This is a genomic window from Acrocarpospora sp. B8E8 (assembly GCF_039871605.1).
GTDB classification, from domain to species: domain Bacteria; phylum Actinomycetota; class Actinomycetes; order Streptosporangiales; family Streptosporangiaceae; genus Acrocarpospora; species Acrocarpospora macrocephala.
In genome coordinates this window covers 56,960-138,435 of record NZ_JBDPLV010000028.1, presented here as the reverse complement: position 1 = coordinate 138,435, position 81,476 = coordinate 56,960, and the positions used below count along the sequence as shown (strand labels likewise).

The following is an 81,476-nucleotide window of genomic DNA, read 5'->3' as shown; positions in this document are numbered from 1 at the left end:
GGGGGGGGGGGGGGGCCCCCCCCGTGCCAGGTCGAGCGAATCCCATGTGCGGGTGCCGGGTAATGTGCAGCGGGTGGGGCTGAGCGTGGGCGACCCAAAGGGCGGGTGGGTGGGGTGAAACCTCGTGTCGTTCTGGGGGTTGGTGGGGGGATCGCCGCGTACAAGGCTTGTGAGTTGTTGCGGCTGTTTACGGAGTCGGGGCATGACGTTCGGGTGGTGCCGACTCGGGATGCTTTGAAGTTTGTGGGGGAGGCGACGTGGGCGGCGCTTTCGGGGAAGGCGGTTAGTGCTGAGGTCTGGGATGCGGTGGAAGAGGTGCCGCATGTTCGGATCGGGAAGAGTGCTGATCTTGTGGTGGTGGCGCCCGCCACGGCGGATTTGATGGCGCGGGCCGCGCATGGGCTGGCCAATGATCTGCTGACGAATACGTTGCTGACGGCTCGGTGTCCGGTGGTTTTCGCGCCGGCGATGCATACCGAGATGTGGGAGCATCCGGCGACTCAGGCCAATGTGGCGACCCTGCGGGAGCGGGGGGCGATTGTGGTCGAGCCCGCTGTGGGGCGGCTGACCGGGGTGGATACCGGTAAGGGGCGGCTGCCGGATCCTGAGGAGATATTTCGGATTTGTCGGGATGTCTTGAAGGGGACTACGGCTGATCTCGCGGGGCGGCGGGTGGTGGTGTCCGCCGGGGGGACGCGGGAGGCCATCGATCCGGTGCGGTTCATCGGGAACCGGTCGTCGGGGCTGCAGGGGTACGCGCTGGCCCGGACGGCGCTGGCCCGGGGGGCCGAGGTCACGCTCGTGGCGGCCAACGTGGGGCTGCCCGATCCGGCCGGAGCGCGCGTGGTCCACGTCGAGTCGGCGATCCAGTTGCGGGAAGCCGTGCTGGCGGCCGCGGAGGGCGCGGACGTGGTCGTGATGGCGGCGGCGGTGGCCGATTTCCGGCCGGTACGGCAGCAGGCCACGAAGATCAAGAAGACGCCCGGCGAACCAGAGCCCATCCATCTCACGAAAAATCCGGACATTCTTGCGGAGCTGGGGGAGACCCGGAGGAAGCGGCGGGAGCAAGGCCGGCCGTACCCGGAAGTGATCGTCGGGTTCGCGGCCGAGACCGACGACGTGCTCGCCAACGGGCGGGCGAAGCTCGCCAGGAAGGGCTGTGACCTGCTGGTCGTCAACCAGGTGGGGGAGAACCTGGCGTTCGGCACGCCGGACAACGCCGCCGTCGTGCTGGCCGCCGACGGTGACCCGGTTGAGATCCCGCGTGGGCCAAAAGAGGATCTCGCGGGCATAGTGTGGGATCTGGTAGCCGGACGCCTGGTGTAACGACCGCCCCGCCGGGACAAACAGGGATTAGGCCCCAGTCCGGACGCCCATCGGCACCGGACAGGCCAACGTGCGACCGCTGGATTCGCCAGGGCGGACACCGCCGCCAGGCGCTTCCAGGCCGACCCCGGGCAAGCGACAAGCACGAGGGCACGCGAAGGAGCGATAGCCATGCCGGTGACCGCCGCTATCCGAGCGCGCTGCCGGGCTTTGCTTCCTGTCGGCGAAGATCTCCGTTACGTCTTCCCGGCGCAGTCGATGAGCGCCCCGGGCGTGGCGGGCTTCCTGATCGTCGTCACCGACCGGTCCATCACCGTCCTGGCGACCAAGATGTTCGACCGCTCGGAGCCCGCGTCGGTGTGGGCGGTCCACCCGCGCCGTACCAGACTGGGACCGATCGAATTCGCGGGCGGGCCCACGATCGAGTTCGGCGGGATGGTGTTCGAAGTAGACGAGGAATATGTCGCGGTTGTCGGCGCGGCGGACGCGGAAGCGTTCGCGCCCGGAGATCTTCCGCGCGATCCCCTTCCCGACTTGTAGATTTGAGACAGTTTCGCGACGCCAAGCTCGGTAGGGCTACACTCGGCGAAGCTATTTTAGACGCCAGCAGCCGCTGCATATAGGAGCCACGAGTTGTCCCGTCGCCTGTTCACCTCCGAGTCGGTAACCGAGGGCCACCCCGACAAGATCGCCGACCAGATCAGTGACGCGATTCTCGACGCCATGCTCAAGGACGATCCGAAGAGCCGCGTCGCCGTCGAGACGATGATCACTACCGGTCAGGTTCACGTCGCGGGCGAGGTGACGACCGAGACCTATGTCGACATTCCCGGCGTCATCCGCGAGAAGATCCTGGAAATCGGATACGACGCCTCGCACAAGGGCTTCGACGGCGCCTCCTGCGGCGTCTCGGTGTCCATCGGCGCGCAGTCGCCTGACATCGCCCAGGGCGTCGACGACGCGTACGAGGCGCGCGAGGGCGAGACGGCCGACGAGCTGGACCGCCAGGGCGCCGGCGACCAGGGCCTGATGTTCGGCTACGCCTGCCGCGAGACCCCCGAGCTGATGCCGCTGCCGATCACGCTCGCGCACCGGATGGCCAAGCGCCTGTCCGAGGTCCGCAAGAACGGCACCGTGCCCTACCTGCGCCCCGACGGCAAGACCCAGGTCACCATCGAGTATGACGGCGACCGCCCGATCCGCCTCGACACGGTCGTGGTCTCCACCCAGCACGCCCCGGAGATCGACCTCAAGGAGATGCTGACCCCGGACATCCGCGAGCACGTGGTCGAGCCGATCCTGGCCGACCTGGAGCTGGACGTCGAGGGTTACCGCCTGCTGGTCAACCCGACCGGCCGGTTCGAGATCGGCGGCCCGATGGGCGACGCCGGCCTGACCGGACGCAAGATCATCGTGGACACCTACGGCGGCATGGCCCGGCACGGCGGCGGCGCCTTCTCCGGCAAGGACCCGTCCAAGGTGGACCGCTCCGCGGCCTACGCGATGCGCTGGGTGGCCAAGAACATCGTCGCCGCCGGCCTGGCCGACCGCGCCGAGGTCCAGGTGGCGTACGCGATCGGCAAGGCCCAGCCGGTCGGCGTCTTCGTGGAGACCTTCGGCACCGAGAAGGTCGACGTGGACAAGATCCAGGACGCCGTGATCCAGGTCTTCGACCTCCGGCCCGCCGCGATCATCCGCGACCTCGACCTGCTCCGCCCGATCTACTCCGAGACCGCCGCGTACGGCCACTTCGGCCGGGAGGGCGTCTCCTGGGAGTCGACCGACCGCGCCGACGCACTGCGCCAGGCCGCCGGTTTGTAACCCCATTCCGTACATGAGCAGACGGCGTCCGGCGCGAGTTGGGCGCCGTCTTCGTGTTCTGGTTCAATGAGAAAGGCGTGATCTGGACGGCCGCGGCGGTGAGCCGCCTGGTCGGCGGCCATGCGGCCGGCTATGGGACGGGTTTCTCATTGATTGGACGGGGGGCGTGAGTGAGCCTCGGGGGGTCGCGCAGGAGGCGCTGATCGCGCTGCCCGGCAAGCGCAAGACTCCCGCGAAAGGTGCGCCCGACCAGGCGGAGCAAGATCCGGTCGCCCGGATTCTGGTGGATTCGCCGCTGCCGCACCTGGACCGGCCGTTCGACTACCTCGTCCCCGCGTCGATGCACGAGGACGCGGTGCCCGGCTGCCGGGTGCGCGTGCGTTTCGCCGGGAAACTCACCGACGGCTTCCTGCTGGAGCGGGCCGCGGAAAGCGAGCACGAGGGCACGTTGTTGTTCCTCGACCGGGTGGTCTCGCCCGAGCCGGTGCTGACCCCGGAGATCGCCGCCCTCGCCCGGGCGGTCGCCGACCGTTACGCCGGGACGATGTCGGATGTACTGCGGCTCGCGATCCCACCGCGCCACGCCAAGGTCGAGGCAGAGGAGCCAAGCCCCCAGGCCGATGCGGGCGAGCCGTCCAGCCTCCGGGCCGACGCGGGCGAGCCGCCCGCCGGGAAGGCGTGGGCGCCCTACCCGATCGGCGGATCGTTCCTCACCGCGTTGCGCGAAGGGCGCACGCCTCGGGCCGTCTGGTGCGCGGTGCCCGGCACCGACGATGAAGGCCCGTCGTGGCCCGCCGCCGTGGCCGAGGCGATGCGGGCGACGCTGGCGGGTGGACGCGGCGCGCTGGTCGTGCTGCCCGACGGCAAGGATGTGGCGTTGCTCGACCGGGCGCTCACCGGCGCGACCCGCGGACGGGCCGCCTCCGACGGCAAGGGCGCCGCCGGCGGCAAGAATGTGGCCTCGCCCGCGCGCAAACGCGGCACCTCCGACGGGACCACCGGCGAGCATGTCGCGCTCACCGCCGACCTGGGCCCGGCCGAGCGCTACCGGCGCTGGCTGCGGGTGCTGCGTGGCCAGGCGCGCGCCGTCATCGGCACCCGGGCGGTGGCGTTCGCGCCGGTGCGCGACCTGGGCCTGGCCGTGCTCTGGGACGACGGGGACGATCTGCACGCCGAGCGGCTCGCGCCGTACCCGCACGCCAGGGAGGTGCTCGCGCTGCGCGCGCACCAGGCCGAGGCGGGCATGCTGATCGGGGGGTACGCGATGACCGCCGAGGCCGCGCAGCTCATCGCCACCGGCTGGGCCAAACCCCTGGTCGCCGACCGGGACGGCGTCCGCGCGCGAGCGCCCCGGGTGCGCCCGGCGGGCGACGACGCCGAGCTGGCCAGGGACCAGGCCGCCCGCGCCGCCCGGCTGCCGAGCCTGGCCTGGCGGGCGCTCAAGCAGGGTCTCGAGCACGGCCCGGTGCTCGTCCAGGTTCCGCGCCGGGGCTACCTGCCGTCGCTGGCCTGCCAGCACTGCCGGGCGCCCGCCCGGTGCGCCGCGGACACCCCGTCGGGTCCCTGCTCGGGGCCGCTGGCGCTGCGCGGGGGGCACGCGATGCCGTACTGCCGCTGGTGCGGCCGGATCGCGGGGGAGTGGCGCTGCCCGGCCTGCGGCGGCGTCCGGGTCCGGGCCAGCGTGGTCGGCTCCCGCCGCACCGCCGAGGAGCTCGGCCGGGCCTTCGCCTCGGTCCGGGTGACCACCTCGGGCCGGGACGGCGTGCAAGCCACGGTCGGCTCCGCCCCCGCCCTGGTGGTGGCCACCCCCGGCGCCGAGCCCGTGCCCGACGGCGGATACGCGGCGGCCGTGCTGCTGGACGGCTGGGCGCTGCTCGGCCGCCCCGACCTGCGCTCCGCGGAGGAGACCCTGCGCCGCTGGCTCAACGCCGCCGCCCTGGTACGGCCAGGGGCCGAGGTGGTCGTCCTGGCCGACGCCGGAATCCCGGCCGTCCAGGCCCTGCTGCGCTGGGACCCGGTCACCCACGCCGAACGTGAGCTGGGCGACCGCACCGAACTGGGCTTCCCCCCGGCCACCCGGATGGCCACGCTCACCGGCGCCCCCGCGGCCGTCCGCGAGATGCTCGCCGCGCTGCCCCTGCCCGCGCGCGCCGACGTGCTCGGCCCGGTCCCGGTCGAAGCCGAGCAGGAACGTGCCATGATCCGCGTCCCCCGCGCGGGCGGCGCCGAGCTCGCCCGCGTGCTCAAGGGCGCCGAAGGCGTGCGCTCGGCACGCAAGGCCGACCTGGTACGGGTCCAGATCGACCCCCTCGACCTGATCTGAACCCACCCGTCACACCCCGCACAGGAGGTTCGCGCCGATTCGCGATGCGGTCAGTAACCCGTTAGCGTCTCCCTGTGTCGATCGAATGGGTGAACCGGGCCATCGACGGTCTCCGCGTGTGGGGCAACGAGAAGGGCGTCGAGGTCGACGTCGACGAAGTGCGGTTGCTGTGTGACTACGCCAGCGACTACCTGGAGGTGCACGAGCTAGGCGATTTCCGGCCCGGCACGTTCGAAGAACTCCTGCTGGAGATCTACCCGCGGAAGGTGATCGCCCCGCCGGAGACCGCCCCCGAGACCGTGGCCGCCGCCAGGACGCTGATCGAGTTCCTGGTCGAGACCGGCGAGATCGCCACCAAGGCGGCCGCCCGGATGCGCGCCACCCTCGACCGCATCGGCCCCGAGATGCCCGCCGCCCTGGCCGACACCAGCAAGTTCGGCATGGCCAAGAGCATCTTCAGCGCCATCGGCGCCGACTCCCTGGAACTCGGCGACCCGCTGCCCGTGCAGGGCGCGACCGCCGAGGTGGTCAGGGACACGGCCACCCTGGACGAGGAGTGCGACTGCCCCGGCTGCGCCCCCCTCCCGCCCGTCCGGCTGGCTCCGGCCGCCGAGATCGCCGCCGCCGTCCGCGAGGTGCCGCTGCTCCGCGACGCGCACACGGTCGCCGCCTGGCTGGCCGACCAGAACCGCACCACCACCGTCCGCAAGGCGCTGCGGGTGAAGGACGCCCGGTTGATCACCCAGGAGCTGGGCGTGGCCAGGCCCGCGCTAGCCTGGCGGCTGGCCCTGGAACTCGGCCTGGCCGACCTGGCGGGCACCACCGTGGTCAAGGAGCCGGGCTTCCGCCCGCTGCACGCCAGAGCCCAGGAGGACGTGCTGGACCTGTGGGTCGGCACCGTCGAGTTCCTCGGCGAGGAGGGCCGCGAGGTCACCGGCGAGACCTTGGTCGACGACGCCATCTACTCCCTCCACGACCTGCTCTACCGGCTGCAGGAGCCGGTCCCGTTCGACCAGGTCGGCGACTACCTGCGCGAGGTCGGCGACGGCGGCCTGGTCGAGGACCTGCCCGCCGCGCTGGCGGCCCTGTCCTACGCGGGCACCGTGCGGCTGACCCCCGGCGGCCTCACGCTCACCGAGCACGGCCAGTGGGGCCTGCGCGAGATGTATGACGAGCTCGGCCTGGACGCCCCGGTCGCCGCCGACCTGGCCGCCGGGGACGCCGGATCGCTGATCTCCGGGCTGCTGCACGACTGGTCCCCCGACGACGTCACCGAACGCGACGTGGACCGCTGGCTGTCGGCCCGCAGTCCCGCCGGCGCCGCCGCCGAGCTGCTGGCCGCCGTCGCCGGCGCGCCCGCCCAGGTGCGCGGCGTCGCGGTGACGATCGTGGACCGGCTCGGCCACGCCGCCGAACCCTCGGTCCGTGACCGGCTCGCCGACCCGGAGTTGCGCCCGCACGCGATCCACTGGCTGTCCTCCCGCGGCCTGGACGCGCCGCCGCTGACCGAGGCCGAGATGTTGTGGTTCACCGTGGACATGCTCGCGCTGGCCCTGCCGGCCGCCGAGGCCGACCCGGAGCGCTTCGCCGAGAACATGGGCGCGTCCGGACCGCCGCCCGAGGTGATCGAGGATCTGTGGCGGGTGGAGCACCCGGATCTGGTGGCGGTGCTCGAGCTGCTCGGCCAGACGCTGCCTGACGACATGGCGGCGAAAGCGGCGAGGAAGGCCGCCTTCAAGGCTCGTTCGCGGGGCATCAGGTAACTCCTGTGGAGTAAGTTGCAGAGATGCCTGGTTCTGGGATCCTCGACAGCGACGTGCTCACATTCCCGCCGGTCGAGCTGGCGCTCGACGACGAGCTTGCGGCCATCGTGCTCGCGGTGCCCCTGGTGCGCGACGCCCACCGGCTCGCCACCTGGACCGGCGTCCGCGCGGTCACCGGGGAGAACCTGCTCTCCTCCGGCGACGCCGCCGCGGCCGTCGAGGCGCTCGGCCTGCCGCCCCGGCGGCTCGCACTGCTCTGGATCGTGGCGGTGAACGGCCGCCTGATCGAGATCACCCGGGAGGGCGCGCGGCCGGGCCCCGGCTTCACCGACCCGATGGAGTTCTGGGACGGCGTGGTCATGGACGTGCTGGACCGTACCGACGCCCAGACCGGCGCCGGCCTGACCGGCTCCGCGGTGATCGACGAGCACCTGACCGAGATCCTGGCCACCATGTACTCGGTCCGCGACGGCATGGCGTTCGCCGCCCTGGCCTCCGGCATCCTGCAGGCGCACGAGGTCGGCTGCGAGGCCCGCCCGGCCGAGCTGCGGCGGCTGCGCCTGTCCCTGCCCGCCGAGCTGGCCGAGGCGATGGAGCTGCTGCGCTACTGCGGGCTCATCGAGATCGCCGGGGACCTGGTCCGGCTCACCCCGCCGGGCGTCTGGGCGGTCCGGCGGGACCTGCTCCGCGAGGGCCACGACGCGCCGTCGCTCCGCGAGGTCGCGGGCCTGGCCGAGCTCAGCGCCGGCGAGCTGGTGGACGCCTTGCTGGCGGGCCGCGCCTCGGCCAGCGCGGCCACGCTCTGGCTGGAACGGCGCGTCCCCGAGGAGGCCGCCCGCGACCTGATCAAGATCGCCGCCTCCGGCAACGCCGCCCAGCGCGGCACCGCCGGGACCATCCTGGAGGAGCTCGGCCCCGAGGCCGCCTCCGCCGTCCGGGAAGCCCTGGACGAGCCCATGATGTGGCGGTACGCGGCGGCCTGGCTGGGCGTAAGGGACCTGGAGGCCCCGGCGCTGGGCGGCGGCGACGGCGCCTGGGTGGCGGTGGACACGCTGGCCGCGTTACTCTACCTGAAACCCCGGGTGGACTCGCCGGCCAAGCTGGACATCCTCGGGGAGGACTTACTGAGCCTGGTCCCCGAGATGGGCGCCGCCGACCACCCCGACACGCTGGCCGTGCTGGAGCTGCTCGGCAAGCACCATCCGGACGTGGTCGTGGCCAAGGCCGCGCGCAAGACCGCGATGAAGGCCCGCTCCCGCGCGCACTGACCAGGCCGCCTCCGCGGGACCCGTAAACTGAGAGGGTTATTCAAAAGGAGCCCGGCGCAGTTCGACGGGGTTGCGCCAGCGTGCAGGGGACGTCGTAAGGGGCGATCTTTTGAATAACCCTCTGAGTGATCCCTAGGTGATGAGGAGCCCGCTGGTGGCCATTCAGCCGATCCGCCTGTTCGGCGACCCCGTCCTGCGCACGCCCGCGGATCCGGTGACAGACTTCGACAAGGAACTGCGCAAGCTTGTCAAAGACCTCACCGACACCATGATGGACGCGCCGGGCGCGGGCTTGGCGGCGCCCCAGATCGGGGTCGGCCTGCGCGTGTTCACCTACTACATCGACGACGAGCTGGGCCACCTGATCAACCCGGACCTGGACCTGTCGGCCGACCTGGACGAGGAGGGCGAGGAGGGCTGCCTGTCCTTCCCCGGCCTGACCTTCCCGACGCCGCGGGCGATCCGGGCGGTGGCCAAGGGCTTCAACATGTACGGTGAGCCTGTCACGATCGAGGGCTCCGAGCTGATGGCCCGCTGCCTCCAGCACGAGACCGACCACCTCAACGGGGTGCTGTTCATCGACCGCATGGACGTCAAGCAGCGCAAACTCGCCATGAAGGCGATCCGCGAGGCGGAGTGGAGCGGCATGTCGGCCCCGGTCGTCAAGGTGTCGCCGCACGCCACACAGGGCCGGGCCATCTAGCGTGATCCAGGAAGGACTGAGTTGAGGCTGGTCTTCGCGGGCACGCCCGAGACCGCGCTGCCGTCGCTGCGGGCGCTGCTGGCGTCCCGGCACGAGGTCGTCGCCGTGGTCACCCGGCCGGACGCCGAGGCGGGCCGGGGGCGCAAGGTGCGGCCCAGCCCGGTCGCCGCGCTGGCCGCGGAGTCGGGCATCGAGGTGCTGCGGCCGGAGAAGGCGGGCGACCCCGCGTTCCTGGACCGGCTGCGCCAGATCGCCCCGGACTGCTGCCCGGTCGTCGCGTACGGCGCGCTGCTGCCGCAGGCGGCCCTGGACATTCCCCAGCACGGCTGGATCAACCTGCACTTCTCGCTGCTGCCCGCCTGGCGCGGCGCGGCCCCCGTGCAGCACGCGATCCTGCACGGCGACGAGATCACCGGCGCGGCCACCTTCCGGATCGTCCGCGAGCTGGACGCCGGTCCGGTGTTCGGCGTGGTCACCGAGGTGATCCGGCCTGCGGACACGAGCGGCGAGCTGCTCGGGCGGCTGGCCGAGTCCGGCGCGGGCCTGCTGGCCGCCACGCTGGACGGCGTCGAGGACGGCACGCTGGAGGCCCGCCCGCAGCCGTCCGACGGCGTCAGCCTGGCCCCGAAGATCACCGTGGAGGTGGCGCGGGTGGACTGGGCGGCCCCCGCCATGCGGGTGGACCGGCTGGTCCGGGCCTGCGACCCCAACCCCGGCGCGTGGACCGAGTTCCGCGGCCAGCGCGTCAAGCTCGGCCCGGTCCGGCTCCGGCCGGACGCCGAGAAGCTGGAGCCGGGCGAGCTCCGGGTGAGCAAGAACAGCGTCCTCGCCGGCACGGGCAGCCACCCGGTCGAGCTCGGCGAGGTGCGGCCACAAGGGAAGCGCCAGATGCTGGCGGGAGACTGGGCGCGCGGCGTCCGCATAACAGACCAGGATCGGCTGGACTAGTGACGGGAAACCGGGCCGGAATGAGCCAGGGCGCCAACCGGCGAGGCGGGAAGAAGCCTTCCAAGCCGGTCAGGGATGCGGCGCGCAACGCCGCCTACGACCTGATGCGCGCGGTCGACGAGCGGGACGCGTACGCGAACCTGCTGATGCCGGTCATGCTCCGGCAGCGCGGCATCACCGGCCGGGACGCCGCGCTGGCGACCGAGCTGGCCTACGGCACGCTGCGCGGGCTGGGCACCTACGACGAGATCGTGGCCGCGTGCAGCGACCGGGCCCCGGAGGACGTGGATCCGCCGCTGCTGGACGCGATCAGGCTGGGCGCGCACCAGCTGCTCAAGACCCGCATCCCGGCGCACGCCGCGGTCAGCGCCACCATCGACCTGGTCAGGCTGCGCGTCGGCGAGGGCCCGTCCCGGTTCGCCAACGCCGTGCTCCGCAAGGTCGCCGGGCGCTCCCTGCCGGACTGGCTGGAGATCGTCGCCCCACCGGCGGACAAGGACCCGATCGGCCACCTGTCGATCGTGCACAGCCATCCGGCCTGGATCGTGGCCGCGCTGCGGGACGCGGTCGGCGGCGACTTCGCCGAGACGGCCGCGCTGCTGGCGGCCGACAACGAGCGTCCCCGGGTGGCCCTGGTGGCCCGCCCCGGCCGGGCGACCATCGACGAGCTGGTCGCGGCGGGCGCGGAACCGGCCGCGTACTCGCCGTACGGCGCGTATATGACCGAGGGCGATCCGGGTTCGCTGGCCGCCGTCGGGGAGGCCCGCGCGGCGGTGCAGGACGAGGCCAGCCAGCTGGTGGCGCTCGCGCTCACCCGGGTGCCCCTGGACCGGGACGGCCTCTGGCTGGACATGTGCGCGGGCCCCGGCGGCAAGGCCGGGCTCCTTGACGCCGTCGCCGTCCAGACCGGCGCCCGGGTGCTCGCCGCCGACCTGCAGGAACACCGGGCCAGGATGGTGTGGCGGACCACCAAGGAGGCCAAGGTCGTGGTCGCGGACGGCCTGGCGCCCGCCTGGCGGCCCGGCGCGTTCGACCGGGTGCTGCTGGACGCGCCGTGCACCGGGCTCGGGGCGCTGCGCCGCCGCCCGGAGGCGCGCTGGCGGCGCGACCCCAGCGGCATGCCGGAGCTCACCCGCCTGCAGCGCCGCCTGCTCGACTCCGCCCTGGACGCGGTACGGCCCGGCGGCATCGTCGCCTACATCACCTGCTCGCCCCACCTGGCCGAGACCAGAGCCGTGATCGCCGACGTGGCCGGCCGGGTGGACACGCTGGACGCCCGGGAGTTCCTGCCGGAGGTCCCCGGCCTCGGCGACGGCCCGTACGCCCAGTTCTGGCCGCACCGGCACGGCACCGACGCGATGTTCCTGGCCCTGCTCAGGAAACGTTTTAATTAGAAAGTCGTGATCTGGACAGCCGCAGCGGTGAATCGCCTGGTCGGCGGCTATGCGGCTGTCTATGGGACGGGTTTCTGGTTAATTGGCGTCCCGCCGCCGGAACGCCCCGAGCGCGATGGCCAGGATGATCGCGGTGTATCCGGCGAACACCCCGAATCCCGTCCACGGGGCGAGCGAGCCGGACGTCTCCGCCGCGTTCATGATCGCCGCGCCCGCCGTGGACGGGAGGAACTTCTGCGTCGTCGCGCCCCACTCGCCGGGCAGGAACGCGCCGAAGATCGGCAGCACGAACAGCACGCCCAGCACGGCCGTGATCGCCCCGGCGGTGTGCCGCACGATGGTCGCCAAGCCCAGCGAGAACAGGGCGACCAGCGCCAGGTAGAGGCCGCCGCCGAGCACCGCGCGCAGCAGGCCCGGCTGGCCGAGGGTGGCGGCCAGGCCCCTGGTCGCGAACACCGCCTGCGAGGCGAAGAACGACGCGAACGACACGAGCAGGCCGGTGATCAGGCTGACCACCGCCAGCACGACCAGCTTGGCCGCCAGCAGCCGGCCCCGGCGCGGCACCGCCGCCAGCGTGGACTTGATCGAGCCGGTGGAGTACTCGCCCGACATGGTCAGCACGCCGAGCACGCCCAGTGTGATGACGCCGAAGTTCAGCCCGGCCAGGCCGTACGCGCCCGGGTCGAAGGCGGCGCGGCGGGCGGCGGGCAGCTGGTCGAGGGAGACCACGAACGCGAGCGCGAGCAGCGCGGACAGGCCGACCGTGACGATCACGGTGGCCAGCAGGCCCCAGAACGTGGACCTGACCGTGAAGAACTTCAGCCATTCCGCGGCCAGGGCCTGGGCGAAGGTGGCGCGGCGGCGCGACCCGCGGCTCACGCCGCGTCCCTGGCGTGCGCGTGGAACTCGACGCTGTCGGCGGTCAGGCGCATGAACGCGTCCTCCAGGGACGGCTGGACCACCGAGAGCTCGTGCAGGCGGAGCCGGGCCGCGTAGGCGAGGTCGCCGATCTGGGCGGGGCTCACGCCGTACACGAGCAGGCAGCCGCGCTCGGCCGGGGCGGTGCGGCAGCCGCGCGCGGTGAGCAGCGAGGCCAGGGCGAGCAGGTCGGGGGAGCGGACCCGGACGTGGCTGGAGGCGTTGGCGGCGATGAAGGCGCTCATCGTGGTGTCGGCCAGGATCCGGCCCTTGCCGATGACCAGCAGCCGCTCGGCGGTCAGCGCCATCTCCGCCATCAGGTGGCTGGAGACGAACACCGTCCGGCCCTCGGCGGCCAGGCTCCGCATCAGCTGCCTGATCCACCGGATGCCCTCCGGGTCCAGGCCGTTGACCGGCTCGTCGAACAGCAGCACGCCGGGGTCGCCGAGCAGCGCGGCCGCGATGCCCAGCCGCTGCGCCATGCCGAGCGAGAACCCGCCCGCCCGCTTGCCCGCCACCTCGGTCAGCCCGACCAGATCCAGCGTCTCGGCCACCCGCCGCCGGGCGATCCCGTTCGCCTTCGCCAGGCAGCGCAGATGGTTGTACGCCGTGCGCCCCCCGTGCACGGACTTGGCCTCCAGCAGCGCGCCCACCTCGCGCAGCGGCGCGGGCAGCTCCCGGTAACGCCGCCCGTTCACAGTCACCCGCCCGGCCGTCGGGTGGTCCAGTCCGAGGATCATCCGCATCGTGGTGGACTTTCCCGCGCCGTTCGGGCCGAGGAAACCCGTGACCGCACCCGGCATGACCTCGAAGTCGATGTGATCGACCGCCGTCTTCGCGCCGTAGACCTTGGTGAGGCCCTGTGCCTGGATCATGATGTCGAGGCTAGGACGCGGGCACCCGGCAATCGGTAAAGCCCGCGGGTCTCGCCGTAGAATTGCCGGTCATGGCCGTACAGATCTCGCCCAGCATCCTGTCCGCCGACTTCGCCCGTCTCGCCGACGAGGCGGCGCGGGTCGAAGGGGTGGCCGACTGGCTGCACGTGGACGTCATGGACAACCATTTCGTGCCGAATCTCACACTGGGGCTGCCGGTGGTGGAGGCGCTGCTGCGGGCCACCCCGATTCCGGTCGACTGCCATCTCATGATCGAGGATCCGGACCGGTGGGCGCCCGGCTACGCGGAGGCCGGGGCCGGGAGCGTGACCGTGCACGCCGAGGCCGCCAAGGCGCCGGTGCGGACGTTGCGGGCGATCCGGGCGGCCGGGGCCAGGTCGGGGTTCGCGCTCAATCCGGCCACCTCGATCGAGGCGTACGAGGATCTGCTGCCCGAGATCGACATGCTGCTGCTGATGACCGTGGAGCCGGGGTTCGGGGGGCAGCGGTTCCTGGACGTGGTGCTGCCGAAGATCACCCGGACCCGGGCGCTGATCGAGAAGCACGGCGGGGAGATCTGGCTGCAGGTCGACGGCGGCGTCTCGGCCGAGACGATCGAACGCTGCGCCGCCGCCGGGGCGGACGTGTTCGTGGCGGGCAACGCGGTCTACGCGGCCGACGATCCGGCCCAGGCCGTGCGGGACCTGCGCGCGCTGGCGTTGGCACATCCGCGCTTGGGGTAAGCATTAACGTGTGAAGGACCACGGTATCTTCGGCCCCGGGTCGGTGACCTGGCGGGTCATGGGGGAGCCGATCCTGCTGGTGGGCGGCTTCCGCGCCATGCTCATGCAGGGCCTGCACCCGCGCGCCATGCGCGGCGTCCAGCAGAACTCCGACCTCCTGAACCCCGCGGAGGCCTGGTCCCGTTTCACGCGCACGACCGAGTTCGTCCGCGTGCGCACCTACGGCACCCGCGCCGAGGTCGAGAAGGCCGCGAGCCGGGTGCGGCGCATCCACCGCACCCTGACCGCCGTCGACCCGGACACCGGCGAGGAGTTCCACCTGGACGACCCGGACGCCCTGCGCTGGGTGCACGTCGGCGAAGTCGACTCCTACCTCTCGGTCGCCCGCCGCGCCGGCGTCCCCCTGAGCGACGCCGACGCCGACCGGTTCGTCGCCGAGTGGCGCCAGGCCGCCAAGCTGGTCGGCCTCCGCCCGCGGGACGTCCCGGGCAGCGTCGCCGAGATGCGCGACTACATCGAATCCGAACGCCCCCGCCTCTACCTCGTCCCCGAGGCCACCCACCCCCTCCGCATGTCCATCAACGCCCCGCTTCCCCGCAGGCTCACCCCGCTCAAGCCCGCGTTCCCCCTGGTCGTGCTCCTGTCCTTCGCCACCCTTCCGCGCTGGGCCCGCCGCCTGTACGGTGTTCCGGCCACGCCCTTCGAGGACCTCTGGGCGACGATGACCCTGAAAACCCTCCACCAGAGCCTGCGCGTCGTCCCCGCCCACCTCCGCTACAGCCAGGCCGCCCGCCGCGCCCGCGCGATGACGGCATAGGATAACAAGCGCTTGCTTGTCCCACCAGATGGATGGGTCGCCGCGATTCGCGGTGACATGGCACACTGAAAGCGAGCAAAGCGTGCTCCGGGGTCGGTGTAATTCCGAACCGGCGGTTACAGTCCGCGACCCGGCCGAAGCCTTCGGCCGGTTGACCTGGTGAAACTCCAGGACCGACGGTGAAAGTCCGGATGGGAGGCAGCGCGCTGGCGGGCGGTTGGGCGTCCCCCGATTCCGGGGAGGTCCGCTGTCCGCTGATGGAGTGCACCGGTTTGTGCACCCGTCGCCACCCCCGGGGCCCGCCTGGTGACACAGGTGAGGAGAGGACCGGGGTGGCCGATCAGCCGGACATCGCGCACATGCGGCGTGCCGTCGCGCTCGCTTCGCGCGGGCTGGGGACGACCAGCCCGAATCCCGTGGTCGGGTGCGTGATCCTCGACGCGGACGGCGAGCCGGCCGGCGAGGGATTCCATGAGTACGCCGGCGGCCCCCACGCCGAGGTGAACGCGCTGCGCGCGGCCGGCGAGCGGGCCAGGGGCGGCACCGCGTACGTGACACTCGAACCCTGCGACCACACCGGGCGGACCGGGCCGTGCAGCCTCGCCCTGATCGAGGCGGGCGTGGCCCGGGTGGTCATCGCCGTGGATGATCCCAATCCGGTGGCCTCGGGGGGCGCCGAGCGGCTCCGGCGGCAGGGGATCCGGGTGGACACCGGGGTGCTGACCGAGGCGGCCGAAGCGGGCAACGCGGCCTGGCTGACCTTCGTGCGGCGGCGCAGGCCGTACGTGACGTGGAAGTTCGCGGCGACGCTGGACGGGCGGTCGGCGGCCGAGGACGGCACCAGCAAGTGGATCACCTCGGCGGAGGCGCGGGCCGACGTGCACCGGCTGCGGGGCGAGCAGGACGCGATCCTGGCCGGGATCGGCACGGTGCTGGCGGACGATCCCCAGCTCACCGTGCGGCCGCCGCGGGGGAGACCGCCGCTCCGGGTGGTTCTGGACAGCGAGGGGCGGACGCCGCCGGGCGCCCGGGTATTGGACTCGGCCGCGCCGACGTTGATCGCGGTGGCGGAGGGAACCGAGGTGGCCCACGCCGACGTGGTCCGGCTGGCCCGGACCCCGGACGGGATCGATCTCGACGGCCTGCTGGCCGAGCTCTACCGCAGGCAGGTGGTGAGCCTGCTGGTGGAGGGCGGGCCGGTGGTGGCGGGGTCGTTCCTGCGGGCCGGGCTGGTCGACCAGGTGGTCGGCTACCTGGCCCCGGCCCTGCTGGGCTCGGGGGCGGCGGCCCTCGGACCGGCCGGAGTCACCACCATTACCGACACCCATCGCCTGATATTTCACGAAATTTCCCCTATTGGGCCGGACCTTCGCTTCATCGCCCGGCCGGCACCCCCGAAGGAGACAGATGTTCACCGGAATCGTTGAGGAACTCGGTGAGGTCGTGCACGTCGGGCACCTGCACGACGCCGCCCGCCTGGCCGTACACGGCAAGATCGTCACCGTCGGCGCGCGGCACGGAGAGTCGATCGCCGTCAACGGCGTCTGCCTGACCGTGGTGGACGTGGACGGCGAGGTGTTCACCGCCGACGTCATGAAGGAGACCCTGAACCGCTCCTGCCTGGGCGTGCTCCAGCGGGGCTCCCGGGTCAACCTGGAACGCGCGGTCCGCGCCGACCAGCGGATGGGCGGCCACATCGTGCAGGGCCACGTGGACGGCACCGGCGTCATCCTCACCCGCGAACCCGCCGAGCACTGGGAGATCGTCCGGCTCTCCCTGCCCAAGGACCTGAACCGCTACGTGGTCGAGAAGGGCTCCATCACCGTCGACGGGGTCAGCCTCACCGTCACCGCCGTCGACGAGCAGAGCGTTAACGAGAAGAGCGTTAACGAGATGAGCTTCGCCGTCAGCCTCATCCCGACCACGCTCGGCCTCACCACGCTCGGTCACAAGCAGCCGGGCGACCCGGTCAACCTGGAGGTCGACATCATCGCCAAGTACGTCGAGAAGCTGGTGACCCGGTCATGAACTGGGCCGAAGCGGGTTTCGACCTGCTGGGCACCCGGGTGCTGTGGACCGACCTGATCGGCAACGTGGCCGCGCTGGCCGCCGTCCTGCTGGCCATCCGGCGGTCGATCTGGACCTGGCCGGTCCAGCTCACCGCATCGGTGTTACTGCTGGTCGCCTCCGTCAACGCGCACATCACCGGCAACGCCCTCAAGCAGGTCATGTTCGGCGCGCTCGCGATCTACGGCTGGATCCGCTGGAGCCAGGGCACCCGGGACGGCCAGGAGCTGGCCGTGCGCCCCGCCACCGGCCCCGAGCGGGCCGCCATGATCGTCGCGATGGTCGCCGGCACCGCCGCGGTGGGCGTGCTGTTCTTCACGACCGGGCTGTCCTGGGGCGCGCACGCGCCGCTGCCCGAGGGCTACTTCCTGGTCGCCGCCGACGCGTACATCTTCGTCGGCAGCGCCGTCGCCACCTGGGCGCAGGGCCGCGCGCTGGTGGACTTCTGGCTCATCTGGGTCGCGGTGGACCTGGTCGGCGTGCCGCTGGCCTTCCGCTCCGGCCTCGTCGTCTCCGGAACCGTGTACGGGATCTTCTTCCTGCTGGTCCTCGTCGGGTTCGTGAACTGGCTCAAGCAATACCGGTCAAGGGAAGTAGTGGTGGCGGTATGACCATCAGGCTGGATCCGATCGAACGCGCGATCGCGGACATCCGCGACGGCAAGCCGGTCGTGGTCGTCGACAACGAGGACAGGGAGAACGAGGGCGACCTCATCTTCGCCGGCTCCAAGGCCACGCCGGAGCTGCTGGCCTTCACCATCCGGCACAGCAGCGGGGTGATCTGCGTGGCCGTGCCGGGGCCCGACCTGGACCGGCTCAGGCTGCCGCTGATGGTGCAGGACAACCGGGAACGCCTGCGCACCGCGTACACGATCAGCGTGGACGCCAGGGACGGCGTCAGCACCGGCATCTCCGCCGCCGACCGGGCCCGCACGATCCGCACCCTCTGCGACTCCGCCACCGAACCCTACGAGCTCGTCCGGCCCGGGCACATCTTCCCGCTGCGGTATCGCGAGGGCGGCGTCCTGGCCCGCCCCGGCCACACCGAGGCGGCCGTGGACCTGGCCCGCCTGGCCGGGCTCACCCCCGCCGGCGCCCTCGCCGAGGTCGTCAACGACGACGGCACCATGGCCCGGCTGCCCCAGCTGCGCGAGTTCGCCGACGAGCACGACCTCGCCCTGGTCTCCATCGAGCAGCTCATCGAGCACCGCCGCCGCACCGAGCGCATGGTCACCCGGGTCGCCGAGACGTCCATCCCCAACCGGTACGGCACCTGGCGCGCGTACGGCTACACCAGCGCCCTGGACGGCGGCGAGCACCTGGCCCTGGTCCTCGGCGAGGGCCTGGAGGAGAACGTCCTGGTCCGGGCCCACTCCGAATGCCTCACCGGCGACGTGCTCGGCTCGCTGCGCTGCGACTGCGGCGTGCAGCTCGACCACGCGATGAGCGCCATCGCCGCCGAGGGCCGCGGCGTGATCGTCTACCTGCGCGGCCACGAGGGCCGGGGCATCGGCCTGGTCGCCAAGCTCCGCGCCTACAGCCTGCAGGACAACGGCAGCGACACCGTCGACGCCAACCTGGAACTGGGCCTGCCCGTCGACGCGCGCGAGTTCTCCAACGCCGGGCAGATCCTCGGCGACCTGGGCGTGAAGTCGGTCCGGCTGCTCACCAACAATCCCGCCAAACTGCGCGGCATGGACGGCTACGGCATCAAGGTGCTGGGCCGGGAGCCGATGCCGGTGGCGGTCAACCCGTACAACCAGAACTACCTGGCGGCCAAGCGCGACCGCCTGGGCCACGACATTCCTGGAGACAAGTGATGAGTGGAGTAGGACGCCCCGAGCCGACCCCCGTCGAGGCGGACGGCCTGACCGTCGGCATCGTCGCCGCCCGCTGGCACGAGAAGATCACCGACCAGCTGGTCGCCCGCGCCGTCGAGGCCGCCAAGGACTGCGGCGCCACCCCCGTGGTGGTCCGGGTGGCCGGCACCCTGGAGATCCCCGTCATCGCCCAGGCCCTGGCCCGCCGCCACGACGCCGTCGTCGCCCTCGGCGCCGTGATCCGCGGGAAGACCGCCCACTTCGACTACGTCTGCGACTCGGTCACCGCCGGCCTGACCCGGATCGCCCTGGACGAATCCACCCCCATCGGCAACGGCGTCCTCACCTGCGACAGCCTGCACCAGGCCATCGACAGATCCGGCCTCCCCGGCAGCCACGAGGACAAAGGCTACGAAGCCACCGTCGCCGCCCTCGAAACCGCCGTCCTCCTCCGCGCCCTGACCCCCTGACCTCCGCACCCGTGCAGTACGGTTCTGTGGTCCCGCCCCGACTCACCTGGTGACCCTCAATCGTGCCCGAACCCCTGCCCACCCTCCCTCTCACCTGGCGTCCCCACCGCTCCCGTTACGTCGCGTACGGCTTGGCGGCGCTCATGGTCGCGGGCTCCCTGATCCTGGCGGTCGTCCTCCCGGAACAGTTCAAGGCCCCCGACCGGATCGGCATGGTCGCCTTCTTCGCCGCGATCGCCTGGGTCCTGCACTTGATCGGCCGAATCCGGGTGGTCGCGGCGGAAGACGGCCTCACGGTCGTCAACGTGCTGCGCACCCACCGCTACGAATGGGCCGAGGTCCTCGACGTCACCCTCATCGACGCCGACCCTTGGCCCCGCCTCGACCTCGCCGACGGCACGGTGATCGGCGCGATGGGCATCCAGGGCTCCGAAAAGATCCGCGCCGCCCAGGCGGTGGCCGAGCTCCGCCTCCTCCTCAAGGCCAAAGGCGAGGCCCCCGAAGACTGAGACACCGGGAAGACGACTGCGCCGCGGTCACGGTCTGAGGATGGGGTCTAGCCCTCGGGATCTCTGATCTCGATGATGTGAAGGGGTTCGTCCAGATGGGTTGAGGCGTCAACCCACCGGGTGGCGTCCATGGTCAGGATGGGGCAGACCGAGATGTCCGCGATCGCGGCCGTGTGGGCCTCGTACACCTCCAGCCCTGTGGTCACCACGACCTCGGCCAGGAGTTCGGCTTGCTCGGTGTCCCGCAGTGGCGCGACGGTCACGTACTCCAGCGAGGTCAGCCCGTGCATGGCGTCGGCGGCCTCTTCGGTGTGGGTGTCCACCAGCGCCCGCGTGATCGCCAGAGCGGAGACCACCATCGGCTGGCCGTCGGCGTCGTAGCCCTGGATGAGGCTGATCGTGCCGATCTCGCCGCGCGCGAGTTCGTGCAGCACGGTCGAGTCCAGGATCAGGGGGACAGGTGTGAAGTCGGTCAACGCTGCCCGCGCTCCTGGAAGGCGCGCAGTTGCTCGTCGATGTGGGCGCGGGTCCTGGCCACTCGTGCGGCGGTGGCGGGATCGGCTGCGGCCGCGGCCGCCTTGGTCTGCCACCAGCGCCGGGCCCGCCGGCTGCGGTGGGCGTGCTCGGCCAGGGCGTCGTTGAACGCGGCGGACACCGAGGCCGCCTTCCCGGCTTCGACGAGTTGCTCGGCGTAGGAGGCCAGGTGTGGATCCACGGTGATGGTGATCCGCGTCTTCTTCTCGCTCATACCCAGATCATACTCATGACCGGATCTTCAGATCCTCAGGAATGCCAGTTCACGCGCGAGATTTTTCGTCGCTTGTTCGGTCCAGAGGGATTGGGCGGTCGGAGTATGGAATAGGGGATCTTTGGCAAGAAGACGGGTGAGGACCTCGGTTCTGCCGGTTTTGAAGAGGTTGATGGGCACGTGGTGGTATTCCTGGCGGATCGCGTGGCTGTAGTGGTCGTACGTGGCGGGGGGCGCGCCCAGGATGGAGAGGTCGGCGTCGCACAGGACGGCGGCGTCGCGGTCATTGGGGGTGTGGGTGGCGGTGACGCGGACCAGGCGGGCGACCTCCGCGGCGGCGGGGTAGCCGCAGGCGGTGAGGCGGGTGTGGGCCAGTTGGGCGCTGCGTTCCTCGTCGTGGCCGGGGCGGCCGTCGTAGACGGCGTCGTGGAACCAGGCGGCCAGCCGTACGGCGAGGAGGTCGTCGGCGTGGGCGGCGAGGGTGTCGATCGCGGTGAGGACGGCGTGCAGGTGGGCGCGGGTGTGGTAGCGGCGGTGGGGTTCCGACCACCGGGCTTCCAGTTCGGCGAGCAGGGCGGTGGCGGTGGGGGAGCCGGGGAGGCCAAGCGGATTGTCCACGGGAAAAAGTTAGCCGGTGGCGTAGCCTGAGGGCGTGTGGGAGCGAGCGGGCAGGGCGGCTGATATCGATTCTCCGGCGGCGCTGGTGCGGCGGATGGGGGAGCAGGATTACCTCGCCGATGAGGGGCTGGGGACGGCGGCGTTTCTGGCGTTGAAGATGGGGCGGCCGCTGTTCCTGGAGGGGGAGGCGGGGGTCGGGAAGACGGAACTGGCCAAGACGTTGTCCGCGGTGCTGGACGCGCCGTTGATCCGGTTGCAGTGTTATGAGGGGCTGGACGCGGCGCAGGCGCTGTACGACTGGGATTTCGCCCGGCAGTTGCTGCATCTGAAGGCGGCCGAGGCGGTGGGCGCGGGGGATGTCAGGGCGCTCGAAGGGGAGATCTACGACCGGCGGTTCCTGATCGCGCGGCCGTTGCTGCGGGCGCTGGAGGTGCAGCCCGCGGTGCTGCTGGTGGACGAGGTGGACCGGGCGGACGACGAGTTCGAGGCGTTCCTGCTGGAGGTCCTGTCGGATTTCACGATCTCGATTCCGGAGCTGGGGACGATCGCGGCCGCCGCGCCGCCGGTGGTGGTGGTGACCTCGAACCGGACGCGGGAGGTGCACGACGCGCTGAAGCGGCGGTGCCTGTATCACTGGCTGGAGCATCCGGGGTTCGATCGGGAGGTGGCGATCCTGCTGCGCCGCCTGCCGGCCTGCACGGAGACGCTGGCGGGGCAGGTCGCGCACGCCGCCGCCCGGCTGCGGGAGGCCGATCTGGTCAAGCCGCCGGGGATCGCGGAGACCCTGGACTGGGCGGAGGCGATGCTTACTCTGGGGGCGACCGATCTCAATCCCGATCTCGCCGCCGCCACGCTCGGCGCGGTCCTGAAATATCGGGAGGATCAGCAGTTCGTCGTGAAAAATGGGCTTTTGCGTGATGGTTGAGCCGCGAGCCCGGCTGGTGTCGGTGCTGGTGGGGTTCGCGCGGACCCTGCGGGCGGCGGGGGTCGGAGCCGATCACGAGCGGACGCGGAACTTCCTGAGTGCGCTTGAACACCTCGATTCGGCGCGGGAGAGTGACGTCTACTGGGCGGGGCGGCTGACGTTGTGCGCGGGGCCTGATGATCTGCCCAGGTATGACCGCTGCTTCGCCGCGTACTTCGCGGGGGTACGGGCAGGCCCGGCCCGATCCCAGCTGACGGTGACCGTGACCCGGTTCACCGCTACCCCCTCGGGCGACGCGGGCGCCGCGGAAGGGGAGCCGAACGTGCTGCCCGCAACGGCCAGCGCGGTCGAGGTGCTGCGTAATCGCGACATCGCCCGGATGACCGCCGCCGAGCGCGACGAGGTGCACCGCATGCTCGCGCTGCTCCGGACGGCCAGGGAGCAGCGCAGGTCACGGCGGCTGGTGCCGTCCCATGGCGGCATCCTGGACGCGCGCAGGACGACGCGGCACGCGATCAGGAGCGGCGGAGAGCAGTCCAGGCTGTACTACCGGGATCGGCGGCTGAAGCCGCGGCGGGTGGTCATGGTGGCCGACGTCAGCGGGTCGATGGCCGCCTACGCGGATTCGCTGCTGCGGTTCGCGCACGCGCTGGTGCGGTCCGAGCCGCGGGCGACCGAGGTGTTCAGCGTGGGGACGCGGCTGACCAGGATCACCGCCGAGCTGCGGCATCGGGATCCGGCCGTGGCCATGGACGCGGTGTCGAAGGCGATTCCGGACTGGAGCGGCGGGACCCGGCTGGGGGAGGAGCTCCGGGAGCTGCTCAGGCTCGCCGACGCGCGCGGGGCGATCGTGGTGATCGCCTCCGATGGCTGGGAGCGTGGGGATCCGGGGCTGCTGGCGGCGCAGATGGCGCGGCTGGCGCGGATGGCACACCGGGTCGTGTGGGTTAATCCTCATAAAGGGGATCCGGGGTATCAGCCGTTGACGGCAGGTATGCGAGCCGCGCTGCCGTATGTGGACGAGCTGGTCGCCGGGCACAGTCTGGCTGCTTTCGAGGAGCTGGCGGACCGGCTCGGCCGCGCCTGTGTCTGGACTGAGGAGCGCAGGTCGCGAAGCGGCCGGAGCGACGAGGGAAGACGCAGGCTGAAGGCGGCCGAGCACGCCGATCCGGAGGATCGGCCAAAATAACAGCTGGGAGGGTTGCGGCGTGCGTGATGTGCTTTCGCAGATCGTGCGATGGTGGGAAGCCGGGGAGCGGTTCGGCCTGGCCACGGTGGTCGGCACCTTCCGGAGCGCGCCCCGGCCGCCGGGCGCGGCCATGGCGGTGCTGGCGGCCGAGGCGGTCGGCAGCGTGTCGGGCGGCTGTGTCGAAGGCGCGGTGTACGAGCTGGCCCAGGACGTGGTAGCCGCCGGGCAGCCGGTCCTGCAGCGGTACGGCGTGAGCGACGACGACGCCTTCTCCGTCGGGCTGACCTGCGGCGGGATCATCGACATCTTCGTGGAGCCGGTGTCGCGGGCGGAGTATCCGGAGCTCGGGGAGATCGCCACGTCGATCGAGAAGCGGCAGCCGGTGGCGGTGGCGACCATCCTGTCCGGTCCCGGCAAGGCGGGCGCCCGCCGGGTGATCTGGCCGGATCGCGGTTCCGGCACGCTCGGGTCGGCCCGGCTGGACGACGCGGTCGACGACGACGTGCGCGGCATGCTGGCCCAGGGGCTCACCGGCATCCGCAGGTACGGCGCGCACGGCGAGCGCCGCCTCGACGATCTGCAGGTGTTCGTGCAGTCGTTCGCGCCCTCGCCCCGCATGCTGGTGTTCGGGGCGATCGACTTCGCCGCCTCGGTGGCGCGGATCGGCAAGTTCCTGGGTTACTACGTGGTGGTCTGCGACGCCCGCCCGGTGTTCGCGACCGGCAAGCGTTTCCCGGATGCCGACGAGGTTGTGGTCAAATGGCCGCACGACTACCTGACCGCCACGAATGTGGACGAACGCACGGTCATCTGCGTGCTCACCCACGATCCCAAGTTCGACGTCCCGCTGCTTGAGGTCGCGTTGCGCACTCCCGCCGCGTATGTGGGCGCGATGGGGTCCCGCCGCACCCATGAGGATCGGCTGGTACGGCTTCGCGAGGCCGGCCTCACCCCGGACGAGCTGGCCCGGCTGCGCTCGCCCATCGGGCTGGACCTGGGGGCGCGCACCCCCGAGGAGACCGCGGTCTCGATCGCCGCCGAGCTGATCCAGTTGCGCTGGGGCGGCTCGGGGCTCCCACTGACCGGCACGGAGGGCCGCATCCACGGTGACTGACCACGACGGCTCCATCACCGGGATCCTCCTCGCCGCCGGAGCCGGACGGCGGTTAGGGACTCCCAAGGCGCTGGTCGAGTTCGCGGGGGAACGTCTCGTCGATCGTGGCGTACGGCTGCTGGCCGGCGGGGGATGCCATCCGGTCGTGGTCGTCCTGGGGGCGGCGCTCGCGCCGGTGTGCGGAGCGGTGACCGTGCTGAACCCGGACTGGGAGACGGGCATGGCCTCTTCCCTCCGGGTCGGCCTCGCGGCGATGCCCGATTCGGCGGAGGCAGTGGTGATCGCGTTGGTCGACCAGCCCCTGATCCGCCCCGAGGCGATCAAACGCTTGATCACCGCCCACCGGAAAGGCGCGGCGATCGCCGTGGCGACATATCACGGCAAACCGCGAAATCCGGTGATCGTTGGCCGTGAATACGTACATGACCTGGCGGAATCGCTCCACGGCGACGCGGGAGCGCGCCCATTCCTGCGCGCCCATCCCGAATTGGTGACCGAGATCCCCTGCGACGACGTCGGCGACCCCGCGGACATCGACGAGGCGGCCGATTTGGCGGCCCTCAGCGCGCGGGCACGGTTAGAAACGTAGCGTGGCCGCGGCGGCGCGGTGGTCGCTGCCGGCGGCTTCTTCTACGGTGGCGGTGGTGGCGGTCATGCCTCGGTAGAGGATGTGGTCGGGGCGGGTGATGGGGAATCTGGCGGGCCAGGTGAAGCCGAAGCCCTGGCCGGCTTGTTGCTGGGCGTCGGTGAGTGGGGGGACTAGGTCCTCGCGGTGGCGGTCGGTGGTGGCGGTGTTGAGGTCGCCCAGGAGGAGTAAGCGTTTGCTCTCGTCTTCGGCGATGAGTTTTCCGGCGGCTTCCAGGGTCTCGTCGCGGAATTCGGTTTCGCCGGGGCGGGCGGAGGCGAGGTGCATGACGTAGACGGTGACTTCGCCTTTGGGGGATCTGGTGATGGCGCGCAGGGCGCGGGCCCAGCCGAGGCCGACGTCCACCTTGCGGGCGCCCTCCAGGGGGTAGCGGCTCCACAGGCCGACCGTGCCGACCTGGTAGTGGTGCGGATACCGGTTGTTGAGTTCCTTGGCGGCCGGGCCGCCGGGGGTCAGTTCCTGCAGGGCGACCAGGTCGCGTCCTTCGGAGAGCGTGCGCACGGCCGTACCGGACAGGCTGTTGGTGACGCCCACGTTCAGGGTGGCCACCGACAGGTCGCTGGGGCCGCCGGGCGGGCTGCGCAGCAGGCCGGGACCGAACAGCACGCCCCACACGACGGCGGGGACGAGCGTGGCCACGATGGCGGGGACGGAGCGGGAGGCCAGCGCGGCGGCCAGGAGCAGCGGGACGCCCAGGCCGATCCAGGGCAGCACGCTCTCCAGCACGGGGGTGAAGCCGCCGAGTTCGGGCAGCAGCCGATGGCCCGCGAGCACCGCGGCGAGCACGGCCGCGAGCACCATGACCGCGCGTCTGAGCAAGATCACTCCCTGGGGCTGCGGGCACCAGTCTATTGACCGGAGACCCGTCCGCAGACCGCCGCTTCAGCGGGCCACGCGCTCATGTACCCTCGGAATGCCGAAGAAACCGAACAACATTCGGTCAAGGAGGACTGCGCTATGCGGATCGGGATGGCCTTGAGCTACTCCGGGGGCTTCAAGGAGACCGTGGCCGAGCTGGCCGACTACGAGAAGGCCGGTCTGGACATCGTCTTCGTGGCCGAGGCCTACAGCTTCGACGCGGTCAGCCAGATGGGGTACATCGCGGCCAGGACCGAGACGTTGCAGATCGCGTCGGGGATCCTGCCGATCTACTCGCGGACGCCCACGCTGCTGGCGATGACCGCGGCGGGCCTGGACTACGTCTCCGACGGGCGGTTCACGCTCGGGCTCGGGGCGTCGGGGCCGCAGGTCATCGAGGGGTTCCACGGGGTGGCGTACACCGCGCCGCTGGGCCGGACGCGGGAGATCATCGAGATCTGCCGGAAGGTGTGGCGGCGAGAAAAGCTGGAGCACCAGGGTAAGCACTACTCGATGCCGCTGGCCGGGACCAAGCTCGGCAAGCCGCTGAAGCTGATCAACCACCCGGTCCGCGAGCGCATCCCGATCGTGGTGGCCGCCATCGGCCCGCAGAACGTGGAGCTCGCCGCCGAGCTGGCCGAGGGCTGGGAGCCGATCTTCTACCTGCCGGAGAAGGCCGCCGACGTCTGGGGGCCCTCGCTGGCCGCGGGCAAGGCCAGGCGCGCCCCCGAACTCGGCGAACTCGACGTGATCGCCCAGGCCACCCTCGCCATCGGCGACGACGTCAGCGGCCTGCTGGAGTTCGGCCGCCCGATGGCCGCCCTCTACATCGGCGGCATGGGCGCCAAGGGCAAGAACTTCTACAACGACCTGGCCCGCCGGTACGGCTACGAGAAGGAGGCCGAGCGCATCCAGGACCTCTACCTGGACGGCAAGAAGGACGAGGCCGCCGCCCTGGTCCCGCACGAGCTGCTGGAGAACATGTCCCTGATCGGCCCGGAGGGTTTCGTCCGGGACCGGATCCAGGCCATGCGCGACTCCGGCGTCACCACGATCAACGTGACCCCGGCCGGCGCCACCCATGCCGACCGGGTCGCCCTGATCGAGAAGATCAAGGAGATGACGTCAGGGTGAGCGCGTAGAGGGCGATGGCCGCGAAGTCGTCGGCGGGCTCCGAGGCCTGCCACGACCGCACGTCGTCCACGTAGCGCGCGCCCCGGCCGGTGAACTCCTCGTAGCGGTCCATCCCGTCCGGCGGGCAGCGGACCATCTCGTCGAAGTGGCCGCCCAGGCCGTCGGCGAACAGGTCGGCGCTGTTCGGGCCGTTGACCACCGCGCCGGTCAGCATCGGGTGCCGCCCGTCGGCGCGGCCCTTGAGGTTGGCGACCTGGTGGTGCGGGCAGCGTTCGGCGTTCTCGCCCACCCCGACCATGAACGAGACACCCCACGGGTTCGCGCCGAACGCCCAGCCGCGCTGCCGGGTGCCGAACGCGTCGTAGGCCGGATCGCCGGACACCGAACGGTAGAGCCGCGCGGTGGCCGTCAGGCCGAACGCGTGCGGCACCGCGTCGAACTGGGCGTAGTCGGCGCCCGCCTGGAACGGATCCGGGGTGGCGCGGGTGGCGCCGATCTCCAGCTGGGCCTTCAGGTCGGCGATCAGGTCCTGCTCGCCGACGGCCAGGCCCCGGGTGCCGAAGGAGCGCAGGGCAAGGATGAGGTCGCGGTGGGCCAGGGCGCTCACGTCGTAGAGGTTGAGGGTGTCGCCGCCCGCCTCGTGGGCCAGGTACTCCCCGGCCCAGTGCGCGGCCTGCTCCAGCCAGGCCCCGGCGCGGTGGTCGCCGAGCCGCTTGGCGGCCAGGGCGAGCTGGGCGCCGCCGAGCTCCATGTCGTCCCGCCAGGCGGACTCGGGGTAGAAGGCGAACGGGAGTGAGGTCACCAGCTGGCCGACGTTCGTGGTCTTGGCCTGGGCGTACAGGGTGGCGGCCTGGTCGAGCAGGTTGCGGGCGATCTTGCGGTCGGGTTCCACCTGGGCGGCCAGCGCGAAGGCGGCGGCGGTGCGGCCCGCCAGGTTGGGGCTGATCTTCTCGCCGGGCGCGGCGGCCCGGAAGACCGGGCGGTTGCGGATGTACTGCCGGCCTTCCCCGGTGTCGTGGTCGTCGGCCTCCGGCAGCCGCCACACGTCGTGGTCTCCCGCGAAGGTCCCCTCCTCGTTGCCCGCGCCGATGCCGACCTGGATGTACAGCGTCTTGGACTTCTCGTCCCACATCTTGTCCAGCCAGCGCAGGCCGTGCCGCGCCTCGGCGGTCACCCCGGCGGCGAGTGGCCCGCCGTCGCGTCTGGCGGCCCACATCAGGGTGTCCACGTAGGCCAGGATGTGGGTGAACTTGAGGTAGTCCCCGGCGTCGAACCAGCCGCCCTCGACGTCCACCCGGCCGCCGATCCTGGTGAGCCCGCCCTGGATCACGTCGGTGTCGGGGCCGGTGAAGGTCGGCCATTCGTACACGATGGCGGCTCGGTCGTTGAGGTGGCTCGGGCGGCGGCCCAGCTCCCCGGGGCGTACGTCGGCGCCGTCCCGCTGGGCGGCGAAGAAGGCCAGCGCCTTGGCGGCGGGCACGGCGAACTGGGCGGCGGGGGCGATCCGGAACTCGGGCGAGGTCAGGCCGCCCGCCTTGATCTTGTACGAACCCGGGCGTTCCAGGGCGGACAGGTCGAGCGGGTAGACATGCGGATATTTCGTGTTCCAGGTGCCGCGGTCCGCGCCTGGGGTTCCGGTCAGGACGGTACGCCCCTGGCTGTCGACGACGGTGAAACGTACAGTCGTCCCGGTGGTCATCAGGTAGGCGTGCTTGCTCTCGGCCGGGGTGAACCCGACTTGGTCTACGCGGATGAACCCGGTCGTCTTCGCATCGGCCCTGGCTGGACTTGTCGTGAGAACGGCGGCCACCGCGAGCGCCAGCGCCGGTCGGGATAAGGAACGCACAGGCAAACTCCGCCCTATAGTTAGGAAAGATTCCTAACGTTGTAGCCCGCCTCGTGAGGCTGGTCAAGATATCCCGTAAATTCAGGACATGACCTACGTGGAACGGCGGCTCCGGCTGGCCTCCTCGCTCGACGTGCCCGCCCTGCTTGTCACCCGTCCCGTCAACGTGCGCTACCTCACCGGCCTGGCCAGCAGCAACGCCGCCGTCCTGGTCCGGCAGGACGGGACCGCCGCCCTGGCCACCGACTCCCGCTACATCCAGACCGCCCGCGAATGCCCCGGCCTGGATGTGATCGAGGCCCGCGACGTGGCCGCGGCGCTGCTGAGCCCCGGCGCCGCCGTGGAGGGCCACGACATGACGGTGGACGACTACCGCCGTCTGGGCGGCGACATGCCCGTCCTGAGCGGCCAGGTCGAAGAGCTGCGCACGGTCAAGGACGAGACCGAGCTCGACGCCCTCCGCCACGCCTGCGCCCTCACCGACGAGGTCTTCGCCGACGTCGCCGGCCGGATCGCGCCCGGCCGCACCGAACGCGAGATCGCCCGGATGCTGGAGTTCCGGATGCTGGAACTCGGCGCGGACAAACCCGCCTTCGACTCGATCGTGGCCGCGGGGCCCAACGGCGCCATCCCGCACCACGCGCCCGGCGACCGCCCGGTCCAGCGCGGCGACCTGATCACCATGGACTTCGGCGCGCTCTACCGGGGTTACCACGCCGACATGACCAGGACCGTCGCCCTCGGCGAGCCCGCCGGCTGGCAGCGCGAGCTGTACGAGCTGGTCCGCGCGGCGCAGCGGGCCGGGCGCGAAGCCGTACGGGCCGGGGCCAGCGCGCACGACATCGACGCCGCGGCCCGGGATCTGATCGCGGACGCCGGGCACGCGGAGCACTTCGAGCACGGGCTCGGGCACGGCGTCGGCCTGGAGATCCACGAGCTTCCGTTCCTCGGCCCCGACAGGACCGGTAGACTAAAGGATCGAGTTCCGATCACCGTCGAGCCCGGGGTCTACCTGCCGGGCAGGGGCGGTGTGCGCATCGAGGACACGCTGGTGACGCGTGCCGACGGGCCGGAGCTGCTCACACTCACGACCAAGGAGCTGCTCGTTCTCTAGGGCGGCCCGCAAGCTGGAGAATCCACGTGGCGACGACGAACGACCTCAAGAACGGACTGGTGCTGAAGCTCGACGGCGGTGACCTGTGGACCGTCGTGGAATTCCAGCACGTCAAGCCCGGTAAGGGCGGCGCGTTCGTCCGTACCAAGCTGAAGAACGTGATGTCCGGCAAAGTGGTGGACAAGACCTTCAACGCTGGCGTCAAGGTGGACGTGGCGACCGTGGACAAGCGCGAGATGCAGTTCTCGTACATGGACGGCGGCGAGTTCGTGTTCATGGACACCGAGACCTACGACATGCTCAACGTCTCCCGGGCCTCGGTCGGCGACGCCGCCAACTACCTGCTGGAGAACATGACCGCCACGGTGGCGATCAACGAGGGCAACGTGCTCTACGTGGAGCTGCCCGCCGCGGTCGAGCTGCTCGTGGCCGAGACCGAGCCGGGGCTGCAGGGCGACCGGTCCACCGGTGGCACCAAGCCGGCCACGCTGGAGACCGGCGCCGAGATCAAGGTGCCGCTGTTCATCACGACCGGCGAGAAGGTCAAGGTCGACACCCGCACCGGCGACTACCTCGGTCGCGCTTGATGTCAGCTCGGGGGAAGGCCCGCAGGCGCGCCCTGGACATCCTCTTCGAGGCCGAGGCCAGGGACCGCAGCCCGCTCGACGTGCTGGCCGAGCGGATCGAGCGGGCCGAACCACCGGTGAACGAATACACGGTCACCCTGGTCGAGGGGGTGACCCGGCATCTCGGCCGGATCGACGAGCTGATCTCGACGTATGCCGAGGGGTGGAGCATGGAACGCATGCCCGCCGTGGACCGCAACGTGCTGCGCGGCGGCACCTACGAGATGCTGTGGTCGTCCGAGGTGCCCGAGGGCGTCGTGATCAGCGAGTGGGTGCACTTGGCGGGCGAACTCTCCACCGACGAGTCCCCCCAGTTCGTCAACGGCATCCTGGCCCGCTTCAAGCAGCTCAAGCCCTCCTTGGTGCTCTGACTGGGGGTACGGTGGTTCTCCCGCCCACCCTCCCTTTCTCCCCTGCGGGGCGGCCCGCTGCGCGCGAGCGATGTCGCGGGGGGCTGAACGTGATTCGCCGGTACCGTGACAGGGTTGGTGGGGAGAGGGCCGAGGCGGCCATAGAGGAGTTGGGACGTGCGTGACGCCACGCGGCAGACCGTTGTATGGGACGCGCTTCGCGTCGCGCTGGCCGGGCGGGAGACCGCGACCGGGCGGGAGGCGCTGGACATCGTGGACGCGGGAGGGGGCACCGGGGGGTTCGCGGTGCCGCTGGCGCGGCTGGGGCATGCGGTGACGGTGGTCGATCCGACGCCTGACTCGCTGGCGGCGCTGGAGCGGCGGGCCGCTGAGGCGGGCGTGGCGGTCAAGGGGATCCAGGGGGATGCGGTGGATCTCGGGGAGCTGCTTTCGCCCGGGAGCGTCGATCTGGTGCTTTGCCACAGCGTGCTGGAGTATGTCGAGGATCCGGCGGCGGCGCTGGCCGCGATCGGGGGGTTGCTGCGGGCGGGCGGGGTGCTGAGCGTGCTCGCGGCCAATCCGGTCGCGACGGCCATTCACCGGGCGGTGGCCGGGAATTTCGGGGAGGCCCGCCAGGTCCTGGCCGACCCGGCCGGACGCTGGGGCGAGAAGGACCCCACGCCGCACCGGTTCACGGCGGCGGGGCTGACGAGCCTGCTGGGCAGCGCGGGATTCACGGTGGGGGAGACGCACGGGGTGCGGATCTTCGCGGATCTGGTGCCGAGCCGGTTCTCCGAAGGGGATCCGGATGCGCTGGTGGCACTGGAACAAGCCGCGGCCACCCATCCAGTGCTGCGTGACATCGCCACCCAACTGCACCTCCTGGCATACCGATAAGCGCTCGCGGCCATAAACACTTGCCTAAACATAGAACGGATGTTCGGATAGGCTGAGACTGTGTCCAGGAAACAGGTGCGGCCGGGTGGTGGTGGCGGGCTCGCGGATGACGCGGGGTGCTCGATCCTGCACGTGGACATGGACGCGTTCTTCGCCAGTGTGGAGCTGGTCGACCGGCCCGAGTTGCACGGCCTGCCGGTCATCATCGGGGCCGCGGGGGCGCGTGGCGTGGTGCTCAGCGCCACCTACGAGGCGCGGCGGTTCGGCGTGCACTCGGCGATGCCGATGACCCGGGCCCGGCGGCTGTGCCCCCAGGCTGTGGTGATCCCCCCTAGTCACGGGAAGTATGGCGCGATCTCCAAAGGTGTGATGGAGATTTTCCACGCGATCACCCCCGAGGTGGAGCCGCTCTCGGTGGACGAGGCCTTCCTGGACGTGAGCGGGGCCCGGCGCAGGCTCGGCTCGCCGGCCGGGATCGCGGCCATGATCCGCGCGCAGGTGGCCGAGCGGTTCTCGATCACCTGTTCCGTCGGGGTGGCCAGCACCAAGTTCGTGGCCAAGCTGGCCTCCCGCGAGTGCAAGCCGGACGGCCTGCTGGTGGTCGCCGCCGACCGGGTGACGGAGTTCCTGCACCCGCTGCCCGTGGCGGCCCTGTGGGGCGTCGGAGAGCGCACGGAGCAGGCCCTGACGCGGCTGGGCATCAACACGGTCGGCGATCTCGCCCAGGTGCCCGTGACGACCCTGCGGCGGGAGTTCGGGGTGGCCGGGGAACACCTGCACGCGCTGGCCTGGGGCCGGGACGAGCGCCAGGTGGTGCCGCTCGCGTCGGACAAGAGCATCGGCAACGAGGAGACGTTCGCCCAGGACGTGGACGATCCCGAGGTGATCGAGCGGGAGTTGCTGCGGCTGTCGGAGCGGGTGGCCTCCCGGCTCAGAGCGGCGGATCTGATAGGGCGTACAATCAGTGTGAAACTACGCCGATCGGATTTCACCACGATCACCCGGTCTCGCACCCTGCGCGAGGCCACCGACGTGGCCAAGGAGATCCACGCCACCGCCTGCGACCTCTACCGGGCCGCGGGCCTGCAGCGGATTCGGCTGCGGCTGGTGGGAGTCCGGATGGAGAATCTCCGACCGGCGGGCACCGCGACCAGGCAACTGGGCCTCGGTGAGAGAGAGACCGGCTGGCGGGAGGCGGAACAGGCGATGGACAAAGCGATCCAGCGTTTCGGTCCGGATGCGGTGCGACCGGCATCGCTTGTTCGCCGACCGTTTGGTCCAATGGATCTATGACGTCACCTCCGGTTTGTACCGCGCTTGTGGACGTTGTGACCGTTTTCTTTCGTCTACGTCTACAGACTCGTATTCTGGGGATAACCGACCGCAGGGTTCGGACACCCCGTGTCGTCCGTTGCCGTCTTCCCCGTAGTGGGGCTGTCCTTGGGAGGCGCCGTGCCGCTGTCTGAGCACGAGCAGCGCTTGCTCGACCAGATCGAGCAGGCGCTCTACGCCGAGGACCCGAAGTGGGCTAATACCGTCCGGATCAGTGATCCACGCAGCCATTACAAGCGCCGCCTGGTGAAAGCCTCCATTGGCTTCACGCTCGGGGTCGTCCTGTTGATGGTCGGCGTCGTGTCGAACACTATCTGGCTCGGCGTCGCCGGCTTCGTGGTCATGCTCGCGACCTGTCTGTGGGGTCTGTCCAGCTGGAAACGCATGAACGGTTTCGGCGGAGAGACCACGTCCCCGGCCGCTCCTCCCCAGGGCGGTCACCGTGGCGGCCGCCGGCCGGGCTTCATGGAGCGCATGGAAGAGCGCTGGCGCCGTCGTAACGACGAGAGATAACGAAAGGCCCGGGGGTTCGAAACCCCCGGACCTTATCGAACTAGATATCGACTAGGTCGAACTTAGCGCCGGGTCCCGGCCAGCGGGCGTTCCGCTGTGGGCTCGGCCTTCTCCGTACGAGTGATCTTCCCCGCGCGCGCCTTCCGGCGGGGCCGCCAGCCGATTCCCTCCAGCCGGTCGAACCCGTCCAGCAGCCCCTCGCCGATCGCCTTGAGCCGCAGCAACGCCGACACGGGCGTCAGCAGGGCGCCGATCCTGCGCTGCCAGGAGACGGTGGCCGCCAGCGCGCTCCTGGCCGTCTGGAGGTCGCTGACCAGCGGGCCCGCGACCGCCGGGACCCGGGCGTACCGCAGCCGCTCCTCGGCCGAGGAGATCCTGACGATGGCCGCCGCGGCCTCCCGGTCCAGCTCGTACCGCTCGGTGAGGCGGCGCCCGAGCGCCCGCGGGGTCTCGCTGGTCTGCCGGGCCATGCCCAGGTCGGTCAGCGTGTCGCAGAGCTCGGCCCAGGCCGCCTCCACCGCCCGTTCGGCCGCGCCTGTGTCTGGACTGAGGAACGCAGGGAGCGTAGCGACCGGAGAGACGAGGGAAGACGCAGGCTGAAGGCGGCCGAACCCGCCGCGCCGAAGGCGCGGCCATGAGCGCAGCACGGTGAACCTGGCCGGATCCACGACCGGACGATCGTCCGGATCGGCCACGGAGCCGATCTCGTCACGGGTCCACCCGTCCGATTCCGGTTCTTCTCGTGTGCTCGATTCGATGGACCCGAATCCCGCCGCCCGGTTCACGATCCGCCGCCGCCACAGCCACAGGATCAGCCGCATCAGCGCCGGGATGAGGGACAGCAGCAGCGCCACGCCCACCCCGATGAGGATCTTCACGAGGAGCGGCAGGCCCGGCTCGACCACAGGTCCCGACGTGCCGGCGAACGGGTCCTCCAGCTCGCGGATGTTCCTGGCGGCCTCGGAGTCCGGGCCGGTCGGGCCGGTCGCCCCCGTCGTCGGGTTGGCCGAGGCCCCCGCCGTCGGGCTGGCCGTCGGGGTCACCGGCAGCGAGTACTGCGGCACCCGGGCGGTCGCCTGCCCGCCGCCGCCCGCCGGGGTCGGCTCGAACCTGAGCCAGCCCGCGCCCTCGAAGTAGAGCTCGGGCCAGGCGTGCGCGTCATGGGTGCGCACCACCCAGCGGCCGTCGATCTTCGAACCGCCGGTGTAGCCGATCGAGACCCGGGCCGGGATGCCCAGCAGCCGGGCCATCACGGCCATCGCGCTGGCGAACTGCTCGCAGTAGCCGGTCCTGCTGTTCAGCAGGAACTCGGCCAGCGCCTCGTTCCCCGAGCCCCGGGTGGTCAGGCTGTAGGCGAACTGCCCGGTCTTGGTGAACCACTCCTGCAGCTTCACCGCCTGCTGGTACTGCGAGGGCGCCCCGTCGGTCACCTCCAGCGCCAGATCCATGATCCGGGGGTCGAGCCCGCGCGGCAGCGCCAGGAAGCGGGACTGCACCTCCACCGGCGCCACCGGCGCCTGGTCCAACGCGACGAACGTGGGCCGCAGGTCCATGCCGGTCACCTCGTACTCCAGACCGGCCGCCTCGTCCCGGGTGGAGAAGACCATCAGCGTGCTCCGGTCCGCCCGCCAGTCGCCGTCCACCGCCACCTGGGTGGCCGGGTACGGCAACGGCAGGAACCGCAGCTCCTCGATCTCGTCGCTGATCTGGATGGTGGTGGAGGTCCTGGTGGTCGGCGTGCCCGGGGACAGGCCCGGCACCGGCGGCATCGGCCCCTCGTCCACCTTGTCCTCCGGGCGCCCCTTCAGCGAACTCGGCTTGAACTGCCGCCCGTCGAACACGTCCAGCGAGTAGATGCGCAGGTAGCGCGGGGTGTCGTCGGCCGAGGTGTAGCTCATCACGGTGGCGTTCACCGGCTGGGTGAGCTGCCCGCTGAGCTTGGCCACCGCGTCCGGGATGCCGACGTTGTTGCCGCCGTCGCCCAGGCCGTTGCCGACGCCGAAGCCGAAGAGCGGGTCCGGGGTCAGCGTCGGGATCAGCGCGGGGATGGCGATCGACAGCGCGATCGCGGTCACGCCGACCCGCTTGCCCGACAGGGCCAGCCGCCCGGCGTCGGCGGTGGTCGTGGTCCTGGACCGGCGCACCAGCACGGCCCGGCCCCAGTGGCTGACCCGCTCCCGCCCGTCGGCGACCAGCAGCCCGACGTACCCGAGCGCGCCGATCACGAACGCCGGCCAGCCGATCGGCTCGTTCAGCACGGCGGCGGGCACGGTGAACAGGGCCAGCAGCGGCAGCCCGGCCAGGGCCGCCCGGCGCACCCGCACCGCGAACAGGTCCACCAGGATCGCGATCAGGCCGGCCCCGCCCGCGGTGAGCAGGCTGATGCCGGGGTTGGCGGGCACCGGGGCCGCGTACTGCTGGATGTCGTCGAAGCCCTCCACCAGCAGTTCGGCCAGGGCCAGTACGGAGTCCTTGGTGGGGATGAACGCCAGCCAGGCGTCGTCCCTGGCGTACACCGCGGTCAGGAAGAGCCACATGCCACCGAGCATGCCCACGGGGGCCAGCCAGCCCGGGAGCGCCAGGCGGGTGATCAGGGTGGCCACCAGGGTGGTGACGATCAGCATGCCCAGGCTGGTCCAGAACCAGGCGCCGTCGGCGAACAGCGGGTAGAGGGTGAGCGATACGGCTCCGGTGGCCAGCCCCGCCGAGATCGGCAGCCTCATCACGCCGCGCTCCTGGAGTATGCCGCGTCCGGCCAGACCGCGGCCAGCGACGTCCCCGCGGGCAGCCGCAGCACCCGCCAGCCCGTTCCGGTGAGCACGGCCTGCGCCTGCTCGAACCGCTCGTCTGCCGCGCGGGACTGCTCCCAGCTCGCCACGTCCAGCATGACGGCGACGCCGGTCATGTGCCCGTGCCTGAGCCGGGCCAGCGCCTGCGCCTCCTCGGGGTCGATCGCGCCCAGCACGGCCACGATCAGGCCGTCGCCGCCGCCCTGGCGCAGCGCCGCGACGCCCTGCTCCAGGCTGCGGGACTGGCTCTGCCGCACCACCGCGAGGGTGTCGAGCAGCGACCAGGAGACGCCCTTGTCGGTGAGGTGCTGCGGCCCCTGGTCGGTGACCAGACGCAGGCCGAGACCCTCGTGGGCCAGGTGCACGCCGATGGACGCGGCGGCCGAGACGGCCACCTCGAACGAGGAGCGCGGCCCGTCGCCGCGGTGGGCGGGGCGGCGGGTGTCCAGCAGCAGGGCGCCGCGGCTCTGCCACTGCTGCTCCTCCCGGCGCACCATCAGCTCGCCGTACCTGGCGGTGGAGCGCCAGTGCACCCGGCGCAGGTCGTCGCCCTGGCGGTACTCGCGCGGCGCCACGTCGTCGTCCCCGGCCGAGGCCACCGACCGGGTACGGCTGTCGCCGCCGCCGGTCCACTCCCCGGACAGGCGCACCGGCGGCAGCGGGATCACCTGCGGGGTGACCACCAGCGAGTCGGTCACGGTGAACGTCCTGGCCAGCTCGACCAGGCCGAACGGGTCGGTGATCCGGATCGCCAGCGGGCCGATGGTGAACCGGCCGCGCAGATCGGAGCGGACCTTGTAGTCGATCTCGCGGACGCCCTTGGCCTCCACCCGGTCCAGCACGAAGCGGGGGCGGGTGCCCAGCGCGTACTGCAGGGTGTCCTCGATCAGGAGCAGGCCGGTGGGCAGCCGGGTGACGTTCTCCAGGCGGAGCGTCACCGTGCTGTCGCTGCCCGCCTCGACCCTGGCCGGGTCCAGCCGGCGGGCGCAGCTCAGCCGGTATCGGGTCCTGGCCACCACCATCGCGGCCAGCAGCGGCAGCGCGGCGATGAGGACGGCCACCCGGAGCAGATCGTGCTCGCCCAGGAAGAAGGCGCACAGCAGGGCCGCGAAACCCGAGGCCAGGAACGAGCGGCCGCGGGAGGTGAGCGCCTTGAACCCGGTCATTTGCTGTCCGGCACCGGGACGCGCCGGACCAGCTCGGTCATCACCTGCTCGGGGTGACGGCGCTGGCCCTGGGCCTCCAGGCTGGGCAGCAGCCGGTGCGCGAGCACGGGGACGGCGAGCTCCTGCAGGTCGTCGGGGATGACGTAGTCCCGGCCCGACAGCGCGGCGTGCGCGCGGGCCGCCCGGACCAGGTGCAGGGTGGCCCGGGGGGAGGCGCCCAGGCGCAGGTCGGGCGAGTGGCGGGTGGCGTCGACCAGGTCGATCGCGTACTTCTTGACCGACTGCGAGACGTAGACCGCGCGGACGGCCCGGATCAGGGCCTGCACCTCGGCGGTGCTGGCCACCGGGTCCAGCTTGCCCAGCGGCTGCGGCGCGCCGTGCACGTCGAGCATCTCCAGCTCGGCGGCCGGTTCCGGGTAACCCATCGCGATCTTCACGGTGAACCTGTCCCGCTGTGCCTCCGGCAGCGGATAGGTCCCCTCCATCTCGATCGGGTTCTGGGTGGCGATGACCATGAAGGGCGACTCCAGCGTGTACGTCACGCCGTCCACGGTCACCTGGTGCTCCTCCATGCACTCCAGCAACGCGGACTGGGTCTTCGGGGAGGCCCGGTTGATCTCATCCCCGACCACGATGTTGGCGAACACCGGGCCCGGCTTGAACTCGAACTCCCGGGTCTGCTGGTTGTACGCGCTGACGCCGGTGATGTCGCTGGGCAGCAGGTCGGGGGTGAACTGCACGCGCCGGACGGGACAGTCGATGGATCGTGCCAGCGCCTTGGCCAGCATCGTCTTGCCGACCCCCGGCACGTCTTCGATCAGGAGGTGGCCCTCCGCGAGCAGAACTGTCAAGGTGAGCCGGACAACGTCGCTCTTGCCCTCGATCACCGATTCGATCGCGGTGCGGATCCGGTGCGCGACCTCCACCAGATCCTCAAGCCGTTCCGCGTCGACATCGGTGTCGGCGCCGTGTGTTACTGCCACCAGGCCTCCAGAGGCGTGCCGTATTACTGGGGGTTTGCCATTCCTTATCCATTGTGTGTACCGACACTATGCCGCGACGGGTTCCCGGGCGACTTTGTGCAGGATCAACCGTGAATCGAAACAACCGTGAACTGCCCACAGTGTCGTGAACTTGCTTCTCGATCGGGTGGTACGGATGTCCGTATTCCGTGACATCGGGCGATCCATTGCTGGTAGCGGCCTTGATCCCCTCCATTCCGCTCCACCCGGACCCGCCGGGAAGCCCCACGATCGGGGTTTTCGTGTCAAGTAGCGCCCGCGACACGCCCAAACACGGGGCACGTGGCCGCGCCCCGCCCCACTTTGCTCCACCCTCTCTGACCTGCGAAAACGCGAATTTAACACCGTCTCCATACCGTTTGAATCAGTTGACGGTGGGGAGAAGTGGAGTATGGTGGAGCCCAGTGGAGGGCCGTGGCTGCAGAGCTAGGTGTTCCGCAAGGTACGGGAGGTGGGGCCGGTGTTCCTCGGCACCCATCAGCCGCGCCTCGACGACAAAGGACGACTGTTCCTGCCGGCGAAGTATCGCGAGGAGCTGGCGGAGGGTCTTGTGATCACCAAAGGCCAGGAGCGCTGCCTCTACGTCTTCCCCGTAGAGGAGTTCCAGCGGCTCACTGAGGCTTTGCGCACCGCGCCGGTGACAGCCAAGGCCGTCCGCGACTACAGCCGCGTCTTCTTCGCCAGCGCCTCCGACGAAACGCCCGACAAGCAGGGGCGGATCACCATCCCCCCGAGCCTCAGGCAGTACGCGGGACTGGAACGCGACTGCGTCGTCATCGGAGCCAACACCCGTCTGGAGATCTGGGACGCCCGAGCCTGGGAGACCTACCTGGCCGAACAGGAGCCGGCGTTCGCCGATCTGTCGGAGGAGGTGTTGCCCGGAGTCCTGTAACCGGCGATCAGCCGTCCCCTGGTGGGTTATCGGGACAAAACCGATTGACCACACCATCGGCCGTACTGATCTTATTGTGACCCGTCGGTGACGTTCGGCGAGGTCTCCACCCGCACCCAGCCGGCAGCTGATGCACCTTCCCCGGTGTCAGGTGTCGCGAGCAACGGTCTGCGGATGGGGACCTGGCCGGACGGGTCGGCTCCCCGCCTGGGGCCGATCCAGGGTGGGGACTAGATCATCGAGGGTGTGCGCCGCGTATCCGCGAGCCTAGAAGCGGCAGTCCGTTGGGGGTTGAACGATGTCTGAGGAGCGTCAGCAGCCGGGGGGTCACGTCCCGGTCCTGCTGGATCGTGTGCTGGAACTGCTGGCTCCGGCGCTGACCGGGCCGGACGCGGTCGTCGTCGACGCCAACCTCGGGCTCGGCGGGCACGCCGAGGCGCTGCTCGCCGCCCACCCGGCGCTGCACCTGGTCGGCATCGACCGCGATCCCGTCGCCATCGAGCGCTCCACCGCGCGGCTGGCGCCGTTCGCGGAGCGTGTCACGATCGTGCGCGCGGTCTCCGACGAGCTGGCCGGGGTGCTGGCCGATCTCGGCCGCCCGGTCGTCAACGGGGTGCTCTTCGACCTGGGCGTGTCCTCGCCCCAGCTGGACGAGGCCGAGCGCGGGTTCGCCTACTCGTACGACGCCCCGCTGGATATGCGGATGGATCGGGAGCAAGATCTTACCGCGGAAAAAGTGGTGAACACGTACCCGCCGGGGGAGCTCACCCGGATCCTGCGCGACTACGGCGAGGAGCGCTTCGCCTCCCGGGTGACCGGGCTGATCGTCAAGGAGCGGGCCAAGGCGCCGATCACCTCGACCAAGCGGCTCGCCGACCTGGTCAGGCAGGCGATCCCCGCGGCCACCCGGCGCACCGGGGGAAACCCCGCAAAACGAACTTTTCAGGCATTGCGCATCGAGGTGAACGCGGAGCTGTCGGCGCTGGAGACGGCGCTGCCGGCCGCGCTCGACGCGCTGGCCGTCGGCGGGCGCGTGGTCGTGCTCGCCTACCACTCCTTGGAGGACCGGCTCACGAAGCAGGTGCTCACGGCGCGGACCAGGGACACCGGCCCACCCGGGCTGCCGGTCCCGCTGGAGGCCCACCAGCCTCGGTTCCGCCTCCTGACGAGGGGAGCAGAGCTCCCGGACGACCACGAGGTGGCCCGCAACCCGCGGGCGGCCTCGGCCCGGATGCGGGCGGCAGAGAGGATCCGCCAGGGATGACGACCGACCAGGACAACAGGCGTGCCGGCACCGACGTCCGGACCAGGGCACGGGTGCCGGGGCGGATGGTGCCCGCGCCCAAGCAGGCGCCCAAGCCGCTGCCGAAGCAGGCACCCGCGCAGGTGCCCAACCCGGTGCCAAAGCAAGCGCCCAAGCCGGAGCCCAAGGCGCCGCAACCGGCGAAGCCGCAGGCGACCCCCAAGGCGCCGCAGCCCCGGCTGAAGGCCCAGCCGAAGCGGCAGGAGCCCGTGGCGGCCAAGCCCGTGCCGAAGCCGATGGCGGCGCGGCCGGGTGACCGGCGGCCGCCGAGGGCGCCGTTCGTGCTGCTCGTGGTCGGGCTGCTCGGCGGCGGCCTGGTGAGCCTGCTGCTGCTGAACACCGTGCTCGCCCAGGACTCCTTCAAGTACAACGAGCTGCGCCGGGTCACCGAGCAGCTGCACCAGCAGGCCAACCAGGAGGAGGGCCGCATCCGCGACGCGCAGCAGCCCTCCGGCCTGGCCGAGCAGGCGGACGGCCTCGGCCTGCGGCCGGACGACTCGGCGCCGGAGTTCGTCGGCGAGGGGCTGCACCCGGCCAGCCTGGGCGAGCGCGTCGCCGAGCCCGGCGACGAGTCCGCGGCGTCGCGGCCCGCCGCCACGACGGAGGGCGCGGTCCGGTGAAAGACGGCGGCGGCCGGCCGCCCAGCGCCGGCCGCGGCGGCCCGGGAGGCGGCTCCCCGGGCGGTCCCCGTGGCGGTTCCGGAGGCGTTCGCCGCACTCCCGGCGGTTCTGGCCGCCCAAGGCCGCCCCTGCCGCCCCAGCCGCGCCCGGGGCTCCCACGCGAGCCCCGGCCCGCCGCGGGGCAGCCTCGCCCTGCCCAGAATCCGCCCCAGAACCCCGCCCAGCGCAAGGACGGCCAGAACAAGGACCCGCAGAACAAGGCAGCCCAGAGCAAGACAGCCCAGGGCAGGACAGCGCAGGACAGGCTGGCCCAGGGCCGGGACGTCCGGGGCCGGGATGCGCAGGGGCGCGACGCTCAGGGGCGTACCGCGCCGATCGGGCCGGGCCGGGGACGGGCCGGGGCGCCGCCGCGCCCGCCCGCGCGCCCCCCGCGCCCGCCCGCCATGCTGCGCCTGGGCGATCCGTCCCGGCGGATCAACGTCGCGCTGGTGGTGATGGCGTTCGTGCTGTCCCTGTTCGCCGGGCGGCTGGTTCAGCTGCAGGGCCTGGACTCCAAGTCGTTCCAGGCCAAGGCGGCCCAGCAGCGGGTGCAGCCGGAGACGCTGCCGGCCAGGCGCGGGCCGATCACCGACGTGAACGGCTACGAGCTGGCGCTCACCTCCGACGCCCGGGAGATCTACCTCGACCCGTACGAGGTCAGGCTCGAGCAGCGGGACCTGATCGCGACCACGCTCGCCGCCGAGCTGGGCCGGCCCAAGGAGGAGATCGCCGCCAAGCTGGCCCAGGCCGACAAGCGCTACCTGGTGGTGGCCAAGGACGTGGACCCGCTCCGGGCCCGCAAGATCATGGGCCTCGGCTTCCGCGGGGTCGGCTCCAAGGCCACCTACCGGCGGCTCTACCCGGGCGGTTCGCTGGCCGGCGGCCTGGTCGGTTTCGTCGGCGACGAGGGTTTCGGCCTGGAGGGCCTGGAGCAGGCGCACAACAAGCTGCTGTCCGGCCAGGACGGCCAGCAGAGCATCGAGATCGGCCGTGACGGCCAGCGCATCCCGATGACCCGCAGCACCAGGGTCGCCCCCGTGCCGGGCCGCGAGCTGCGCCTCACCATCGACCGCTACATCCAGTGGGCCGCCCAGCAGGCCATCGCCAAGCAGGTGAAGGCGACCGGCGCGCGCAGCGGCAGCGTGATCGTGATGGACACCAGGACCGGGCAGATCATCGCGATGGCCAACGCCCCCGAGGTGGACCTGCGCAGCTGGCAGAAGGTCCCGGCCGAGCAGCGCGGCAACCGAGCCGCCGCGGAGGTGTTCGAGCCGGGCAGCACCAACAAGGTCATCACCGCCGCCGCGGCGCTGGAGGCCGGGGTGGTCGCCCCGCAGACGATCTTCACCGTGCCGGACCACATCCAGTGCGCCGACCGCACGCTGCGCGACGCCCACCCGCACCCGACCGAGCAGATGACCTACGCGGAGATCCTCGGCGAATCCAGCAACGTGGGCACCATTCTGGCCGGGCAGAAAATCACCAACCAGCGCCTGTACGACATGTTCCGGTCGTTCGGCTTCGGCGCCAAGAGCGGCGGCGCCCTCCCGGGCGAGGAGGCCGGCCTGCTGCCCAAGTGGCAGGACTGGAGCGGCAGCCAGCGCTGCACCATCATGTACGGCCAGGGCATCTCGGTCACCGCCCTCCAGATGGCCAGCGTCTACCAGGCCATCGCCAACGGCGGCGTCAGGATCGCCCCCACGGTCGTGGCCGGCACCACCGACCAGCACGACCGGCTGACCCCGGCCCCCCTCGGCAAGTCCACCCGGGTGATCAGCGACCTGACCGCCAAGCAGCTCACCGCGATGCTGGAGGGCGCGGTCTCCGGCACGGACGGCACCGGCAACGCCGCCGCCATCGACGGGTACCGAGTCGCGGGCAAAACCGGCACGGCAATGCGGTATGACCAGAAATGCGGGGGCTACTGTGGCTACACGGCCACCTTCGTCGGCTTCACCCCGGCGGAGGCCCCCCGGTTGCTGGCGCTGGCCGTGATCCAGGACCCGAAGAAGGACCACTACGGCGGGACGATCGCCGCGCCCGTGTTCAAGGACGTCATGACATTCGCGTTGAAGACCAAGAAAATCCCGCCTACCGGCTCGACGAGCGCTCTGCCGTGACCGGGAACGATACGCTCTCGCCGTGAACCAGCCCGCAGCGCATCCCACGGGCCATCCCGTGGATCACCCGATGCGTCCGTCCTCCACGTCGGCCCGCCCGCTCTCCGGGCTGGCCACCCTGCTCGGCGCGCCGTCCGCTTCCGGCCGGGTGGCCCGCGGCGTGCTCACCGGCGTCACCATCGACTCCCGGCGGGTCCAGCGCGGCGACCTCTACGTGGCGCTGCCCGGCAAGGCGGCGCACGGCGCCGCGTTCTCGGCCGCGGCCTGCTCGGCGGGCGCGGTGGCCATCCTCACCGACGACGCCGGCCGGGACGAGGCCGCCGCCACCGGCCTGCCGGTGCTCGTGCTGCCGGATCCGCGCGCCCTGCTCGGCCAGGTCGCCGCCTGGGTGTACGGCCAGCCCGCCACCGACATCCTGGTCATCGGGGTGACCGGGACCAGCGGCAAGTCCACCTCCACGTTCCTGCTGGAGGCGGGCCTGGCCGCCGCCGGGCACCGGACCGGCCTGGTCGGCGGGGTGGAGATCCACGCCGGGGACATCCGGATCACGCCCGAGCTGACCACGCCGGAGGCGAGCGATCTGCAGGGCCTGTTCGCGCTGATGCGCGAGCAGGGGGTCACCGCCGCCGCGATGGAGGTCTCCAGCCACGCGCTGGCGCTGGGCCGCGTCGACGGCATCTTCTACGATGTCGCGATATTTACGAATCTGTCCCAGGATCACCTGGACTTCCACCGGGACTTCGACGACTACTTCGCCACCAAGGCGCGGCTGTTCACCCCGGAGTTCGCCCGGCTCGGCGTGATCAACACCGACGACCCGCACGGCCTGGAGCTGGCCGGGTTCGCCAAGATCCCGATCACCACGTTCTCGCCGGCCGGGGGCCCCGAGGCCGAGTGGCGGGCCGTGGACGTGCGCCTCGGCTCGGACGGCAGCGCCTTCCGGGTGGTCGGCCCCGGCGGCATCGAGGCCGACGTGTCGGTCGCCCTGCCCGGGCCCTTCAACGTGGCCAACGCGCTGGGCGTGCTGGTCGCGCTGGTCGAGACCGGCGTGCCGCTGCAGACCGCGGTGGCGGGGGTGAGCGGGTTCGCCGGGGTGCCGGGCCGGATGGAGCGGGTGCCGTCCCCCGACGGGTTCGAGGCGATCGTCGACTACGCCCACAAGCCCGGCGCGGTCGAGTCGGTGCTGCGCTCGCTCCGCGAGGTCACCGAGGGCACGCTGACCATCGTGCTCGGCTGCGGCGGCGACCGGGACCGGGGCAAACGCCCGCTGATGGGCGAGGCCGCCGCCCGGCTCGCCGATGTGGCCATCTTCACCAGCGACAACCCGCGCAGTGAGGACCCGCTGGCTATTCTCTCCGCCATGATGGACGGGGCGCTGGAGGTGCCGCCGCCGGAGCGGGCCCGCGTGATCGTGGAGCCGGACCGGGCCGAGGCCATCGAGCTGGCGATCTCCCGTGCCCGCGCGGGAGATGTGGTAGTTGTGGCCGGCAAGGGCCACGAGCAGGGCCAGTATGTCGCAGGCGAGGTCGTGCCATTCGACGACCGCCAGGTGGTCGCCGCCGCCATTCGCAGGAGGAACGCATGATCCCGTTGCCTTTGGGCCGGGTCGCAGAGATCACCGCGGGCGCCCTGATGGGCCTGACCGACCCCCGGGCCGTGGTGCGGGGGCCGGTCGTGATCGACTCCCGGGCCGCCGAGCCGGGGTCGCTGTTCGTCGCGCTCAAGGGCGAGCGGGTGGACGGGCACGACTACGCGGTCCAGGCCTGCGAATCCGGGGCGGTGGCCGTGCTGGCCGCGCGCCCGGTGGAGGCGCCTGCCGTGATCGTGGGCGATGTGGTGGGCGCGCTGGCCGAGCTGGCCAGGGCCGTGGTGGCGGAGCTGCCCGCGCTGACCGTGGTCGGGGTGACCGGGTCGGCCGGCAAGACCTCGACCAAGGATCTGCTGGCCCGGCTGACCGCGCGGATCGGGCCCACGGTCTCGCCCGTCGGGTCGTACAACAACGAGATCGGGCATCCGCTGACCGTGCTCAAGGCCGACGCGGAGACCCGGTATCTGGTGCTGGAGCTGAGCGCCCGCGATCTCGGGCACATCGCCTATCTGGCCGGGATCGCGCCGCCCAGGATCGGGGTGGTGCTCAACGTGGGCACCGCGCACCTGGGCGTGTTCGGCGGCAAGGACGTGATCGCCAGGGCCAAGGGCGAGCTGGTGGAGGCGCTGCCGAAGGACGGCGTGGCCGTGCTGAACGGCGACGACCCGCTGGTGGCGGGCATGGCCGAGCGCACCGAGGCCAGGGTGACCTGGTTCGGGCGCGGCGCCGGGGCGCACATCAGGGCCCTGGACGAGCGGCTCGACGAGCGGGGGCGGGCCGCGTTCACGCTGCGCACCCCGACCGGCGCGGCCCCGGTCCGGCTCCGGCTGTACGGCGCGCACGCCGTCGCCAACGCCCTGGCCGCCGCGGCCGCCGCCTACGAGCTGGGCCTGCCGGTGGCCACCATCGCCGACGAGCTGTCGCAGGCCGAGCCGCGCAGCCGCTGGCGGATGGAGGTCACCGACCGGGCCGACGGCGTCACCGTGATCAACGACGCGTACAACGCCAATCCGGACTCGATGCGGGCCGCCTTCGCGGCGCTGGACGCGATGGCCGCCGGGCGGCGCACATTCGCCGTCGTGGCCGCGCTGCGCGAGCTGGGCGAGGACGGACCGGAACTGAACGAGGGCGTCGGCCGCCTGGCCGCGGGCGCGGGCCTGGCCGGTCTGCTCGTGGTGGGCGAGAACGCCGGCGAGATCATGGCAGGAGCCCCGGACGCGATCCACGCGCCCGACGTGGCGGCCGCCGCCGCAGAACTCGCCGAGCGGCTCCGCCCCGGCGACGTGGTGCTGATCAAGGGTCCCCGGGCCGCCGGTCTGGAACGGGTGGCGGAACGGCTGATAGGGGGTGACGCCCGGTGAGGGACATCCTCGTCGCCGCCGCGGTCGGCCTGGTGCTGTCCATGCTCGGCACGCCGCTGGCGATCCGGCTGTTCGCCCGCCGCGGCTACGGCCAGAACATCCGCGAGGAGGGGCCGTCCGGCCACCACGACAAGCGCGGCACCCCCACCATGGGCGGCACCGTGATCGTCATCGCGGCCCTGCTCGGCTACGGGGCGGCCCACCTGGCCACGCTGCTGTCGGCCGATCCGGCCCCGCCCACCGCCTCGGCGCTGCTGGTGCTGTTCCTGATGACCGGCCTGGGCATGGTCGGCTTCCTGGACGACTTCATCAAGATCTACAAGCAGCGCAGCCTGGGCCTGCGCAGCGGCGCGAAGGCGCTCGGGCAGCTGGTCGTGGGCGCCGTCTTCGCGGTGCTGGTGGTGCAGTTCCCGAACGCCTACTCGATCACCCCGGCCGAGACCCGGCTGTCGTTCCTGCGCGACTTCGGGCCCTCCATCGGCCTGATCGGGTTCACCATCTGGGTGCTGATCATGATCGTCGGGTTCTCCAACGCGGTGAACCTCACCGACGGCCTGGACGGGCTCGCCTCCGGGGCGACCGGGATCGTGCTCGCCTCGTACGTGCTGATCGGCAACTGGCAGCTGCGCAACAGCTGCACCACCGCGATCCTCGGGCCGAACTGCTACATCGTGCGGGATCCGCTGGACCTGGCGGTGGTGGCGGCGGCGGTGCTGGGCGCGCTGGTGGGCTTCCTGTGGTGGAACGCCCCGCCCGCGAAGATCTTCATGGGCGACACCGGCTCGCTGGCCCTGGGCGGGGTGCTGGCCGGTCTGGCCATCACCACCAGGACCCAGCTGCTGCTGCTCATCCTGGCCGGCCTGTGCGTGGTGATCACCTCCTCGGTGATCATCCAGGTGGGCTTCTTCAAGATGACCAGGAGACGCATCTTCCGGATGGCCCCGCTCCAGCACCACTTCGAGCTGAAGGGCTGGGCGGAGACCACGATCGTGGTCCGGTTCTGGCTGATCGCCGCGCTCAGCGCGTCCGCCGGTCTCGGCCTGTTCTACGTGGAATGGATGCCGAAACTGTGAGGAGCTGCGTCGTCGTGGCCGGGCTCGGTCTTTCCGGCACCGCCGCCGCGCGCGGCCTGGCCAGGGGCGGGGAGCGGGTGGTCGTGCTGGAGCAGCGCGAGCGCCCGATCCCGGAGATCCTGTCCGAGCTCGGGGTGGAGGTCAGGTTCGGCGAGCAGGACCTGCCCGCCAAAACCGAGCTGGTGGTCACCTCGCCGGGCTGGAAGCCGGACCATCCGCTGCTGCGGGCCGCCGCCTCGGCCGGGATCGAGGTCATCGGCGAGGTCGAGCTGGCCTGGCGGCTGCGGCACGAGGGCGCGGCGCCCTGGCTGGCGCTGACCGGCACCAACGGCAAGACCACCGCGGTCCGCATGCTCACCTCGATGCTGGCCGCCGCCGGGGAGCGCGCGCTCGCCGTCGGCAACGTGGGCGTCCCGATCGTGGACGCGGTGCTCGACCCGGGGGAGACCACCGTGCTCGCCGTCGAGCTGTCCAGCTTCCAGCTGCACTGGTCGGCCAGCCCGGCCCCGAAGGCGGCGGCCGTCCTGAACGTGGCGCCCGACCACATCGACTGGCACGGCTCGCTGGAGGAGTACGCGCGGGCCAAGGCGCGGATCTTCGCGAAGGCGGAGCGGGTGATCTACAACGCCGACGATCCGTGGGCCACGCGGCTGGCGGAGCCGTACCGGGATCGCTCCGTGGGGTGGACGCTGGGGGTGCCCCGGCCCGGGCAGCTGGGCGTGGTGGAGGATCTGCTCGTCGACCGGGCGTTCACGGGGGATCCGATGCGGTCGGCGGAGGAGCTGGCCGCGCTGTCGGACGTGCACCCGTTCGCGCCGCACAATGTGGCCAACGCGCTGGCCGCCGCCGCGTTGGCACGGTCCCACGGGGTGCCCGCCAGCGCCGTACGGCAAGGCTTGGCGGACTTCCGCCCCGACCCGCACCGGATCGCCCACGTGGCCAGGGTCGGCGAGGTCGACTACGTGGACGACTCCAAGGCCACCAACCCGCACGCGGCGGCGGCCTCGCTGGCGGCCTACCCGTCGATCGTCTGGATCGCCGGCGGCCAGCTGAAGGGCGCGGACGTGGAGGATCTGGTCCGGCGGGCCGCGCCCCGGCTGCGCGGCGCGGTGCTGCTGGGCGTGGACCGGGAACGGATCGCGGAGGCATTGGCGCGACACGCGGCGAATGTCCCCGTGCTTGAGGTGGCCGGGGACGACACTGGGGTGATGGATCGTGTCGTCACCGCAGCCGCCAGGCTCGCCTCCCCGGGGGACACCGTGTTGCTGGCCCCCGCCGGGGCCTCCCTGGACATGTTCCCCGGCTACGGCGCGCGAGGGGAGGCCTTCGCGCGAGCCGTCCGCAATCTGACCGGCCTGACCGGTCTGGTCGAGCGGTGACGGCCGCCACAGGGGCCGCCAATGGGGCCGCCAATGGGGCCGCCACCGAGGGGGAGCGGCGCCGTCCCAGCTGGAGCAGGATCCAGCTGGCGCTGCTGCGCGAGCTGCTGAGCCGCCCGCTCACCTCCTACTACCTGGTCCTGGGCTGCAGCGCGCTGCTGCTCGCGCTCGGCCTGATGATGGTGCTGTCGGCCTCCAGCATCGAGGCGCTGCAGGTCAAGGGCGACCCGTTCTACTGGTTCCTGAAGCAGTCGCTCTCGGTCGCGCTGGGCATCCCGCTCATGTACGCCTGCTCGAAGGTGCCGCAGCGTTTTTTCCGGCTAGCCGGATACCCGCTGCTGGCGCTGTCCATCATCGGCCTGGTGATGGTGATCTTCATCGGCTCCACCGAGCTGGGCGCGCAGCGCTGGATCTACATCGGCAGCCTCACCATCCAGCCGTCGGAGCCGGCCAAGCTGGCCCTGGTGCTGTGGGGGGCCGACATCCTGGCCCGGCACGCGCGCGGTCGCCTGATGGAGTGGCGCAACCTGCTGATCCCGCTGATGCCCGGCGTGGCCATCCTGGCCGTGCTGGTCATGTGGGGCCGCGACCTGGGCACCACGCTGGTGCTGATGATGATCTTCCTGGCCCTGCTCTGGGTGGTGGGCGCGCCGGTACGGCTGTTCGCCGGCCTGCTCGGCGTGCTCGCCCTGGCCACCGTCTTCATGATCATCTCAGAGGGTTACCGGTCCGAGCGCATCACCGGCTGGCTCAACACCTGGGAGAACGCCCAGGGCTCCGGTTACCAGGCCGCCCAGGGGCAGATCGCGATGGGCTCCGGCGGCTGGTTCGGCCTGGGCCTGGGGAGCAGCAGGCAGAAGTGGGACTGGGTGCCGCACGCGGAGAGTGACTTCATCTTCTCCATCCTGGGCGAGGAGCTCGGCCTGATGGGCACGCTCGTCGTGATCGCCCTGTTCGGCCTGCTCGGCTACGCGGGCCTGCGCATCGCGGCCCGGGTCAACGACCCGTTCGTACGGTTCGCCTCGGCGGCGGCGGTGGCCTGGATCGTGGGGCAGGCCATCGTGAACATCGGCGCGGTCATCGGCGTGCTGCCCATCACGGGCATCCCGCTGCCGCTCGTCTCGTACGGCGGATCCGCCCTGTTGCCGACGCTCGCCGCGCTTGGGATGTTGTTGTCGTTCGCGAAACGTGAGCCGGGCGCGGCCGAAGCGTTGGCCGCGCGGGGGCCCGGACCGGCGGCCCGGGCTCTAAGCTGGCTTGGCCTCCGGGCATAATCCGCGACTTGAAACACGCGGCTTTCACATAGGGAGAGACATGAGGGTGGTCCTCGCCGGCGGCGGGACGGCCGGCCATATCGAGCCGGCGCTCGCGCTGGCCGACGCGCTTCGTCAGATCGACCCCACGATCGGGATCACCTGCCTCGGCACCGATCGCGGCCTGGAGACCCGGCTGGTGCCGGCCCGGGGTTACGACCTGCAGCTGGTGCCCGCGGTGCCGCTGCCCCGCGCGATCACCCCGCAGCTGCTCGCGGTGCCGGGCCGGCTGGCCGGGGCGATCAACGCCGCCACCGGCATCCTGGACAAGGTCGGCGCCGACGTCCTGGTCGGGTTCGGCGGTTACGTGGCCACACCGGCCTACCTGGCCGCGCGCCGCCGCGGCATCCCGATCGTGGTGCACGAGGCCAATCCCCGGCCGGGCCTGGCCAACCGGCTGGGCGCGCGGCTGACCGACCACGTGTTCACCGGCCATCCGGACACCGCGCTGCCGGGGGCGGTGTGCATCGGCATCCCGCTGCGCCGCCAGGTGGTGGACATGGACCGGTTCTCGCTCGGCGACAAGGCCCGCTCCTACTTCGGCCTGGAGTCGGACCGGCCGACGCTGCTGGTGTTCGGCGGCTCCCAGGGCGCGCGCTCGATCAACAAGGCCGCGCTGGACGCCGCGCCCGCGCTGCGCGCCGCCGGGGTGCAGGTGCTGCACGTGATCGGCCCGAAGAACACGGTCGAGCAGGAGCCCCCGCCCGGCGACCCGCAGTACGTCATCCTGCCGTATGTGGACCGCATGGACCTGGCGTACGCGGCGGCCGACCTGGTGCTGTGCCGGAGCGGCGCGATGACCTGCGCCGAGCTGACCGCCGTGGGCCTGCCCGCGGCCTACGTCCCGCTGCCGCACGGCAACGGCGAGCAGCGCTTAAACGCCCAGCCGATCGTCCAGGCGGGCGGCGGGCTGATGGTGGAGGACGCCGACCTCACCCCCGAGTGGATCATGAGGGTGCTGGCGCCGCTGCTGCACAACCCGGAGAAGGTGGCCGTGATGTGCGAGGCGGCCCTGCAGATGGGGCGCAAGGACGCCGACGTGACGCTCGCCCGCAAGGTTCTGGAGATCGCAGCGCGATGAGTTTGGTGAAACTGATTGAGCCGGTGCCGGCCGAGGAGCTCGGCCGGGTGCACTTCATCGGCATCGGCGGGGCGGGCATGTCGGGCATCGCCAGGATCCTGCTCAAGCGCGGGGTGGCGGTGTCCGGCAGCGACGCCCGCAGCTCGGACATGCTCACCGAGCTGCGCGAGCTGGGCGCGACCGTGCACGTCGGGCACGCGGCCTCGCACATCAGGGACGTGAACACGGTCGTGGTGTCCACCGCCATCCGGGACTCCAACCCGGAGCTGGGGGAGGCGCTGCGGCAGAACGTGCGGATCATCCCGCGCGCGGCGGCGCTGGCGGCGGTGATGACCGGGCGGGTCGGCATCGCGATCGCGGGCACCCACGGCAAGACCACGACCACCTCCATGCTCACCGTGGCGCTACAGAAGTGTGGCGCGGACCCGTCGTACTGCGTGGGCGGCCAGCTGGTCACCACCGGGCTCGGCGCGGACGAGGGCACCGGGGACGTCTTCGTGGCCGAGGCCGACGAGAGCGACGGCTCGTTCCTGATGCTGGCCCCCCGGATCGCCGTGGTGACCAACGTCGAGGCCGACCACCTGGACAACTACGGCGACCCCGAGGCGGTCTACGACAGCTTCAACCGGTTCGTCGAGCGGATCGGGTCCACCCTGGTGCTCTGCGCCGACGACCCGGGCGCGGCCAAGCTGGCGCCCGTCGCCCGGTCGCGCGGCCTCAAGGTCGTCACGTACGGCGAGGGCGAGGCGGACGTCCGGGTCTCCGAGGTGGTCCCGAAGGGCCTCGGCGTGGAGTTCGAGGTGGCCGGGCTCGGCCGGGTCAGGCTGTCGGTGCCCGGGCGGCACAACGCGCTCAACGCGGCCGCCGTGATCGCCGTTGCGCTCGAACTCGGCCTGCCGTTCGAGGAGGTCAGGGACGGCCTGGCGGCCTTCACCGGGGCCAAGCGCCGGTTCGAGGCCAAGGGCGAGGCGGACGGGGTCAGCGTCTTCGACAGCTACGCCCACCATCCGACCGAGCTCGCCGCCGACCTGGCCGCGGCCAGGGACGTGGTGGCGGGGGGCGGCCGGGTGATCGCCGTCTTCCAGCCGCATCTGTATTCCAGGACCCGGTTCTTCGCCGCCGAGTTCGGCGCCGCCCTCGGCCTGGCCGACGAGGCGATCGTGCTGGACGTCTACGGCGCGCGCGAGGACCCCGAGCCCGGCGTCTCCGGCGCGCTGGTGGCGGGCCAGATCCCGCTCCCCTCCGCACAGGTCTCGTATGCTCCGGACAGGTCCGCGGTGCCCGCCCTGGTGGCGGGCAGGGCCCGGCCGGGCGACATCGTGCTCACCATGGGCGCCGGCGACGTCACCGAGCTCGGCCCGCACATCGTCGCGGAGCTGCACGCCCGATAGTTAATGAGAAAGGCGTGATCTGGCAGCCGCAGCGGTGAGTCGTCTGGTCGGTGCTAGGCGGCTGTCTGGGACGGTTTTCTCGTTAATAGGGAGCCCGCGGTGAGGAAGAACGTCCTATGGCGTACGGCTGTCGCCACCCTGCTGGCCGGCGGGGTGGTGGCGGTGGCCGGATGGGTGGTTTTCCTCTCGCCGGTCCTGGGAGTACGCGAGGTGGCCGTGATCGGCAACCAGCGGCTCCCGGCCGAGCAGATCCGCCACGCCGCCGCCGTGCCGCCGGACACCCCGCTGGTCGGGGTGGACACCGACGCCGTCAGGGCCAGGGTGGCCGCGCTGCGGGCGGTCGAGTCGGTCACCGTGGACCGCGAGTGGCCGGGCACGCTGCTGATCTCCGTGGTGGAGCGCATGCCGCTGGTGGCGGTGCCGATCAACGGCAGGACGACGGTCGTGGACCGGTTCGGCGTCGTGCTGGACCTGGTGGACGCCGCGGACACCGCGGATCCCGCGGGGGCGGTGGATCCGGTGACCTTGCGGCTGCCGGAGCTGAAGACCAACCGGTTCGATCCCGCCGATCCCGGGATCAAGGCCGCGCTGGCCGTGCTCGCCAGCCTGCCGGAGAGCATCTCCCGGCGGGTGCGGCAGGTGAGCGCCGCGTCCGCGGAAACCGTGACGCTGACGCTCGCCGATGGCCGTACCGTGGTGTGGGGCGGTCCCGAGCGGACCGGGGACAAAGCCAGGATCCTGACCACGCTGCTTCGCGAGAACGCCATGACCTTCGACGTCAGTTCCCCTGACGTGGTAACGGTCAAGTGAGATCGGCGACACGCCGGACGTGCTTGCGGCGCGGTTAGTTGACCCTGGGGGAGGCGCAACCCTACTGTCCGTATCAATCCTCAGGTTGACATAACTCTAAATCTCAACTTGAGGGTGAGGGTTTGACAGAGCGGGCAGCAGCCCGTGAGGTTGCGCCGGTGTCTGGACTGAGGAGCGAAGCGACGAGGGAAGACACCGGGGTTGAGCAGCCGAACCGCGATGCGCAGCATCGCAATGAAGACAGTGAGGTTGCGCCGGTGTCTGGACTGAGGAGCGAAGCGACGAGGGAAGACACCGGGGTTGAGCAGCCGAACCGCGATGCGCAGCATCGCAATGAAGACTGAGACATATGTAAGCGAGCGGAAAGGCCCCTCGTCGTGGCAGCACCGCAGAACTACCTCGCGGTCATCAAGGTCGTCGGCATCGGCGGCGGCGGAGTGAACGCCGTGAACCGGATGATTGAGGAGGGACTCAAGGGCGTCGAGTTCATCGCCATCAACACCGACGCCCAGGCGCTGCTGATGAGTGACGCCGATGTGAAACTGGACGTGGGGCGCGAGCTCACGCGTGGCCTGGGCGCCGGCGCCAACCCCGAGGTGGGGCGCAAGGCGGCCGAGGATCACCGCGAGGAGATCGAGGAGGTCATCAAGGGCGCCGACATGGTGTTCGTGACGGCCGGGGAGGGCGGCGGCACCGGCACCGGCGGCGCGCCCGTGGTGGCCAACATCGCCAGGTCGCTGGGCGCGCTGACCATAGGGGTCGTGACCCGCCCGTTCAGCTTCGAGGGCAAGCGCCGCGCCATGCAGGCGGAGGCCGGAATAGAGAATCTCCGGGCGGAGGTGGACACCCTCATCGTCATCCCGAACGACCGGCTGCTGTCCATCTCGGACCGCCAGGTGAGCGTGCTGGACGCGTTCAAGGCCGCCGACCAGGTGCTGCTCTCGGGTGTGCAGGGCATCACCGACCTGATCACCACGCCGGGCCTGATCAACCTGGACTTCGCCGACGTGAAGTCGGTCATGTCCGGGGCCGGGTCCGCGCTGATGGGCATCGGCCACGCCCGGGGCGACGACCGCTCGGTGGCCGCCGCCGAGATGGCGGTCTCCAGCCCGCTGCTGGAGGCCAGCATCGACGGCGCGCACGGCGTGCTGCTGTCCATCGCGGGCGGCTCCGACCTGGGCCTGTTCGAGATCAACGAGGCCGCCCAGCTGGTCTCCAGCGCGGCCGCGCCGGACGCCAACATCATCTTCGGCACGGTCATCGACGACGCGCTCGGCGACGAGGTCCGGGTCACCGTGATCGCGGCCGGGTTCGACGAGCCGGTGCCGGAGAAGCCCGCCGTCATGCCGCAGCCGCGCCAGCAGCAGGCCCGGCCCGCCCCCGCCCAGGCCCCGGCCCAGACCGCCCCGGGGGGCCGGGAGCGTCCCGCGCTGTCGTCCTTCGTGGCGCCGCCCAAGCCCGAGCCCCGCCAGGAGTCGCGGCCCGACCCGCGGACCGAGCAGCCGCCCGCGCCGGTGCGCCCGCTCACCCCGGCGGGCTCGCCGCCGGTCTCGCCCGTGCAGCCGGTGCCGCCGATCACCTCGCCCCCGGCCCAGCCGGGGCCGAACCACCCGGCGGCGCAGCCCCAGGTGGCCTCGGCCGAGCAGGTCCCGCCTTCGGTGCCGTTCGGACGGGAGGGCGAGGGTTCGCGGCCGGACCACCAGGGGGCGTCGGGCACCGGCCCTTTCGCCATCCCGCGGCCGACCGAGCCGCCGACTCCGATCACCTCCAAGCTCACCCAGCCGGTCCCCCGGCGCCCGGTGGTCTTCGAGGAGCAGGAAGAGGAGCTGGACGTGCCGGACTTCCTGAAGTGATCCACCGCACGTGATCGACCCGGATCCCCCCGCCGGGCGCCGTAGCGAGCTCGCGGCCGCGCTGGCCGACGTGGAGCGGCGCATCCTGGACGCGTGCCGCGCCACCAGCCGGGCCCGCGAGGAGCTCACGCTGATCGCGGTCACCAAGACCTACCCGGCGGCCGACCTGCGGCTGCTGGCCGAGCTCGGGGTGCGCGATGTGGGGGAGAACCGCGATCAGGAGGCGGCGGCCAAAGCCGCCGAATGCGCGGATCTCCCGCTCACCTGGCATTTCATCGGGCAAGTGCAGACGAACAAGGCCAGATCCATCGTCTCGTACGCGGATCTGATCCACGGCGTGGACCGGAGCCGCCTGGTGGCGGCGCTGAGCCGCGAAGCCGTCCGGGTGGGGCGCGAGGTGGGCTGCCTGGTTCAGGTGGCCCTGGACGACCGTCCTGAGCGCGGTGGCGCCCGTCCCGTGGACGTCCCTGCCCTCGCCGCCGCCCTGGCCGAGGCGCCGGGTCTGCGGCTGCGGGGCGTCATGGCGGTGGCCCCGCTGGGATCTGACCCGGATGTCGCTTTCGCCCGTTTGTTCGAGGTGGCGCAAGTCGTACAGAAGGAGCATCCTGGGGCGGATGTGATTTCTGCCGGGATGAGTGGCGATCTCGCGCAGGCGATAGCGAAAGGTGCGACACACCTGCGTGTCGGTACGGCGTTGCTCGGCCGCCGGACGCCCTTCGTCAGGTAATGTCCCCCGAGTAACAGGTAGAGGTCGATCAGCGGTTCGCCAGTCGGGGGGTTACGGCTTCCGCCACGGACCTTCAAGGCCCTCGACGGCGCCCGGCACGCTAGGGTGGCCGCAGAGGCACGGTAGACGGAGGACGACGGAGCGATGGCCGGCGCGATGCGCAAGATGGCGGTCTACCTCGGTCTCGTGGAGGACGACGACCGCTACGACAGGTACCGGGACTATGACGCCGACGATTTCGGTGTGGACCCGTATGACGGGCAGAGCGAGGAGTTCGCCCCTGCCGGGGCGCACGGGCGCGATGCGGGCGACGACACGCCGGTTCCCGCGCCGAGACCCTCCACCGCGGTGATCGAGCGCCGTACGACCGATCTGGCGCGGATCACCACCCTGCACCCCCGCACGTACAACGAGGCGCGCACGATCGGGGAGCACTTCCGGGAGGGCACGCCGGTCATCATGAATCTGACCGAAATGGTTGACAGTGACGCGAAACGTCTAGTCGATTTTGCGGCAGGTCTGGTTTTTGGGCTACACGGCAGCATTGAACGTGTTACCAACAAGGTGTTCCTGTTGTCCCCTGCCAATGTCGAGGTGACCGCGGAGGACAAGGCTCGGATCGCGGAACGCGGCTTCTTCAACCAGAGCTAGAGTTCCTTGTATGGACAGTGAAAAGCTGAGCGGTGCCCACGGGGACCGGAGGCGGCGAACCTGGCAGCGGACCAGGACGGAGGCGGGGCGCGACCGTGGGGATCGTTAGTGGTGTCTTGGTCTTCGTCCTGTCCCTCTACCTGGTCCTGCTGATCGGCAGGATGATCTTCGAGACGGTGCAGGCGTTCGCCCGGGCCTGGCGGCCCAGAGGGCCGGTTCTGGTCCTCGCCGAGGCCACGTACACGGCCACGGATCCACCCCTCAAATTCCTCCGCCGTTTCATTCCTCCCCTGAGGTTGGGTACGGTGGCCTTTGACCTAAGCTTCACAGTGCTGTTCATTGTGGTCTTGGTCTTGATCCAAGTCGTGTCCGCGTTTGGTCGAGGATAGGTACTTCTCTCCGGACAGACTCCAAGCGCGCCAAGGAGACCCAAATGCCGCTGACGCCCGCAGATGTGCGGAACAAGCAGTTCAGTACGACCCGGCTCAGGCCGGGCTACGACGAGGAAGAGGTGGACGCCTTCCTCGACGAGGTCGAGGCCGAACTCGACCGCCTCATCCAGGAGAACGAGGAGCTCCGCGCCAAGCTGGCCGAGTGCCTGCGGGGCAAGGTCCCCGGCGGCATGGCCGGGGGGATGGCGGGAGGCATGGCCGGCGGCATGATGGGCGGCGGCATGCAGATGGCTCCCGCGCCCGTCGCCGAGCCCAAGCCGGAGATGATGGTTCCGCAGCCGGAGCCGATGCGCCAGCCCGAGCCGGTGCGTCCCGAGCCCGTCCCCGTCGGCATGGGCCTGCCGCCCGCCGAGGACAACATGGACACCGCGGCCCGGGTGCTGGCCCTGGCCCAGCAGACCGCCGACCAGGCCATCGCGGACGCCCGCCGGGAGGCGGACGAGACCGTGACCCGGGCCCGCCGCGAGGCCGACGAGGTGCTGGGCAAGGCGCGCCGCCAGGCCGAGCAGATCATCGGCGACGCCCGCGCCCGCGCCGAGACGCTGGAACGTGACGCTCAGGAGCGGCACCGGCAGGCGATGGGGTCGCTGGTGCAGACCAGGGACGAGCTGGAGCGCAAGGTCGAGGAGCTGCGCAGCTTCGAGCGGGAGTATCGCAGCCGCCTCAAGCTGTACCTGGAGAACCAGCTCGCCGAGCTGAACGTCTCCGCCGAGGGCAGCGGTGGCTTCCCGATCGTGCAGGGTCAGGTGTCAGGCCAGCAGCAGATGGCGCACGCCATCGCGCCCGGCGGCCAGCAGATGCCCGCGCCGAACCCGTTCGGCGGCGACCCGCAGCACTCGGGCGCGTTCCAGAACCCCGAGGGCCCGCACGGCGACCGCCGGTAACCTTCCGCGTGGAAGTGTTGCGCGTGGAAGTGTTGTCCGGGTCAGGTGTCCGGTAGGCGTCCGGTCACGCGTTCGGTAGTTCGGAGATCCCCCCAGTGATCCTTGTCAGTGCCGCCCTGGTGCTCGCCGCGATCGTCCTGCTGATCGCGGGCGTCGTCCTGGCGAAGCCGTTCCTCGTGATGTGGTCGATCGTGGTCAGCGTGCTGTCCGCGGTCTGCCTGCTGATCGGGGCGTTGCTCAGGCGGCACGAGCTGTTCCCGGCCGGCGGGCGGTCCCAGGCCGCCACCCCCCAGCCGATGCCCCAGCCCATGCACCAGATGCCGCAGGCGCTGCCGCAGCACATGCAGCAGCCCATGACGCAGGCCTCCCCCCAGATGGCGCACGCCGGAGGCGCCGCCGCCTACAGCGGGGGGCCGACGCAGCAGATGGCGAACCCGATGATGGCCGCACCCGTGCCAGGACCGGTGGCGGCCCCCGTGTCTCCTTCGATGGCGACCCAGCAGGTTCCCTATCCGGGAGCGGCCGGTCAGGAGCCGCCGGAGCGGCGGCCGCGCCCTCCGATGCCCCGGTCCCTGCCGGGCGGTGCTCTCGGGCCCGACTCGATCGTGCTGGTCATCCCGGGCCGGAAGCGGTTCCACCTGCCCAACTGCCGTCAGCTGGCCGATCGCGAGATCGAGGAGCTGACCCTCGAAGAGGCCCGCGAGGAGGGCTTCACGCCGTGCACCGCCTGCGTCGCCGAGAGCGTCCCAGGGCAGCCGGGCGAGCCGGCCGAGACCGCACCCGGGCGCGCCGGGTCAGCGGCCCTCACCGACTCCGCCACGAGCATGGACGCCCCCACGGTCTCCGCGTCGGTGCCCCGGCCTGAAACATCCCGGCCCGAGACGCCCTGGTCTGAAAAGCCCCGGTCGGAAAAGCGGCCTGAGACGGCCACCCCCACGGTGGCCACCCCCTTGCCTTCGTCGCCCCCTGTGCCGCCCGTGGTTCCGGTCCCCTCGGTGCCGCCCGCCTCGTCTGAATGGTCTGCCTTCTCGCGTCCGTCGCCGACTCAGGCGCCGACTCCGCCCGCGCCCGACCCCGAGCCCAGCAAGCCCGAGCCGGTGGTCGCCGAATCCGCGGCGGTCAAGGACGAGAAGCCGCGCCCGTTCGACTCGACGGTCGAGGCCACCCGGCCGGTCACAGCCAAGGACGACGGCGAGAAGACCCCCGAGCAGACTCCCGAGCGAGCGGACGACGAGATCGTCCACGTGCTGGTCGGAACCCGGCGATATCACCGCGCGGAGTGCTCGCTCGTCGGCGACGACAGCGCCGACATCGAGACCATGACCAAGACCGAGGCCGAAGAGGCCGGTCTGACCCCCTGCTCGGCCTGCGCCGAAAGGTAGCGGCCGAAAGGTAACGACGGCACACCGTCGGCCGAAAGGTAGCGACGGCACACAGATGGGCCCAGCGGAAGCCGGGCCTTTCGTGTTGCTCGGCCTGCGCTGAAGGGCCGAAAGGTAGCGGCGGTCACAAAAGGGCCCAGCGGGAAGCCGGGCCCTTCGTGTGATCAGCGTGTTGTGATCAGACCTTGCGCAGCTGGAAGCTGAGCCCCAGATCGGCGTCCTGGTGCACCACCAGGCCGGTGTCCAGATCGGCTTCGGCGAACGAGGTCGCCAGCACCTCCTCGGCCACCGTGCCGCCACCGCCGCGCAGCGCCTCGGCCAGCTCGTCAGAACCCGCCGCCCAGCGCAGCTCGATCCGGTCGGTGATGGCCAGCCCGCTGGCCTTGCGCGCTTCCTGGACCAGCCGGATGACCTCCCGGACCAGCCCGGCCCTGCGCAGCTCGGGCGTGATCGCCAGGTCCAGCGCCACCGTCTCACCGGTCCCGGTGTCGACCGCGCCGGTCTCCACCGCCCAGCCCGACTTGGGCTGCTCGGTGACGATCACGTCATCCGGACCGACGGTCACCGCGCCGAGCTCTCCGGCGTCGAGGGTGGCCGCCGTACCGGCCCTGAGGGTCTGGGCGAGGGCCGCCGGGTCGGCGGCGGTGACGGCGGCGGCGACCAGCTTGGTCTGGGAGCCGAACCGCTTGCCCAGCGCCCGGAAGTTGGGCTTGACGGTGAACGTCACCAGGTCAGCGGAAAAGCCGGACATGTCCTCCAGGGCCAGCACGTTCAGCTCGTCCGCGATCAGATCGCGCAGCTCGCCGGTGAGCCCGGGCCAGCCCGGCGCGCCGATCAGCGCGCGGCCGAGCGGCTGGCGGGTCTTGACCGAGGAGGACGCGCGGGCCGAGCGGCCCAGCTCCACCAGGCGGCGGACCAGGGCCATCTGCTCGGACAGGGCCGGATCGACCAGCTCGGCCCGGACCTGGGGCCAGGTGGCCAGGTGCACCGAGGAGGGCGCGTCCTGGCCGCGCAGCACGTCCCACACGTAGTCGGTGGTGAACGGCACCAGGGGGGCCATCAGCCGGGTGACCGTCTCCAGACACTCGTACAGGGTGGCGAAGGCGGCCGGTTCACCGGTCCAGAAGCGGCGGCGGGAGCGGCGGACATACCAGTTGGACAGGTCGTCCAGGAACTCGGTGATCCGGCGTCCGGCGCGGGCCGTGTCGAAGACGTCCAGGGCGGCCGTGACCTCGGCCACCGTGCGCTGGAGCTCGGCCAGGGCCCAGCGGTCGATGAGCGGGCGCTCGCCGTCGTGGGTCCGCCCGGGCTGCCAGCCGGAGGCGTTGGCGTACAGGGTGAAGAAGGAGGCCGTGTTCCAGTAGGTCAGCAGGACCTTCCTGACGATCTCCTCCAGCGGGCCGTGGCCGATCCGCCGGGGCGACCAGGGCGAGCCCGAGGTGGCCATGTACCAGCGCAGCGCGTCCGCGCCGTGCTCGTCCATGAGCGGCATCGGCTGGAGCACGTTGCCCAGGTGCTTGCTCATCTTGCGGCCGTCCTCGGCCAGGATCAGGCCCAGGCAGAGCACGTTCTCGTAGGCGGAGCGGTCGAAGACGAGCGCCCCCACGGTCATCATCGAGTAGAACCAGCCGCGGGTCTGGTCGATGGCCTCGCAGATGAACTGGCCCGGGTAGGAGGCCTCGAAGACCTCCTTGTTGACGTGCGGGGCGCCCCACTGGGCGAAGGGCATCGCGCCGGAGTCGTACCAGACGTCGATCACGTCGGGCACCCGGCGGGCCTCGCCGCCGCAGTCGGCGCACGGGAACGTGACGTCGTCCACGAACGGGCGGTGCGGGTCCAGCGCGGACAGGTCCTGGCCCGCCAGCGCGCCCAGCTCGGCGAGGGAGCCGACGCAGGTGACGTGGTCCTCCTCGCAGACCCAGAGCGGCAGCGGGGTGCCCCAGTAGCGGGAGCGGGACAGCGCCCAGTCGACGTTGTTGCGCAGCCACTCGCCGTACCGGCCGTGCTTGATGGTCTCGGGGAACCAGTTGGCGCGCTCGTTCTCGGCGAGCAGCAGGTCCTTGATCTGGGTGGTCCTGATGTACCAGGACGGGAGGGCGTAGTAGAGCAGCGGGGTGTGGCAGCGCCAGCAGTGCGGGTAGCTGTGGTCGAAGTGGCTGCCCCGGAAGAGCAGGCCGCGGGCGCGCAGGTCCGCGGTGAGGCCCTCGTCGGCGTCCTTGAAGAACTCGCCGCCGACCTGGGGGACGTCGGGCAGGAACCGGCCGTCGGGGCCGATCGGGTTGACCACGGGCAGGCCGTACCGCTTGCAGACGGTCATGTCGTCGGCGCCGAACGCGGGCGCCTGGTGCACCAGGCCGGTGCCGTCCTCGACGGTGACGTAGTCGCCGAGCACGACGAAGTGCGCGCCGGGGATGTCGACCAGCTCGAACGGCCGCTGGTACGGCGTGTGCTCCAGTTCGGCGCCGGAGAAGCTCTCCCGGGCCGTCCAGCCCTCGCCGAGGGCGGCGGCGAGCAGCGGCTCGGCCACGATGACCGGGCGCTCGCCGTCCTTCTCGGCCACCACGTACGTCACGCCCGGGTGCACCGCCACCGCCGTGTTGGACACCAGGGTCCACGGCGTGGTCGTCCAGATGAGCAGGTCCACGCCCGCGAAACGCCCCGCCGTGACCGGCATGCGCACGTACACCGACGGGCTGGACACGGTCTCGTAGCCGCCGGGCTGGCCCAGCTCGTGGTCGGACAGCCCGGTGCCGCAGCGCGGGCAGTACGGCGTGATCCGGAAGTCCCGGAACAGCAGTCCCTTGTCCCAGATGACCTTGAGCGACCACCAGACGGCCTCCACGTACGCGGGGTCCATCGTGCGGTAGGCCTGGGACATGTCCACCCAGTAGCCCATGCGCTCGGTCATCTCTTCGAACGCGTCCACGTGCCGGAGCACCGATTCGCGGCACTTGGCGTTGAACTCCGCGATGCCGTACGCCTCGATCTCGGGCTTGCCGGACAGGCCGAGCTCCTTCTCGACGGCCACCTCGACGGGCAGGCCGTGGCAGTCCCAGCCCGCCTTGCGGGGGACGTGGAAGCCGCGCATGGACTTGTACCGGGGGAACACGTCCTTGAACACGCGCGCCTCGACGTGGTGCACGCCGGGCATGCCGTTGGCGGTCGGGGGGCCCTCGTAGAAGACCCAGGAAGGGCCGCCGGCGTTCTGCTCCAGCGACCGCTCGAAGACCTTGCCGTCGCGCCATCGGTCCAGGACCTCGTGTTCGAGGGCCGGCAGGTCCACCTGCGCGGGTAGCGAACGGAAAGAGTGGGAAGACACCGGACCTCCACGCTGATTCGACAGGGCGTGGAGGGACGAAGCCGATCATGGCTCCGCGGTACCACCCTCCTTGGCCGCCCTCGCGGGGGCCCACTCATTCAGGTTGCGGCCGGGTCTAATAAGCGTCTACCAGAGGTAAAGCCGTTCTTCCGGCGGCTCCGGGCTGATCTTCTCCCCGCGGCTCGCCCCGGGCTCGCACCGTCCCCGGGTCGCTCGTGCGAGTGGGTGCGGAGGTACTCGTCCCATCAACGCCTTGCAGACCTCACGATAACGCAGCGGAGCGCGTCAGGCTTCCCGGTTTCATTCTGGTAGTTCCTGCGGAACACGGGACGGGGTGTCGTTGTTCAGGATGTACCTGGCATAGGGGGATGAGCATTCCGAGCCTGGTACGGATGGCGTAAATGCATCGGCGAGTCGATTGCCGCGCTCCAATCCGGCACCTATGCTGCCCGGACTGCTTGATCACTGTTCATGGGGAGGCCACATGGCGACGCGCGCGGCGAAGAGCGCCATCACGGGGAACGCCGTCACGGAGGGCTCTGTCACGGAGAATTCTGTCACTACTACCGACATCTGGTCCGCCGACGAGCTCGCCGAGGTGCGCGAGCGCCTGCTGGCGGAAATCGACGAACTGCACACCGAGATCCTGCGGGCCGAGACCGAGCTCGCGGCCGGGAACGCCAGCGAGGGCGCGGGCGACGATCCGGCCGACGCCGGGGCCAAGACCTATGAGCGCGAACGTGAGATCGCCCTTACCCTGAATGCGCGCGATGTGCTCGCGCAGAACGAGCGGGCGATCGCCCGTATCGACGCAGGGACGTATGGAGTGTGCGAATCGTGCCAACGGCCGATCGGCAAGGAACGCCTGCAGGCGTTCCCGAGGGCGACGCTGTGCGTGGCGTGCAAGCAGCGGGAGGAACGCCGCTGACCGCCGCCGGGGGAGTACGGGCACGGCGGATCGGATTGCTCGCCGCCGTGGCCGTGCTCATTTACGTGTTCGATCTGGTGACTAAGTACCTGGTGGTCGAATACCTGGAGAAAGACCCTCCGGTCGTGGTCGTGCCGGACGTGCTCGTGATCAATGTGATCAGGAATTCGGGGGCCGCGTTCAGCATCGGCACCGGGATGACCATCATTTTCACGATCATCGCCACAGCCGTGGTGATCGCGATCATTCGCACCGCCCGGCAGCTGCGCAGCCTGCCGTGGGGGATCACGCTCGGGCTGCTGCTCGGCGGCGCGTTCGGGAACCTGACCGACCGCATCTTCCGGGCCCCCGCCCCGTTCCAGGGGCACGTGGTGGACTTCATGCAGGTCTTCCCCGCGACCGGGTTCCCGATCTTCAATGTGGCCGATTCCGCGATCGTCTGCGGCGGGATCCTGGCGGTCTTCCTGGCCTGGCGTGGCTACCAGATCGACGGCACGCGGGAGACGGGGGCCGAGAAGGATGGGTGACCTGCGCAGCCTGCCGGTGCCCGACGGGCTCGAGGGCGAGCGCCTCGACGCCGCGCTGGCCCGCCTGTTCGGCTTCTCCCGGACCCGGGCCGCCGAGCTGATCGCGTCCGGGGACGTGCTCGTGGACGGCTCGACCCCCGCCAAATCGGACCGCGTTCGCGGCGGAGCCTGGCTGGACGTCACCATCCCGCCGCCGCCCGCCGCGCCCATGCCGGTCGCCGAACCCGTCCCCGGCATGACGATCCTGTACGAGGACGACGACATCGTGGTCGTCAACAAGCCGATCGGCGTGGCCGCCCACCCCAGCGTCGGCTGGACCGGGCCGACCGTGATCGGCGGGCTGCTCGGGGCCGGGCACCGGGTGTCCACCAGCGGCGCGGCCGAGCGGCAGGGCATCGTGCACCGGCTGGACGCCAACACCACCGGCGCGATGGTGGTGGCCAAGAGCGAGCGGGCGTACACGGCGCTGAAGCGCGCGTTCAAGGAGCGTACGGTCGACAAGCGGTATCACGCGCTGGTGCAGGGCCACATGGATCCGCTCCGCGGCACCGTGGACGCGCCCATCGACCGGCACCCGTCCGGGGACGGCCGCTGGGCGGTGGTCGCCGGGGGCAAGGACTCGATCACCCACTACGACACGATCGAGGCGTTCCGCGCGGCCTCCCTGCTGGACATCAAGCTGGAAACCGGCCGTACCCACCAGATCCGCGTGCACATGTCCGCGCTCCGCCACCCCTGCGTCGGCGACCTCCAGTACGGCGCCGACCCCACCCTGGCGGCCCGCCTCGGCGTCACCCGCCAGTGGCTGCACGCGGTGTCCCTGGCCTTCGACCACCCGGCCACGGGCGAGTGGGTCTCCTTCACGACCGACTACCCGGCCGACCTCGCCGAGGCGCTCGACCGCGCCGACGACTCCTGATCACATCCCCAGCAGGCGGGTCGCGGCGGTCACCACCGCCGCCGCGACCAGGACCACCAGGAAGGGCGCCCTGAGCAGCAGCGCGACCACGGCCGCCGCCAGGCCCGCCAGGCGCGCGCCGTCCAGGTGCAGGTCCTGGCCGTGCCCGAAGGTCTGTACGGCGATCAGCGCCGCCAGCAGCCCGACCGGGACCAGCCTGGCGAAACGCCGTACGCCGGGATGGTCCAGGACCCGGCGGGGGGCGGCCAGGCCCGCGAGCTTGAGCAGGTAGCAGCCCAGGCAGGTGACGGCGATCGCCCACCAGACGGTCATTCCGCGGCCGCCCTCTCCGGAGTTCCCGGGGTCAGCATCACGATCAGGGCCGCCACCGCGGCCAGCAGGACGGGGACGCCGGGCGCGGTGAACGGGGTCGCGAGCAGCGCGATGGCGGCGCCCCCGGCGGCGATCAGGCGCAACTGGACGGTCTCCTCTTGCGGGGTGTTCGCGTCGCCGCGCAGCCGGGGCCAGAGCAGGGCCAGGAAGGTGGCGGGGCCGACCGCGTCCAGGCCGAAGACGGCGGGGTCGCTGACCTGGGACGCGCCGAGCGCGCCGAGCAGGGTGGTCAGGTTCCAGGTCAGGTAGATCGTGCCGAAGGTGGTGTAGAAGCCCGCGCGGGCGGCGGCCGGGGTGGGCTGGGCGAAGGCGACGGCGGAGCTCTCGTCGATGACGCCCTGGGCGGTGACCAGGGTGCGCAGCGGGCCACGGGTCCCGCCGAGGATCACGGCCAGCCGCAGGCCGTAGAAGCTGTTCCTCGCGCCGAGCAGGAGCGCGCCCGCCGCCCCGGCCACCAGACCGCCACCGGCGCCCACCACGCCCGCGAGGGCGAACTGGGAGGCGCCGGTGAAGGCGAACAGGCTGAGCGCGCACGCCTGGGCCACGGTGAGCCCCGCCGTGATCGCGGCCGCCCCGAAGGCCACCCCGGAGACCCCGACCGCGACTCCGACACCGAGCCCGTCCCTGATGGCGGCCCTGCGCTGCTGCCGCTCCGTGTCATGCATGTCGGCAATATTAGGACCTGACAGGGGTTGGCTTTGCCGGGGCTTTGTCCGGGATCTGGCCAAGGCAACTCAGCCACGTTCGACCTGGTCCCTGAGCTTGCTTTCAGAAAAGTCACGTACAACCAACCTATGGACGCATCCCTTCCCGCCAAGGTCCTGGTCATCGATGACGAGCCGAGCATTCGTGATCTCCTGTCCGAGGCGCTGGAGCGGAACGGGTTCACCGTCCGGACCGTCTCGTGCGGGCGCGCGGCGCTTCAGGAGGTCGGGAGAGACAGGCCAGCGGGTGTGGGATCACGGGTTCGACACCGACAGCCGGATCGTCGAGTCCTACATCAGCTACCTCCGGCGCAAGATCGACACCGGCGGGCCGCCGCTGATCCACACCCTGCGCGGGGTCGGCTACCGCCTGTCCCTGACGCCGTGAAACGCCCCTGGCCGCTGCGTCTGCGGTTGCCGGCGGCGCTGCTGAGCCTGTCGGGGACCACGTTCAGGGTCTCCCTGCCGTTCATCTCTGGTTCGTGCTGAGTTCACACATTGTTCCCAGGTTCGTTCTGTCAGATGGGCGCATGCTGCAACGACTCCGCACCCCGGTGGACGACGACGCCGGGCACCGCCTGCGCGCACCGAGCACGCGCTGAAGGATCGTTTTCTCGAGACGGCCGCCTTCAAGGAGCTCTACCAGGAGCAGTACCGGAAGCTTTACCAGGATCTTCTGGCCAGTGGGAAGGCGGTGACCCTCCTGGACCAGGCGGTGGCGTCCTACCAGGCGAACCAGGGCGCCGACGCCGCCGAGGCCCAGCAGGAGGTCACCACGCTGCGCGCGACGCTCGCCACCCGTGCCGAAGCGCTGGGCGAGGCGTTCGCGGAGCAGGAACGCTGATCAGCCTATCCAGGTCCGGTCCGCGAGCGGGAGGTCCGCAGGTTCGTCTGCCGGAACGCCGCCTGCTCGTGGCGGACCTTTGTTGAGCAGGTGCTTTGTCCGGCCATCACGGGCGAAATGTCGTGAGAAATGTGTCGAAGTAGGAGCGGGCGGCTTCCCAGTTGCCTTCGGGGACCTGCCAGTAGAGGGCGTAGCAGTCGTCGCCGATCCGGAAGGCGCGGTCGATGACACGCTGCCGCCCGGCGGAGGTGGCGAAGGTGAACTCCCAGTCGGCGGCGGCCACGCCCTGGTATTCCGCGGGTTCGATGCTGATCTTCTCGTACTTCGGCAGCAGGCCCTTCGCGGTGGAGTTGCGCTCCACCGTCTCCAGGGCGGCCACGGGGTCGCTCTCCTCCCAGGGCGTGAGGTCGACCTGGAGGTAGCCGGGCATGGCCGGGCCGCGGAACCGGACCCGGGCGGCGTTCGGCACCCGCTCGGCCTTCCACCCCCGCGGCAGCGCGATCGCGAAGCCGAGTTCGTCCCGGTAGGACCGCCAGCCCGGCGGGAGGCGGTTCGCGGGCGAGGATGAGGGGGCAGGGGTGGCCGTCTCCGTAGGCGTCTCCACAGGCGTCCCTGTGGCCGTCACGGGGGATGTCGCGGCGGCGGTCTCCGTCGGGGTCCCGTCGATGGTCTCCGTGGGGGTGTCCGCGGTGGGCAGCGTGATGATGCCGGATCCCGGATCACCCGCGAGCTGCTGGTACCCGAACCACCCGGCCACGCCCAGCACGACGACGAGCACGGGAACCAGCACGAAACCAATCAAACGTCTGTTCGATGACGCCGGGCGCGGCTGGGTCGGCACCGGCGGGACACCCCATTCACCGCCGCCCCAGGAGCCCGCCCCGGCCTGCGGCCACCCGCCCGGCGGCCCGGTCGGACCAGGACCCCACGGAGACGCCGGCTGAGGCGGCCCACCCGGTACCGGGGTCTGCGGCGACATAAGCGACATAGGCGACATAGACGGATTGGTCCCGGAAGCCGCCTGCTTCAGGAGCTCCTGCGCCTCCACGGCGTCGATCCGCCGGCCGGGCTCCTTGCGCAGCAACCCCTCGATCACCGAGGTCAGCGGCCCCGCCCGGCGCGGCAGGTCGGGCTGGCTGTGCAGGATGGCCGCCATGCTGGCGATCGGCGTCCCCCGGTCGTACGGCGAGCGCCCCTCGACCGCCGCGTAGATCGTCGCACCCAGCGACCAGAGATCCGACTCCGGCGTGGCGGGCTGCCCCATCAGGCGCTCCGGCGGCATGAACGCGGGCGTCCCCGTGATGCTCCCGGTCATCGTGAGCCCCGGGTCCTCCGTCATGGTCGCGATGCCGAAATCGGTGAGCACCACCCGATTGTCGCCGCTGAGCAGCACGTTCTCAGGTTTCACGTCGCGGTGCAGGACTCCGGCGGCGTGCGCCGTACACAGCGCGTCCAGGATCTGCAGCCCCATGGCGGCGGCGCGTTCGGGGATGAGCGGCCCGTGCTCGCGCAGGACCTGGCCGAGCGAGCGGGCCTGGATCAGCTGCATGACGATCCAGGGGCGGTCGTCCTCCTCGATCACGTCGTGCACCACGACCACGTTCGGGTGCGAGAGCCGCCCGGCGGCCCTGGCCTCGCGGATCGTCCTGCGGTTGAAGGCGACCCGATCCTCCTCGCTCAGCGCCGAGTACAGCACCTCCTTGACCGCGACCGCACGGTCGAGCAGCTCGTCGTGGGCACGCCAGACCACGCCCATGCCGCCCCTGCCGATGGGTTCGAGCAGCTGGTACCTGCCCGCCAGGCGACGCGCTTCGTCCACCGCAACCCCCTCCGGGACGAAAGGCTACTTGTCCGGCTTGAAGGTGGCTGTGAACGTCTCGAAGTAGTGGAAGTACTTCTTCCAGTCCGAGTCGCGGGTCTTCCAGAGGATCGCGTACCCGTGCTTCTTGTCGGTGACGAAGCCGCGGTTGAGGATGTGGCCGGTAGAGCCGCCGGGCTCCCAGGTGAACTCCCAGTCGGCGGCCTCGTCGAAGTAGTCCACCGACTCGATCTTGATCCGCTGGTAGCCGGGCCAGTTGCCCCGGGTCCGCTGCTCCTGCTCCTTCCAGTCCTTCACCGCGTCCTTCTTCGGCGAGCTGGTGAACCCGATCTGGAGGTAGGCCCCCTCCAGCGGCCCCCGGAAGAACACGCCCATGCTGTTGCTGTTGTCGCGCTTCCAGCCCTTGGGGAGGGCCAGCGAGAAGCCGCTGCCGTCCTTGTAGCGCTTCCAGCCGTCCGGGAGCGCGTCAGCCGATGATTCGGGCTTGGGTGACTCGGCCGCCTCGGAGGGCTTGGCTGAGGGCTCTTCAGCGGTCGGCTCCGCGCTGCCCGACGGCGGGGCGGAGCTCGCGGGCGCGGCGGCGGTCGGCGGGGAGGCGGCCTCGTCGTCGGCCTGCCGAACCCCCAGCCAGATGCCGAGGCCCGCGATGAGCAGCAGCGTGGGCACGATCACCAGCGCCGCCCTGACCGCGAAGGGCCGCGGCTCCGGCGGGGTGATGTTCCAGTCCGGGTACGACACGGGCAGCTTCGACCGCGCGGTGTCGGCCCCGTCACCGGCGCTCCAGCTCGGCTCGGCCGGTGGCTCTTCCTCGCGCTTCCAGTCCGCCGGTACGGCCCGCGCCCCCGTCTCCACCGGATACGGGTCCTTCCGGACGGCGGCGGCCGGGACCGGGCTGCGCCTGGGCGTCTCCTCCTGCTCCGCGGCCTCCTCAGGTTCGGCCTCGGGCTTGGGCGCGGGCTTGGGCTTGGGCGTGGACTTGGGTGCGGGCTTGGGAACCGCCCACGATCGCGGCGGTTCGGCGCGCTTGGGTTCCGGCCGCTGCGGCGGGACCGGCAGCTCGACCGGCGATTCGACCGGCAGCTCGACCGGCCCGGTGTCGGCCTCGCTCGCCTTGACCGGCTCGAAGGCCTTGGTGGGCGGAGGTTCGGTCTTGGCGCGGCGCAGCAGCCGGACCGTCTCGTCGTAACTCGGGCGGTCGCCGGGCTCCTTGACCAGGAGCCGGTCCAGGACCACGCCCAGGCGGCCCGCGTGCACCGCGGGGTCGGGCTGGTCGTTCAGCACGGCGTGCATGGTCGCCATCGCCATGCCCTTGTCGTGCGGCGGGCGCCCCTCCACGGCCGCGTAGAGGGTCGCGCCCAGCGACCACAGGTCCGACTCGCGCTGGGCGGGACCGCCGCGTAACCGTTCCGGCGCGATGAACGCGGGGGTGCCCACGAGCCCGGTCCTGGTCATCGTCGAGTCGGTCTCCACCCGGGCGATGCCGAAGTCGGTCAGGACCACCCGGCCGTCCTCGGTGAGCAGCACGTTCTCCGGCTTGACGTCCCGGTGCAGCACCCCCTGGCCGTGCGCGGCGCGCAGCGCGTCCAGAACCTGGAGCCCGATGTCGGTGACCCGGGCGGGCGGCAGCGGCCCGTCCTCGCGGATCACCTGGCCGAGCGAGCGGGACTCCACCAGCTGCATGATGATCCAGGGACGGCCGTCCTCCTCGATCACATCGTGCACCACGACCACGTTCGGGTGGGTGAGCCGGCCGGCGGCTCTGGCCTCCCGCATGGTCCGGCGGTTGAGCTCCTCCAGCTCGTCGCCCATGGCGCTGTCGTACCTGACCTCTTTGACGGCGACCGTGCGGTCCAGCAGCTCGTCGTGGGCCTTCCACACGATGCCCATGCCTCCCCGGCCGATGGGCTCGATCAGTTGGTACCGGCCTCCGACGAGTCGGCCTTCCGCGTTCGACATCCACACCCCTCTCGAAACCCAAGAATCGTCCCACGGATGGCAAATGGATCAAACGAGGGACCACTGCCCTAAACCTGCGATGCGAGACAGATCATTCTCAGGCCGGAGGAAGCCGGGTCAGCTGAGCGTGTCCGGAGCGGGCTTGGCTGGGGGCACGGCCGCGGGCTCGGTTAAGGCACGGCGCATGCCCACTACGCGCCAGCCCACCGCGATGGCGATGGCGAGCACGGGGATCAGGAAGAAGGCGATGCGCTGGTCGGGGTCGGCGAACGGCATCAGCACCAGGATCAGCGCCAGGAAGGCGAGGCCGAACCAGTTGCTGACCGGCGAGCCCGGCATCCGGAAGGACGGGCGCTCGATCTCGCCGCGCAGGCAGGCCTCGCGCAGTTTGATCTGGCAGTAGAGGAATGTCCCCCAGGTTGTGATCACGCCGAGCGAGGAGACGGCGATCGCGATATTGAACGCGCGCCCGGGCATGAAGTAGTAGAGCACCACCCCGGCAAGGAAGACGGCGGCGGTGAACACGATGCCGCCGGCGGGCACATGCCGCCGGTTCATCGTCCCCGTGAACGCGGGGGCCTGGCCCTTGACCGCCATCGAACGCAGGATGCGGCCGGTCGAGTACAGCCCGGAGTTGCACGACGACATGGCGGCGGTGATCACCACGAGGTTCATCACGTCACCCGCCCCCGCGAATCCGATGTGGGAGAAGACCGTGACGAACGGTGATTCGCCCGCGCTGTAGGCCGTCCAGGGCAGCACCATGGCGAGCAGCAGCACCGACCCCACGTAGAACACCGCGATCCGCCACATCACGCTGTTGACGGCCCTCGGCATGATCTTGCGCGGCTCCTTGGTCTCCCCGGCCGTGATGCCGACCATCTCGATCGCCGAGTAAGCGAAGACGACCGCCTGCAGACTCACCAGCACCGGGGCGAACCCCGTGGGAAAGAAGCCCCCGCGCGTGACCAGGTTCGCGGGCCCCGCGCCGTGGACCGAGAAGAGCACGAGGTAGAGCCCGACCACCAGGAACGTGATGATCGCCGTGACCTTCAGCAGCGCGAACCAGAACTCCAGCTCTCCGAACAGCCGTACCGAGACCAGGTTGACCGTCAGGACCAGGCCCAGGGCGATCAGCGCGGTGACCCAGCGGGGAAAGTCGGGCGCCCATTTCGCGATGTAGATGGCGACGGCCGTCAGCTCGGCCACGCCGGTGGCGGCCCAGTTCACCCAGTACATCCAGCCGGTGGCGAACCCCGCCCACGGTCCGATGAACGTCGTCGCGTACTCCACGAAAGAGGCCGAAACCGGGCGATACAGGACGAGTTCTCCGAGGGCGCGCATCACGAGGAACGCGGCTATGCCCGCCAGCGTGTACGAGATGATCAGGCCGGGACCGGCGGCGGCGAGCCTGCCCCCGGCGCCCAGGAAGAGCCCGACGCCGATCGCCCCGCCGATCGCGATCATCTGCACCTGGCGGTTCCCGAGCGCGTGCGTGTAGCCCTCGCCGGTCTCGCCTTTGGTCTTCTCGTCCACCCCGACATCTCCCCCCGAAGATCGTGGCAACGCTACCCGGCATTACCTGGGGTTCCCGCCAGCCACACCAGAATTAGGGGATTCCTTTGGACAATCGCGGTGAAAACGCTCAGCCCACGTTGAGGCGGAAATAGGGGATCAGGGATCGCAGCACGACGGCCGCGTGCCAGGCGGCGGTCGCCTGCTGGCCGTCGTTCTTCCGCTGGTCGGCGTTGTCGCTGATGCCGCGCACCACGGCCCAGCCGCGGACCGGGCTGGACTGCTCCCGCTCGTGGAAGGCCTGGGCGAGCCCGCCCGCCTCCATGTCGACGGCCAGGATCTTGTCGTTGACCGCGCGCAGGTGGTGGACGATCTCCGAATCCGCGTCGGCGATCACGGCTTCGCCGGAGCCGATCGGGCCGTGCAGGACCCGGTGGCCGCGGGAGACGCCGCGGGCGTCGGCGGTCTGGAAGTGCGCCGGATCGCCGTAGTCGGTGAAGAAGCAGTTCACGGCGTGGGTGATGGTGGCGGGGGAGGACTGCTCTGAGGTGCGGCGGCGGGTCTCGAAGGCGGTCTCCTTGCGCAGGTCGTAGTAGACCACCTCGGTCGAGACGGCGACGTCGCCGATCGCGATGTGCGGGTTGACCCCGCCCGCGATGCCGCTGATGACCACGATCTCCGGCGCGTAGTGCTGGGTCAGCCGGGTGAACGCCATGACGGCGGAGCGCTGCCCCTGGCTGTGGGCGCGCAGCGCGGCCACCCGCGTGGAGGTGCCCCGGACGTGGACGGTGCCCTCGTAGAAGGGCGTGCCGCCGTTCATCGCCAGGTTCAGGTCGAGCACGTCGCGCACCGCGCCCATCTCGACCGGCAGGATCGTGATCACTCCGATGTCGGCCTGGCGCTCCGGCTCGGCCCGGGGCCCGCCGGAGGTCTGGACGGTCGCCCCCGTGCCGACCGCCGACCCGCTGATGTTCGCGGTACCACCGCTGATGACGATGCCGCTGTTGGTGCTGACGTCGCCGTTCACCGCGCGCTCCTCACGCTCGCTATTCCTCGAAGGTGGTGCCGCCGGCGTGGACCCGGGCGTTGGTCCCGACAGCCGACTGGTTCATGTCGATCTTGCCGCCCATGTTGAGCACACCCAGGTTGTTGATGATGCTCGCGGCCCCGCGCCGGAACGACACGGGATCGAGCCCCGCCGACGCCAGGAACTCCTCCGTCGCCGTGAGCAGCAGCCGCTCGATGATCTTCAAGTGATCCTGGATCAGGGTCTCGTCCAGACGCGCGTCTGCCCACGGGACGCTCGCCCAGTCCTCCCGGACGCTGCGCCGCGTGCCTATTGTCCCCCCACGGCGGGGCACCAGCGTACGATCCCGCCCCGCCAGTAACGCCCCGGCCACCAGCGCCGGCGCTTCCAGCAGCCGCCACACCCCGGCCACCTGCCCGGGCAGCTCGCCCACCCCGCGCGCGACGGCCCGCACGATCGCCCCGGGCCCGTTCTCCGCGTACGCCTCGACCTGCTGGAACTCCGGGGGCGTACGGGTCAGCGCGCAGGTGACCAGTTCCAGGCTGAGCGAGCGCGCCTTGACCGTGGCCCGCAGGAACACCGTGACGACGACCTCCTCGGCCACGTGCGTCGTGATCTCCAGGAAGTGCCGCACCCGGCCGTACGGGTTGTCGATGACCCTGTCGATCTCCTCCTGGTCGGGCCGGAACCGCAGGAAGTCCCGGTCGCCGAGCACGTCCTCCTCGGCGACGTAGAGCCGGTCGTGGAGCTCGAAGCCGGGCATCTCGGCCAGGGGTTCCAGGACGTTCTTGAGCCGGGCGACCAGCGCGGAGGCGCGCACGTGCGGAGTCTCCTCCGGCTGGGTCGCGTCGGCGCGCTTCAGCGGAACCCCCATCGCCCACCGGTGCACCAGCTTGCCGCTGCCCACGAAGAGCTTGTCGGCGCCGGTCCGCCGGTAGACGACGTAGGGGTACCGCTGCTGCCGGTCGATCTCGTGCAGGCGCGGGCCCCCGCGCCGCACCCGCATCGAGCCCGCCCAGTAGGTCTGGTTGAGCGCCTGCTGCCGCAGCCCGCCCGCGAGGCCCGCCACCACGGCCAGCAGGATCCCCATGCCGCCGGCCGTGCGCCCCAGCTCGCCGAGCGGTATCTGGGTGGCTTTGGCCACCACCGGCGGGATGAGCGCGCACACCAGGCATCCGAGCATGCCGAGACGGAGTAGCCGCGTCCGCTCCGGCGTCGGCTCGCCGCGGCGCGGCCGGTGGTGTTCCCGCGCCTTGACGGCCCCGCGGACCGTCAGCCGGGCCACGCCCCAGAAGCCGAGCCCCCCGGCCACCACGATCGTCGCCGGGGCGTCCCTGGCGAAGCACGCGGCCAGCAGGCCGAGCAGGGCGATCAGCAGGCCGGTGTCGAGCAGCCAGGCCCGCCAGGCGTGCCGTACGACCGGGACGAGGTCGAACCCGTAGGAGGGCGCGATCCGGTGCTTGCTGTCGTTGTGGACCTCGCGGAGGACGTTCCTGCGGAATTCCCGGTCGAGGTAGGTTCCCGCGCAGAGGTGGCGGGTGGTGGCGTCGAGCCGGAACGCGGTGAGGTCCCGGCCTGCCGGAGTGTGGGCCATAGCGCCCCCCGCAGACTATTAAGGTAAGGATGACCTTAATACGGGGAAGGGCTTTTAGTCAATATGACGTTTAGTAGGGTGGAGGGGTGATCGGTAAGCCCGGGCATGACCCGGAGGTGTCCCTGCTGGCCGTGACCGTGGACTTGGTGATCTTCACGGTCCGGGGGGATGAGCTGCACATCCTGGTCGTCGAACGGGGGATAGAGCCATTCCGGGGGGCCATGGCGCTGCCTGGGGGATATGTGCGGCCGGGGGAGACGCTCGATGAGGCCGCGGAGCGGGAGCTGCGCGAGGAGACCTCCCTCGACGGAAGCGCTCTCCATCTGGAACAGCTGCGCGCCTACAGCGAACCCGAACGCGACCCGCGCGGGCGCGTGATCACCGTCGCCTACCTGGCGCTCGGCCCGGACATGCCGCCGCCGGTGGCGGGAACGGACGCGAGGGAGGCCGTCTGGGTGCCGGTTTCCTCGGTCCTCGGCGGCGGCACCGAGCTCGCCTTCGACCACGCCACGATCCTGCGGGACGCGCTGGAGCACGCCAGATCGCAGCTGGAGCACACCACGGTCGCGGCCAAGTTCTGCCCCGAGCCGTTCACGGTCGGCGAGCTGCGCCGGATCTACGAGGTGGTGTGGGGGTTCAAGCTCGACCCCAGCAACTTCCGCAGGAAGATGACACGCGCGGAGGCCTTTCTGGAACCCACCGGCGAGCAGCGGTACCCCGACGTGGGCCGGCCGGCCGCGCTGTACCGGCGCGGCAGCGCGCGTTTCCTGGTCCCGCCGCTGCTGCGCACGGCCGCTTCACGCGATGACGCCCCCCGCGTTCACCCTGGGTGACGACCTATTCGGGTTCGGTGACGCCTTGTGGTACGTTGACCGAGAAGCAGCAGAAGGCCCCGTCCTTCAGGGCGGGGATGAATGTGGACACGGTGGCCGCCGGGCTGGCGGACACCCAAAACGACTGTGGAGAGTGGGTAAGACCGGGCGAGGCAATTCCGACCCTGGCACCGCCCGCAACCTACGACGCTCACGCGGCGTGGCAGAAGCAGTAAGGACCCCACGGCGACGTGGGGAATCCCGGGCGTTCACGCCGGGGAGGATGTCAAGTTGACGCTGCATGCGCTCCCCCTGGTCGTTTTACGTTCGGGCGGGGGGACTGCGATGGCGCGGGTTGGCGCTGCGGGCGGGCTGGCGTTGTGCGGAGCGGTCGGCGGGCTGCTGGCGGCCGCGGTGGTGGTGCCGGTGGCGGTCGGGGCCGGTGTCGTCGGCAACGCCACGGCCGAGACGTTCACCGAACTGCCACCGCCCCCCAGGGAGGAGCCGCTGCCCGAGCTCACCCGGATCCTGGACAAGAACGGCACGAAGATCGCCCAGTTCTACTACCAGAACCGAAGATCCATCCCGATCGGCCAGGTCTCCCGGGCGATGCGCAACGCCATCATCGCCATCGAGGACGCGCGCTTCTACGAGCACGCGGGGCTGGACGTCAAGGGCACCCTGCGCGCGCTGGTGGCCAACGCCCAGGCGGGCGGCATCAAGCAGGGCGGCAGCTCGCTGACCCAGCAGCTGGTGAAGAACATCCTGGTCAACCGGGCCGAGTCGGAGCGGGACCGGGATTCCGCCCGGGTGCAGAGCATCCGCCGCAAGCTCGCCGAGCTGCGCTACGCGCTGTCCCTGGAGAAGATCTACACCAAGGACGAGATCCTGGAGCGCTACCTGAACATCGCCTACTTCGGCGCGGGGGCGTTCGGCGTGCAGGCCGCGGCGCAGCGGTTCTTCGGGGTGGACGCCGCCCGGCTCACGCTCGTGCAGGGGGCGACGCTGGCGGGGGCGGTGCGCACGCCGTACTGGACCGATCCGTCGATCGGGAAGGAGCAGCAGGCGAGGCTGCTGGAGCGGCGGAACCTGGTGCTGGAGCGGATGGAGCAGCTGCGCATGGCGTCGCCGCAGGAGGTGGCGCGGGCCAAGGCGGAGCCGCTCAATCTGCGCATGCAGGCCGAGGGGGGCGGTTGCGGGGCGAGCCGGTTCCCGTACTTCTGCGCGTACGTCCAGGCGGAGATGCTGACCAGCCCCGCCTTCGGCTACACCGATGCGGACCGGGAGCGGCGGCTGCAGCGCGGCGGCCTGACCCTGCGCACCACGCTCGACCCGATCGCCCAGGAGGCCGCGGAGCGGGCCATCTCCGCCCGGGTCGCGCCCAAGGACACCGAGGTGGCCGCCGAGGCCATGATCCAGCCGGGCACCGGCCAGATCCGCGCGCTGGCCGCCAGCAAGCACTACGGCCGCAACCCCAACCGGGCGACCAGCATCAACCTGCCCGCCGACCGGGAACACGGCGGCGGCATGGGCTTGCAGGCCGGGTCCACCTTCAAGATCTTCACGCTGGCCACCGCGCTGGCCAAGGGCTGGCGGTTCGGGCAGGGGTTCAACACCCCAGGCGCGTACGTCCCCTCGGAGGGTTTCACCAACTGCGCCGGTGACAAGGTCAACGCCCCCAACGCCACGATCTACAACGCCAGCGGGGAGGGCAAGGGCGGGCCCTACAGCCTGGAGCTCGGCACCTGGAAGTCCTCCAACATCTTCTACATGATGCTGGAGCGGGACGTCGGCCTGTGCGACGTGGTGAAGACCGCGCGGGCGCTGGGCGTCAAGCGGGCCGACGGCGGGCCGCTGGCCGAGGTGCCCACGTTCACGCTCGGCGTCAACGAGATGGACCCGCTCACCGTGGCCGCCGCCTACGCCACGTTCGGGGCGCGCGGGCGGTACTGCCGCCCTATCTCGATCACCGAGATCATCGAGCGGGACGGGCGCAAGGTGAGCGTGCCGCCGAGCTGCTCGCAGGCGATCGAGAAGCCGGTGGCCGACGCGGTCAACCGGGTGCTGTCGGGGGTGTTCACCCAGGGCACCATGCGGGGCCAGTCGATCGGGCGGCCCGCGGCCGGGAAGACCGGCACCAACAACAGCTACACCTCGGCCTGGTTCGCCGGGTACACGCCGGATCTGGCGGCGGCGGTGAGCGTGGGGGACATCCGGGGGTCGTACAAGTATCCGCTCACCGGGGTGCAGATCGGGGATTCCTACTACGGCTCGGTGCAGGGGGCGTCGCTGCCGGGGCCGATCTGGGTGGACTCCATGCAGGCGGCGCTGCGCGAGACCGCTGCGACCTCCTTCGTGGCGCCGGACATGTGGCGGTTCGGCGGCGGCTACACGCCGGGGTTGAAGGAGCTCATCAAGGCCCAGGAGCGGCAGGAACGCCGGCGGGAGCGCCGCGCCCGCGAACGCGACGAATTCGGCGATTTCCCGGACTACGAGGATTACGGGGACTACTTCGAGAACCCCGACAACCCCGACGCACGCGACACCCGTGGCAACCCCGGCGGCCGTGGCGACGCCGGGGGCTGGTGACACGGGAACGGTCCGGCCGGTCCAGCGGCCGGACCGTTCCCACGATCAGCCTCGGCGGATCTTCAGGCCGAGTGAGGTGAACTGCTCGAACGGGCGGTGGTAGCCGCGCTCGATGTGGTTGACGCCGCGCAGGGTCGAGGTCCCGTCGGCCACGGCGGCGGCCAGCACCGCCGAGAACCCGGCCCTGATGTCCGGCAGCGTCACGTCCGCGCCGCGCAGCTTGGACACCCCGCGCACCACCGCCGAGTGTTTGGCGTTGGTGTCGTGGTAGCGGCAGGCGGGCCCGCCCAGGCACTGCGCGAACACCTCGATCTCGCAGCCCATCTTCTGCAGCGCCGGCACATACACCAGGCGGTTCTCGAAGACCGTCTCGTGCAGCACCGACATGCCCTCGGCCCGGGTGAACAGCACCATCAGCGGCGTCTGCCAGTCGGTCATGAACCCGGGATGGGTGTCGGTCTGCACGGCCGCCGCGCGGAGCCCGTCGGGGGCGGAGGCGGTCAGCCAGTCGTCGGTGATGTCGAACCGCGCCCCCATCCGGGCCAGCGTGGTGATCGCGGTCACCAACCGGTCCTGCGGGCAGCCGTGCACCCGCACCTCACCCCCCGTGACCAGGCCCGCGACCAGATACGAGAAGGCCTCGATCCGGTCCCCGGCCAGCCAGGTGGACGCGCCGCGCAGCCGCTCCACGCCCTCGATCACGATCCGCCGGTCCGGGCTGAGCTCGATCATCGCGCCCATGCGCTGCAGGAACAGCGCGAGCTCGACCACCTCGGGCTCCATCGCGGCGCCCTTGATGACCGTCTTGCCCTCGGCCAGCACGGCCGTCATCAGGATCGTCTCGGTGGCGCCGACGCTCGGATACGGCAGCGTGATCCGGGTGCCGTGCAGCCGGGTCGCCTTCGCGGTGATGCCGTTCTCGTCCTCGATGATCTCCGCGCCCATCGAGCGCAGCGCTTCCAGGTGGAAGTTGACCGGCCGCCGCCCGATCGGGTCGCCGCCCACCATCGGGACGAACGCCTCACCCGCCAGGTGCAGCAGCGGGCCCAGCATGAGGATCGGGATGCGGTTGAGCCCCGTGTACTTCTCCGGCACCCGGGGACGGATCTCCGGGCCCTGCTCGATGGTGATCTCCCCGTCGCTGATCTCCACGTGGATGCCGAGGGCTTCCAGCATGGCGGCCGTGAGGCCGACCTCGCCGACCTCTGGGGCATTGTGCAGCGTGCTCGGGCCGGTGCCCAGCATCGCCGCGACCATGTGCTTGGAAACCGCGTTCTTGGACCCTCGGACCTCGACGTCCCCCCGTAGCGGGCCGGAGGGTTCGATATGCCACGCCTCTTCGTTCACGGAGCAATGCTAACGGCGGGCGGACCCGGCGGGGCAGCACGGAAGATGACGCGTCGGCGGGATCGGCGGGCTCGTGGGATCTCTGTACTATCGGGACGGTGCGGCAGTTCAAGTACTTCGCGGGAACCGTCCTGGTGCTGGCGGTTCTGGGGGCGGGCGCGGGGCTCGCGTGGTCGGCGCTGGCGCCGCGCACCCGGTACGCGCTCGTCGAGGGCCGGTGGCTGCTCGCCGACCCGAACACCCAGACGCTGATCGCCGCCGACGGCTGGTTCGCGCTCATCGCCGCCGCGTTCGGCCTGATCTGCGGCCTGGTCGCCTACCGTTTCGCGGGCGATCACGCCATCGCCTCGGTGGCCGGTCTGGGCGTGGGCGGGATCGCCGGCGGCCTGGTCGCCTACCTGATCGGCTCCTCCACGGGCGGCGAGATCGTGCAGGCCGCCGCGGCGGGCGGGTTCGCCACCCAGGACCGGCTGGGGCTGACCGCCTTCGGGGTGCTGATGTTCTGGCCGGTGGTGGCCGCGGGCACGTTCTGGGCGCTGGAGTTCGCGATCACTTACCGGGAACGCCGGGAGTCGTGACCCGGCCGAATCCGGTGGCCCGCTCGAACGCGTGGCCCAGGCGCAGCACGTCCAGGTCGGCCCACGGGCGGCCGATGATCTGCACGCCGACCGGCAGGCCCGCCGGGGTGAAGCCGCAGGGCACCGAGAGCGCGGGCCCGCCGAGCACGCTGATCCAGTAGCAGGAGCGCATCCAGGCCAGGTAGTCCGGCATCTGCTGCCCGTTGATCTCCGTGACGTACGGCTGCCCGACCGGGAACGGCGGGACCTGGCTGACCGGGGCCACCAGGAAGTCGTACCGGTCGAAGAAGGCGTTCATGCGGTGATACAGGGCGGTGCGCAGGCGTTCGGCCCTGGCCAGGTCCGCGCCGGTGACCTTGCGGCCCTGCTCGACGTTCCACGCCACGTTCGGGCCGACGCCCGCCAGATCGCCGAAGTTGAGCGCGTAGAACCAGGAGCGGTAGATCCGGAACGCGTCCTCGGCGCCGTCCAGGTCCGGGTCGGCGTGCTCGACGGTCGCGCCCAGGCCGGTCAGCACGCCGACCGCGTCCGCCGTCACCCTGGCCGTCTCGGTGTCGACGAGCAGGCCGCCCAGGTCCGGGCTGAACGCGATCCTGGTCCCGGCGAAATCGCGGTCGAGGGAAGCCGCGAAGATGTCGCCGCCCTCCCGGACGGCGAGCGGGGAGACCGGGTCGAAGCCCGCGATGGCGGTCATGAACAGGGCCACGTCGGCGACCGTGCGGGCCATCGGCCCGGAGACCGCCAGCGTGAACCAGGCGGCCGTGGCCGACTTCGCGGGCACCCGGCCGGGAGTCGGGCGCAGGCCGACGATGTTGCAGAAGGAGGCCGGGTTGCGCAGCGAGCCGCCCATGTCGGAGCCGTCGGCCAGCGCCAGCATCCCGGTGGCCAGCGCGGCGGCCGCGCCTCCGCTGCTGCCCCCGGCGGACTTGCCCAGGTCGTACGGATTGCGGGTGGCCCCGAAGACCTCGTTGACCGTGTGCGACCCGGTCCCGAACTCGGGCGTGTTGGTCTTGCCCAGCATCACCCCACCGGCCGCCCGCACCCGCGTCACCAGCA

Annotated in this window: 73 protein-coding genes, 1 pseudogene and 1 riboswitch (1 of these 75 cut by a window edge); of the genes and pseudogenes, 54 read left to right on the top strand and 20 right to left on the bottom strand. The window is 71.2% G+C overall.

Features of this window, described 5'->3' with window-relative positions:
* Nucleotides 1-105: 105 nt before the first annotated feature.
* From coaBC to ABGB08_RS26210, 9 genes are all read left to right on the top strand, one after another.
* The gene (gene coaBC, locus ABGB08_RS26250; RefSeq protein WP_347594701.1) at nucleotides 106-1,326 is read left to right on the top strand and encodes a bifunctional phosphopantothenoylcysteine decarboxylase/phosphopantothenate--cysteine ligase CoaBC; all 1,221 of its coding nucleotides are present in this window, start codon (nucleotides 106-108) and stop codon (nucleotides 1,324-1,326) included.
* Between the two features lie 171 nt (nucleotides 1,327-1,497).
* Nucleotides 1,498-1,866: a hypothetical protein gene (locus tag ABGB08_RS26245; RefSeq protein WP_155351474.1), complete on the top strand. Its 369-nt coding sequence runs from the start codon at nucleotides 1,498-1,500 to the stop codon at nucleotides 1,864-1,866.
* Nucleotides 1,867-1,959: 93 nt separating this feature from the next.
* Nucleotides 1,960-3,147: a methionine adenosyltransferase gene (gene metK, locus ABGB08_RS26240; protein WP_347594699.1), complete on the top strand. Its 1,188-nt coding sequence runs from the start codon at nucleotides 1,960-1,962 to the stop codon at nucleotides 3,145-3,147.
* A gap of 208 nt (nucleotides 3,148-3,355) precedes the next feature.
* Nucleotides 3,356-5,470, top strand: coding sequence for a primosomal protein N' (locus tag ABGB08_RS26235; protein WP_347594716.1), 2,115 nt, complete (start codon nucleotides 3,356-3,358; stop codon nucleotides 5,468-5,470).
* A 74-nt stretch (nucleotides 5,471-5,544) separates the two neighbouring features.
* Entirely contained in the window at nucleotides 5,545-7,233 is a 1,689-nt protein-coding gene (locus ABGB08_RS26230; RefSeq protein WP_347594697.1) for a hypothetical protein, read from the top strand.
* 23 nt (nucleotides 7,234-7,256) lie between these two features.
* A complete protein-coding gene (locus tag ABGB08_RS26225; RefSeq protein WP_347594695.1) occupies nucleotides 7,257-8,501 on the top strand; it encodes a hypothetical protein in 1,245 nt (414 codons plus the stop codon).
* A gap of 154 nt (nucleotides 8,502-8,655) precedes the next feature.
* Nucleotides 8,656-9,204 carry a peptide deformylase gene (gene def / locus ABGB08_RS26220; RefSeq protein WP_347594693.1) on the top strand — a complete coding sequence of 183 codons (549 nt, stop codon included), beginning with the start codon at nucleotides 8,656-8,658 and terminating at the stop codon, nucleotides 9,202-9,204.
* 21 nt (nucleotides 9,205-9,225) lie between these two features.
* Nucleotides 9,226-10,152 (top strand): methionyl-tRNA formyltransferase, encoded by a 927-nt coding sequence (gene fmt, locus ABGB08_RS26215; protein WP_347594691.1) that lies wholly within the window; start codon nucleotides 9,226-9,228, stop codon nucleotides 10,150-10,152.
* 20 nt (nucleotides 10,153-10,172) lie between these two features.
* Nucleotides 10,173-11,546 carry a transcription antitermination factor NusB gene (locus tag ABGB08_RS26210; RefSeq protein WP_347594714.1) on the top strand — a complete coding sequence of 458 codons (1,374 nt, stop codon included), beginning with the start codon at nucleotides 10,173-10,175 and terminating at the stop codon, nucleotides 11,544-11,546.
* Between the two features lie 78 nt (nucleotides 11,547-11,624).
* Here the strand turns inward: ABGB08_RS26210 and ABGB08_RS26205 are convergent, their stop codons facing one another.
* Nucleotides 11,625-12,425 carry an ABC transporter permease subunit gene (locus ABGB08_RS26205; RefSeq protein WP_347594689.1) on the bottom strand — a complete coding sequence of 267 codons (801 nt, stop codon included), beginning with the start codon at nucleotides 12,423-12,425 and terminating at the stop codon, nucleotides 11,625-11,627.
* Nucleotides 12,422-13,339, bottom strand: coding sequence for an ATP-binding cassette domain-containing protein (locus ABGB08_RS26200; RefSeq protein ID WP_347594687.1), 918 nt, complete (start codon nucleotides 13,337-13,339; stop codon nucleotides 12,422-12,424). Before ABGB08_RS26200 ends, ABGB08_RS26205 begins: the two co-directional genes overlap by 4 nt.
* 71 nt (nucleotides 13,340-13,410) lie before the next feature.
* On the opposite strand from ABGB08_RS26200, the gene rpe reads away from it, so the two are divergent.
* From rpe to ABGB08_RS26160, 8 genes are all read left to right on the top strand, one after another.
* Entirely contained in the window at nucleotides 13,411-14,082 is a 672-nt protein-coding gene (rpe, locus tag ABGB08_RS26195; protein WP_347594685.1) for a ribulose-phosphate 3-epimerase, read from the top strand.
* A gap of 10 nt (nucleotides 14,083-14,092) precedes the next feature.
* Nucleotides 14,093-14,899 (top strand): oxygenase MpaB family protein, encoded by an 807-nt coding sequence (locus ABGB08_RS26190; RefSeq protein WP_347594683.1) that lies wholly within the window; start codon nucleotides 14,093-14,095, stop codon nucleotides 14,897-14,899.
* 78 nt (nucleotides 14,900-14,977) lie between these two features.
* Nucleotides 14,978-15,108: riboswitch (FMN riboswitch) on the top strand.
* 123 nt (nucleotides 15,109-15,231) lie between these two features.
* Nucleotides 15,232-16,326 carry a bifunctional diaminohydroxyphosphoribosylaminopyrimidine deaminase/5-amino-6-(5-phosphoribosylamino)uracil reductase RibD gene (ribD, locus tag ABGB08_RS26185; RefSeq protein WP_347594681.1) on the top strand — a complete coding sequence of 365 codons (1,095 nt, stop codon included), beginning with the start codon at nucleotides 15,232-15,234 and terminating at the stop codon, nucleotides 16,324-16,326.
* Complete coding sequence (locus ABGB08_RS26180; RefSeq protein ID WP_347594679.1) at nucleotides 16,307-16,927, top strand: riboflavin synthase; 621 nt, start codon at nucleotides 16,307-16,309, stop codon at nucleotides 16,925-16,927. Before ribD ends, ABGB08_RS26180 begins: the two co-directional genes overlap by 20 nt.
* Nucleotides 16,924-17,577, top strand: a complete 654-nt coding sequence (locus tag ABGB08_RS26175) for a nicotinamide mononucleotide transporter family protein (protein ID WP_347594677.1) — start codon at nucleotides 16,924-16,926, stop codon at nucleotides 17,575-17,577. Before ABGB08_RS26180 ends, ABGB08_RS26175 begins: the two co-directional genes overlap by 4 nt.
* Nucleotides 17,574-18,785, top strand: coding sequence for a bifunctional 3,4-dihydroxy-2-butanone-4-phosphate synthase/GTP cyclohydrolase II (locus ABGB08_RS26170; protein ID WP_347594675.1), 1,212 nt, complete (start codon nucleotides 17,574-17,576; stop codon nucleotides 18,783-18,785). The genes ABGB08_RS26175 and ABGB08_RS26170 overlap by 4 nt, the downstream gene beginning before the upstream one ends.
* Nucleotides 18,785-19,255 (top strand): 6,7-dimethyl-8-ribityllumazine synthase, encoded by a 471-nt coding sequence (ribH, locus tag ABGB08_RS26165; protein WP_347594673.1) that lies wholly within the window; start codon nucleotides 18,785-18,787, stop codon nucleotides 19,253-19,255. Before ABGB08_RS26170 ends, ribH begins: the two co-directional genes overlap by 1 nt.
* 62 nt (nucleotides 19,256-19,317) lie before the next feature.
* The gene (locus tag ABGB08_RS26160) at nucleotides 19,318-19,764 is read left to right on the top strand and encodes a PH domain-containing protein (RefSeq protein ID WP_347594671.1); all 447 of its coding nucleotides are present in this window, start codon (nucleotides 19,318-19,320) and stop codon (nucleotides 19,762-19,764) included.
* A gap of 47 nt (nucleotides 19,765-19,811) precedes the next feature.
* Here the strand turns inward: ABGB08_RS26160 and ABGB08_RS26155 are convergent, their stop codons facing one another.
* From ABGB08_RS26155 to ABGB08_RS26145, 3 genes are read right to left on the bottom strand one after another with little or no spacing between them, the layout of a single operon-like run.
* Nucleotides 19,812-20,240, bottom strand: a complete 429-nt coding sequence (locus ABGB08_RS26155) for a hypothetical protein (RefSeq protein ID WP_347594669.1) — start codon at nucleotides 20,238-20,240, stop codon at nucleotides 19,812-19,814.
* Complete coding sequence (locus ABGB08_RS26150) at nucleotides 20,237-20,512, bottom strand: hypothetical protein (RefSeq protein ID WP_347594667.1); 276 nt, start codon at nucleotides 20,510-20,512, stop codon at nucleotides 20,237-20,239. The genes ABGB08_RS26155 and ABGB08_RS26150 overlap by 4 nt, the downstream gene beginning before the upstream one ends.
* Nucleotides 20,513-20,539: 27 nt before the next feature.
* The gene (locus ABGB08_RS26145) at nucleotides 20,540-21,130 is read right to left on the bottom strand and encodes a metal-dependent phosphohydrolase (RefSeq protein WP_347594665.1); all 591 of its coding nucleotides are present in this window, start codon (nucleotides 21,128-21,130) and stop codon (nucleotides 20,540-20,542) included.
* 94 nt (nucleotides 21,131-21,224) lie between these two features.
* On the opposite strand from ABGB08_RS26145, the gene ABGB08_RS26140 reads away from it, so the two are divergent.
* Genes ABGB08_RS26140 through ABGB08_RS26125 form a run of 4 tightly spaced genes read left to right on the top strand, consistent with a single transcriptional unit; the run spans nucleotide 21,225 to nucleotide 24,947 of the window.
* Nucleotides 21,225-22,055, top strand: a complete 831-nt coding sequence (locus ABGB08_RS26140) for a MoxR family ATPase (RefSeq protein ID WP_155351478.1) — start codon at nucleotides 21,225-21,227, stop codon at nucleotides 22,053-22,055.
* Nucleotides 22,048-23,244, top strand: coding sequence for a VWA domain-containing protein (locus ABGB08_RS26135; RefSeq protein WP_347594663.1), 1,197 nt, complete (start codon nucleotides 22,048-22,050; stop codon nucleotides 23,242-23,244). Before ABGB08_RS26140 ends, ABGB08_RS26135 begins: the two co-directional genes overlap by 8 nt.
* A gap of 19 nt (nucleotides 23,245-23,263) precedes the next feature.
* Nucleotides 23,264-24,358 (top strand): XdhC/CoxI family protein, encoded by a 1,095-nt coding sequence (locus ABGB08_RS26130; RefSeq protein ID WP_347594661.1) that lies wholly within the window; start codon nucleotides 23,264-23,266, stop codon nucleotides 24,356-24,358.
* Nucleotides 24,351-24,947: a nucleotidyltransferase family protein gene (locus tag ABGB08_RS26125; protein ID WP_347594659.1), complete on the top strand. Its 597-nt coding sequence runs from the start codon at nucleotides 24,351-24,353 to the stop codon at nucleotides 24,945-24,947. The genes ABGB08_RS26130 and ABGB08_RS26125 overlap by 8 nt, the downstream gene beginning before the upstream one ends.
* Here the strand turns inward: ABGB08_RS26125 and ABGB08_RS26120 are convergent.
* Nucleotides 24,936-25,823, bottom strand: coding sequence for an endonuclease/exonuclease/phosphatase family protein (locus tag ABGB08_RS26120; RefSeq protein WP_347594657.1), 888 nt, complete (start codon nucleotides 25,821-25,823; stop codon nucleotides 24,936-24,938). The two genes, ABGB08_RS26125 and ABGB08_RS26120, sit on opposite strands and share 12 nt — an antisense overlap.
* 138 nt (nucleotides 25,824-25,961) lie before the next feature.
* Between ABGB08_RS26120 and ABGB08_RS26115 the strand changes: the two genes are divergently transcribed.
* Nucleotides 25,962-26,996: an LLM class F420-dependent oxidoreductase gene (locus ABGB08_RS26115; protein ID WP_347594655.1), complete on the top strand. Its 1,035-nt coding sequence runs from the start codon at nucleotides 25,962-25,964 to the stop codon at nucleotides 26,994-26,996.
* Here the strand turns inward: ABGB08_RS26115 and ABGB08_RS26110 are convergent.
* Nucleotides 26,974-28,842 carry a glycoside hydrolase family 9 protein gene (locus ABGB08_RS26110; RefSeq protein WP_347594653.1) on the bottom strand — a complete coding sequence of 623 codons (1,869 nt, stop codon included), beginning with the start codon at nucleotides 28,840-28,842 and terminating at the stop codon, nucleotides 26,974-26,976. The two genes, ABGB08_RS26115 and ABGB08_RS26110, sit on opposite strands and share 23 nt — an antisense overlap.
* 88 nt (nucleotides 28,843-28,930) lie before the next feature.
* Here ABGB08_RS26110 and ABGB08_RS26105 point away from each other — a divergent pair, with 88 nt between their 5' ends.
* From ABGB08_RS26105 to ABGB08_RS26080, 6 genes are all read left to right on the top strand, one after another.
* Complete coding sequence (locus tag ABGB08_RS26105; RefSeq protein ID WP_347594651.1) at nucleotides 28,931-29,956, top strand: aminopeptidase P family protein; 1,026 nt, start codon at nucleotides 28,931-28,933, stop codon at nucleotides 29,954-29,956.
* A 26-nt stretch (nucleotides 29,957-29,982) separates the two neighbouring features.
* Nucleotides 29,983-30,543, top strand: a complete 561-nt coding sequence (gene efp / locus ABGB08_RS26100; RefSeq protein ID WP_347594649.1) for an elongation factor P — start codon at nucleotides 29,983-29,985, stop codon at nucleotides 30,541-30,543.
* On the top strand, nucleotides 30,543-30,953 hold the full coding sequence (nusB, locus tag ABGB08_RS26095; protein WP_155351451.1) for a transcription antitermination factor NusB: 411 nt from the start codon (nucleotides 30,543-30,545) through the stop codon (nucleotides 30,951-30,953). Before efp ends, nusB begins: the two co-directional genes overlap by 1 nt.
* A 156-nt stretch (nucleotides 30,954-31,109) precedes the next feature.
* Nucleotides 31,110-31,829 carry a methyltransferase domain-containing protein gene (locus ABGB08_RS26090; protein ID WP_347594647.1) on the top strand — a complete coding sequence of 240 codons (720 nt, stop codon included), beginning with the start codon at nucleotides 31,110-31,112 and terminating at the stop codon, nucleotides 31,827-31,829.
* 60 nt (nucleotides 31,830-31,889) lie between these two features.
* Entirely contained in the window at nucleotides 31,890-33,122 is a 1,233-nt protein-coding gene (locus ABGB08_RS26085; RefSeq protein WP_347594645.1) for a DNA polymerase IV, read from the top strand.
* 159 nt (nucleotides 33,123-33,281) lie between these two features.
* Complete coding sequence (locus ABGB08_RS26080; RefSeq protein ID WP_347594643.1) at nucleotides 33,282-33,674, top strand: DUF3040 domain-containing protein; 393 nt, start codon at nucleotides 33,282-33,284, stop codon at nucleotides 33,672-33,674.
* A gap of 62 nt (nucleotides 33,675-33,736) precedes the next feature.
* Here the strand turns inward: ABGB08_RS26080 and ABGB08_RS26075 are convergent, their stop codons facing one another.
* The 3 genes from ABGB08_RS26075 to ABGB08_RS26065 are packed head-to-tail and all read right to left on the bottom strand — an operon-like array spanning nucleotide 33,737 to nucleotide 38,612.
* A complete protein-coding gene (locus ABGB08_RS26075; protein ID WP_347594641.1) occupies nucleotides 33,737-36,397 on the bottom strand; it encodes a DUF3488 and transglutaminase-like domain-containing protein in 2,661 nt (886 codons plus the stop codon).
* Nucleotides 36,397-37,629: a DUF58 domain-containing protein gene (locus tag ABGB08_RS26070; protein WP_347594639.1), complete on the bottom strand. Its 1,233-nt coding sequence runs from the start codon at nucleotides 37,627-37,629 to the stop codon at nucleotides 36,397-36,399. Before ABGB08_RS26070 ends, ABGB08_RS26075 begins: the two co-directional genes overlap by 1 nt.
* Nucleotides 37,626-38,612 (bottom strand): MoxR family ATPase, encoded by a 987-nt coding sequence (locus tag ABGB08_RS26065; RefSeq protein ID WP_155356183.1) that lies wholly within the window; start codon nucleotides 38,610-38,612, stop codon nucleotides 37,626-37,628. Before ABGB08_RS26065 ends, ABGB08_RS26070 begins: the two co-directional genes overlap by 4 nt.
* A 499-nt stretch (nucleotides 38,613-39,111) precedes the next feature.
* Between ABGB08_RS26065 and mraZ the strand changes: the two genes are divergently transcribed.
* From mraZ to ABGB08_RS25975, 18 genes are all read left to right on the top strand, one after another.
* On the top strand, nucleotides 39,112-39,543 hold the full coding sequence (gene mraZ, locus ABGB08_RS26060) for a division/cell wall cluster transcriptional repressor MraZ (protein ID WP_155343106.1): 432 nt from the start codon (nucleotides 39,112-39,114) through the stop codon (nucleotides 39,541-39,543).
* A gap of 298 nt (nucleotides 39,544-39,841) precedes the next feature.
* Nucleotides 39,842-40,807 (top strand): 16S rRNA (cytosine(1402)-N(4))-methyltransferase RsmH, encoded by a 966-nt coding sequence (gene rsmH, locus ABGB08_RS26055; protein ID WP_347594637.1) that lies wholly within the window; start codon nucleotides 39,842-39,844, stop codon nucleotides 40,805-40,807.
* Entirely contained in the window at nucleotides 40,804-41,466 is a 663-nt protein-coding gene (locus ABGB08_RS26050; RefSeq protein WP_347594635.1) for a hypothetical protein, read from the top strand. The genes rsmH and ABGB08_RS26050 overlap by 4 nt, the downstream gene beginning before the upstream one ends.
* The gene (locus ABGB08_RS26045) at nucleotides 41,463-43,625 is read left to right on the top strand and encodes a penicillin-binding protein 2 (protein WP_347594633.1); all 2,163 of its coding nucleotides are present in this window, start codon (nucleotides 41,463-41,465) and stop codon (nucleotides 43,623-43,625) included. Before ABGB08_RS26050 ends, ABGB08_RS26045 begins: the two co-directional genes overlap by 4 nt.
* 70 nt (nucleotides 43,626-43,695) lie before the next feature.
* A complete protein-coding gene (locus tag ABGB08_RS26040; protein WP_347594709.1) occupies nucleotides 43,696-45,210 on the top strand; it encodes a UDP-N-acetylmuramoyl-L-alanyl-D-glutamate--2,6-diaminopimelate ligase in 1,515 nt (504 codons plus the stop codon).
* Entirely contained in the window at nucleotides 45,207-46,574 is a 1,368-nt protein-coding gene (murF, locus tag ABGB08_RS26035; RefSeq protein WP_347594631.1) for a UDP-N-acetylmuramoyl-tripeptide--D-alanyl-D-alanine ligase, read from the top strand. Before ABGB08_RS26040 ends, murF begins: the two co-directional genes overlap by 4 nt.
* Nucleotides 46,571-47,647: a phospho-N-acetylmuramoyl-pentapeptide-transferase gene (gene mraY, locus ABGB08_RS26030; RefSeq protein WP_347594629.1), complete on the top strand. Its 1,077-nt coding sequence runs from the start codon at nucleotides 46,571-46,573 to the stop codon at nucleotides 47,645-47,647. The genes murF and mraY overlap by 4 nt, the downstream gene beginning before the upstream one ends.
* Nucleotides 47,629-49,026 (top strand): UDP-N-acetylmuramoyl-L-alanine--D-glutamate ligase, encoded by a 1,398-nt coding sequence (gene murD / locus ABGB08_RS26025; protein ID WP_347594627.1) that lies wholly within the window; start codon nucleotides 47,629-47,631, stop codon nucleotides 49,024-49,026. The genes mraY and murD overlap by 19 nt, the downstream gene beginning before the upstream one ends.
* Entirely contained in the window at nucleotides 49,023-50,300 is a 1,278-nt protein-coding gene (gene ftsW, locus ABGB08_RS26020; protein WP_347594625.1) for a putative lipid II flippase FtsW, read from the top strand. The genes murD and ftsW overlap by 4 nt, the downstream gene beginning before the upstream one ends.
* A gap of 40 nt (nucleotides 50,301-50,340) precedes the next feature.
* Nucleotides 50,341-51,420 carry an undecaprenyldiphospho-muramoylpentapeptide beta-N-acetylglucosaminyltransferase gene (murG, locus tag ABGB08_RS26015; protein ID WP_155356192.1) on the top strand — a complete coding sequence of 360 codons (1,080 nt, stop codon included), beginning with the start codon at nucleotides 50,341-50,343 and terminating at the stop codon, nucleotides 51,418-51,420.
* Nucleotides 51,417-52,811 (top strand): UDP-N-acetylmuramate--L-alanine ligase, encoded by a 1,395-nt coding sequence (murC, locus tag ABGB08_RS26010; protein ID WP_347594623.1) that lies wholly within the window; start codon nucleotides 51,417-51,419, stop codon nucleotides 52,809-52,811. Before murG ends, murC begins: the two co-directional genes overlap by 4 nt.
* A gap of 99 nt (nucleotides 52,812-52,910) precedes the next feature.
* Complete coding sequence (locus ABGB08_RS26005) at nucleotides 52,911-53,621, top strand: FtsQ-type POTRA domain-containing protein (RefSeq protein ID WP_347594621.1); 711 nt, start codon at nucleotides 52,911-52,913, stop codon at nucleotides 53,619-53,621.
* A gap of 377 nt (nucleotides 53,622-53,998) precedes the next feature.
* Entirely contained in the window at nucleotides 53,999-55,474 is a 1,476-nt protein-coding gene (gene ftsZ, locus ABGB08_RS26000; RefSeq protein WP_347594619.1) for a cell division protein FtsZ, read from the top strand.
* Nucleotides 55,475-55,484: 10 nt separating this feature from the next.
* Entirely contained in the window at nucleotides 55,485-56,201 is a 717-nt protein-coding gene (locus tag ABGB08_RS25995; protein ID WP_347594617.1) for a YggS family pyridoxal phosphate-dependent enzyme, read from the top strand.
* Nucleotides 56,202-56,345: 144 nt separating this feature from the next.
* Complete coding sequence (gene sepF, locus ABGB08_RS25990) at nucleotides 56,346-56,852, top strand: cell division protein SepF (protein ID WP_347594615.1); 507 nt, start codon at nucleotides 56,346-56,348, stop codon at nucleotides 56,850-56,852.
* 95 nt (nucleotides 56,853-56,947) lie between these two features.
* Nucleotides 56,948-57,241: a YggT family protein gene (locus ABGB08_RS25985; protein WP_155342926.1), complete on the top strand. Its 294-nt coding sequence runs from the start codon at nucleotides 56,948-56,950 to the stop codon at nucleotides 57,239-57,241.
* A gap of 44 nt (nucleotides 57,242-57,285) precedes the next feature.
* A complete protein-coding gene (locus ABGB08_RS25980) occupies nucleotides 57,286-58,188 on the top strand; it encodes a DivIVA domain-containing protein (RefSeq protein WP_155356197.1) in 903 nt (300 codons plus the stop codon).
* Nucleotides 58,189-58,283: 95 nt separating this feature from the next.
* Nucleotides 58,284-59,570 (top strand): hypothetical protein, encoded by a 1,287-nt coding sequence (locus ABGB08_RS25975; protein ID WP_347594612.1) that lies wholly within the window; start codon nucleotides 58,284-58,286, stop codon nucleotides 59,568-59,570.
* Nucleotides 59,571-59,748: 178 nt separating this feature from the next.
* Here the strand turns inward: ABGB08_RS25975 and ileS are convergent, their stop codons facing one another.
* Nucleotides 59,749-62,889, bottom strand: a complete 3,141-nt coding sequence (ileS, locus tag ABGB08_RS25970) for an isoleucine--tRNA ligase (protein ID WP_347594610.1) — start codon at nucleotides 62,887-62,889, stop codon at nucleotides 59,749-59,751.
* Nucleotides 62,890-63,373: 484 nt separating this feature from the next.
* Here ileS and ABGB08_RS25965 point away from each other — a divergent pair, with 484 nt between their 5' ends.
* Genes ABGB08_RS25965 through ABGB08_RS25955 form a run of 3 tightly spaced genes read left to right on the top strand, consistent with a single transcriptional unit; the run spans nucleotide 63,374 to nucleotide 65,263 of the window.
* On the top strand, nucleotides 63,374-63,817 hold the full coding sequence (locus ABGB08_RS25965) for a TraR/DksA C4-type zinc finger protein (RefSeq protein WP_347594608.1): 444 nt from the start codon (nucleotides 63,374-63,376) through the stop codon (nucleotides 63,815-63,817).
* Nucleotides 63,781-64,344, top strand: a complete 564-nt coding sequence (lspA, locus tag ABGB08_RS25960; protein WP_347594606.1) for a signal peptidase II — start codon at nucleotides 63,781-63,783, stop codon at nucleotides 64,342-64,344. The genes ABGB08_RS25965 and lspA overlap by 37 nt, the downstream gene beginning before the upstream one ends.
* The gene (locus tag ABGB08_RS25955; RefSeq protein WP_155342936.1) at nucleotides 64,337-65,263 is read left to right on the top strand and encodes an RluA family pseudouridine synthase; all 927 of its coding nucleotides are present in this window, start codon (nucleotides 64,337-64,339) and stop codon (nucleotides 65,261-65,263) included. The genes lspA and ABGB08_RS25955 overlap by 8 nt, the downstream gene beginning before the upstream one ends.
* Here ABGB08_RS25955 and ABGB08_RS25950 read toward each other — a convergent pair whose 3' ends face one another.
* Entirely contained in the window at nucleotides 65,264-65,575 is a 312-nt protein-coding gene (locus tag ABGB08_RS25950; RefSeq protein WP_155356202.1) for an AzlD domain-containing protein, read from the bottom strand.
* Nucleotides 65,572-66,300, bottom strand: a complete 729-nt coding sequence (locus tag ABGB08_RS25945) for an AzlC family ABC transporter permease (protein ID WP_347594603.1) — start codon at nucleotides 66,298-66,300, stop codon at nucleotides 65,572-65,574. The genes ABGB08_RS25950 and ABGB08_RS25945 overlap by 4 nt, the downstream gene beginning before the upstream one ends.
* A 310-nt stretch (nucleotides 66,301-66,610) precedes the next feature.
* Here ABGB08_RS25945 and ABGB08_RS25940 point away from each other — a divergent pair.
* Both ABGB08_RS25940 and ABGB08_RS25935 read left to right on the top strand, forming a co-directional pair.
* A pseudogene (locus tag ABGB08_RS25940) lies at nucleotides 66,611-66,727 on the top strand (winged helix-turn-helix domain-containing protein); the annotation flags it as partial.
* Nucleotides 66,728-67,033: 306 nt separating this feature from the next.
* Complete coding sequence (locus ABGB08_RS25935) at nucleotides 67,034-67,183, top strand: hypothetical protein (RefSeq protein WP_347594601.1); 150 nt, start codon at nucleotides 67,034-67,036, stop codon at nucleotides 67,181-67,183.
* Nucleotides 67,184-67,289: 106 nt separating this feature from the next.
* Here the strand turns inward: ABGB08_RS25935 and ABGB08_RS25930 are convergent, their stop codons facing one another.
* From ABGB08_RS25930 to ABGB08_RS25910, 5 genes are all read right to left on the bottom strand, one after another.
* A complete protein-coding gene (locus ABGB08_RS25930) occupies nucleotides 67,290-69,002 on the bottom strand; it encodes a protein kinase (RefSeq protein ID WP_347594599.1) in 1,713 nt (570 codons plus the stop codon).
* 24 nt (nucleotides 69,003-69,026) lie between these two features.
* Nucleotides 69,027-70,958, bottom strand: coding sequence for a protein kinase (locus tag ABGB08_RS25925; protein ID WP_347594597.1), 1,932 nt, complete (start codon nucleotides 70,956-70,958; stop codon nucleotides 69,027-69,029).
* A gap of 117 nt (nucleotides 70,959-71,075) precedes the next feature.
* Nucleotides 71,076-72,494: an amino acid permease gene (locus ABGB08_RS25920; RefSeq protein WP_347594595.1), complete on the bottom strand. Its 1,419-nt coding sequence runs from the start codon at nucleotides 72,492-72,494 to the stop codon at nucleotides 71,076-71,078.
* Nucleotides 72,495-72,603: 109 nt separating this feature from the next.
* Nucleotides 72,604-73,500: a 5'-methylthioadenosine/S-adenosylhomocysteine nucleosidase gene (locus ABGB08_RS25915; RefSeq protein ID WP_347594593.1), complete on the bottom strand. Its 897-nt coding sequence runs from the start codon at nucleotides 73,498-73,500 to the stop codon at nucleotides 72,604-72,606.
* 19 nt (nucleotides 73,501-73,519) lie between these two features.
* Nucleotides 73,520-75,094: a hypothetical protein gene (locus ABGB08_RS25910; protein ID WP_347594591.1), complete on the bottom strand. Its 1,575-nt coding sequence runs from the start codon at nucleotides 75,092-75,094 to the stop codon at nucleotides 73,520-73,522.
* Nucleotides 75,095-75,180: 86 nt separating this feature from the next.
* On the opposite strand from ABGB08_RS25910, the gene ABGB08_RS25905 reads away from it, so the two are divergent.
* Both ABGB08_RS25905 and ABGB08_RS25900 read left to right on the top strand, forming a co-directional pair.
* The gene (locus tag ABGB08_RS25905) at nucleotides 75,181-75,927 is read left to right on the top strand and encodes an NUDIX domain-containing protein (RefSeq protein ID WP_347594589.1); all 747 of its coding nucleotides are present in this window, start codon (nucleotides 75,181-75,183) and stop codon (nucleotides 75,925-75,927) included.
* Between the two features lie 324 nt (nucleotides 75,928-76,251).
* Entirely contained in the window at nucleotides 76,252-78,495 is a 2,244-nt protein-coding gene (locus ABGB08_RS25900; RefSeq protein WP_347594587.1) for a transglycosylase domain-containing protein, read from the top strand.
* Nucleotides 78,496-78,540: 45 nt separating this feature from the next.
* Here the strand turns inward: ABGB08_RS25900 and murA are convergent, their stop codons facing one another.
* Nucleotides 78,541-79,842 (bottom strand): UDP-N-acetylglucosamine 1-carboxyvinyltransferase, encoded by a 1,302-nt coding sequence (gene murA / locus ABGB08_RS25895; protein WP_347594585.1) that lies wholly within the window; start codon nucleotides 79,840-79,842, stop codon nucleotides 78,541-78,543.
* A 98-nt stretch (nucleotides 79,843-79,940) separates the two neighbouring features.
* Here murA and ABGB08_RS25890 point away from each other — a divergent pair, with 98 nt between their 5' ends.
* Nucleotides 79,941-80,420, top strand: a complete 480-nt coding sequence (locus ABGB08_RS25890) for a hypothetical protein (protein WP_155356214.1) — start codon at nucleotides 79,941-79,943, stop codon at nucleotides 80,418-80,420.
* Here the strand turns inward: ABGB08_RS25890 and ABGB08_RS25885 are convergent.
* Nucleotides 80,392-81,476, bottom strand: the 3' portion of a protein-coding gene (locus tag ABGB08_RS25885) for an amidase (protein ID WP_347594583.1). It continues 307 nt past the right edge of the window; 1,085 of the gene's 1,392 nt are visible here — the last part of the coding sequence; its start codon lies off the right edge, out of view — the gene reads right to left on this strand; its stop codon occupies nucleotides 80,392-80,394. The two genes, ABGB08_RS25890 and ABGB08_RS25885, sit on opposite strands and share 29 nt — an antisense overlap.

Excerpts from the sequence above, each read along its gene's own strand:
- ABGB08_RS26245 (WP_155351474.1), top strand. The coding sequence starts at position 1,498 with ATGCCGGTGACCGCCGCTATCCGAGCGCGCTGCCGGGCTTTGCTTCCT.
- ABGB08_RS26225 (WP_347594695.1), top strand. The coding sequence starts at position 7,257 with ATGCCTGGTTCTGGGATCCTCGACAGCGACGTGCTCACATTCCCGCCG.
- ABGB08_RS26210 (WP_347594714.1), top strand. The coding sequence starts at position 10,173 with ATGAGCCAGGGCGCCAACCGGCGAGGCGGGAAGAAGCCTTCCAAGCCG.
- ABGB08_RS26200 (WP_347594687.1), bottom strand. The coding sequence starts at position 13,339 with ATGATCCAGGCACAGGGCCTCACCAAGGTCTACGGCGCGAAGACGGCG.
- rpe (WP_347594685.1), top strand. The coding sequence starts at position 13,411 with ATGGCCGTACAGATCTCGCCCAGCATCCTGTCCGCCGACTTCGCCCGT.
- ABGB08_RS26180 (WP_347594679.1), top strand. The coding sequence starts at position 16,307 with ATGTTCACCGGAATCGTTGAGGAACTCGGTGAGGTCGTGCACGTCGGG.
- ABGB08_RS26175 (WP_347594677.1), top strand. The coding sequence starts at position 16,924 with ATGAACTGGGCCGAAGCGGGTTTCGACCTGCTGGGCACCCGGGTGCTG.
- ABGB08_RS26170 (WP_347594675.1), top strand. The coding sequence starts at position 17,574 with ATGACCATCAGGCTGGATCCGATCGAACGCGCGATCGCGGACATCCGC.
- ribH (WP_347594673.1), top strand. The coding sequence starts at position 18,785 with ATGAGTGGAGTAGGACGCCCCGAGCCGACCCCCGTCGAGGCGGACGGC.
- ABGB08_RS26150 (WP_347594667.1), bottom strand. The coding sequence starts at position 20,512 with ATGAGCGAGAAGAAGACGCGGATCACCATCACCGTGGATCCACACCTG.
- ABGB08_RS26140 (WP_155351478.1), top strand. The coding sequence starts at position 21,225 with ATGGGGGAGCAGGATTACCTCGCCGATGAGGGGCTGGGGACGGCGGCG.
- ABGB08_RS26135 (WP_347594663.1), top strand. The coding sequence starts at position 22,048 with ATGGTTGAGCCGCGAGCCCGGCTGGTGTCGGTGCTGGTGGGGTTCGCG.
- ABGB08_RS26115 (WP_347594655.1), top strand. The coding sequence starts at position 25,962 with ATGCGGATCGGGATGGCCTTGAGCTACTCCGGGGGCTTCAAGGAGACC.
- ABGB08_RS26105 (WP_347594651.1), top strand. The coding sequence starts at position 28,931 with ATGACCTACGTGGAACGGCGGCTCCGGCTGGCCTCCTCGCTCGACGTG.
- nusB (WP_155351451.1), top strand. The coding sequence starts at position 30,543 with ATGTCAGCTCGGGGGAAGGCCCGCAGGCGCGCCCTGGACATCCTCTTC.
- ABGB08_RS26075 (WP_347594641.1), bottom strand. The coding sequence starts at position 36,397 with ATGAGGCTGCCGATCTCGGCGGGGCTGGCCACCGGAGCCGTATCGCTC.
- ABGB08_RS26070 (WP_347594639.1), bottom strand. The coding sequence starts at position 37,629 with ATGACCGGGTTCAAGGCGCTCACCTCCCGCGGCCGCTCGTTCCTGGCC.
- rsmH (WP_347594637.1), top strand. The coding sequence starts at position 39,842 with ATGTCTGAGGAGCGTCAGCAGCCGGGGGGTCACGTCCCGGTCCTGCTG.
- ABGB08_RS26050 (WP_347594635.1), top strand. The coding sequence starts at position 40,804 with ATGACGACCGACCAGGACAACAGGCGTGCCGGCACCGACGTCCGGACC.
- ABGB08_RS26040 (WP_347594709.1), top strand. The coding sequence starts at position 43,696 with ATGCGTCCGTCCTCCACGTCGGCCCGCCCGCTCTCCGGGCTGGCCACC.
- murF (WP_347594631.1), top strand. The coding sequence starts at position 45,207 with ATGATCCCGTTGCCTTTGGGCCGGGTCGCAGAGATCACCGCGGGCGCC.
- murD (WP_347594627.1), top strand. The coding sequence starts at position 47,629 with ATGGATGCCGAAACTGTGAGGAGCTGCGTCGTCGTGGCCGGGCTCGGT.
- murG (WP_155356192.1), top strand. The coding sequence starts at position 50,341 with ATGAGGGTGGTCCTCGCCGGCGGCGGGACGGCCGGCCATATCGAGCCG.
- murC (WP_347594623.1), top strand. The coding sequence starts at position 51,417 with ATGAGTTTGGTGAAACTGATTGAGCCGGTGCCGGCCGAGGAGCTCGGC.
- sepF (WP_347594615.1), top strand. The coding sequence starts at position 56,346 with ATGGCCGGCGCGATGCGCAAGATGGCGGTCTACCTCGGTCTCGTGGAG.
- ABGB08_RS25980 (WP_155356197.1), top strand. The coding sequence starts at position 57,286 with ATGCCGCTGACGCCCGCAGATGTGCGGAACAAGCAGTTCAGTACGACC.
- ABGB08_RS25965 (WP_347594608.1), top strand. The coding sequence starts at position 63,374 with ATGGCGACGCGCGCGGCGAAGAGCGCCATCACGGGGAACGCCGTCACG.
- ABGB08_RS25955 (WP_155342936.1), top strand. The coding sequence starts at position 64,337 with ATGGGTGACCTGCGCAGCCTGCCGGTGCCCGACGGGCTCGAGGGCGAG.
- ABGB08_RS25950 (WP_155356202.1), bottom strand. The coding sequence starts at position 65,575 with ATGACCGTCTGGTGGGCGATCGCCGTCACCTGCCTGGGCTGCTACCTG.
- ABGB08_RS25945 (WP_347594603.1), bottom strand. The coding sequence starts at position 66,300 with ATGCATGACACGGAGCGGCAGCAGCGCAGGGCCGCCATCAGGGACGGG.
- ABGB08_RS25925 (WP_347594597.1), bottom strand. The coding sequence starts at position 70,958 with ATGTCGAACGCGGAAGGCCGACTCGTCGGAGGCCGGTACCAACTGATC.
- ABGB08_RS25910 (WP_347594591.1), bottom strand. The coding sequence starts at position 75,094 with ATGGCCCACACTCCGGCAGGCCGGGACCTCACCGCGTTCCGGCTCGAC.
- ABGB08_RS25900 (WP_347594587.1), top strand. The coding sequence starts at position 76,252 with ATGGCGCGGGTTGGCGCTGCGGGCGGGCTGGCGTTGTGCGGAGCGGTC.